At 57.1% G+C, this 115,343-nt stretch carries 102 protein-coding genes and 2 pseudogenes (2 of these 104 cut by a window edge); 58 read left to right on the top strand and 46 right to left on the bottom strand.

Annotated elements, in window-relative coordinates; genetic code table 11:
• A protein-coding gene (locus ACN28Q_RS05005) for a TetR/AcrR family transcriptional regulator (protein ID WP_095845330.1) crosses the window boundary here: on the top strand, positions 1-481 show its 3' portion. The gene continues 173 nt to the left of window position 1, outside the view; 481 of the gene's 654 nt are visible here — the last part of the coding sequence; the start codon falls outside the window, past its left edge; its stop codon occupies positions 479-481.
• Between the two features lie 58 nt (positions 482-539).
• On the opposite strand, the gene ACN28Q_RS05000 is transcribed toward ACN28Q_RS05005, so the two are convergent.
• From ACN28Q_RS05000 to ACN28Q_RS04990, 3 genes are read right to left on the bottom strand one after another with little or no spacing between them, the layout of a single operon-like run.
• Complete coding sequence (locus ACN28Q_RS05000) at positions 540-1,358, bottom strand: MetQ/NlpA family ABC transporter substrate-binding protein (protein WP_095845329.1); 819 nt, start codon at positions 1,356-1,358, stop codon at positions 540-542.
• Between the two features lie 17 nt (positions 1,359-1,375).
• Positions 1,376-2,044, bottom strand: coding sequence for a methionine ABC transporter permease (locus ACN28Q_RS04995; protein WP_095845328.1), 669 nt, complete (start codon positions 2,042-2,044; stop codon positions 1,376-1,378).
• Positions 2,037-3,062: a methionine ABC transporter ATP-binding protein gene (locus ACN28Q_RS04990; protein WP_095845327.1), complete on the bottom strand. Its 1,026-nt coding sequence runs from the start codon at positions 3,060-3,062 to the stop codon at positions 2,037-2,039. Before ACN28Q_RS04990 ends, ACN28Q_RS04995 begins: the two co-directional genes overlap by 8 nt.
• Before the next feature lie 339 nt (positions 3,063-3,401).
• Between ACN28Q_RS04990 and ACN28Q_RS04985 the strand changes: the two genes are divergently transcribed.
• From ACN28Q_RS04985 to urtE, 10 genes are all read left to right on the top strand, one after another.
• Positions 3,402-4,295: an oxygenase MpaB family protein gene (locus ACN28Q_RS04985; protein WP_095845326.1), complete on the top strand. Its 894-nt coding sequence runs from the start codon at positions 3,402-3,404 to the stop codon at positions 4,293-4,295.
• Positions 4,296-4,412: 117 nt separating this feature from the next.
• Complete coding sequence (locus tag ACN28Q_RS04980) at positions 4,413-5,516, top strand: suppressor of fused domain protein (RefSeq protein WP_095845325.1); 1,104 nt, start codon at positions 4,413-4,415, stop codon at positions 5,514-5,516.
• Positions 5,517-5,668: 152 nt separating this feature from the next.
• A complete protein-coding gene (locus tag ACN28Q_RS04975; RefSeq protein WP_095845324.1) occupies positions 5,669-6,136 on the top strand; it encodes a YehS family protein in 468 nt (155 codons plus the stop codon).
• 307 nt (positions 6,137-6,443) lie between these two features.
• The gene (atzF, locus tag ACN28Q_RS04970; RefSeq protein WP_095845323.1) at positions 6,444-8,261 is read left to right on the top strand and encodes an allophanate hydrolase; all 1,818 of its coding nucleotides are present in this window, start codon (positions 6,444-6,446) and stop codon (positions 8,259-8,261) included.
• Between the two features lie 149 nt (positions 8,262-8,410).
• The gene (locus tag ACN28Q_RS04965; protein ID WP_095845322.1) at positions 8,411-9,121 is read left to right on the top strand and encodes a GntR family transcriptional regulator; all 711 of its coding nucleotides are present in this window, start codon (positions 8,411-8,413) and stop codon (positions 9,119-9,121) included.
• A gap of 92 nt (positions 9,122-9,213) precedes the next feature.
• The gene (gene urtA / locus ACN28Q_RS04960; protein WP_095845321.1) at positions 9,214-10,482 is read left to right on the top strand and encodes an urea ABC transporter substrate-binding protein; all 1,269 of its coding nucleotides are present in this window, start codon (positions 9,214-9,216) and stop codon (positions 10,480-10,482) included.
• Positions 10,483-10,612: 130 nt separating this feature from the next.
• Positions 10,613-12,193 (top strand): urea ABC transporter permease subunit UrtB, encoded by a 1,581-nt coding sequence (gene urtB / locus ACN28Q_RS04955; RefSeq protein WP_095845320.1) that lies wholly within the window; start codon positions 10,613-10,615, stop codon positions 12,191-12,193.
• On the top strand, positions 12,193-13,269 hold the full coding sequence (gene urtC / locus ACN28Q_RS04950) for an urea ABC transporter permease subunit UrtC (protein WP_095845319.1): 1,077 nt from the start codon (positions 12,193-12,195) through the stop codon (positions 13,267-13,269). The genes urtB and urtC overlap by 1 nt, the downstream gene beginning before the upstream one ends.
• A gap of 11 nt (positions 13,270-13,280) precedes the next feature.
• On the top strand, positions 13,281-14,072 hold the full coding sequence (urtD, locus tag ACN28Q_RS04945) for an urea ABC transporter ATP-binding protein UrtD (RefSeq protein WP_095848920.1): 792 nt from the start codon (positions 13,281-13,283) through the stop codon (positions 14,070-14,072).
• Positions 14,073-14,579: 507 nt separating this feature from the next.
• Entirely contained in the window at positions 14,580-15,278 is a 699-nt protein-coding gene (gene urtE / locus ACN28Q_RS04940) for an urea ABC transporter ATP-binding subunit UrtE (RefSeq protein WP_095845318.1), read from the top strand.
• A 33-nt stretch (positions 15,279-15,311) separates the two neighbouring features.
• Here urtE and ACN28Q_RS04935 read toward each other — a convergent pair whose 3' ends face one another.
• The 3 genes from ACN28Q_RS04935 to ACN28Q_RS04925 form a co-directional block, all read right to left on the bottom strand.
• Positions 15,312-15,515 carry a hypothetical protein gene (locus ACN28Q_RS04935; protein ID WP_095845317.1) on the bottom strand — a complete coding sequence of 68 codons (204 nt, stop codon included), beginning with the start codon at positions 15,513-15,515 and terminating at the stop codon, positions 15,312-15,314.
• A 33-nt stretch (positions 15,516-15,548) separates the two neighbouring features.
• Positions 15,549-16,775: an FAD-dependent oxidoreductase gene (locus ACN28Q_RS04930; RefSeq protein ID WP_095845316.1), complete on the bottom strand. Its 1,227-nt coding sequence runs from the start codon at positions 16,773-16,775 to the stop codon at positions 15,549-15,551.
• A gap of 61 nt (positions 16,776-16,836) precedes the next feature.
• The gene (locus ACN28Q_RS04925) at positions 16,837-17,412 is read right to left on the bottom strand and encodes a DUF4865 family protein (RefSeq protein WP_095845315.1); all 576 of its coding nucleotides are present in this window, start codon (positions 17,410-17,412) and stop codon (positions 16,837-16,839) included.
• 106 nt (positions 17,413-17,518) lie between these two features.
• Here ACN28Q_RS04925 and ACN28Q_RS04920 point away from each other — a divergent pair, with 106 nt between their 5' ends.
• The gene (locus tag ACN28Q_RS04920) at positions 17,519-18,388 is read left to right on the top strand and encodes a LysR substrate-binding domain-containing protein (protein ID WP_095845314.1); all 870 of its coding nucleotides are present in this window, start codon (positions 17,519-17,521) and stop codon (positions 18,386-18,388) included.
• Here the strand turns inward: ACN28Q_RS04920 and sseA are convergent.
• Complete coding sequence (sseA, locus tag ACN28Q_RS04915) at positions 18,385-19,236, bottom strand: 3-mercaptopyruvate sulfurtransferase (RefSeq protein WP_095845313.1); 852 nt, start codon at positions 19,234-19,236, stop codon at positions 18,385-18,387. The genes ACN28Q_RS04920 and sseA overlap by 4 nt on opposite strands.
• 108 nt (positions 19,237-19,344) lie before the next feature.
• On the opposite strand from sseA, the gene ACN28Q_RS04910 reads away from it, so the two are divergent.
• Complete coding sequence (locus tag ACN28Q_RS04910) at positions 19,345-19,767, top strand: NUDIX hydrolase (RefSeq protein ID WP_095845312.1); 423 nt, start codon at positions 19,345-19,347, stop codon at positions 19,765-19,767.
• 155 nt (positions 19,768-19,922) lie between these two features.
• Here the strand turns inward: ACN28Q_RS04910 and ACN28Q_RS04905 are convergent, their stop codons facing one another.
• Both ACN28Q_RS04905 and ACN28Q_RS04900 read right to left on the bottom strand, forming a co-directional pair.
• The gene (locus tag ACN28Q_RS04905) at positions 19,923-21,392 is read right to left on the bottom strand and encodes an MFS transporter (RefSeq protein WP_095845311.1); all 1,470 of its coding nucleotides are present in this window, start codon (positions 21,390-21,392) and stop codon (positions 19,923-19,925) included.
• A gap of 126 nt (positions 21,393-21,518) precedes the next feature.
• Entirely contained in the window at positions 21,519-22,580 is a 1,062-nt protein-coding gene (locus ACN28Q_RS04900; RefSeq protein ID WP_095845310.1) for an NAD(P)-dependent alcohol dehydrogenase, read from the bottom strand.
• A gap of 243 nt (positions 22,581-22,823) precedes the next feature.
• Here ACN28Q_RS04900 and ACN28Q_RS04895 point away from each other — a divergent pair, with 243 nt between their 5' ends.
• The gene (locus ACN28Q_RS04895; protein WP_095845309.1) at positions 22,824-23,603 is read left to right on the top strand and encodes a phosphate/phosphite/phosphonate ABC transporter substrate-binding protein; all 780 of its coding nucleotides are present in this window, start codon (positions 22,824-22,826) and stop codon (positions 23,601-23,603) included.
• A 12-nt stretch (positions 23,604-23,615) separates the two neighbouring features.
• Here the strand turns inward: ACN28Q_RS04895 and ACN28Q_RS04890 are convergent, their stop codons facing one another.
• From ACN28Q_RS04890 to ACN28Q_RS04880, 3 genes are all read right to left on the bottom strand, one after another.
• On the bottom strand, positions 23,616-23,783 hold the full coding sequence (locus ACN28Q_RS04890; protein ID WP_165907005.1) for a YohO family small membrane protein: 168 nt from the start codon (positions 23,781-23,783) through the stop codon (positions 23,616-23,618).
• 117 nt (positions 23,784-23,900) lie between these two features.
• Complete coding sequence (locus ACN28Q_RS04885) at positions 23,901-24,386, bottom strand: DUF2878 domain-containing protein (protein WP_230469393.1); 486 nt, start codon at positions 24,384-24,386, stop codon at positions 23,901-23,903.
• Between the two features lie 94 nt (positions 24,387-24,480).
• Entirely contained in the window at positions 24,481-25,134 is a 654-nt protein-coding gene (locus ACN28Q_RS04880; protein ID WP_095848919.1) for a helix-turn-helix transcriptional regulator, read from the bottom strand.
• Positions 25,135-25,364: 230 nt separating this feature from the next.
• On the opposite strand from ACN28Q_RS04880, the gene ACN28Q_RS04875 reads away from it, so the two are divergent.
• The 3 genes from ACN28Q_RS04875 (at position 25,365) to ACN28Q_RS04865 (ending at position 27,317) form a co-directional block, all read left to right on the top strand.
• Positions 25,365-26,207, top strand: coding sequence for an AraC family transcriptional regulator (locus ACN28Q_RS04875; RefSeq protein ID WP_095845307.1), 843 nt, complete (start codon positions 25,365-25,367; stop codon positions 26,205-26,207).
• Between the two features lie 73 nt (positions 26,208-26,280).
• Positions 26,281-27,009: an AzlC family ABC transporter permease gene (locus ACN28Q_RS04870; protein WP_272482370.1), complete on the top strand. Its 729-nt coding sequence runs from the start codon at positions 26,281-26,283 to the stop codon at positions 27,007-27,009.
• Positions 27,006-27,317: an AzlD domain-containing protein gene (locus tag ACN28Q_RS04865; RefSeq protein WP_095848917.1), complete on the top strand. Its 312-nt coding sequence runs from the start codon at positions 27,006-27,008 to the stop codon at positions 27,315-27,317. The genes ACN28Q_RS04870 and ACN28Q_RS04865 overlap by 4 nt, the downstream gene beginning before the upstream one ends.
• Before the next feature lie 55 nt (positions 27,318-27,372).
• On the opposite strand, the gene ACN28Q_RS04860 is transcribed toward ACN28Q_RS04865, so the two are convergent.
• The gene (locus ACN28Q_RS04860) at positions 27,373-28,188 is read right to left on the bottom strand and encodes a 5'-nucleotidase, lipoprotein e(P4) family (RefSeq protein ID WP_095845306.1); all 816 of its coding nucleotides are present in this window, start codon (positions 28,186-28,188) and stop codon (positions 27,373-27,375) included.
• Positions 28,189-28,423: 235 nt separating this feature from the next.
• Entirely contained in the window at positions 28,424-29,521 is a 1,098-nt protein-coding gene (ompC, locus tag ACN28Q_RS04855; RefSeq protein WP_095845305.1) for a porin OmpC, read from the bottom strand.
• A gap of 309 nt (positions 29,522-29,830) precedes the next feature.
• Between ompC and ACN28Q_RS04850 the strand changes: the two genes are divergently transcribed.
• The 7 genes and pseudogenes from ACN28Q_RS04850 (at position 29,831) to ACN28Q_RS04820 (ending at position 37,542) form a co-directional block, all read left to right on the top strand.
• Positions 29,831-31,084, top strand: coding sequence for a glycoside hydrolase family 28 protein (locus ACN28Q_RS04850; protein WP_095845304.1), 1,254 nt, complete (start codon positions 29,831-29,833; stop codon positions 31,082-31,084).
• 144 nt (positions 31,085-31,228) lie between these two features.
• Positions 31,229-31,543, top strand: a complete 315-nt coding sequence (locus ACN28Q_RS04845; RefSeq protein ID WP_095845303.1) for a carboxymuconolactone decarboxylase family protein — start codon at positions 31,229-31,231, stop codon at positions 31,541-31,543.
• 3 nt (positions 31,544-31,546) lie between these two features.
• Positions 31,547-31,714: pseudogene (locus tag ACN28Q_RS04840) on the top strand (tautomerase family protein); the annotation flags it as partial.
• Positions 31,715-31,815: 101 nt separating this feature from the next.
• Positions 31,816-32,064 carry a tautomerase family protein gene (locus ACN28Q_RS04835; protein ID WP_095848916.1) on the top strand — a complete coding sequence of 83 codons (249 nt, stop codon included), beginning with the start codon at positions 31,816-31,818 and terminating at the stop codon, positions 32,062-32,064.
• Between the two features lie 66 nt (positions 32,065-32,130).
• Positions 32,131-34,332, top strand: a complete 2,202-nt coding sequence (gene dinG / locus ACN28Q_RS04830; protein ID WP_095845302.1) for an ATP-dependent DNA helicase DinG — start codon at positions 32,131-32,133, stop codon at positions 34,330-34,332.
• A gap of 97 nt (positions 34,333-34,429) precedes the next feature.
• Positions 34,430-35,398, top strand: coding sequence for a DNA-binding protein YbiB (ybiB, locus tag ACN28Q_RS04825; protein ID WP_095845301.1), 969 nt, complete (start codon positions 34,430-34,432; stop codon positions 35,396-35,398).
• Between the two features lie 290 nt (positions 35,399-35,688).
• On the top strand, positions 35,689-37,542 hold the full coding sequence (locus tag ACN28Q_RS04820) for a M3 family metallopeptidase (RefSeq protein ID WP_095845300.1): 1,854 nt from the start codon (positions 35,689-35,691) through the stop codon (positions 37,540-37,542).
• 48 nt (positions 37,543-37,590) lie between these two features.
• On the opposite strand, the gene ACN28Q_RS04815 is transcribed toward ACN28Q_RS04820, so the two are convergent.
• Positions 37,591-38,226, bottom strand: a complete 636-nt coding sequence (locus tag ACN28Q_RS04815; protein ID WP_095845299.1) for a flavin reductase family protein — start codon at positions 38,224-38,226, stop codon at positions 37,591-37,593.
• 122 nt (positions 38,227-38,348) lie between these two features.
• Between ACN28Q_RS04815 and rlmF the strand changes: the two genes are divergently transcribed.
• On the top strand, positions 38,349-39,320 hold the full coding sequence (rlmF, locus tag ACN28Q_RS04810; RefSeq protein WP_183096477.1) for a 23S rRNA (adenine(1618)-N(6))-methyltransferase RlmF: 972 nt from the start codon (positions 38,349-38,351) through the stop codon (positions 39,318-39,320).
• A gap of 68 nt (positions 39,321-39,388) precedes the next feature.
• On the opposite strand, the gene ybiO is transcribed toward rlmF, so the two are convergent.
• The 6 genes from ybiO to dps all read right to left on the bottom strand — a co-directional run bounded on the left by ybiO (position 39,389) and on the right by dps (position 45,422).
• On the bottom strand, positions 39,389-41,602 hold the full coding sequence (gene ybiO, locus ACN28Q_RS04805) for a mechanosensitive channel protein (protein ID WP_095845298.1): 2,214 nt from the start codon (positions 41,600-41,602) through the stop codon (positions 39,389-39,391).
• 126 nt (positions 41,603-41,728) lie between these two features.
• A complete protein-coding gene (glnQ, locus tag ACN28Q_RS04800; RefSeq protein ID WP_095845297.1) occupies positions 41,729-42,451 on the bottom strand; it encodes a glutamine ABC transporter ATP-binding protein GlnQ in 723 nt (240 codons plus the stop codon).
• Positions 42,448-43,107 carry a glutamine ABC transporter permease GlnP gene (gene glnP, locus ACN28Q_RS04795; RefSeq protein ID WP_095845296.1) on the bottom strand — a complete coding sequence of 220 codons (660 nt, stop codon included), beginning with the start codon at positions 43,105-43,107 and terminating at the stop codon, positions 42,448-42,450. Before glnP ends, glnQ begins: the two co-directional genes overlap by 4 nt.
• Before the next feature lie 255 nt (positions 43,108-43,362).
• Positions 43,363-44,106 carry a glutamine ABC transporter substrate-binding protein GlnH gene (gene glnH, locus ACN28Q_RS04790; RefSeq protein ID WP_095845295.1) on the bottom strand — a complete coding sequence of 248 codons (744 nt, stop codon included), beginning with the start codon at positions 44,104-44,106 and terminating at the stop codon, positions 43,363-43,365.
• A 383-nt stretch (positions 44,107-44,489) separates the two neighbouring features.
• Positions 44,490-44,756, bottom strand: a complete 267-nt coding sequence (locus ACN28Q_RS04785) for a DksA/TraR family C4-type zinc finger protein (RefSeq protein WP_095845294.1) — start codon at positions 44,754-44,756, stop codon at positions 44,490-44,492.
• Between the two features lie 162 nt (positions 44,757-44,918).
• Positions 44,919-45,422: a DNA starvation/stationary phase protection protein Dps gene (gene dps, locus ACN28Q_RS04780; RefSeq protein WP_095845293.1), complete on the bottom strand. Its 504-nt coding sequence runs from the start codon at positions 45,420-45,422 to the stop codon at positions 44,919-44,921.
• Between the two features lie 374 nt (positions 45,423-45,796).
• Between dps and ACN28Q_RS04775 the strand changes: the two genes are divergently transcribed.
• Together ACN28Q_RS04775 and ACN28Q_RS04770 are read left to right on the top strand one after the other, a co-directional pair.
• The gene (locus ACN28Q_RS04775) at positions 45,797-46,330 is read left to right on the top strand and encodes a P-loop NTPase family protein (protein WP_095845292.1); all 534 of its coding nucleotides are present in this window, start codon (positions 45,797-45,799) and stop codon (positions 46,328-46,330) included.
• Positions 46,331-46,597: 267 nt separating this feature from the next.
• Complete coding sequence (locus ACN28Q_RS04770; protein ID WP_095845291.1) at positions 46,598-47,803, top strand: aldose 1-epimerase family protein; 1,206 nt, start codon at positions 46,598-46,600, stop codon at positions 47,801-47,803.
• A 60-nt stretch (positions 47,804-47,863) separates the two neighbouring features.
• Here ACN28Q_RS04770 and rhtA read toward each other — a convergent pair whose 3' ends face one another.
• Complete coding sequence (gene rhtA, locus ACN28Q_RS04765; protein ID WP_095845290.1) at positions 47,864-48,784, bottom strand: threonine/homoserine exporter RhtA; 921 nt, start codon at positions 48,782-48,784, stop codon at positions 47,864-47,866.
• 361 nt (positions 48,785-49,145) lie between these two features.
• Between rhtA and ompX the strand changes: the two genes are divergently transcribed.
• Entirely contained in the window at positions 49,146-49,664 is a 519-nt protein-coding gene (gene ompX / locus ACN28Q_RS04760; RefSeq protein ID WP_095845289.1) for an outer membrane protein OmpX, read from the top strand.
• 103 nt (positions 49,665-49,767) lie between these two features.
• On the opposite strand, the gene ACN28Q_RS04755 is transcribed toward ompX, so the two are convergent.
• The 5 genes from ACN28Q_RS04755 to ltnD form a co-directional block, all read right to left on the bottom strand.
• On the bottom strand, positions 49,768-51,138 hold the full coding sequence (locus ACN28Q_RS04755) for a GntP family transporter (protein ID WP_095845288.1): 1,371 nt from the start codon (positions 51,136-51,138) through the stop codon (positions 49,768-49,770).
• A gap of 97 nt (positions 51,139-51,235) precedes the next feature.
• Positions 51,236-52,012 (bottom strand): HPr family phosphocarrier protein, encoded by a 777-nt coding sequence (locus ACN28Q_RS04750; RefSeq protein ID WP_095845287.1) that lies wholly within the window; start codon positions 52,010-52,012, stop codon positions 51,236-51,238.
• A 2-nt stretch (positions 52,013-52,014) separates the two neighbouring features.
• Positions 52,015-52,665 carry a 3-oxo-tetronate 4-phosphate decarboxylase gene (otnC, locus tag ACN28Q_RS04745; protein WP_095845286.1) on the bottom strand — a complete coding sequence of 217 codons (651 nt, stop codon included), beginning with the start codon at positions 52,663-52,665 and terminating at the stop codon, positions 52,015-52,017.
• Complete coding sequence (gene otnK, locus ACN28Q_RS04740) at positions 52,662-53,930, bottom strand: 3-oxo-tetronate kinase (protein WP_095845285.1); 1,269 nt, start codon at positions 53,928-53,930, stop codon at positions 52,662-52,664. Before otnK ends, otnC begins: the two co-directional genes overlap by 4 nt.
• Positions 53,930-54,844 carry an L-threonate dehydrogenase gene (gene ltnD / locus ACN28Q_RS04735; protein WP_095845284.1) on the bottom strand — a complete coding sequence of 305 codons (915 nt, stop codon included), beginning with the start codon at positions 54,842-54,844 and terminating at the stop codon, positions 53,930-53,932. Before ltnD ends, otnK begins: the two co-directional genes overlap by 1 nt.
• Positions 54,845-55,122: 278 nt before the next feature.
• On the opposite strand from ltnD, the gene ygbI reads away from it, so the two are divergent.
• On the top strand, positions 55,123-55,890 hold the full coding sequence (gene ygbI / locus ACN28Q_RS04730; protein WP_095845283.1) for a DNA-binding transcriptional repressor YgbI: 768 nt from the start codon (positions 55,123-55,125) through the stop codon (positions 55,888-55,890).
• Positions 55,891-55,943: 53 nt separating this feature from the next.
• Here the strand turns inward: ygbI and ACN28Q_RS04725 are convergent, their stop codons facing one another.
• The gene (locus ACN28Q_RS04725) at positions 55,944-57,983 is read right to left on the bottom strand and encodes a choline transporter (protein ID WP_095845282.1); all 2,040 of its coding nucleotides are present in this window, start codon (positions 57,981-57,983) and stop codon (positions 55,944-55,946) included.
• 404 nt (positions 57,984-58,387) lie between these two features.
• Between ACN28Q_RS04725 and betI the strand changes: the two genes are divergently transcribed.
• From betI to betA, 3 genes are all read left to right on the top strand, one after another.
• Complete coding sequence (gene betI, locus ACN28Q_RS04720) at positions 58,388-58,984, top strand: transcriptional regulator BetI (RefSeq protein WP_095845281.1); 597 nt, start codon at positions 58,388-58,390, stop codon at positions 58,982-58,984.
• Positions 58,985-59,003: 19 nt separating this feature from the next.
• Positions 59,004-60,476, top strand: coding sequence for a betaine-aldehyde dehydrogenase (gene betB, locus ACN28Q_RS04715; protein WP_095845280.1), 1,473 nt, complete (start codon positions 59,004-59,006; stop codon positions 60,474-60,476).
• A gap of 375 nt (positions 60,477-60,851) precedes the next feature.
• Positions 60,852-62,519 carry a choline dehydrogenase gene (betA, locus tag ACN28Q_RS04710; RefSeq protein ID WP_095845279.1) on the top strand — a complete coding sequence of 556 codons (1,668 nt, stop codon included), beginning with the start codon at positions 60,852-60,854 and terminating at the stop codon, positions 62,517-62,519.
• An 88-nt stretch (positions 62,520-62,607) separates the two neighbouring features.
• On the opposite strand, the gene ACN28Q_RS04705 is transcribed toward betA, so the two are convergent.
• Together ACN28Q_RS04705 and ACN28Q_RS04700 are read right to left on the bottom strand one after the other, a co-directional pair.
• Positions 62,608-63,198: a LuxR family transcriptional regulator gene (locus ACN28Q_RS04705; RefSeq protein WP_095845278.1), complete on the bottom strand. Its 591-nt coding sequence runs from the start codon at positions 63,196-63,198 to the stop codon at positions 62,608-62,610.
• Positions 63,199-63,220: 22 nt separating this feature from the next.
• Entirely contained in the window at positions 63,221-63,937 is a 717-nt protein-coding gene (locus ACN28Q_RS04700; protein WP_095845277.1) for an EAL domain-containing protein, read from the bottom strand.
• Positions 63,938-64,408: 471 nt separating this feature from the next.
• On the opposite strand from ACN28Q_RS04700, the gene ACN28Q_RS04695 reads away from it, so the two are divergent.
• The 4 genes from ACN28Q_RS04695 to ACN28Q_RS04680 all read left to right on the top strand — a co-directional run bounded on the left by ACN28Q_RS04695 (position 64,409) and on the right by ACN28Q_RS04680 (position 69,422).
• Positions 64,409-64,966, top strand: coding sequence for a fimbrial protein (locus tag ACN28Q_RS04695; RefSeq protein WP_095845276.1), 558 nt, complete (start codon positions 64,409-64,411; stop codon positions 64,964-64,966).
• A 64-nt stretch (positions 64,967-65,030) separates the two neighbouring features.
• Positions 65,031-65,762, top strand: a complete 732-nt coding sequence (locus ACN28Q_RS04690) for a fimbrial biogenesis chaperone (protein ID WP_095845275.1) — start codon at positions 65,031-65,033, stop codon at positions 65,760-65,762.
• Positions 65,763-65,838: 76 nt separating this feature from the next.
• Entirely contained in the window at positions 65,839-68,391 is a 2,553-nt protein-coding gene (locus ACN28Q_RS04685) for a fimbria/pilus outer membrane usher protein (protein ID WP_095845274.1), read from the top strand.
• On the top strand, positions 68,388-69,422 hold the full coding sequence (locus ACN28Q_RS04680; protein ID WP_095845273.1) for a fimbrial protein: 1,035 nt from the start codon (positions 68,388-68,390) through the stop codon (positions 69,420-69,422). Before ACN28Q_RS04685 ends, ACN28Q_RS04680 begins: the two co-directional genes overlap by 4 nt.
• 419 nt (positions 69,423-69,841) lie before the next feature.
• Here ACN28Q_RS04680 and ACN28Q_RS04675 read toward each other — a convergent pair whose 3' ends face one another.
• Both ACN28Q_RS04675 and mqo read right to left on the bottom strand, forming a co-directional pair.
• The gene (locus ACN28Q_RS04675) at positions 69,842-70,252 is read right to left on the bottom strand and encodes a helix-turn-helix domain-containing protein (protein WP_230469390.1); all 411 of its coding nucleotides are present in this window, start codon (positions 70,250-70,252) and stop codon (positions 69,842-69,844) included.
• Between the two features lie 190 nt (positions 70,253-70,442).
• Positions 70,443-72,107 (bottom strand): malate dehydrogenase (quinone), encoded by a 1,665-nt coding sequence (gene mqo, locus ACN28Q_RS04670; RefSeq protein WP_095845272.1) that lies wholly within the window; start codon positions 72,105-72,107, stop codon positions 70,443-70,445.
• 534 nt (positions 72,108-72,641) lie between these two features.
• Between mqo and ACN28Q_RS04665 the strand changes: the two genes are divergently transcribed.
• A complete protein-coding gene (locus ACN28Q_RS04665) occupies positions 72,642-74,234 on the top strand; it encodes an ABC-F family ATPase (RefSeq protein ID WP_095845271.1) in 1,593 nt (530 codons plus the stop codon).
• A 343-nt stretch (positions 74,235-74,577) separates the two neighbouring features.
• Here ACN28Q_RS04665 and moeB read toward each other — a convergent pair whose 3' ends face one another.
• Positions 74,578-75,330, bottom strand: a complete 753-nt coding sequence (gene moeB / locus ACN28Q_RS04660; protein WP_095845270.1) for a molybdopterin-synthase adenylyltransferase MoeB — start codon at positions 75,328-75,330, stop codon at positions 74,578-74,580.
• 2 nt (positions 75,331-75,332) lie between these two features.
• Positions 75,333-76,571 (bottom strand): molybdopterin molybdotransferase MoeA, encoded by a 1,239-nt coding sequence (moeA, locus tag ACN28Q_RS04655; RefSeq protein ID WP_095845269.1) that lies wholly within the window; start codon positions 76,569-76,571, stop codon positions 75,333-75,335.
• 543 nt (positions 76,572-77,114) lie between these two features.
• Between moeA and ACN28Q_RS04650 the strand changes: the two genes are divergently transcribed.
• The 6 genes and pseudogenes from ACN28Q_RS04650 to ACN28Q_RS04625 all read left to right on the top strand — a co-directional run.
• Positions 77,115-78,074: an isoaspartyl peptidase/L-asparaginase family protein gene (locus ACN28Q_RS04650; protein WP_095845268.1), complete on the top strand. Its 960-nt coding sequence runs from the start codon at positions 77,115-77,117 to the stop codon at positions 78,072-78,074.
• On the top strand, positions 78,071-79,981 hold the full coding sequence (locus ACN28Q_RS04645; RefSeq protein ID WP_230469389.1) for a dipeptide ABC transporter ATP-binding protein: 1,911 nt from the start codon (positions 78,071-78,073) through the stop codon (positions 79,979-79,981). The genes ACN28Q_RS04650 and ACN28Q_RS04645 overlap by 4 nt, the downstream gene beginning before the upstream one ends.
• Positions 79,978-81,516, top strand: coding sequence for a glutathione ABC transporter substrate-binding protein GsiB (gsiB, locus tag ACN28Q_RS04640; protein WP_095845266.1), 1,539 nt, complete (start codon positions 79,978-79,980; stop codon positions 81,514-81,516). Before ACN28Q_RS04645 ends, gsiB begins: the two co-directional genes overlap by 4 nt.
• A 380-nt stretch (positions 81,517-81,896) precedes the next feature.
• Positions 81,897-82,817 (top strand): glutathione ABC transporter permease GsiC, encoded by a 921-nt coding sequence (gene gsiC, locus ACN28Q_RS04635; protein WP_095845265.1) that lies wholly within the window; start codon positions 81,897-81,899, stop codon positions 82,815-82,817.
• A 9-nt stretch (positions 82,818-82,826) separates the two neighbouring features.
• The gene (gsiD, locus tag ACN28Q_RS04630) at positions 82,827-83,732 is read left to right on the top strand and encodes a glutathione ABC transporter permease GsiD (protein WP_095845264.1); all 906 of its coding nucleotides are present in this window, start codon (positions 82,827-82,829) and stop codon (positions 83,730-83,732) included.
• A gap of 99 nt (positions 83,733-83,831) precedes the next feature.
• Positions 83,832-83,990 (top strand): annotated as a pseudogene (locus ACN28Q_RS04625) (ABC transporter permease subunit); the annotation flags it as partial.
• A gap of 218 nt (positions 83,991-84,208) precedes the next feature.
• Here the strand turns inward: ACN28Q_RS04625 and ACN28Q_RS04620 are convergent.
• The 4 genes from ACN28Q_RS04620 to ptrR all read right to left on the bottom strand — a co-directional run bounded on the left by ACN28Q_RS04620 (position 84,209) and on the right by ptrR (position 88,236).
• Positions 84,209-85,108, bottom strand: a complete 900-nt coding sequence (locus ACN28Q_RS04620) for an SDR family oxidoreductase (RefSeq protein WP_095845263.1) — start codon at positions 85,106-85,108, stop codon at positions 84,209-84,211.
• Between the two features lie 150 nt (positions 85,109-85,258).
• Positions 85,259-86,101, bottom strand: a complete 843-nt coding sequence (fghA, locus tag ACN28Q_RS04615; RefSeq protein WP_095845262.1) for an S-formylglutathione hydrolase — start codon at positions 86,099-86,101, stop codon at positions 85,259-85,261.
• A gap of 15 nt (positions 86,102-86,116) precedes the next feature.
• Positions 86,117-87,241, bottom strand: a complete 1,125-nt coding sequence (locus ACN28Q_RS04610; RefSeq protein ID WP_095845261.1) for an S-(hydroxymethyl)glutathione dehydrogenase/class III alcohol dehydrogenase — start codon at positions 87,239-87,241, stop codon at positions 86,117-86,119.
• Between the two features lie 86 nt (positions 87,242-87,327).
• A complete protein-coding gene (ptrR, locus tag ACN28Q_RS04605; RefSeq protein WP_095845260.1) occupies positions 87,328-88,236 on the bottom strand; it encodes a putrescine utilization regulator PtrR in 909 nt (302 codons plus the stop codon).
• Between the two features lie 109 nt (positions 88,237-88,345).
• Here ptrR and ACN28Q_RS04600 point away from each other — a divergent pair, with 109 nt between their 5' ends.
• From ACN28Q_RS04600 to ACN28Q_RS04570, 7 genes are all read left to right on the top strand, one after another.
• Positions 88,346-89,503, top strand: a complete 1,158-nt coding sequence (locus tag ACN28Q_RS04600; RefSeq protein WP_095848914.1) for a YbfB/YjiJ family MFS transporter — start codon at positions 88,346-88,348, stop codon at positions 89,501-89,503.
• Between the two features lie 334 nt (positions 89,504-89,837).
• Complete coding sequence (gene folE, locus ACN28Q_RS04595) at positions 89,838-90,500, top strand: GTP cyclohydrolase I FolE (protein WP_095845259.1); 663 nt, start codon at positions 89,838-89,840, stop codon at positions 90,498-90,500.
• A gap of 402 nt (positions 90,501-90,902) precedes the next feature.
• Positions 90,903-92,099: a DUF418 domain-containing protein YeiB gene (yeiB, locus tag ACN28Q_RS04590; RefSeq protein WP_095845257.1), complete on the top strand. Its 1,197-nt coding sequence runs from the start codon at positions 90,903-90,905 to the stop codon at positions 92,097-92,099.
• A gap of 214 nt (positions 92,100-92,313) precedes the next feature.
• The gene (locus tag ACN28Q_RS04585; protein ID WP_095845256.1) at positions 92,314-92,718 is read left to right on the top strand and encodes an ExbD/TolR family protein; all 405 of its coding nucleotides are present in this window, start codon (positions 92,314-92,316) and stop codon (positions 92,716-92,718) included.
• Between the two features lie 4 nt (positions 92,719-92,722).
• Positions 92,723-93,451, top strand: coding sequence for an energy transducer TonB (locus ACN28Q_RS04580; protein ID WP_095845255.1), 729 nt, complete (start codon positions 92,723-92,725; stop codon positions 93,449-93,451).
• 97 nt (positions 93,452-93,548) lie between these two features.
• Positions 93,549-94,205 (top strand): MotA/TolQ/ExbB proton channel family protein, encoded by a 657-nt coding sequence (locus ACN28Q_RS04575; RefSeq protein ID WP_095845254.1) that lies wholly within the window; start codon positions 93,549-93,551, stop codon positions 94,203-94,205.
• On the top strand, positions 94,198-95,463 hold the full coding sequence (locus ACN28Q_RS04570; RefSeq protein ID WP_095845253.1) for a phospholipase D-like domain-containing protein: 1,266 nt from the start codon (positions 94,198-94,200) through the stop codon (positions 95,461-95,463). The genes ACN28Q_RS04575 and ACN28Q_RS04570 overlap by 8 nt, the downstream gene beginning before the upstream one ends.
• Positions 95,464-95,897: 434 nt before the next feature.
• Here the strand turns inward: ACN28Q_RS04570 and ACN28Q_RS04565 are convergent, their stop codons facing one another.
• The gene (locus ACN28Q_RS04565; RefSeq protein WP_095845252.1) at positions 95,898-98,138 is read right to left on the bottom strand and encodes a TonB-dependent receptor family protein; all 2,241 of its coding nucleotides are present in this window, start codon (positions 98,136-98,138) and stop codon (positions 95,898-95,900) included.
• Positions 98,139-99,158: 1,020 nt separating this feature from the next.
• On the opposite strand from ACN28Q_RS04565, the gene mglB reads away from it, so the two are divergent.
• The 3 genes from mglB to mglC all read left to right on the top strand — a co-directional run bounded on the left by mglB (position 99,159) and on the right by mglC (position 103,018).
• On the top strand, positions 99,159-100,151 hold the full coding sequence (gene mglB, locus ACN28Q_RS04560; RefSeq protein WP_095845251.1) for a galactose/glucose ABC transporter substrate-binding protein MglB: 993 nt from the start codon (positions 99,159-99,161) through the stop codon (positions 100,149-100,151).
• Between the two features lie 336 nt (positions 100,152-100,487).
• Positions 100,488-101,996: a galactose/methyl galactoside ABC transporter ATP-binding protein MglA gene (gene mglA / locus ACN28Q_RS04555; RefSeq protein WP_095845249.1), complete on the top strand. Its 1,509-nt coding sequence runs from the start codon at positions 100,488-100,490 to the stop codon at positions 101,994-101,996.
• Positions 101,997-102,007: 11 nt separating this feature from the next.
• Positions 102,008-103,018: a galactose/methyl galactoside ABC transporter permease MglC gene (gene mglC, locus ACN28Q_RS04550; RefSeq protein WP_095845248.1), complete on the top strand. Its 1,011-nt coding sequence runs from the start codon at positions 102,008-102,010 to the stop codon at positions 103,016-103,018.
• Positions 103,019-103,198: 180 nt separating this feature from the next.
• On the opposite strand, the gene sanA is transcribed toward mglC, so the two are convergent.
• From sanA to ACN28Q_RS04525, 5 genes are all read right to left on the bottom strand, one after another.
• Complete coding sequence (sanA, locus tag ACN28Q_RS04545; protein WP_095845247.1) at positions 103,199-103,945, bottom strand: outer membrane permeability protein SanA; 747 nt, start codon at positions 103,943-103,945, stop codon at positions 103,199-103,201.
• 159 nt (positions 103,946-104,104) lie between these two features.
• Positions 104,105-105,802 (bottom strand): NAD-dependent malic enzyme, encoded by a 1,698-nt coding sequence (locus ACN28Q_RS04540; RefSeq protein ID WP_095845246.1) that lies wholly within the window; start codon positions 105,800-105,802, stop codon positions 104,105-104,107.
• 245 nt (positions 105,803-106,047) lie between these two features.
• Entirely contained in the window at positions 106,048-106,932 is an 885-nt protein-coding gene (gene cdd / locus ACN28Q_RS04535; RefSeq protein ID WP_095845245.1) for a cytidine deaminase, read from the bottom strand.
• Positions 106,933-107,097: 165 nt separating this feature from the next.
• Entirely contained in the window at positions 107,098-107,793 is a 696-nt protein-coding gene (locus tag ACN28Q_RS04530) for a CidB/LrgB family autolysis modulator (protein ID WP_095845244.1), read from the bottom strand.
• Complete coding sequence (locus ACN28Q_RS04525) at positions 107,790-108,200, bottom strand: CidA/LrgA family protein (protein ID WP_095845243.1); 411 nt, start codon at positions 108,198-108,200, stop codon at positions 107,790-107,792. The genes ACN28Q_RS04530 and ACN28Q_RS04525 overlap by 4 nt, the downstream gene beginning before the upstream one ends.
• A 253-nt stretch (positions 108,201-108,453) precedes the next feature.
• On the opposite strand from ACN28Q_RS04525, the gene ACN28Q_RS04520 reads away from it, so the two are divergent.
• From ACN28Q_RS04520 to ACN28Q_RS04505, 4 genes are all read left to right on the top strand, one after another.
• Positions 108,454-109,632, top strand: a complete 1,179-nt coding sequence (locus ACN28Q_RS04520) for a 5-methyltetrahydropteroyltriglutamate--homocysteine S-methyltransferase (protein ID WP_095845242.1) — start codon at positions 108,454-108,456, stop codon at positions 109,630-109,632.
• A 400-nt stretch (positions 109,633-110,032) separates the two neighbouring features.
• Positions 110,033-111,280: a DUF2075 domain-containing protein gene (locus ACN28Q_RS04515; RefSeq protein ID WP_095848913.1), complete on the top strand. Its 1,248-nt coding sequence runs from the start codon at positions 110,033-110,035 to the stop codon at positions 111,278-111,280.
• Positions 111,267-111,791, top strand: a complete 525-nt coding sequence (def, locus tag ACN28Q_RS04510) for a peptide deformylase (RefSeq protein WP_095845241.1) — start codon at positions 111,267-111,269, stop codon at positions 111,789-111,791. Before ACN28Q_RS04515 ends, def begins: the two co-directional genes overlap by 14 nt.
• Positions 111,792-111,920: 129 nt before the next feature.
• Positions 111,921-112,076 (top strand): putative selenium delivery protein YdfZ, encoded by a 156-nt coding sequence (locus tag ACN28Q_RS04505; RefSeq protein ID WP_230469386.1) that lies wholly within the window; start codon positions 111,921-111,923, stop codon positions 112,074-112,076.
• 141 nt (positions 112,077-112,217) lie between these two features.
• On the opposite strand, the gene ACN28Q_RS04500 is transcribed toward ACN28Q_RS04505, so the two are convergent.
• Positions 112,218-113,288 carry a sugar ABC transporter substrate-binding protein gene (locus tag ACN28Q_RS04500; protein WP_095845239.1) on the bottom strand — a complete coding sequence of 357 codons (1,071 nt, stop codon included), beginning with the start codon at positions 113,286-113,288 and terminating at the stop codon, positions 112,218-112,220.
• Positions 113,289-113,530: 242 nt separating this feature from the next.
• On the opposite strand from ACN28Q_RS04500, the gene ACN28Q_RS04495 reads away from it, so the two are divergent.
• Positions 113,531-113,896: an endonuclease domain-containing protein gene (locus ACN28Q_RS04495; protein WP_095845238.1), complete on the top strand. Its 366-nt coding sequence runs from the start codon at positions 113,531-113,533 to the stop codon at positions 113,894-113,896.
• 377 nt (positions 113,897-114,273) lie between these two features.
• Here ACN28Q_RS04495 and metG read toward each other — a convergent pair whose 3' ends face one another.
• Positions 114,274-115,343 carry the 3' portion of a methionine--tRNA ligase gene (gene metG / locus ACN28Q_RS04490; protein WP_095845237.1) on the bottom strand. 958 nt of this gene lie beyond the right edge of the window, so only the last 1,070 of its 2,028 coding nucleotides appear in the window; its start codon lies beyond the right edge, outside the window; the stop codon is at positions 114,274-114,276.

The following is a 115,343-nucleotide window of genomic DNA, read 5'->3' as shown; positions in this document are numbered from 1 at the left end:
TGCCGAGTTTGGCAACAAAGAGGGGCTGTTCCTTGCGGCCGTAGAGTGCTATCTGGAAAAGTACACCGCCTGTACCAACCGGATACTGGAACGGGATGAGCCGGTTGCCGCCATCATCGAGGCCTACATTCACGCCTACGTGAAGGTATTTACCGATCCTGATACGCCGTCGGGGTGTTTTATGGTGTGTACTTCTTCGGCGTTATCGTCTTCAGCGGGCGCCATTGCGGCGATGTTGCAGAAAAAACACCAGGAGCAAGAGGCCAGCCTGAAAGCGTGTTTTGATCGCAAAGTGCAGCAGGGCGAAGTAGCGCTGCACACCGATACCATGCTGCTGGCGAAGTTCATCATCTGCAACATTGAAGGGATGTCGGTTCAGGCGCGTGAAGGCGCAAACCACGAAGATCTGCTGCAACTGTTGGCGGCGCTGATGGCCGTGTGGCCGCACCTGTGCCAGGCGGAAGCGTTGCGTAAAACATAAAAAACTCCCTCGCCGCTGTGGCGAGGGGGTTTAACGCAATAGGGGGAAACGCGGTGGCTTATTGGTCAACCGGAATAACCGCGCCCTGATATTTTTCGCGGATAAAGTCCTGAATCGGCTTAGAGTGCAGCACTTTCACCAACGCGACGATCTCCGGCTTGTTAACGTCGGCCTTGTGCACGGTAATGATGTTGGCGTAAGGGTTATCTACGCCGCTTTCAACCGCGATAGGGTCTTTGATGGGGTTCAGGCCGGCGTCGATCGCGTAGTTGGCGTTAATCACCACCGCATCGCCTTCATCGTTGTTGTACATCTGCGGCAGCAGCGCACCTTCCACGTTAGCCAGGAACTTCAGATGTTTCGGGTTTTCCACCACGTCGGAAATCCGCGCATCCACCTTGCTCACGCCCGGTTTCAGCTTGATCACCCCTTCACGTTCAAAGATAGACAGAATACGGCCTTCTTCAGCCACCGCATCGCGCATGATGATTTTGCCGTTTTCCGGCAGATCTTTCAGGCTCTTGTACTTTTTCGAGTAGATACCGATAGGTTCGATGTGGATGGCGCCGGCGCTGACGAAGTCATAGCTCTTGTCATCGGCGTGGTCTTTCAGCACCGAGTTCAGGTACGGCACGTGTTGGAAGTAGTTAGCGTCGATATCGTGGCTGGCCAGTGCGGTGTTCGGCAGGATGTAGTCCTGGAAGCGTTTGATTTCCAGATCGATGCCTTCTTTGGCGAGGATCGGTTTTGCCTGTTCAAGGATTTCGGCGTGCGGCACGTTGGAAGCGCCCACCACCAGTTTGGTTTGCGCTGCGGCGGTGAAAGACGCCAGCGCCGTCAGCGAAGCGAAGGCTAACATCATGAGTTGTTTTTTCATCGTCATTATTCCTGTTATTAACGTTTATCGAGCAGTGTGGTTACTGTGTCGCCAATAAACTGGATGACGAACACGATCAACAAAATCATCAGTGTCGCCACCAGCGTTACATCACTATGGTTGCGTTGAAAGCCTTCCAGATACGCCAGGTTGCCCAGCCCGCCCGCGCCGATCACGCCAGCCATTGCGGTGTAGCTCACCAGCGCGATCAGCGTGACGGTGATGCCGGAAACCAACGCCGGCGATGATTCCGGCAACAGCACGCGGAAGATGATGGTACGGGTTTTCGCCCCCATGGAGCGCGCCGCTTCAATCACTCCTTTATCCACTTCACGCAGGCCGATCTCCACCAGGCGTGCGTAGAACGGCGCTGCGCCGACGATCAGCGCCGGCAGTGCGGCGTCTGCGCCCAAAATGGTGCCGATCAAGGTTTTGGTGAAAGGGATCAGCAACACGATCAGGATAATGAACGGGATGGAGCGGAAGATGTTCACTATGGCTGAGATCAGCAGGTAGATCGGGCGGTTTTGCAGCAGTTGGCCCTTAGAGGTTAAAAACAGGATCACGCCAAGCACGATGCCCAGGATCAGGGTGGCCAGGCCGGCGATGCCGGTCATGTACAGCGTTTCCAGCGTGGCGTCTAACAGTTGGTCAATACGCAGGTGAGGGAACAGCGACTCAATCATGTTTAACAACCTCAACGGCGATATCCCGTTCTTGCAATAATTCCCGCATCCCGGCGATTTGCTGTTCGCTGCCCACGGTATGAATATACAGTTCGCCAAATGTGCCGTTCAGCGTGTGGCTGATTTTGCCGTGCAGAATATTGATGCTCAGGCCGTAACGTTGGATAACGTCGGAAATCACCGCCTGATGGGTCTGCATGCCGACAAACGTCAGCTTGAAAATGGTGCCCTGCAGGTGTTCGGTCAACTGCGGGTTAAAGCTCTCCTCTGTCTCCTGATATTGCGAAACCTGCTTCACAAACTGCTGGGTGATCGGCTGCTGTGGCCGGGTGAAGACGTCAATCACCGGCCCTTCTTCCACAATGCGGCCATTTTCCATCACTGCGACGCGGTGGCAGATTTTCCGCACCACGTGCATTTCATGGGTGATCAACACGATGGTCAGGTTCAGCTTGCGGTTGATATCCAGCAGCAAATCGAGGATGGCGTCGGTGGTTTGCGGATCGAGCGCCGAGGTGGCCTCGTCGCACAGTAGCACGTCCGGGTTGTTGGCCAGGGCGCGGGCGATGCCGACGCGCTGTTTCTGGCCGCCGCTCAGTTGCGAAGGGTAGGCGTTTTCGCGCCCTTGCAGGCCGACCAGCGCAATCAATTCCGCCACCCGTTGCTTGATGCGCGCTTTGGCGGCGCCGGCAATCTGTAGGGAAAAGGCGATGTTCTCGCTGACGGTGCGCGACCACAGCAGGTTGAAGTGCTGGAACACCATGCTGATTTTCAGGCGCGCCCGGCGCAATTCATCATGGCTGGCCTTGGCAATATCAAAACCATTGATGCGGATACTGCCGCTGGTGGGGGTTTCCAGGCCGTTGAGTAAGCGGATGAGCGTGCTTTTCCCTGCACCACTGTAGCCAATGATGCCGTAGATTTGCCCGGCCTCAACGTTAAGATTGACGTCGTCCACGGCGATTACACGGCCTTGAGCGCTGTCAAAAGTTTTACAAACGTTCGAAAGAACGATCATTGTGACAATAATCCTTAAATAAAAAGTCTACGTATTCCGGTGGCCGCGCATCATACCGTCAGGGCCGGTTTGATAGGAAGACGTAAAAATCATGCTGCCAGGTAAAAATTGCTACCAATCCTACCGGGGCTTGATACCGGCAGGAAGAATGCAATAAGTATTACTTATGCTTCTTTTTTATAATGAGTTATAAAGTATACTAATGATTGAAATCTAAGCGAAAAGCCCGCGGCGTGATTGAGCGCTTGGCCGGCAGGCGTGCCCGGTGAACGGCGGCGGCAAGGTTAAACGCCGCTGCATTCCCATGATAGACTGGCCGCAACAGCAAAGAGGGCCGGGATGGAAACAGTACGCGCAGCGATCGAAAAACAGGTGCACAGCCTAAGCGGGCTAACGCTGGGCGGGATCGACTTTGAAAACCCACCGGGGGATCCGGGGCTGTTCGGGCCGCAGACCACGATCTGGCAGGTGCACGGCGATTTCACCTCAATGCTGTGCGGCGGCGTCAGCGCACTGCTGTTGCAAATGCTGCACCCGCTGGCGCTGGCCGGGGTATGGGATCACTCCAATTTTCGCAACGATATGCTTGGCCGGCTGCGCCGCACCGGCCAGTTTATTTCCGCCACCACCTTTGCGGCCAGCGCCGACGCGCAGCGGCTGATCGCCCGCGTTAAGGCGATTCATCAGCACGTGAATGGCTACGCCGCCGACGGCACGCCCTATGCCGCCAGCGATCCGCAACTGCTGACCTGGGTGCACGTGGCGGAAAGCCGCAGTTTTCTGGCGGCGCACCTGCGCTACCGCAACCCGGCCTTGCCGCCGGCGCAGCAGGATCGCTACTACCAGGAAGCCGCGCGCGTGGCCGAAGCGTTGGGCGCGCGCGATATCCCGGCCAGTTGCGCGGAGGTGGCCGATTATTTGCAGCAGATGCGCGGGCAATTGGTTTGCGACGCGCGAACGCGTGAAGTGGCGCGAATCCTGCTTGGCGCACCGGCGCCCAGCCTGTTGGCGCGGCCGTTCGGCGCCCTGGTGATGCGGGCCGGTATCGATCTGCTGCCGGGCTGGGCGCAGCAGCAACTGGGGCTTCGCCAAGGGGCGATACAGCGCCGGCTGGTGCGTGCCGGCGTGGCCGGCACGGCGAAAGTGCTGCGCGCATCGGTGCGCAACGGCTCCTATCATCGCGCGCAGCGGCGCATCAATAATGCGGCGGCAGACGGGCAACGGCAGGCGTAAGTCTGGCTTTTTCGGACTTTTACGCGTGATCCCGCCTGGCTTTGCGTTTTACACTGGTGAAAACCCATTTATCTGGCGCGCGGCGGTGATTGCCGCGTGGTGACCTATTGAGGCGATATGAACGAGTCTACTGTACTTGCCGAAGTCAGTAACGAGAACCAAACGCTGGTGGCCGTGGTGCAGCAAGATCATCGCGCCGCCTATTTTTATATTTACCCCACGGAAGCGTACAGTGAACGTTTTCAGGTGCGGGCCTGCTGGCTGCGCAACCTGGCCGCAGCGCCGCAGCAGGAAGACCGCGCCGCGCTGGAGATGGGGCAGCCGCCGATGCTGGCCGCCGAGTTTTGCCGCAATCTGGAAGGCGAGGCCCCGCTCAACCCGGAAGGGCTGTTGGTGGTATGGGCGGAGAGCGACGACGGCGCCGCGCTGTGGTATTACGGCCAACTGCTGGCGGTGATCCCGGGCTGGAGCCTGTATATCGACCATTCGGTGTGCTATTCCGCCAGCTGTATTAAAGAAAGCCCGCTGGCCTATCCGCTGGGCTCTGCCTCCACCAACGTGCAGTACGCACAGGCGGAAAATACGCGCCAGTTCTGGCGCAGTTGGCAGCGTGAGGAAGGTAACCCGTGGCCGACGATCCAGCGCGATTACGGCGCCTGCTACGAGCAGCATTTCGGCCCGTCGGTAAAATATTACGCCATCGACCAGGGCAAATGGCCGCCGATGGCGATCACCCAGCACGAGCGCGACGGCATCTATTACTTCCTCACCATGGGGGTCAGCATCCGGCCGATGCCGTGGGTGGATATCCTGTTCAACGACGATGCCGCCCGCTATCGCCGCATGGAAATGGGGATTGCCATTGATGGGCAGTATATGACCGAGGAGAACGCGGTGCAGATGGCCAGCGCGCTGGCTGGCTTTGCCCATGTGCCCTGGGCGCGGCTCACCTGGCTTGGTGAAGGCCACACGCTGGAATCGGAAGTGGCGCCGCAGGGGTATGAAGGCTATGTGCTTTCTTCCGCCTTTTACCCTTACCAGGAGCACCTGAAGCTGCCGGAGCAGTACGGCGATCCGGTCAATATCTTCTGGGCCAGCCCGGTGTTTGAAAATGAGCGGCTGTTGGCGCACGCCACGCCAAACGGCGGGCTCGATCTGGTTAACCGGCTGCGCGCGCAGGGCGTGGACCACATCTTCCGCCCGCGCCAGCCGCTGGCCTAAGCGGGGCGGGCAGGGAAGGCCTATGGGTAAAAAGCGCCATTGCCTGGCGCCCAACGGTCAAAGCGATTGAGAAACCCTGGCCGTCTGCCTATACTGCCGCACATCTTCCCGGCGTGCGGCCGCCTGTCGTGCCCGTAATAAAAGGCTATACCATGATTAACAATGATGTGCTGCGCAGCGTGCGCTACATGCTAAGTATTAACGATGCAAAAATGGCGGAAATCGTCTCGCTGGACGGTTTTAACGTCGATGCCGCTGCGATGGGCCGTTATGTGATCAAGGAAGGCGAGCCCGGCTTTGAACAATGCCCGGATCAAGTGATGGCGCATTTTCTCAATGGCTTGGTGTTCTTCAAACGCGGTAAAGACGACAAATACCCGGCACCGGCGGTGGAACTGCCGGTCACCAACAATCAGGTGCTAAAAAAGCTGCGTGTCGCGTTTGAGCTGAAAGACACCGATATGCACGCCATTTTCAGCGCCGTTGATTTCCGCATTTCCAAGCCGGAGCTGAATGCGCTGTTTCGGAAAGAGGGCACCAAGAACTACCGGCCATGCGGCGATCAGATGCTGCGTTATTTCCTTAAAGGCCTGGCGCAGCGCGTGCGCGGCGCGGCCTAAGCGGAAACTCTCAGGGGGGGATGTTATGCACCGTTTTTGCTCAGCGCCCGCTCGCCAGTGGTGCGCCGCTGAGTTTAACGCACCCCGTTAAGGCCTTTTCACGGCGAAAATCATAACGATATACACTCTAAATAATTCGAGTTGCAGGAAGGCGGCGACGCAGCGAATCCCCAGGAGCTTACTGGAGTAAGTGACTGGGGTAAGCGAGGAAAGCCAACACACCTGCAACTTGAAGTATGACGAGTATAAAGCTGGCACGCCCCTTGCTCTGATGATTCCATCTTGTGTACTAGTTGGAATTCAACGGATGGCCCAGTCTGTAAAGCAATTCGGTTTTACGCTCACCGAATGGCAACGTTTCTATCAAACCCAGCCGGTTGGCGCACGCATTGATGGCGTGCGCACGGTTATCAATGCTCTGCTTGCCAGCCTTGGCGGCAGCGACAACGCCTGGCTGTATCACGCCACCGCGGCCCAGTGTGAAGCCCAATACCAACAGTTGGCACAGCGCCTGGCGGCGGTTGAGGGCGATCTCAGCCGTTTACCCTTGTTTGGCGTGCCCTTTGCGGTAAAAGACAACATCGACGTCGGCGGTTGGCCGACCACGGCGGCCTGCCCGGCGTTCAGCTATCAGGCCGATGCCGATGGCGCCGTGGTGGCCAAGTTGCGTGCCGCCGGCGCCATTGTGGTGGGCAAAACCAACCTCGATCAGTTTGCCACTGGGTTAGTAGGCACTCGCTCACCGCATGGCGCGGTGGTTAACAGCTTTGACAGCCGTTACGTTAGCGGCGGCTCCAGCTCCGGTTCGGCTTCGGTGGTGGCGCGCGGCCTGGTGCCGTTTTCGTTGGGTACCGATACTGCCGGCTCTGGCCGCGTTCCGGCCGGGTTCAACAATATCGTCGGGCTGAAGCCCACCAAAGGCTGGCTTTCAAGCAGCGGCCTGGTGCCGGCTTGCCGGCTGAACGACACCCTTTCCGTGTTCGCCCTGACGGTCGCGGATGCGGCGCTGGTGGCCGAACTGGCCGGCGGCTTTGACGCCGCCGATGCTTATTCACGCCATAACCCCAACACCGCCCCGGCAGATCTGCCGGCAGCGCCACGCTTTGCCGTTCCGGCCGCGCCGGAGTTCTTTGGCGATCGGCTGGCGGAACAGGCATTTCAACAGGCATTGGCACAGTTGCAGGCCATCGGCGCCCAACTGGAACCCATTGATTTCACGGCGTTCCGCGAACTGGCCGAGCAGCTCTATTACGGCCCCTGGGTGGCGGAACGCACCGTGGCGGTGGAGGAACTGCTGCAAAGCAATCCGCAGGCCATCAACCCGGTGGTGCGCGGCATCGTCAGCAGCGGCCTGCAGTACAGCGCCTGCGATGCCTACAAAGCCGAATACCTGCGGGCCGAACTGGCACGCCGCATTCACCTGCAACTGGCGCAGTTTGATGCGCTGGTGGTTCCCACTTCGCCGACGATCCGCACGCTGGCGGAAATGGCCCAGGAGCCGGTGTTATTCAACTCGCAGTTTGGCATTTACACCAACTTCACCAATCTGGCCGATCTCAGTGCGCTGGCGCTACCGGCGCCAATGCGTGCCGACGGCTTGCCGGCCGGCATCACGCTGATTGCACCGGCCTGGCATGACCGGGCGCTGGCGGCATTTGGCCAGCGCTGGCAGCAGGCCCTGGAATTACCGCTTGGCGCTACCGGGCGCCCCTTACCGCCGCCGCAGCCACTGCCATTTGCTGAGAACTACGCACGTGTGGCAGTAGTGGGCGCTCACCTTTCTGGTATGCCGCTTAATTACCAACTGACCGAACGCCAGGCGGTGCGCGTGGAACAGACCACCACCGCTCCGTGTTACCGGTTATATGCGTTGGCCGACACCCAGCCGCCGAAGCCGGGACTGGTGCGGGAAGACGGCGGCGCGGCGATCAGCGTTGAGCTATGGGATATCCCGTTGGCGCGCTTCGGCGAATTTGTGGCTGAAATCCTCGCGCCGCTCGGCATCGGCACGTTGGTTCTGGCGGATGGCCGCCGGGTAAAAGGGTTTATCTGCGAGCCGTGGGCGCTGCAGGGCGCAGAGGACATCACGGAATTTGGCGGTTGGCGCAATTATATCGCGCGGTGACGGGATCCCCTCTCCCTATGGGAGGGGCGAGGGCATCAGTCCCCGTGGTTGCAAACGATGCCGCAGATCCCCTCTCCCTGTGGGAGAGGGTTAGGGTGAGGGCGTCATCGATCCCCTCTCCCTGTGGGAGAGGGCAAGGGGAAAGCGCTATGCAAATTACCAATAACCGAACCAAAGCGCGGCCGGAGGGGCTGGCAGAGCGCATCTACCTGCAGCTCAAGGATGACATCTTCAATTTTCATTTACTGCCGGGCGATCGCTTTAGTGAAAACGAAATTGCGCAGCGTATGGACGTTAGCCGCACCCCGGTGCGCCAGGCTCTGTTTTGGCTGGAGCGTGAAGGTTATGTCGAAGTGCATTTTCGCAGCGGTTGGCAGGTGCGGCCCTTTGATTTCAATTATTTCGAAGAATTATACGACCTGCGCGTGGTGCTGGAACGTGAATCCGTCAGGCGGCTGTGCGCTCGTCCGCCGGGGAAGGTGCCTGCCACATTGGCGGAGCTGGAAAGTTTCTGGATCGCCGCGCCCAGGCTGGAAGACGGCAAGGCAGTGGCGTTAGAGGACGAGCAGTTCCATATGGCGCTGGTGGCGGCGGCGGGCAACGGCGAAATCGCCCGTATCCACCGCGACGTGACGGAGAAAATCTGCATCATCCGCCGTCTGGATTTCACCAAAACGGCGCGGGTCGATGCCACCTACAACGAACACGCCGCCATTTTGCGGGCGATTTTACAACGTCATAGCGAGGAGGCGCTCACGCTGTTAAGCCAACACATAGCCGTCAGTAAAGCTGAAGTACGAAAAATAACCTTGCATATGCTGCATCAGGCACGGTTGGAACAGGAAGGCCGCGCTGTTTAACGATCCGTTTGCCACCTGCTGCGCGGGGTTTGGGCGCCAGGCGGGTGAATTGTTGAATAAAACAGATTCATACACACATCAGGAGTTTTACTATGCAACGTCGTCACTTTATTAAAGCTTTTGCGTTGTCCGCCACCTTCATCGGGATGGGGTTAGCCTTTAACGCACAGGCGGCCGATACCATCAAAGTGGGTATTTTAAGCTCGCTTTCCGGCACCATGGCCATCTCGGAAACGCCGCTGAAAGACATGGCGTTAATGACCATCGACGAGATTAACGCCAAAGGCGGCGTGCTGGGCAAAAAGCTGGAGCCGGTGGTGGTCGATCCGGCCTCCAACTGGCCGCTGTTCGCCGAGAAGGCCCGCCAGCTGTTGACGCAGGACAAAGTGGCGGTGGTATTCGGCTGCTGGACTTCCGTCTCGCGCAAATCGGTGCTGCCAGTGTTTGAAGAACTCAATGGCCTGCTGTTCTACCCGGTGCAGTACGAAGGGGAAGAGATGTCGCCGAACGTGTTCTACACCGGCGCGGCGCCAAACCAACAGGCGATCCCGGCGGTGGAATACCTGATGAGTGAAGACGGCGGCTCGGCAAAACGCTTCTTCCTGCTCGGTACCGACTACGTCTACCCGCGCACCACCAACAAGATCCTGCGCGCTTTCCTGCATTCCAAAGGTGTACAGGATAAAGACATCGAAGAGGTTTACACTCCGTTCGGCTACAGCGATTACCAAACCATCGTCGCCAACATCAAGAAATTCTCCGCCGGCGGTAAAACGGCGGTGGTCTCCACCATCAACGGCGATTCCAACGTACCGTTCTATAAAGAGCTGGCCAACCAGGGCATCAAAGCGACCGATGTGCCAGTGGTTGCCTTCTCGGTGGGTGAAGAAGAGCTGCGCGGCATTGACACCAAACCGCTGGTGGGCAACCTGGCCGCATGGAACTACTTCCAGTCGGTAGATAACCCAACCAACCAGAAATTCGTTGCCGATTGGAAAGCCTACGCCAAGGCGAAAAATCTGCCGAACAACGCCACTGCGGTCACCAACGATCCGATGGAAGCCACCTATGTCGGCATCAAGATGTGGGCGCAGGCCGTTGAGAAAGCCGGCAGCACCGACGTCGACAAAGTGCGTGAGGCCATGGCCGGCCAGACCTTCGCCGCTCCTTCCGGCTTTACGCTGACCATGGATAAAACCAACCACCACCTGCACAAACCGGTGATGATTGGCGAGATCGAAAGTAACGGCCAGTTCAACGTCGTGTGGCAAACCGAAGAACCTATCCGCGCCCAGCCGTGGAGCCCGTACATCGCGGGCAACGACAAAAAGCCGGACTACCCGGTGAAAGGCGGTAAGTAACGGACAGCAGGGGAATTCCCTCTCTTGGAGAGGGCCAGGGAAGGGGGAGAATGCGTTTTCCCTTCATCCTCTCTACGAAGAAGGGCGGCGATCCCAGTGCGGGCCGCCGCCCATTGCGACGAGACAAACGATGAAATTGTTATCCCTAAGCCATCTTAGGCATCTGTGGTTTCTGCTGTGCTGCCTGCCTATGTTCGCGCAGGCCGCGCCAGCCGACGACTTTGCTGCAGCCAGCCGTACGCAGCAGGCGCAACTATTGCAGGCGTGGTCTACCGCGCCTGACGCTTCACGCCTGCCGTTGCTGCAGGGGCTGAAACAGGAAAACGTGGTGATTGACGGCGCCAAGCGCGCGTTCATCCAGCAGGGCGATAAGTTCCTGCCGTTGTCGGGCGATGCCGCCCCGGTAGGCACACCGAAAAAGGTGTGGCTGAATAACCGGTTGCGCAACCTGATCGCCAACGCCTTATCCGCGCATATGCTGGTGAGTAATGACCCGGCGCAGCGCTTGCAGGCGGCCCTGGCCTTACAGCGCGAAGCGCAAAGCGATCAACTGCCGCTGTTGAGCCAACGCCTGGCGGAAGAGAAAGACGCCCAGGTGCACGACGCGCTTGCCGTTGCGTTGGCCAACCTGCAACTGACCGATACCAACCCGCAGGTGCGCCTCAACGCGGTACGCCTGCTGGGCAACTCCGGCGATCCGGAAACCCAGACACGCCTGCAGGCGCTGACCGATAGCGCCAATGAGCCGGATGCGGCGGTGCGTGCCGAAGCGGAAAAAAGCCTGAACAGCGTCAAACACCGGTTGATGCTCGGGGATATTCTCGGCCAGGCGTTTACCGGCCTATCGCTGGGATCGATCCTGCTGCTGGCGGCGCTGGGGCTGGCGATCACCTACGGCCTGCTGGGGGTGATCAACATGGCGCACGGTGAAATGCTGATGCTGGGCGCCTATTCGGCCTACATGGTGCAGAGCTTGCTCCAACAGCTGGCGCCGCAGTGGCTGGCGATTTATCCGCTGGTGGCCTTGCCGGTGGCGTTTGCCGTTACCGCCTGTATCGGCATGGCGCTGGAGCGGGTGGTGATCCGCCATTTGTATGGCCGCCCGCTGGAAACCCTGTTGGCGACCTGGGGGATTAGCCTGATGCTGATCCAACTGGTGCGGGTGCTGTTCGGCACGCAAAACGTGGAAGTGGCCAACCCGGCGTGGCTGTCGGGGGGCATTCAACTGCTGCCGAATCTGGTGCTGCCGTGGAACCGTATTGCGGTGATTGTGTTTGTTGTACTGGTCCTGGTGCTGACCTGGCTGCTGCTGAATAAAACCCGCCTTGGCCTGAATGTGCGTGCGGTCACGCAAAACCGCGCGATGGCGGACTGCTGCGGGGTGCCGACCGGGCGCGTCGATATGCTGGCGTTCGGCCTGGGCTCCGGGATTGCCGGCCTGGGCGGCGTAGCGCTGTCGCAGTTGGGGAACGTGGGGCCGGAACTGGGGCAGGGTTATATCATCGATTCATTCCTGGTGGTGGTGCTCGGCGGGGTTGGCCAATTGGCTGGCACAGTGGTCGCGGCCATGGGGCTTGGCATCGTAAACAAAATCCTTGAACCGCAGATTGGCGCCGTACTGGGGAAAATCCTGATCCTGGCGCTGATTGTCCTGTTTATTCAGAAGCGTCCGCAGGGGCTGTTCGCCTTTAAGGGCAGGGTGATTGACTGATGAGCCAACCATTAACCATAACCGGCGTGCAGAAAGCTCCCCGCCTGGCGCTGGGCATCGGCGCGGTGCTGTTGCTGGCGCTGCTGATCATGCCGTTTCTTGCACTGCTGCCGGCGGATAACCCGCTGGCGATCTCGACCTACACCTTAACGCTGGTCGGCAAGATCCTGTGTTACGCCATCGTGGCGGTGGCGCTGGATCTGGTCTGGGGCTACGCCGGGCTGCTGTCGCTTGGGCACGGCCTGTTCTTCGCCCTCGGCGGCTACGCCATGGGCATGTACCTGATGCGCCAGGCGGCGGGCGATGGCCTGCCGGCGTTTATGTCGTTCCTGTCATGGAGCGAGCTGCCGTGGTTCTGGAGCGGCACCCAGTACTTTGGCTGGGCGCTGTGCCTGATTATTCTGGTGCCTGGCCTGCTGGCGTTTGTCTTTGGCTACTTTGCGTTTCGCTCGAAAATCAAAGGCGTGTATTTCTCGATCATGACCCAGGCGCTGACCTATGCCGGCATGCTGTTGTTCTTTCGCAATGAAACCGGCTTTGGCGGCAACAACGGCTTTACCGGCTTTACCACCCTGCTTGGGTTCCCGATTACCGCCACCGGCACGCGTGTGGCGCTGTTTCTGGCGACGGTGGTGCTGTTGTTCGCCAGCCTGGCGATGGGCTTTGCGCTGGCGCGCAGCAAGTTCGGCCGGGTGCTGACGGCGGTGCGCGATGCGGAAAACCGCCTGATGTTCTGTGGTTACGATCCGAAGGGTTTCAAGCTGTTCGTCTGGACGCTGTCTGCGGTGCTGTGCGGGCTGGCCGGCGCCCTGTATGTGCCGCAGGTGGGCATTATCAACCCGAGCGAAATGTCGCCGACCAACTCGATCGAAGCCGCGATTTGGGTGGCGCTCGGCGGGCGTGGCACGCTGGTGGGGCCGCTGTTGGGCGCCGGCATCGTCAACGGCGCCAAAAGCTGGTTCACCATGGCGATCCCGGAATATTGGCAGTTCTTCCTCGGCCTGATGTTTATCGTCGTCACGCTGTTCCTGCCAAAAGGGGTTATTGGCCTGCTGCGCAGAGGGAAATCACAATGAGCCAGCCACAGATGAACGAAGCGCTCTATACCCAGCCGTTGCCGGCTGATAAAAACCGCCAACAAACCGATCCGGTGCTGGCGTTGGATCAGATCAACGTCAGCTTTGATGGTTTCCACGCGCTGCGCGATCTGTCGCTGCAGATCGGCGTGGGGGAACTGCGCTGCGTGATCGGCCCCAACGGCGCGGGGAAAACCACGCTGATGGATGTGATCACCGGGAAAACGCGGCCGGACAGCGGCCGTGTGGTTTACGATCAAACGATAGATCTGACGGCAAAGGATCCGATGCAAATCGCCCGCGCCGGCATCGGCCGCAAGTTTCAGAAACCGACGGTGTTTGAGGCGTTGACGGTGTTTGAAAATCTGGAGATTGCGCAAAAAACGCAAAAGTCGGTGTGGGCCTGCCTGCGCGCAAGGATGAACAGCGAGCAGCGCGATCGCATCGACGAAATGCTGAAAACGCTGCGGCTGGGGCATGAACGCCACCGGCCGGCCGGACTGTTATCGCACGGACAGAAGCAGTTTTTGGAAATCGGCATGCTGTTGGTGCAGGAACCGCACCTGCTGCTGCTTGATGAACCGGCTGCCGGCATGACCGACGCGGAAACCGAATACACCGCAGAACTGTTCAAATCGCTGGCCGGCAAGCACTCGCTGATGGTGGTTGAGCACGATATGGGCTTTGTTGAAAGCATCGCCGACCACGTGACGGTTTTGCATCAGGGCCAGGTGTTGGCGGAGGGTTCATTGGCGCAGGTGCAGGCGGATGAGCAGGTGATTGAAGTGTATCTGGGGCGTTGATGCTTCGCCTTCGCCTTCGCCCTCACCCCAACCCTCTCCCGCCGGGAGAGGGGGCATTCCGTGCTCCCATATAGCACCGTCGGTTCCCACTTCCATTGGGAGGGCGGCGGTACGTACATGTGGCACCGTCGGTTCCCTCTCCCGCTGGGAGAGGGCCAGGGTGAGGGAGCCGGTACATGCATGTGGCACTGTCGGTTCCCTCTCCCGCTGGGAGAGAGCCAGGGTGAGGGCGCCGGTACATACATGTGGCACCGTCGGTTCCCTCTCCCGCTGGGAGAGGGCCAGGGTGAGGGAGGCGGTACATGCATGTGGCACCGTCGGTTCCCTCTCCCGTTGGGAGAGGGCCAGGGTGAGGGAGGCGGTACATGCATGTGGCACCGTCGGTGCCCTCTCCCATTGGGAGAGGGCCAGGGTAAGGGAGGCGGTACATGCATGTGGCATCGTTGGTTCCCTCTCCCGTTGGGAGAGGGCCAGGGTGAGGGATAGACCATAAGCTAAGGGTAAAAAATGTTACAAGTCAATGAATTGAACCAATACTACGGTGGTAGCCATATCCTGCGCGGCCTGTCATTCGATGCGCAAATCGGCGAGGTGACCTGCCTGCTGGGGCGTAACGGCGTGGGTAAAACCACATTGCTGAAATGCCTGATGGGCCTGGTCCCGGCCAAAAGCGGCACCATCAACTGGCAGGGAAACACCATAAATAACCGCAAGCCGCATCAACGGGTGCAGGCGGGCATCGCCTATGTGCCGCAGGGGCGGGAAATCTTTCCGCGCCTGACGGTGGAAGAGAACATCCTGCTGGGGCTATCGCGCTTTTCCGGCAGTGAAACGAAAAGCGTGCCGGCGCATATCTATGAGTTGTTCCCGGTGCTGGCAGAGATGAAACATCGGCGCGGCGGCGATCTTTCCGGCGGCCAGCAGCAGCAGTTGGCGATCGGCCGCGCACTGGCCTGCCGACCAAGCCTGTTGATCCTCGACGAACCGACGGAAGGGATCCAACCTTCGGTGATCAAAGAGATCGGCGCGGTGATCAAGCAGCTTGCCGCGCGCGGCGATATGGCAATCCTGCTAGTGGAGCAGTTTTATGACTTCGCCGCCGAGCTGGCGGATCGTTATCTGGTGATGTCGCGCGGCAGCATCATTCAGCGCGGCAGCGGCAGCGAGATGGAGCAAGACGGCGTGCGCGGGTTGGTGGCTATCTGATGGCGCAATGAGCGCGGGGCCGTTAACGCCTCGCTATTGCGGCAGCCGTGATTCACGCGTGCATAGCCAACAGGTGTGTGGGTTTTGCAGCGTATTTTCCAACGCGGGAACGGCAACGTCTTTGGCGATCTCTTCTGGCTGCTGCCAGAGGTGGCTAAAATGCGCCCGATAGGTCGCGATGCCAATTGCGTGTAGGGTAAAAAGATCATCAGGGGTTGCCTGGCGTATCAAGAGCATCTGTAGGCCTTCTGTCAGAAAAAGGTATCGCGATTATACCCGTTCAGCGCCGGCGTGTTTGGGCGTTTCGCGCCGGAAGCCAAGCCCGATGATCCGGCCGAACAGGCGCGGCAGCCAGCGGCTGTTGCCCACCCGCTTCATTAGCCCGCCGTTGCTGCGGCTGGGTTGTTTCCCTGGCCGGCGCTGGCTCATTTTTATTTGCAGAAACTGCGTGGCCTTGGTGGGAAAGTTGCGCCGCCGCTGCACGCGTTGCAGGTGCCTGAGCTGCAGGTTACCTTCCAGCAGCGGGGTAATGATGCTGTTGGCGGTGGCGACGGCGTCCTGAATCGCCAGGTTAACCCCCACGCCGCCAATCGGCGACATGGCGTGCGCCGCATCACCAATGCACAACACCCCCGGTTTCGCCCAATGATCCAGCCGATCGATACGGATGCTTAACAATTTTACCTGATCCCAACTGTGGATCTCTTGCAGACGATCGTCCTGGAATGGGGCTATGCCGGCAATGTGCAGCAGGAATTTCTCCAGCCCGTCGGCTTTGATCGCCTCAAAGCTGCCTTTTTCGATCGAGTAGCCGCACTGCCAGTATTCGCCGCGATCGATCATAATGAAATTTTGCTTCGGCCCGGTATGGCCCATCGACCATTCAGGATCGCCCGGCTGCTTGCTCAGCTTCATCCACAGCACGTCGCGCGGCGAACCGAAGGAACGGCTGCTGAGCGCTGCCTGCGCCCGCACCACCGAATTGCGCCCGTCGGTGCCGATCACCAATGGCGCATTGATCTGGATCGGCCCCTGTGGGGTTTGCGCCAACACCCCGCATACCCGTTCGCCGCTGTACAACAGTTGATCCACCTGCGCAGATTTGATCAGCGTGAACTGCGGGAAGGCCGCCGCCTTGGCCGCCAGAAAATTCAAAAACTCCCACTGCGGCATAAAGGCGATGAATTTGCAGCGCGTCGGCAGGTGGGTAAAGTCGGCCAGCGTGATGTCGCGCCCGGCGATCTCGGCATGCAGCTTTTCCGCCTTTTGGTGCGGCAGGGCCAGCAACTCGTCGAGCAGCCCCAACTGGTGCATGATTTCCAGCGTGGAAGGGTGAATGGTGTCGCCGCGGAAATCACGCAGAAAATCGGCGTGTTTTTCCACCACCGTGACGTTAACCCCGGCGCGCGCCAGCAGATAGCCGAGCATCAGGCCCGCGGGGCCGCCGCCGACAATGCAGCAACGGGTGGTGAAAGGCGTGATGGCTGTGTTAGGCATAGCGGCATATCCTGGCGATGGCATCCGGCACATCATTGTGCCGATTATTTGATAATGATTATCAATACCGCGCAAGGTTGTCAATCGATGGCTGTGATTGGTCGAACGGGGCGCTGATGTGCCCGATGGCGTAACATTGGCTGCCGGGGGCGGCATGAGTCGGCAATTCCCGCCATAGCTGCAGGCGCAGCCATTGCCAACCGGCCGGATCGAATGCGATTACTCCGCCCACGGCCTGGTCATCCAACCGATGTTGCCGGCGCAGCGCGGCCAAATCGCTGTAGGGGGCGATTGGCCGGCATTCCTGAGTGGCAAAGCGCGCTTCGGCCAGCGCTGAGCGATCAACTCGCATCTCCCAGGGCAGCCAGTGGCTAACCTGCGGCCAGCCGAAATCCCGGGTCAACGTTGCGAACCCTGGGCTGGCCAGAAAATCACACATGCCGATGCTGCTGTTCCACAGATAAAACGGCGCATAGCGGTTTTCCGCGCTGTGCGATCCCGCCTCGGCGTACAGATAGGCTTTCACGATCAACTGCGGGTAGTTATCCAGTAAATGACCGAAATTGGCGATGCGCTGACGGACGATCGCCATATCGTAATCGGCGGGCAGGGTGAAGCGGTATTGCATGGCAAGCATGGTGGTTCTCCTCAAAAAACGTTGACCGGAACAGAGTGGCACGCCATCGTAATGAATAAAATCGGTATTATTTTGACGAATAGTTTTGAAAATCAGGATGGTTGGTATGGCCAGAATTACGTTCGATCTTGACGACTTGCGCAGTTACGTTACCGGCATTGAGTTGGGCAGCTTTGCCAAAGCGGCCGACCGTCTGGGGCGTTCTACCTCCGCCGTCAGCGCCCATCTGAAAAAACTCGAGCAGCAGGTTGGAGTGCCGATTCTGCGCAAATCCGGGCGCGGTATGGTGATGACGGAAGCCGGTGAAACCCTGCTGGGCTATGCCCGCCGGCTGCTGGAACTGAATGATGAGGCGATTACCGCCGTGCGCGGGCTGGATTTACAAGGCTCGGTACGCCTGGGGTTACAGGAGGATTTCGGCGAAACCTTTTTGCCGGCGGTGCTGGGCCGGTTCGTGCGCGCTCACCCGCAGGTGCGCATCGAGGCGCGCATCGCCCGCAATGGCGAGCTGCTCGACAGCTTGCTGAAAGGGCAGTTGGATTTGGCGTTGGCCTGGGACGGCGGCCAGGCTTCGCCGTATCAGCATCATTTGGGGCAGCGGGCGCTGCGCTGGATCGCCGGGCAACAGGTGGATATCGCACAGTGGCTGGCCGCCGGGGAGCCGCTGCCGCTGGTGGTGTTTGATGCCCCATGCCTGATGCGCAGCGCGGCGACGGACACGCTGGATCGGGCCGGCATTCCGTGGCGGATCGCCTTTACCAGCCGCAGCCTGAGCGGCGTTTGGGCGGCAGTCAGCGCCGGCCTTGGCATTACGCTGCGCACCGGCGCCGGGGTGCCGGCCAGCCTGGTTTGCCTGCCGCCCGGCGTGTTGCCGCCGCTCGGCGACATCGGCGTGGTGTTGCACCGCGCCGACGAAAAACCGGCGGGCGCCATTTTGCGGCTGGCCGATATTATCGCGGAGCGGCTAAACGGCTAGGCCGGTTGCGGTTCGATCGGCTGGTGGCCGTCGAGCGCGCCCCACTGCGCCCATGAGCCGTCATACAGTTTTACCTGCGTGGCGCCCAACGACAGCAGGCCGAACGCCAACACCGCGGCGGTTACGCCGGAGCCGCAGCTGGTGATGATCGGCCCGTTAAGATCGACCCCTTTATCCGTGAAGGTTTTTTCCAGCGCGGGCAGCGTTTTGAATTGGCCATTTTCCAGCAGTTCGCCGAACGGGATATTGATGCTGCCGGGGATATGCCCACGGTGCAGGCCGGGGCGCGGCTCTGGCGCTTCGGCATTGAAACGCGGCGCGGCGCGCGCGTCGAGTATTTGCGCCTGCCCCTCCAGCGCCAGCTCGACCTGCCGCATACTGGCGACCGCATCGGCATTGAAGCGGGCGGTAAAGGTGGCTGCCGGGCGGCTGGCGTTGCCGGTTTCAAGCGCATGGCCCAACGCCAGCCAGCCGTTCAGGCCTTCGTCCAGTACGTAAACGTTTTTCGCGCCGAAGTTACGGAACGTCCACCAGCCGCGCGGGGCAGAGAACTGGTTGCCCTCGTCATAGACCACAATGGTGTGCTTATCGCTGATGCCCAGCGCACCGGCGGCCTGGCTAAAGGCGTCGGCCGAAGGCAGCATGTGCGGCAGATCCGTATTTTTATCCGCGACGTCGTCAATATCGAAGTACACGGCGCCAGGTAGGTGCCCGTGCTCAAACTCGGCCTGAATGTCTCTTTTGGGCTGCAGGCCGGGTGGGGACATTCTCACATCGACAATGGCCAGATCTTCATCGTTGATGTGCTGGGCCAGCCATTGCGGGGTGACCAGAAAAGGTGATTTCATGGTATTGGTTCGCCTGTAGTGATAGCGGGTTTTTTACTATACACCAGGGGGCCGGCGGATGAGATATGATGGCCGCAGGAATCTGGCGTAACGGGCAGGGGGCATCAGGTGCAGCAAAACTTTGACGGCGCAAAAATCGCGCTGTTGCAGGCCGGGCGGGTGCTGGTTTATCAGCGCGACGATAAACCCGGCATCCCATGGCCTGGCTGTTGGGATCTGCCCGGCGGTGGGCGCGAAGGGCTGGAAACGCCGCTGGCCTGCGTGCAGCGTGAGGTGCAGGAAGAATTTGGGCTGGCGATCAGCGCGGGCCAGGTGCTTTGGCAGCGCTGCTACGCCAACCCGCGCGGCGGCATCCTGCCAACCTGGTTTATGGCCGGCGCGTTAACGCCGGCGCAGATCGCCGCTATCCGTTTTGGTGATGAAGGGCAGCGCTGGCAGATGATGCCGGCGGCGGTGTTTATCCAGCATCCGCAAGGCATTGCCCACCTGCGTCAACGGTTGGCGCACTACCTGCAGCTCGCGGCCATATGAGGTTATCAGCCTGGCAGGCTAGCAAACTATTAGCTTGCTAACATGGCAACTTATTAAGCTAGTATCTTATTGGGTTGTTAAGTGAATGTGGTTATGCGGCAGGGAAGCGCGGCGGTAAACGTGTTCCCCTTGCGGGAAGGGGAACACGGGCGGGGTTATGAACGTTGGAAGTCTTCGGCGTCCACATCGTAGCCCGAAGGCTCCCAGCGGATCGCCAGCAGCGCAACCAGGCCGATCAGCGGCGCGAGAGCGATTACCCAGAACACGTCGGTGGCCAGCGTTGCCGAGAGTACCGGGAACAGGAACAGCGACAGCGTTGAGCTGGATCGCATCAGCGTTTGGTTAAAGCCGACGCCAACGCCACGCAGCGAGGTCGGGTAACTTAGCGAGGCAAACGTCATGCTGTGCGAGCCGGGGCCAAAGCCCTGGCCAAGCAGGAACAGCGCCAGCATGCCGATGGAAAACGCCGCTTCGCCGCCGTTGGCTGGGTGGCCGACCACTGCCAGCCCAATCAGCGCCGCCAATTGGCACATATAGCCCAGCACCGTCAGTTTCCAGGCTCCCACTGCGGGCACCAACCGCACGGCAATCAAGCCGCCGACAAAGGCAAACAGCAGGTTGAGCGCCAGCGAGAACAGAATGGTGCTTAGCATCGACTGCGCCAGGAAACTGGAAAGGATCACCGGCAGGCCAAAGGCGACGGCGTTATAGGCAAAAGAAGAGGCAATGGCGATAACCGTCGCCAGCACCGTGCGCCGCAGGTAAACGCCTTGCAGCAGGGTGCCGTAGTTGCGCCATGAGGCGCGCCGCGCCTGCACCGGCCGGCCCTGTTCAGCGTCAGCAGTAACTTCAGCATTGATATTGTACGAGCGCCGCAGGATCGCGGCCGCGCCCTGCAGATCGCCCTGGTTGGCGGCCCACACCGGCGATTCACTCATATAGCGGCTGCGGATGGCGATAATCAGCAGCGCCGGCACGGCGCCAAAGCCAAGGATCAGCCGCCACAGCCAGTCGGTATGGCTTTCCGGCAGCACGCCATACAGCAACAGCACCAGCAGGTAGGAAATACTGATTGCCGCATACCAGGTGGGGCACCACATGGCGATGCGCGCCGCTTTGTTGCCGCGGCCGGAAAGGCGCGAGAACTCGGCCAAAAACGCCATCGCTACCGGCAGATCGATCCCCACGCCCAGCCCCATCACGAAACGCGCGCCGCCCAGCACCCATTCATTGGGCGCGAAGGCGCAGGCCAACGCAGCGAAGACGAAGAAAAACATATCCGCCATAAACACGCGATAACGGCCGATTTTGTCGGTCAGGTAGCCGCCGATAAATGCACCGATGATGGCGCCGAAGGTAATGGCAGAGGCAACCAGCCCGGTGCCGGTTGGCGAGAGATTGAACTCGCGCGCCACGTCTTTAATACCGAACGCCAGCGCGCCCAGATCGTAAGCGTCCAAAAATACGCCGCCCAGCGCGATGGCGACCACGATACGCGCGTCGTTACGCTTGGCGGCGCCGCCGTTGACCAAATTGGCCACATCGGCGGCGTTGCGGATGGGGACGGCTGCCCCGGTTATCCCTGTAGAAGATGTGACGGTGGGCGCCACAATGGTTGTCGACATAATAATTCTGCTTGTTAGATAAAAAAAGAAGCATAACGGCGGGGAATACGTCATAACCAATTCTTTTTTGTTATAACGATACAACCAAAAGGCGTTGAAAATTAATCTATTGGCCGCTAATCGCGGTTAAGTAAAACGCAGTACGGCTTTTATCGCGTCGCCGGATTTCGCTGCCGCCAGCGCCTGGTTGATGGCGTTGAAAGGGTAATGCGTGATCAAACGATCGAAAGGAAAACAGCCCTTTTGCCATTGGGCGATCAGGTAGGGGATAAAGCGCTGCGGGATGGCATCCCCTTGAATAACGCTGATAATTTTCCGCCCTTCGGAAAGCCGCATTCCGCCGCCGCCAGTCAACCGCACCAGAGTGCCGCCGGGGCACAGCACCTGCTGGCCCAGCTCATCCAGCATACGGCTGCCGGTGGTATCCACCACGTAGTCCCAGGCTACGCCAAGGGCGGTAAGCGCCGCCGGCAGCGCGGGGTCATCGCCGGCCAGCGTGGTGGTGGCGCCCAGTTCTGCCGCCAACTGTAGCCGTTGGGGCAGCAGATCGACGGCGGCGATATTGCCCGCCTGGCGGATAGCCGCCGCCATGATCGCCGCCAGGCCGACCGTACCGGCACCCAGGATCAGTACATTCTCGCCGGCCTGCAGATTCAGCGAATTGATAATGGTGCCCGCCCCGGTCTGCAACCCACAGCCGAGCGGCGCAATCACCTCTAGCGGCAAATCCGGCGCAACCTTCACCAGATTACGCTCGGTGACCAGCGCATGGGTGGCGAAGGCGGATTGCCCGAAAAAGTGGCCGTGCAGCGGCGGGTAATAACCACTGCTGCCGTCCAGGCGCTGAAAATCGAAGTTCAACTGCCAGAAGTTTTCGCAGTGAGCCGGGCGTTGCTGCCGGCAAGCGGGGCACTGGCCGCAGGATTGATAAGACAGCACCACTGCATCGCCAGGCTGCACGCTGCGCACCTGTTTGCCCACCTGCTCAACGATGCCGGCGCCTTCATGGCCGAGTATCGCGCCCGCCATAGCGCCGGCGCAGCAACTGAGATCGGTATGGCAAATGCCGCAGGCTACCAGGCGTACCCGCACTTCATTAACCCGCGGCGGGCGCAGGCGCAAAGGGCGGAAAACTAACGCTTGCCCGTGGGCAGCGGTTACCGCCGCCTGGCGTTGACGCGCATTCATTTTTCAGTCTCTGCCTGATAGATATGGGCTTGTTCTCTTCAGTATAGTTTTGCTCTTCGCTATTGGCGGCGAAAGCTCACGCGGCGGATGCTGATTTCCTGCCGGGTTTGCGACAGTTGGCCGATTGCGTGTGCGTTCTGTTGGCTATGATTATCACTGGGTGGTTGAAACGTCAGGGGCGCTGTCTGGCCGTCGGGCATCAGCCGGCGTGGGCACTACGCATTTCTGCGCTAAGGGGGTCTTATGCAGGTATCTTTGCCGATGTATGGCGTCGGCCGCCAGCAGGTCGCATTGTTCTGGCATGCGCTGCGCGCCAGGCTGTTGGAGCTCGGCTTGCCGGACGCGCCGGCCGCGTTGAGCTGGCCGCAGGATCTCTTGCTGCACTGGCAGCAGCCAGACCTGCTGCTAAGCCAAACCTGTGGTTATACGCTGGTGAAATATTTGCCGCACGTCAAACTGGTCGGCACCTACCATTATCGGGTCGAGGGCTGTAACGGCGCAAACTACAGCAGCTGGTTGGTTGTGCGGGCAGATGCCCCCGGTGAGCGGCTGGCGGATTTCCGCGGCCGGGTGGTGGCCTATAACCACGCCGATTCCCAGTCAGGCTATAACAGTCTGCGGGCGCTGGTGGCGCCGCTGGCGGAGAATGGGCGTTTTTTCAGCCGCGCGGTGGTTACCGGCAGCCATGAAAATTCCGTGCGGGCGATTCAGCTAGGGCTGGCGGATATTGCCGCCGTTGATTGCGTGAGCCTGGAGCTGCTAAAGCGCGCGCAGCCGCAGGCGCTGGCGGGGGTGAAAATCATTGGCCGCACGGCGTCGGTGCCTGGCATGCCGCTGATTACCGCCGCCGCCACGACGGCGGAACAGCTGGCGATTTTGCGGGCGGCGGCCAGCGCGATGGTTAACGATCCGGCCAGTGAGAGCCTGCTGATCGGGGACTTCAGCCTGATACCGCGTTCAGCGTATCAGGCGATCGCCGATCAGGAGCAGCACGCGGCGGCGTTAGGGGTCAGTATGCTTTAACAGCCAAAGAGGTTACTGCTGATCCTGTTGGCTCGGCATAGGCAGCACGGAAGGCGCCTGGCTGTTGGTTTCCTGCGGCGTGGTGGAGCGGGTGTAGATATTCAGCCCGGCCAGGAAGACACCGCCAAGCGAACCGAAGGCGCACAGGGCGATGATGATGATAAACGCTTTTTTCCGCATGGGAGTCGATCGCTGGTTGCTCAGATAAGGGGCCGATTATAGGCTTTTCCCCTGTTGAAACAAACACCATTTTTTGTGGTGGTTTAGTCGCCCGGGCCGCTTTCCCCGGCGCTATCATCAGCGCTTTAACAAGGGATAACTGATTAACGGCAGGTAAACCGCCCAACTGGCGGACAGCACCAATAGCATCAGTTGCGGCGCGATACCGGGGGCGATGGCCTGCAATTGCCAACCGGCCAGGCCGGTGAGAGGGCCGCCGATAGCGCCGGCGACCGCCAGTGCCATCAGGGTGCTTTGCAACTGCGGCAGCAGCCAGTACCACCAGCAACTGAAGGTTAGCCAAAGCGCCCCCGCCCACAGCGGCAGCGCCGGTTGGCTGACGTAGGCCACCACGCCGGCGTAGTGCCAGGCGGCATCCATCGCCATCCCCAATGGCGCAGCCAACAGCAGCCAGCGCCGTTGCCGGCCATAGGGCAGCAGCGGCGCCAGCAGTGCGCCGCCGATCAGTAAAACTTCGGCGCGTTCGCGGCCAAGTACTGCCAGCGCCCAGTAAACGCAGAACCCCAGGGTAACAAGCCAAAAGCCTGCGCGCAGCTTCATCATATCCACCGTGTTTGTGACTGGTATGAGGCAAAACGTGTCGCCTAAACATCCCGCCCGCAGGGGCTGGTTGCCTGGCGTATTGAGCAATGAACCGCTAGCGCCGTGAAATACGATAGGCACAGCGGCGCGCACCGGACAAAATGTGTTCGCTGCGCTCCACATGCGCCTGCAGAACCTCGGCGAAGACGCTCAGCTCCGCACGGCAAAAGCCCTGGCAAACGCTGGCCGCCGCGCAGATCGGACAGTGGTTTTCGATCAGCAAAAACGTGCCGTCTTCCTGTTCATGCCATTCGGCCATGTAACCTTCGCGGCAGCGGATCGCCGCCAGCCGCGCGACGCGCTCCTGCAGCCTGGCAGCCCCGACCATCGCCTGTTTGTAGTTGATGCGGGTATCCTGCTCGCGGGCTTCAATCAACAGTTCAAGCGCCTGTTCGCCGAGCTTATCACGGACGTTTCGCAATAGCTGGACGGTCAATTCCGAATGTGTGTCTGGAAAACGGGCGTTGCCGGCCGGCGTCAAGTGCCAGATCTGCAGCGGCCGGCCCACACCGCGCGTTTGGGCGACGGCTTCGACCAGGCCTTCTTTGGCCAGTTTGACAAACTGCTGGCGTGCCGCCTCGCCGGTCGTTCCCAGCATTTTTCCGGCTTCGGCGGCCTGTTGCGGGCCCTGGGTTTTTAATAATGTCAGTAACCGTTCACTGACGGAATGTGCGGAAGAGTCACCATGTCCTAACGTGTTTTTTGCCATATTTTCCGCAGCACCTTGATTCTTCATGATTAATTCATGATAACGCTAGCGCACTATCAGGGTTAACTCAATGTCATTACTCTGAAACCGCATTGCCCGGCAGCTGCCGCCGGGCAATTTTGTACAAAACGGCGCATACCAGTGAATGATAGGCTGTGTATCATTATCGATCGTGCAGGAAATGCTGCCCCGCACGGCGGCAATCCGTGTTATGCAGTGGAGAGAGGGTTATGCAAAGCAAGCTCCGGCGCGGCCGCCGGGAGCAGACGAATTTTATGCACGTGGACGATCTGGGCGGGTTGGAAGTTTTACAAGCCAGCTACCAGCGCCAGACCTTTGCACGCCATAGCCACGAGGGGTTCTGCGTGGGGGTGATTGATGAAGGCGCCCAGCGCTTCTACCGTACCGGCGGGGAGCACGTCGCCCCGCTGGGCAGCATTATTCTGGTCAATGCCGATGAGATCCATACAGGCAGCGCGGCGACGGAAGGCGGTTGGGCCTATCAGGCGATGTACCCAACGCCGGAGATGCTGGCATTTTTATCGCGCGATCTCAAAACCAGCGCCGGGGCTATCCCTTACTTTCCCAACCCGGTGGTGTATGACGCCGGCCTGGCGGGGCAGTTGCGCCTGGCCTTCACGCTGCTGCACAGCAATGAAAACCGCCTGTTGAAAGAAACCATGGTGTTTTCAGCGCTCACCTGGTTGATGTTGCGCCACGCCAAAAGCCGCGGTGAACCCGCCGCGCAAAGCCGGGCGCAGGCCCAGGTGGCGCGTATCAAGACGTTTTTGGACGACTACCCGGAAGCCGATGTTTCCCTGCTGGAACTGGCGGAGCGCGTGGCGCTCAGCCCCTACTACCTGCTGCGCCAGTTCCAACAGGTGACCGGCCTTCCGCCGCATGCCTACCAGATTCAGGCGCGTCTGCGTAAGGCTCGCGGCATGCTGAAAGCCGGCTATAGCGTGCTTGATAGTGCGCTGGCCTGCGGTTTTCACGATCAAAGCCATTTCCACCGCCATTTTCGTCAATCGATGGGCGTGACCCCCGGTGACTATGTAAAGTCTCTGAAATAATGTGCAATTGGGTGCAAGATCTCCTGCACCTGGCCGCATTACGCTGTTCTCCGAATAATCAAAGGAGAACACCATGCATAAACTTTCCTCTCCCGGCGGCATGTCGGCACGGCTCCCCAGCGCATTACCCCGCTGGCGCCCTGCGTTGCAAGGGACCGTGGCGATGCTGCCGCTGTGCCTGGCGGTTTTGCCCTGGGGCATACTGGCCGGTTCGATGGCGGTGGAAAGCGGCCTGACGGCGGCACAGGGGCTGGGCATGTCGGCGATCGTTTTTGCCGGGGCATCGCAGTTGGTTGCCATGGGCATGATGAAAAGCGGGGCCAGCGTGTTGGCGATCGTCGTCTCCACGTTCTTCGTTACCGCGCAGCATTTTCTGTATGCGCTGCGGCTGCGTGACCGCATTTCCCCCTTGCCGCTGCGCTGGCGCCTGCTGCTGGGTTTTTTGCTTACCGACGAACTGTTTGCGCTGACCGGCGATCGGTACCCCGCGCGTTTCAACCGTTGGTATGCTTTGGGGGCGGGGCTGATGTTTTATCTGTGCTGGTTTTTATCGACCGGGTTAGGCGTATTCGCCGCCGATCGCGTGGGCGATGTGGGCCGCTATGGCCTGGATTTTTCCATTGTCGCCACCTTTATCGCCATTGTGGTGCCGAGGGTATGCAACCTGCCGATATTGGCCTGTGTGCTGACCGCGCTGGGCCTATCCATTGCGCTGCACGCTTATCAGGTACCGGGGGCGTTGGTGCTTGCAACCGTAGCGGCAATGCTGGTTGGGCTGTTATGCAGCAGGGGGCAGGCGTGATTTGGCTGACGATTGCCCTGATGGGGCTGGTGGTGTTTTTTAACCGTTATTGCTTCCTGGCGCCGAACATACCGCTGCGGCTGCCGCCCCGCATCAAGGCGTTGCTGGGATTTTCGGCGCCGGCGGTGCTGACGGCGATATGCGGGCCGATTGTGGCATTCGACGGCGATCAGTGGCGCGCCCTGCCGGACAACCCTTACCTGTGGGGCGCTGTGTTTGCCGTTATCCTGGCGTTTTTCCTGCGCAATATGCTGGCGGCGGTGGCGCTCAGCATGCTGATTTTTATCGCGCTGTGCGGCGTAATGTAATGCCGGTTGAGCGGGGGGCGCTTCCCTCTCCGGCGGGAGAGGGAAAGGCGGCGGTTTATTGCCCGCTCCAGGCGCGGATCGCCTGTTGGCGCACCTGCAGCTTTTGCTCCGGCGTTAGCGTGTTGTATCCCGGGGCCATCCCGCTTTCCCAGTCGCCATACAACGGGTTGGGCAGCACGATGAACTCGGTTCCAAACTTGTCCTGATGGGCGCTGACGAATGCCCGGCGCTGCGCGTTATCTTTGTGGTAGGTGGCGGCGCCAAAGTCGTTCAGGTTATCCCCGGCGTAGACCACGATGTCGTAACCCGCGTTCTTGATGCGATCAAAGCGCGCCTGCTTGTTTGAGCTATCCTGGCTAAGCAATACCGTGTGTTCCGACATACCGGTGAAACCGAGCTTCTGCATATTGGCGACGGTGGCCGCGTATTCCGATTGTTTACGGTTGGACACGTAGAACATGGTGCCGCCATGGCTGTTAACGTAGTTGGCGAACTGCACGGCGCCTGGCACTGCCAGCGCCTGCCCGGTTTGCGACCATGCGGCCCAGCTTGCGGCGGCGAAGGGTTTGCCCTGCTGTGCCTGCCAGCCGGAATAGGCGCTGTTATCCAGCATGGTTTCATCCAGATCGACCACGACCGCTTTTTTCTTGCCGGCCGCCGGTTTGGCCTGATCGAACGCGCGCTGCGCGCTGTTGAAGGCCTGGTGCGCAAGCGCCTGATATTCCCCGGACTGCTGGAACCAGTTCACGGCCAGAACCGATTGATCCGCCAGCCGCTGCTGCGCGGGTTGCTGAGCACAGCCTGCCAGGGTGAGTAAGGCGATACCGGTGGCGGCACCAAGGGCGATCTGCTTGAAACGTATTTTTGCCATATCAAGGATAACTCTTTGTTGGTTGTTATGGTGGCCGGGCAGGGGATGCCGGCGCAGGGCGGTAGTATCATCATGATGAGTGCGGCGCGATGCATAAGCCGGAATTAGCCTATACCCGTTTGTTTTATCAGGCAAGTTTGGCATTTAGCGGGGCGAACAGGGAAAAAATAAAAAAGCCGGGTGCAGCGCCCCGGCGAAATAAAAACGAGTAATAAGATGAAGCAAACGCAGTGGTTTAGAACTGATAGGTCAGCGCGACGGCGACTACGTCGTCGTTTTTCAAGCCAAGTTTGTTATTGTCGTCAAGACGGTTGATTTTATAATCAACATAGGTAGACATGTTTTTGTTGAAATAATAAACGGCGCCGACATCAATATATTTCACCAGATCGGCATCGCCGACGTTTTCGATGTCTTTACCTTTTGATTGAACATACGCCAACGATGGGCGCAGGCCGAAATCAAACTGGTATTGCGCGACCACTTCAAAACCCTGCGCTTTATTGGCGAAGCCGCTAACGCTGGTTGAGGTGTTGTTAATTTGCGCAGTGCCGGAAATTGGCGCCAGGTTATGGCTTTCGGAATATGTCGCTGCCAGGTAAAGGTTGTTGTTGTCATATTTCAGGCCGGTTGCCCAAATATCCGCTTTGTCACCTTTGCCGTAGGTACCGAGTTTTTGCGTGGTGGTGCGGTTGGAGGAGGCGTATGCGGCACCTACGCTAATCCCGTCAACAATTTCGTAGCTGGAAGAAATCCCCCAGCCGTCGCCGTTTGCCTTGCTGGCGGAACGGCCGTCGTTTTCATTTTTGCCTTGGTACTGTACGGCGAATTTCAGGCCGTCAACCAGGCCGAAGAAGTCGTTATTACGGTAAGTGGCCACGCCATTAGTACGGCCAGTCATGAAGTTGTCGGTTTTGATGTAAGCGTCGTCACCGAACTCTGGCAGCATATCGGTCCAGGCGGCAACGTCATAAATAATACCGTAATTACGGCCGTAGTCGAACGAACCAAGATCTTTGTATTTCAAACCGGCGAAGCCAAGACGGGTTTTGGTGTCTGTGGTGCCTTCGGATTCAGTGTGGTTGGCAGCAATCTGATATTCCCACTGGCCGTAGCCGGTCAGTGCATCAGTAATTTGAGTCGCGCCTTTAAAACCGATGCGGACATAGGTTTTATCACCATCATTGCTGGTGTCATCGGAAAAATAATGCAGTGCCTTTGCTCGGCCGTAAAAATCAAGTTTATTGCCATCTTTATTGTAGATTTCTGCTGCCTGGGTCGCTTGCGCAATTAAAAGTGCCGGAATAATAACGGCCAGAAGATTACGTTTCATGGTTTTTCCTGCTTTATACGATTGAAAGACGCTTCTCATCATCAGTTGATGCTGTCGAAATTATCGCAGCGCAGAATTTTTACCAATTTATTGTGATGTATTTATGACAAAAGATTTATTTCTATGTGGATATCTAAATACGGGCTACAAACGGTGTTTTTTTGTACTGCCAATCTGGCAGGTAAGACATTTATTTTTGTGTGGGTAATTACACAACCCACAGGACGTGAATTAGCGGAAACGTTTCAGCAAACTAGGATCGTCGTGCCAGCAGAGGCACTGTTTAACCTGATAAGGAAATTGATAGACATGAAATATTCACACAAAAAAATAGCATTAAGCGCCTTGGCGTTGTGTATCGGCAGCCATTTTCCGGCGGCCTTTGCCGCCGACAGCCGCAGCGTAAAAACCCCGGTGATCCCGGCCAGTTGCAGCGTGCTTAGCGCCACCAACGGCGATGCGACGACGAGTATTCAAAAAGCGCTGAACGCCTGCGCCAAAGGCAAGAGCGTGCGCCTGATCGCCAAAGGCAGCGCGAACAAATTCTATGCCGGCCCCTTGCAACTGCCTTCCGGGGTGGGGCTCTGGGTTGATCAGGGCGTCACGCTGCTGGCCAAGGCTTCTCCAACGGCGTTTGATAACGGCGGTAAGACATGCGGCACGCTGGATAAATCCGGCAAGGGCTGCCAGGCGTTTATCACCGTCAGCGGCGCCACCGGCAGTGGGATTTACGGCAAAGGCACCATCGACGGCCAGGGCGGCGTGGTTATGGAAGGGAAAAATCAAAGCTGGTGGCAGTTGGCGACGGAGGCAAAAACCAAGAAGCTGAGCCAGAATGCGCCGCGCCTGATTCAAATCAACAGTTCCAGGGATATTAAGCTCTACCAGATCACGCTGAAAAACTCGCCTAACTTTCACGTGGTTAGCGATCGGGTGGACGGGTTAACCGCCTGGGGGATCACCATCAATACGCCGGGAACCGCTCGAAATACCGATGGGTTTGATCCGATCTCCTCGCAGAACGTGACGCTCATCAACAGCAGCATCAGCACCGGGGATGACAACGTGGCGATAAAAGCCGGCAATAACGGCCCAACGCGCAATATCTCTATTGTGAACAATAAATTTGGCGTTGGGCACGGCATGTCGATCGGCAGTGAAACCAACGGCAGCGTCAGCGGCGTTGATGTTAACAACCTGACGTTAAACGGCACCACTAGCGGGCTGCGGATCAAAAGCGATCGCACCCGCGGCGGCGTGGTTTCCGGCGTGAAATACAACCAGGTATGCATGCAAAACGTGAAAAACCCGATCGTCATGGATACCCAGTATGAGAACAACACCACGGGCAACCGGGTGCCAACCTTCCGGGATATCACGTTGGCCAATGTGACCAGCGTAACCTCGGGGGCGGTGCTACTGCGCGGCATCAGCAGCGCTAACCCAATTGCGCTGACGCTGCAAGGCGTTTACCTGGCGAAGGGCACAACCTTTAGCCAAAGTAATGCCACGTTAAAAGGCAGTTTTTTGATTACGCCGGCGGGGAAAACCTGCGCTAATTGATAAAGCGGCCGCAGACAGCCGGGGCTGAGCAGGCGGTAGGTTTATAATCCTGTTTTTATAAACCATCAATGCAAAAAATCCCGATATTCACCACTGTACCCGGCGGGTAGGGTAATTGCTATTGCACACAACAGGAGGATTATCATGCATAGCAAACACACCGCCGGGCAACAGGCTTTCGGTGATATCGCCCCGAAGCTGGCCGAGCTGAGCGATCGCGTTTTGTTTGACGATATCTGGCAAAGGCCGGAACTGACCCGCCGCGAACGCAGTTTAATCACCGTTGCCGCACTGGTGGCTCTGAACCGCGTGGAGCAATTGCCTTTCCACCTGCAACTGGCGCAGCGCAATGGCGTGAATATGGCGCAACTGGCGGAAGCGATCACTCACCTGGCGTTTTATGCCGGTTGGCCGGCTGCGGCCTCGGCAATCGCGCGCCTGCGCGATCTGGGGGAGTAAACCATGCCTTTCACCCGTATCGCCCTGCAACGGGGCAAATCGAGCGACTATCTGCATACCCTGTCCGAGACGTTGCACCAGGCGCTAGTAGATGTGTTTGACGTGCCCGCGGCGGATAAATTCCAGGCGATCGATCAGTACTCACCGGGCGAACTGATATACGATCGTGATTAGCTCGGCGGGCCGCGTTCTGCGGATTATACTCGTCATACTTCAAGTTGCAGGTGTGTTAGCTTTCCTCGCTCACCCCAGTCACTTACTTATGTAAGCTCCTGGGGATTCGCTGCGTCGCCGCCTTCCTGCAACTCGAATTATTTAGAGTATATACACTGTATTATATTACCAGCGGCCGCCCGCGCAGCACGGCCACCAAACAGCGTTTTTATCAGTGCCTTACTACGTTGCTGGCGCAGAACCTGCAATTGCGGCCAGAAGATGTGATGGTAATCATTGCCTGCACGGAGGCCGATGCATGGTCCTTTAGCGCGGGGCGCATCGCAATGTTGCCAGGCCAGCCGTAACTCGGGCTGACGCCGCGGGTGGTCTGTGGGACAATAGCGCCATCATTTCGTTTAGATAAGAGTTGAATGGCGCTCACCACCTCAGTAAAAAATCAAATAGGCCAGTGGTACAAAGCCCTGCAGCAGCAAATACCGGATTTTATTTCCCGCGCACCGCAGCGCCAGATGATCGCCGAAGTGGCGAAAACCCTGGCCGGCGACTATCCGCGCCATTTGGCGATCGAAGCGCCAACCGGCGTCGGCAAAACGCTGTCATACCTGATCCCGGGCATCGCCGTCGGGCGTGACGAAGGCAAACCGCTGGTGGTCAGCACCGCCAACGTGGCGCTGCAAGACCAGATCTACAGTAAAGATCTGCCGCTGTTGAAAAAAATCATCCCCGATCTGAAATTCACCGGCGCGTTTGGCCGTGGGCGCTATGTTTGCCCGCGTAACCTGGCGGCGATGAGTACCGACGCGGCGGAGCAGGGCGATCTGATGCTGTACCTGGATGAGGAGGAGCTGGCGCCGTCCAGCGGTGAAGAACAGGCGCAATGCCAAAAGCTGGCCAAGGCCCTCAGCCGCCACGAGTGGGACGGGCTGCGCGATCACTATGCCCAAAGCATTAACGATGCGCTGTGGGGCAAACTGAGCACGGACAGGGCCAACTGCCTGGGGCGCAACTGCCACTATATTCGCGAGTGCCCGTTTTACCTTGCGCGCAAGGAAATTGAGAGCGCTGATGTGGTGGTTGCCAACCATGCGCTGGTGATGGCGGCGCTGGAAAGCGAATCGGTGTTGCCGAACCCGAAAGAACTGCTGCTGGTGCTGGATGAAGGCCACCACCTGCCGGAAGTGGCGCGCGACGCGTTGGAAATCGAAGGTGAAATCACCGCGCTGGCCACCAATTTGCAGCTTGATCTGATCGTGCGCCAGGTGGAGCAATGCATCACGCAGTACCGGCCAAAGAACCCGCCGGGGTTATCCAACCCCGAGCGGTTGAAAAACCATTGCGAAGAGATGCGTGAACTGGTGCAGACCTTTGAGCACCAGGTGAGCGCTTACCTGCCGGGCGACAGCGTTGCCGCCGAGCATCGCTTTGAAATGGGGCAGTTGCCGCCAGAGATGATCGAGATCTGCAACCGTTTATTCAAACTGACCGATGCGCTGCGCGGCCTGGCGGAGTTTATCCTCAACGATCTGACCGAACAAAGCGGCAAGCATGACATCATGCGCCTGCACCGGGCCATTTTGCAGATGAACCGCACCTCTGGCTATCTGGACGCGATGACCAAACTGTGGCGCCTGGCGGCGCTGGAAAAATCCTCCAACGCGCCGATCACCAAGTGGGTAACGCGCGAACAGCGCGATAACGTCACCCACCTGTATCTGCACTGCGTCGGCATCCGCGTGAGCGATCAACTGGAAAAACTGCTGTGGCGCAATGTGCCGCATGTCGTGGTCACGTCGGCCACGCTGCGTTCCCTGAACAGTTTTGCCCGCCTGCAGGAAATGAGCGGGCTGAATGAGAAGGCCGGCGATCGCTTCGAAGTCCTGGCTTCACCGTTCAATCACATTGAGCAGGGGAAAATCGTTATCCCGCAAATGCGTGTTGAACCGGTGTTGGCCCATGAGGCGGAGCATCTGGAAGAGATGGCCCGCTGTTTTCGCGCCGAGGTGGCCGGTGGGCAGCATAAAGGCATGCTGGTGCTGTTTAGCAGCAACCGTGCGATGCACACCTTTCTCAGCTATGTCTCCGATTTGCGCCTGATGCTGTTGGTGCAGGGGGATCAGCCGCGTTACCGGCTGGTGGAAGAGCACTGCAAACGGGTGGCGAACGGCAGCGCCAGCGTGCTGGTTGGCCTGCAGTCTTTTGCCGAAGGGCTAGATTTGAAAGGCGAATTACTGACCCAGGTGCATATTCACAAGATTGCTTTCCCGCCGATCGACAGCCCGGTGATCCTCACCGAAGGGGAGTGGCTGAAATCGCTTAAGCGCTATCCGTTCGAGGTGCAAAGCCTGCCCAGTGCGTCTTTTAATCTGATCCAGCAGGTGGGGCGCCTGATCCGTAGCCTGCAGTGTCGCGGTGAAATCGTGATTTACGATCGCCGCCTGCTGACCAAAAATTACGGCGCCCGCCTGCTGGCCGCATTGCCGGTGTTCCCGATCGAACAGCGCGCGGTGCCGGAGGCCGACAAAGCGCACCTGGCGGCGCTGAAATCCGCCGCGGCGGCGACGAAAAAAGAGAAAAAGCCCGGCAGTCCTTTTGCCCGGCGGCGCCGGCGCTGATGATTGCCATGTACAACTGTGCAGCGGGTAACTCATAATTGTGCGCAAATACGTGAATAAGGCCTGCTTGCAGCAGGCATACCAGGGGAACCCCGCCATGGATTACACCAAAATTATCAAAGAAATCGGCCGTGGCAAGAATCACGCGCGCGATTTGGATCAGGAAACCGCTTTCCAGCTTTATCAAGCGATCCTGGCCGGCGATGTGCCGCCCTTGGAACTGGGCGGCGTGTTGATCGCGCTGCGTATCAAAGGCGAAGCGGAAACCGAGATGCTCGGCTTTTATCACGCCATGCAGCAGCAGGTGATGCAACTTTCTTTGCCGCAGGGCAAACCGATGCCGGTGGTATTGCCGAGCTACAACGGCGCGCGCAGGCAGGCGAACCTTACGCCGCTGCTGGCATTGCTGTTGGCCAAAGTCGGCCTGCCGGTGGTGGTGCACGGGGTGATCGACGATCGCACCCGAGTGACCAGCGCGGAAATTTTCCGGGCGTTGGGCATCCCCTGGTCGGAAGACGCGGCCCATGCCCAGCAGCGGCTGGAAGCGGGCGAACCGGTATTTATCCCGGTGAGCGCACTGTCTGCGCCTTTGGAACGCCAGCTCGGCCTGCGCTGGCGTATGGGGGTGCGCAACAGTGCGCATACGCTGGCCAAACTGGCCACGCCGTTTGGCGCCGCCGATGTGCTGCGCATCGCCAGCGTTTCCCACCCGGAATATGTGGAGCGCGTCGGTTCGTTCTTCCGCCAGATTGGCGGGCGTGGGTTACTGATGCACGGCACGGAAGGCGAAGCCTACGCTAACCCGCAGCGTTGCCCGCAGATCCATTACATCGTTGGCGGTGAGCAGCGGGTGCTGATGGAACGGCCGCCGCAAGATGAAATTGCGCAACTGCCGGCGGAGAAGGATGCGCTAAGCACGGCGCGCTGGACGGAGCGCTGCCTGGCCGGGGACGTGCCCATCCCGCCGGCGATCCAGCGCCAAATCGCCTGTTGCCTGGTCGCGGCCGGCGTGGCGGCGACGCTGGAGGACGGGCTGGCGCGTTTGTGCGACGTCTGCCTGCCATAGCCCTGAATTCGCGATATGTTAATTCATCGTGCAACGCGGAATTTATTGGGTATACCCTTCATACTTCAAGCTGCAGGTGTGTTGGCTTTATTACTCGGCCCATCCCTGGGCCTCGCCCCGATGGGGCCGCTGCCAGCAGCGTTCAAATCTGCTCCCGGCAGATTTGTCGCTCACCCCTTCGGGGCCAGCGCTAGCGCTGTTCAAAAACGCTTTTGCGTTTTTGTCCTGCAACTCGAATTATTTTGGGTATGTATACTGAAAAAACCGGCGTATTTTCTTAGAGGATGGTTATGCAACAGGCTCTCGAGTATTTCAATCAATTGAACCAGGATTACCTCAACGTTCACCGCAACAAAGAAGAATTATTCTGGCAAAACTATATGGGCACCGGCGGTAAGGATGTGTCGGCACGCTTTGCCGCGGCGGAAAGCGCCTATAAACGTTTTATCGCCGAGCCGCGCCGCCTGCCGGAGATTCGCCAAATGCTGGCCGGGCTTGAAGCCCAGCCCAACAGCCCGGAAAAAGAGGCGCTGTTGCACGGCCTGAACGGTTGGCTGCGCTTTTTTGACTGTAACGCGATTGAAGATCCACAGGCGCAGGCGCTGCTGGACCAAATCATCGCCGCTGAAGCCGATCTGTATAACCGCCGTAAAGACTACCCGGTGGAGCACCTGAACGCCAAGGGGGAGCGAGTACCGGCTTCTCTCGGCGAGCTGCTCACCAATCAGGCTACCAACGAAAATGAAGAATATCGGCGCAGTTCGCAAACCGCACTGCGCGATCTGGAGCAATGGCTGCTGCATAACGGCCTGCCGGAACTGATCGGCTTGCGTAACCGCTTTGCCCGCCAACTGGGTTACCGCAACTATTTTGATTACAAGGTGAATAAAACCGAGCGGATGTCGCCGGAGCAACTGTTCGCTATTTTGGATCGCTTCGAACAGCAAACGCGCGCTGCCAATGCGCGCAGCCTGCAGCAACTGGCCGCCAGCAAGGGTGAGCAGGCGCTGGCGCCATGGAACCTGCGCTTTGCCAGCGCCGGCGACGTGACGCGCCAGCTCGATCCCTACTTCCCGTTTGCACAGTCGCTGGCGCGCTGGGTGAACAGCTTCAAGCGGCTGCATATTGGCTTTCGCGGCGCGCAGTTGAACCTCGATCTGTTGGTGCGCAAAGGCAAATATGAAAATGGCTTTATGCACAGCCCGGTGCCGGCGTTTATCCAGCAGGGCAAATGGCAGCCGGCGCAGATCAATTTCACTAGCCTGGCGCAGCCGGGGCAGGTGGGCAGCGGCGCCAATGGCTTGAACACCTTGTTCCATGAGGGCGGGCACGCGGCGCACTTTGCTAACATTTGCCAGAATGCGCCGTGTTTCTCCCAGGAGTTCCCGCCGACCTCTATGGCCTATGCCGAAACCCAGTCGATGTTCTGCGATAGCCTGTTGGATGATGCCGACTGGCTGAAGCGCTATGCGAAAAACGCCGCCGATGAGCCGGTGCCGGATGCACTGATCAAGGCCAGCATTGCCGCCCGCCAACCGATGCGCGCGTTTAACGAACGCCATATTCTGCTGGTGCCGTATTTTGAATGGGCGCTTTACCAGTGGGACGATGAGCAGCGCACGCCGGCGGCGATTAGCCAACTGGCGCGTGATATCGAGCAGAAGATTTTGGGCATCAGCGGCAGCCCGCGCCCGACGCTGGCGATCCCGCACCTGTTGTCGCTGGAATCCGCCTGTTCCTATCAGGGGTATCTGTTGGCGCTGATGGCGGTAGAGCAAACCCGGCAGTTCTTCCTTCAACGTGACGGTTACCTGACCGATAACCCGGCGATTGGCCCCGATCTGGCCCGGCATTACTGGTTACCGGGCAACAGCGTCAGCCATGACGATACGCTGCGCAGCCTGACCGGCGAAGGCTTTAATCCGGATTACCTGGCCGAAGCCTGTAACCAAACGGTAGAGCAGGCCTGGCATGATGCGCAGCAGGCGATTGCCGCCGCGGCGCAGCGGCCGCAACCGCCGGCCGACTTTGATCTGGCGGCGCATATTCGCGTTGTGGATGGTGATGCGGTGTTGGCCGATAACGCTAACGGCGACGAGCAAATGTGCCGTGATTTCGCTGCGGCGATTGAAGCTCGCCTGTAAATACCGGCGGCCGATGGCGGGGCACTGCCTACGCCCCGCCGGGGCGTATTATCCGCGTGCGTCCGGGCGCACCAGATCGAAACGTTGTTGCTCGGAAATGCCATAATAGGCCGTCGGGCCGCCGGCGCGCAGAATCGGCTGCGCCGCCGCCGTCTGGTAAATACCCTGTTCATCCAGCAGGTTGCCGGCGATATGCACGGCAACCACTTCCCCCAACACCAGCCAGGTGTCCACGTTCTCGCCCGCCGCCGTTTGCAACTGAATGCACTGCGTCAGCCGGCATTCGAAGTTGACCGGGCTTTCCGCCACGCGGTCTACCCGCACTTTGCGCCCTGGCAATGGGGTCAGGCCGGCAAAGGCGAACTCGTCGCGATCGCGCGGCAGGCTGGCGGAACTGTTGTTCATCGCTTCGGCCAACGGGCGGGTTGCCAGGTTCCAGATAAACTCGCCGGTTTCATGAATATTGGCCACGCTGTCTTTCCAGCCGCAGCTGGCAAAACCGATGATAGGCGGATGATAGTTGAAACAGTTGAAGAAACTGTAAGGGGCCAGATTGCGCTGGCTGGCGGCGCTGACGGACGATATCCAGCCGATCGGGCGTGGGCCGATGATGGCGTTCAGCGGATCATGCGGCAGGCCGTGGCCCTGCGCGGGTTCATAATAGTAATGGGATTCACTGCTCATAAGCGGCCTGATAACGGGGGAAACCAGGCTATATATTCTGGCTGATGCGCCGCATTGTGCAAGTTGCCGCGTGCTTTATGTTATCTTACGCCGCAGAAATGGTTATCAGAGAGCCCGTCACGGTGCAAAAGAAAAAGACCTTCCCACAACAAAAAAGCGGCCTGCATCCGCGCAACCGCCATCGTTCCCGCTATGATTTTCCCGCCCTGATCGCCAGTTGCCCGGCGTTGGCGCCGTTTGTCGCGCCCAATGCCTGGGGGGATGAATCTGTGGATTTTGCCGATCCGGCGGCGGTGAAAATGCTTAACCGGGCGCTGTTGCAGCACTTTTACGGCATTGCGCATTGGGATATCCCGGCAGGCTACCTGTGCCCGCCGATCCCCGGCCGCGCTGATTATCTGCACCATTTGGCGGATCTGTTGGCAAGCGCTAACGGCGGCGCGATCCCTCGCGGCAAGAACGTGGCGATCCTGGACATTGGCGTGGGGGCCAACTGTATTTACCCGATCATCGGCCAGCACGATTATGGCTGGCGTTTTACCGGCTCGGAGAACGATCCAGTATCATTAAACGCGGCCAAAATGATCGTCACCATGAACCCGACCCTGCGTAACAGCGTGCGCCTGCGCCAACAGAAACAGCCGGCGGCGATCTTCCAGGGCATTATCGGCGTGGCGGAGCGCTTTGATGCCACGCTGTGTAACCCGCCGTTCCATGGCTCGGCGCAGGAGGCCACGGCCAGCACCCGCCGCAAACTGCATAAGTTGGGCAAAGGCGAAGTGGGCGAAACGCCGGTGCAGAATTTCGGCGGCAAAAATAATGAGCTGTGGTGTGAAGGCGGTGAAGCGGCTTTCGTTTGCCAGATGGTGGCGGAAAGCGTTGCCAAAGCGGACAACTGTTTGTGGTTTACTTCGCTGATTTCAAAAAGCACCACGTTGCCGCTGATTTATCAGGCGTTGCAGCAGGCCGGGGCAGTTGAGGTGCGGACCGTTGAAATGGCGCAGGGGCAGAAGATCAGCCGTTTTGTGGCCTGGACCTTCCAGTCGCCTCAGCAGCAGGCCGAGTGGGCCGCTGCGCGTTGGGCGGCGGCATAAGCGCGTTTTAATACGGCGGCGGCAGCGTGAACGGCATGGCGTTAACACCAGCCGCCGGCGCCTACGCCTTATCTCTTGTGTTGCTCTTGCTCATCATCCCCTTCCGGGCGCTCTCCCGCCGCGGCATCCTTCTGCGAAGCGTAGGAAAGCTGCACCGCCTGCTGCGGCATGGCAATGCCGGCTTGTTCAAAATGAATCTTCACCAGCCTGTCCAGCGCATACTGCACCGCCCATTGCTTCAGCGCCTGGGTACGCACGGTGATCCGAATGGTAAATGAACGGTCAGCCAACGCCACCACGCCGCTGAAGGCCGGTTCGCCGATCAGAAAGGCCCGCACGCCGTCATCGTGTTGCAGCGCCGCCACCGCCTGCTGCAGCACTTCGGTAACGTGGTCAATGTCTTCATCGCGGCTCACCGTGTATTCGGCGCGGTAAATGCCGAACTCGCGCGCGTAGTTTGCCAGCGTGGTGATCGAAGAGTAGGGCACGATATGGTACACGCCATAGTCATCACGCAGCCCGATGGAACGGATGGTCATGCGCTCTACCGTGCCGGTGATGCCGCTGACGGTCACGTACTCACCGCTGTTCATGCCGTTCTCAAACTGAATAAACACACCGGTGATCACATCCTTCACCAGCGTCTGCGCGCCGAAGCTGATGGCCAGGCCAAGCGCCCCGGCCCCGGCCAGCAATGGCGCGATGTTGATGCCCACCTGCGACAGCACGATCATGATGGTGATGGTGCTGATTACGATGGCCAGGACGTTGCGAAACAGCGTCAGCAAGGTGCGTTCGCGCGCGCTTGGGTGCACGCTGTTGCTCACCTCCAGCGCCAAGCGGTGCTCGATCACGCTGGCCATCAGGGTCCAACTGACAACGGCGATGGCCACGATCAGTAAGATATGCAGCAGCCCGCTAATTACACGCCCACCGATGTCACTGCCTGCCCACTGGTACAGATTGAGGATATGCCAGGCGTCGAGTAAAAACAGCGTCACTGCAGCCACCACTATTACCCGCAAAATTTTCAGCCCGTTGGGAATATAGGCATTGATGCGCCGTTCCAGCATCGGATAACGGCGGTTAACATCGTCGGGCAGCGTGATGCGGCGGAAAATCCAACGGGTCAGCATACCGGAAAGCAGCGCCCCCGCGCCGATCACCAGCAGGCTTTTCACCGTGGCGGTCATCATAAAGCGCAGGCTGTTGCCAAGATCAAACTGTGACAGCACGAACAGCACCAGGAAATAGGCCATGGCCAGCAAATGCCAGACGTGCCCCAGCCCACGCAGAAACACGCTGAAGAAGGTCATCGAGCGTTCCGCCAGCAGGTTGATTTGGTGCTGAATAGGCTTGCGGTTATGCAGGATCAGGCCAAAAGCATACAGCGTTAGCGTGAGCATGATGGCCAGGTTGGTGAGCGCTGCTGCCGCGTAGCTTATTTGGGTGGCGATAATCGGCACCACCACCATCAGCCCATAGCCGATCAGGCCGCTTAGCCAGGCCAGCCGTGTATTCCAGTAACGGGCTGTCTCATCGCTAAACGGGAACGGGCGCAGGTAGCTGAAGCGTGGGGAAAAAATCAGCCGCAGCACGGCTTTGAAAAACTCAATCACCGCGAAGGCGTTAAGAAACAGCGTTTGTTGGCGGGTGATCACGGCGCTGCCGGCATTCATGTGTTGGGCGAACAGATTGCCTGCGGCCAGCGCCATCAGCAGAATCAGCAGATCAATCACAAACGCGCCGATAATCGCCGCCGGGAGCTTGTACCACGGCCCCTGCTGGCGGTGCTTAACGTGGTGGCCCCAGTCGCCCATCCGCCGGTACAGTGGGCTAACCAGGCGCCGGATCAGATGGAAAAAGGCAAATGTGACCGCCGCCGTGAGCAGGAAATAGCCCAGCGCGCGCAGAAAGTTGTCGCGATGGAACGCGCGCTTCGGGCCGGAATCAATGGTTTTTTGCAGCGTTGCCAGTTTGTGGGTAACGCTATCAAACGCGCTTTGTACCAGATCGCCAAGGCCATCACTCAAGGCCGGCGGCGGGGCGGTTTGTTGTTGCGCGGGCGCTTCACCCGCCGCTTGCTTTAGCTGGGCAATCAGGTTGGCCCGCGCCTGATCGTCTTCCAGCAGGTGGGCTAACGTGGCATAAGACGCTTTCTGTTGGTCTGCCGCAGCGGCGGCGAAGGCAGGAGGGGTGAACCAAAACAACAGCGGCAGTAATAACAGAAAGCGGCATTGGCGCAGACAGGTGGCTAATCGGGCGTATGCGTTAGGCGGCATTGTTCCTCTCTTTGTCGTGCCCAGGAAACGGGGTAAAGCAAAAAACACCCATTATAGTAGGGAATTGACCAGCGGTGCGTGGGAATCAAGATAGCGGGCGCAGTGCGCCCGCCAGAGCAGAAGCGATCAGGAAACGTGCTGCAGGAATTCGCGCAGGCGCGGGCTGGGCGGATTGTTGATCAGGGCATGCGGTTCCCCGTCTTGTGCAATGCGGCCCTTATCAATAAAGATCAGGCGCGAAGCCACCTTTTCGGCAAAGCCGACTTCGTGGGTGACGATCACCATGGTCATGCCTTCTTCCGCCAGATCCTGCATTACCTTCAGCACCTCATGGCGCAGTTCCGGATCGAGGGCGGAGGTGGGCTCATCGAACAGCATCATCTTCGGTTTTACCGCCAGCGCACGGGCGATGGCCACGCGCTGTTGCTGGCCGCCGGAAAGCTCGCCAGGGTAGTGGTGAGCCCGCTCCTCCAGCCCGACTTTTGCCAGCAGCTCGCGCGCCTGCTTCTCCGCTTCGGCCTTTTTGATGCCGCGCACGCGGATAGGGCCAAAGGCGACGTTTTCCAGCGCGGTCAGCTGTGGGAACAGATAAAACTGCTGGAAAACCATGCCGGCTTCCTGGCGGATCAGGCGCTCATCCACTTTCGGATCGTTCACTTTTAGCCCATCGACGATCAGATCGCCGCTGGTGATCTCTTCCAGCTTGTTAATGCAGCGCAGCAGGGTGGATTTCCCCGAACCTGAAGGCCCGATGATGACGACGACTTCGCCCTGGTTAATCTTCAGGTCGATATCATGCAGCACTTTGGTTTGGCCAAAATGTTTAGAGACGTTTTTAAATTCGATCACAGGATTTTCATCCTTCTTTCCAGGCGGCGCAGAATAAAGCTCAGCACCAGGGTAATAATCAGATAGATAACCGCCACGGCGCTCCAGATTTCCAGGGCGCGGAAGTTACCGGCAATAATTTCCTGCCCTTGGCGGGTCAGTTCAGCCACGCCGATCACGATAAACAGTGAGGTGTCTTTAATGCTGATGATCCACTGGTTACCCAGCGGCGGCAGCATGCGGCGCAGCGCCAGCGGCATGATCACGTAGCGGATGGTTTCGCGGCGTGACAGGCCAAGCGCCAGCCCGGCTTCGCGAAAGCCCTTATGGATAGACAGCACGGCGCCGCGGGTGATTTCAGCAATATAGGCGCCGGAGTTGATCATGATGGTGACCACCGCCGCGCTGAAAGGATCGATCCGCAAATCCGTAAACGCCATCGGCAGGGCGAAGTAGATAAACATCACCTGCACCACAATCGGCGTACCGCGGATAACTTCGATAAAGACCAACGCAATATGGTTGCTGATCCAACCGCCGTAGGTGCGTGCAAAGCCGGCGATAAGGCCGATGATAAGGCCGCCAACCAGACCGAGGACAGAAATCCACAGGGTCATTTTGGCGCCTTCTAACAGGATTGGGATGGCGGGCCAAATGGCGCTCCAGTCGAACTGCATGGTGTTTTCTCCCAGTGTTCCCAAGGGGAATCAGGTACGACAAAACGTGTCGTGGTTAAATCAGTTGGCCGCGAACAGGGCTGTACGCGTAACAACAGGCCGTATACGGCACCTTCACGCTGCCGGGCCGGGACGGCCGTGTTTGCCGCCGCGCCCAGCAGATTTGCCACCCGAAGGGGCCCCTGAGGGAACCTGCCGGATGGCGTTGGTGACTGCTTGCAAAATCTACGGATGCACGCTTGTGCGTGTTAGCCGTTATTTCGGCTCAACGCCAAACCATTTTTTGTAGATTTCGTTGTAGGTGCCGTTCTCACGCAGGGTTTTCAGCGCGGTATTCACTTTGTCGCGTAATTCGTTGCTGCCTTTCGGGAAGGCGATACCGTACTGTTGCGCTTCCAGTGATTCGCCAACCGGTTTGAATTTGCCGGCGCCGGCGGTCTTGATGAAATACAGGATGTTCGGCGTATCGTGCAGCACGGCATCCGCACGGCGGGTGCCCAGTTCCATGTAGGCGTTATCGATATTCGGGAACTGGCGCAGGTCTTTGGTCTTGATGTGTTGTTTGGCGTAATCCACGGAGCCGGTGCCGCTCTTCACCGCAACCACTTTGCCGTTCAGATCGTCAATGCTTTTAATGCTGTCGTTGCTGGCGTTCACCATGATCAGCAGACCGCTTTTGTAATAACCATCGGAGAAGTCGATGGCCTTTTTGCGCTCGTCGGTGATGGTGATGCCGGCCAGCGCCAGGTCAACGTTTTTGGTTTGCAGAGCCGGGATGATACCGCTGAAATCCATAGGCTTGAGGGTGTAATCCAGCTTCAGCTCTTTGGCGATAGCGGCCCATAGGTCAATATCAAAGCCGACGTATTTGTCGCCCTGCTTGAATTCAAAGGGAACGAAGGCGGTGTCGGTTGCGACAACCAGTTTTTCTGCTGCGTGGAGGTTTATGGCGAAAGCCAGGGAAAGTGTGGCGAGAGTAACTTTAAAAATTGACTTCATGAGCGGTATTTCCTGTACAGGTTGTGGGTGACCCATTTTTTATATTGCAGCCATTGCCATGAAAGATTCGTGCCATGTTTTAATATTTTATTAAAACAACGGGTTGGAATACGGCATGGTGCAATAACCGTGAATTTCTCCGCAATTGCACCGTTTATGATCACCAAAATGGTGCATCAATCCATGGTGGTGCATGAGAATTATGATTAACTGAATAATGGCGGGAAAACAACCGATAATTAACCATGTTGCCGTAATACAGATAACTAACGCTAACTTTTCTGGCGAAAAAATGTTGCATTTGGTGCAAGTGCAGCCGCATAAGCAGCCAGAAAAAAGAAACGCCAGGCGTTGGCGGTGCCTGGCGAGGAGGGAATGCGGGGTTAGCGCAGTTGGCTGTCTTTGCTGCCGCGGCGGTTGTACAGGCTGGCCGCCGCCTGCTTTTTGTCTTTTTCACTTTGACAGGCCAGGCAAAAGCGCACGCCTTTTAGCGCCTGGCGCCGCGCGAGTGGAATTTCTTCCCCACATTCCTGGCAATAATGCTCGCTTTCACCCTGCCCAAGGGCATGGCGCGCGCGCTCAACCGCATCTTCTACGGTGGAGTCTATTTGATCTTGCACCGCACCGTCAGCTGCCCATCCGCTTGCCATAGTGACCTCTCTTTGTTGCTGTTACACGGATTACTATGGGGTGTTTTTTGTACAATTCAATCGCCATTGACGCAAAAAAACAGGCCGGTTTTACACCCGGCCTGTTTACACACAACATGCTCACTGTTGCCCGTGGGCTGCCTGTTTTAAGGCCGCGCACATTTATTCAATATTGGACTCGATGAACCACAGGAACTTGTCCAGTTCGCGCGAAGCGGCGGTAAACATGTCGGCGGTATCTTCGTCTTCCACTTCGGTAATGGCTTTACGGATGTCGTTGGCCACGGCACCGTAGCGATCGGCCAATGCCTTCAGGTGCTCCTGAACCGTATGGATGTTGGTTGGGTAGCTTTTCAGCGGCGTTTTATCATTAACAACCTGCACGGTACCCAGTGCGACACCACCCAGTTGCACAACGCGTTCTGCGAAGATGTCCTGATGATTGGTAATGGCGGTTCTGAAACCATCCAGCATTTCATGGACACCGATGAAGTTTGCGCCACGCATGTTCCAGTGCGCCTGTTTGGTGATCAACGACAGATCGATGAACTGGATAACCTGTTCATTCAGGGCCTTGATGGTGGCCTGTTTGGTTTTCTCATCCACATCATTGCGCGTGAATAGTAGATCAGAAGATTTCGTTTTCACCAGTTTAGCGGTACTCATATCTGATATCCTCTTGATTAATTGTTGTCATATTTCGCTACGGATTTAAGTATAGCAGCGATATTTTTTTTTGCTGGCGGAGTGTGGCTATTGGATAAATAGGCAGGAACAGGTTGATTATTTTTATTGCCAGGGGTAATTTTTCTCGAAATTGTAAACCCTGCTGATTATTAAAGAGTTATCTATTTGCCTTTTGCGGTTGGTAATTATTCTTAATATCATTTCGGCTAATAATATTCGCCTGAAAATGCCGCCGCGTACAGCCATTTTTATTCATTACATTATTTTCTGGTTTATTCGCAGATAATTCATATTGATAGCGTATCTTTGCCCTTATAAAATGTGCTCCCTCCTGTGAATGGCCTGGCTGAAAAATGAAAATCAACGTCGTCGGAACCAGCGGCAGCGGTAAAAGCACCGTGGCGCGCCAGTTGGCGCAGAAGTTTGCCGTGCCCTATATCGAGATGGATCTGCTGTTTTGGCGCCCGGCATGGCAGGGCACGTCGGACGAGGAATTTCTGCTCAAGGTTGAGCAAACGCTCGCTGCGGCGCCGATGGGCTGGGTGTTGGATGGTAACTACACCCGGACGAAGCCGATCAAATGGCGCGAGGTGCAATGGGTGGTATGGGTGGATTACGGTTTCTGCCGCACCCTCTGGCAGGCGATACGCCGTGCGCTGCAGCGGTCATGGCGCCATACCGAACTGTGGCCGCACACCGGCAACCGGGAAAACTTTCGCCGGTCTTTTTTCAGCCGTGATTCCATCATCCTCTGGACGTTAAAAACCTACCGTAAAAACCGTGCCAAATACCTGGCCGATATGCAGGATGCGCGCTACAGCCACATCCGCTTTATCCATTTGCGTTCCCCGCGCCAGACGGCTGCCTGGCTGCAGACGCTGCCTTAAATATCCGTTACGCAAATATGACGGCATCGTTTTTGCTGAAGCGGCTTCAGCTATTTCAGCAATTCAATTAATGGCGATCGAACGTCTATTTTCATGCTTTCCTCGGCAAATTTGCATCGATAAGTATGATCCGTATCACGTAAATATTTTTCTGTTAATCGATGTAGCAGAAAAGTGACCCGCCTCGCATTTTCATTTAGCGCGAAAACCTACCTTTATCGAGGACAAAGCTAAAACCATTCAGCTAAAACAGATAAGGAATCATCAATGAAAACGTTTCTTGCAGTCTCAATCGCGCTCTCGCTGGTTTCCGGCTATGCCAGTGCTGAAACTATCGTGTTGACAGATAACGAAAATGGCATTGAACAAGGCAATTGGCAGATCGACAGCCAAAAGCTGAACATCCCCGGTGCCCGCTTCAGCATTGAACAGAAGGTGTTGCACGGCGGCAAGCAGGAAGGCTCGAAAGTGATCACACTGACCAGCCCGGGGCTGACCATTGCGCTTAGCCCGACACGCGGTATGGACCTGCTGCACGTTAACGGCTCTGGTGTGCGTCTGGGTTGGGATTCCCCGGTGACGGATGTGGTTAACCCGGCCTATATCAACCTGGAAAGCCGCGGCGGCCTGGGCTGGCTGGATGGTTTCAATGAAATGGTGGTGCGCTGTGGCTATGAATGGACCGGCCACCCCGGCGTAGACAACGGGACGCTGTATACGTTGCACGGCCGGGCCGGCAATACGCCGGCATCGAAGGTGGTGGTGGAAATTTCGGAAAAGGCACCGTATGAAGTCCGTATCCGCGGCTTGCTGAAAGAGAACACCTTCAAGAAAAGCAATCTGGAAACCTGGACTGAACTGCGGTACGTGCCGGGCGCACAGTCATTTACCCTTCACGATCGCCTGACCAACCGCGCTGACTACCCGCGCGATTACCAGATTATCTACCACAGCAACTTTGGTACGCCGATCCTCGGTGAGGGCGCAACCTTCAGCGCGCCTATCAAGCAGATCTCGCCTTTCAACGACTATGCCAAAGCCGGGCTGAAAGGCTGGCATACGTATCAGGGGCCAACCAAAGACTTTGATGAGATGGTGTTCAATATCGTGCCGTTGGCCGATGCACAGGGGAAAACGCTGGCGATGCTGAATAACAAGCAAGGCGATCGCGGCGTGGCGATTGGCTTTGATACCCATCAACTGCCGGTGCTGACGCTGTGGAAAAACACCGATACTGAACGCCAGGGCTACGTCACCGGGATTGAGCCTGGCACCAGCTACGCTTATCCGGTGAAAATCGAGCGTGAGCAGGGGCGTATCAAACAACTGCAGCCGGGGCAAAGCACCGATTTTGAGCTGACCTACACCCTGCTGAAAGATGCTGAACAGGTGAAACAGTATCAGCAAAAAGTAAAAGCGCTGCAGGGCGATCAAGAAGTGAAACTGGTGGAAACGCCGATCGCCGTTGAATAGCCCTTCGCTTCGCCGCGTGATGTGATGGCAATGCCGGCTTTCATGCCGGCATTGCTTTTGCTAGGAAAGCGGCTCAATCCGCGTTTGGGTTTTGAGCGTCAGGGTGGCGCCAATGGAGGCGATGATAATTGCCGCCAGCGCGGCCCATTGCACCGGCGTCAGGTGTTCGTTCAGGAACACCATGCCGGACAACGCCGCCAGCGCCGGTTCCAGGCTCATCAGGGTGCCGAATGTGCGCGCCGGGATTTTGGGCAAGGCGATGATTTCCAATGAATAGGGCAATGCGGTGGACAACACGGCGACCGCAATCGCCAGCGGAAGAATATCCAGGTTCAGCAGCGCGCTGCCGGCATGCCAGGCACCGATGGGGCAAAATACGGCGGCGGCGATCAGCGAGCCAATGGCTGCCGTTCCCGGCCCATGGTTCCCCCCGGCCTTTTGGCCAGAGATAATGTATATCGCCCAACAGGTGCCGGCACCCAGGGCGCAGGCAGCGCCTAATGGATCGATAGCGCCCACGTTATGGCCCAGCGGCAGCAGAAACCCCAACCCGGTAACGGCCAACATCACCCAGATAAAATCGACCGGGCGGCGGGATGAGCACATGGCAAGCGTCAGTGGGCCGGTGAATTCCAGCGCGACGGCGATCCCCAGCGGCACCGTGCGTAATGAAAGGTAAAACAGATAGTTCATCGCCCCCAACGACAGGCCATAAATCAGCAGCGGCAGGCGGTTGCCCACGCTTAGCCGCATGCGCCAGGGGCGGAAGATGATAAACATGATCAGGGTGCCGATACTTAGGCGCAGGGTGGTGATCCCTTCGGCGCCGACTAGCGGGAACAGGCTTTTCGCCAGCGAGGCGCCCACCTGGGTGGATACAATGGCAATCAGCAAGCCGCATATGGGCAACAATGTGGCGGGGGTGTTGGTGCTCACGAGGATGGCATCCCTTTTATCCTTATTAAGCGTCCTTCGTATCATCCCGGCTTCAGGAAAGCAATTCGTAAATAAGTGTATGTCAGTGTAAATGTGCGGGGATATATCGCTGTGAAAAGTTCGTGAAGAAGCAGAACTGACGGGGGTTTCCGCCATTTAGCATAAAAAAAGCACAGCTTATTCGGATTTATCTGGATATTAAAACCGTGATTTTCGTCATGAAAGCTTCTACAATCCGCGTGGAAATCGAGCAAAAATAGAGGGATACACTATTCTTGAAACCTCCTGTTACACGATATTAAGTGTTAGACACTTAATTATTGGCGGAGTTTCGCTCTGTTTTTTGTTATATTTTCAACTGAAGTTACAAGGTTGTATTAAATAAAAAAACGAGTTTGAGGTGGTTATGAAAAAAATTGCATGTCTTTCCGCAGTAGCAGCATGTGTATTAGCAATGAGCGCAGGCAGTGCCTTTGCTGGCGAAAGCACCGTATCTGCCGGTTATGCGCAAGGCGATTTTCAGGGCGTAGCCAATAAAGCTAACGGCTTCAACCTGAAATACCGTTATGAATTCGACAACAGCCCGGTTGGCGTGATTGGTTCCTTCACCCACCTGGAAAAAGACCGTTCCGAATTCGGCCAATACAAAAAATCACAGTATGACTCGATCACTGCCGGCCCGGCTTACCGTTTCAATGACTGGGCGAGCATCTATGGTGTGATCGGTGTTGGTTACGGTAAAAACGTAAACAACGCGCAGGATGGTTCTGACCGTGCTGGCAACAGCGACTATGGCTTCAGCTATGGCGCTGGTATGCAATTCAACCCAATTCAGGACGTGGCGCTGGACGTCGGCTATGAACAAAGCCGTATCCGTAGCGTTGACGTAGGCACCTGGAACGTAGGCGTAGGTTACCGCTTCTAAGTTCCGGTTCCCTGGCGTTGGGCCACGGGTATTCCAGAGAATATTAATGCCAGTCAGCTACGCTGACTGGCATTTTTTCGTTATAACGGCCGGGGGTTCTTTGCTACACCACCAGCCACAGCAACCAGGTAAAGACAAACCCACACAGCCCAAGCACCGTGGTCAGCACCGTCCAGGTCTTCAACCCATCCGCTACCGAAAGCCCCAGATATTTGGTCACAATCCAAAAGCCTGAATCGTTGACGTGTGAAAGCCCCAGCCCGCCAAAACAAATAGACAGCGTAATCAACACCAGCTGAATCGGGTTCAGCCCAATCACGGCTTCAGACAGCAGCCCGCCGGTGGTGAGGATCGCCACCGTGGCCGAGCCTTGCGACGCCCGCAGCGCCAGCGAAATAATAAACGCCGCCGGGATCAACGGCAGGCCGAGCGTGCTCAGCACATCAGCCAGCGCTTTCCCCACCCCGGATTCCACCAGCACCTTGCCGAAAACCCCGCCGGCGCCGGTCACCAGAATCACCACGGCGGCCGCCGGCAGCGCGGCGCCCATCACGTCGCTGGTATGTTGCAGGCTCCAGCCGCGGCGGATTGCCAGGAAGTAAAACGCCAGCGCCAGGGCGATCAGCAGCGCGACGGCAGGGGAGCCGAGCAGGGACAACGTATCACGCAGCGGGGAGCCGGCCGCCAGCAGCGTGGACGACAGGGTGCCCAGCATGATAATGGCGATAGGGATGACGATCAGCGCAGAAACCAGGCCGGCGCCCGGCGGGTTGATGCGATCGCTGATGGGCGGCGCGCCTTGCGGCGTCGGTTCCGGCGCCGCCAACTGCAGCTGTTCCAGCACTTCGACGGATAACGGGTACTGGGTGCGGTTCATGTATTTGGCAACGTAGTAGCCAATCACGCCGACCGGTATACAAACCGCCGTGCCGATGATGGTGAGCCAGCCAACGTCTGCATTCAGGATCCCGGCTGCAGCGACCGGGCCGGGGTGCGGCGGCAGCGCCACGTGCACCGCCAGCATCACACCGGCCATCGGCAGGCCGAATTTTACCGGCGACACTTTCGCGACTTTGGCAAAGCCATAGATGATCGGCGCCAGAATGATAAAGCCGACGTCAAAGAACACTGGGATGCCGAGGATAAACGCAGCGATGGTCAGTGCGGCAACGGTATGTTTCGGCCCCATGATTTGGCTGAAACGCTGCGCCAGTGATTCTGCGCCGCCGGATTGCTCGATCATCCGGCCCAGCATGGCGCCCAGGCCGATGATGATCGTCACGGAGCCGAGCACGCCGCCCATGCCGGCGGTCATGACTTTCATTACCTCGCCGGTGGGGATACCGCTGGCCAACGCCACCAGCAGGCTGACCAACAGCAGCGCGACAAACGGCTGTATTCGGGCTTTGATGACCATCAGCAGTAGCAGTGCTACACCAGCGATGGCGATTAACAGTAGCATTGAGGTAGACATAGCATTGCCTTTAATCGGGTAAGAGTTCGGTACCGCGATCGCCCGTTAAGGGCGATACGGAAAAATGTTTAGTGTCTAATTAGATTATTCGGGGCGGTTACAGATAAGGTTGAACCCAGCCCAGGCCGGCGGTGGTTGCGCCGCGCGGTTTGTACTCACAGCCGATCCACCCTGGGTAGCCGCTGCGATCCAGCAGCTCAAACAACCAGGGATAGTTCAACTCGCCGTCGTCAGGTTCATTGCGCGCCGGTACTGAAGCAATCTGGATGTGGGCATAGCGCCCGGCCAGGGTTTCAATCAGCCCGCTGATGTTGCCGTCCACCAACTGGGCGTGAAAGAAATCGAACTGAATAAACACGTTCGGGCGATCGATGTCTTGCTGCAATTGGGCGGCCTGGTGCTGGCTGCTGAACAGATAGTTGGGTTTTACTTGCGGGCTCAGCGCTTCAATCAGCACCTTGATGCCGTGGCCGGCAAAGCGATCGGCGGCATAGCGGATATTGCTGATAAAACTATCGCGGTAGCGCGCCCACTCTTCACCAGGCGGCACCACACCGGCCATCACGTGCACATTCGGGCATTGCAGGGCGATGGCATATTCCAGCGCTTGATCGATATCGGCTTGCGCATCCCGTTCACGGCCGGGCAGCGCCGCCAGCCCCCATTCGCCTGCGTGGGTATCGCCGGGCGCGGTATTAAACAGCACTTGTTGCAGGCCGTTCTCCTGCAGCTTTTGCGCCAGCAGCGCCGGCGGGTAGTCATAGGGGAACAGGAACTCCACCGCTGTGAAGCCGGCCGCCGCCGCTGCGGCGAAGCGATCCAGAAACGGCAGTTCACTGAACATCATCGATAAGTTGGCAGCAAATTTAGGCATAATCAGCTCCGTAACTCGGCAATTTCATCGTCGGTTAAATAACGGATTGGGCGGTCACCGAGAGTGAAAATCAGTTTTGCCGCGTCTTCCATCTCTTCAGTATTGTCGGCCGCCGCCCGCAGGCTTGATCCGGTGACCACCGGCCCGTGGTTGGCCAACAGAAATGCGCGATACCGGGGCGCCAGTGCGGCCAGATCGCGCGCCAGGCGTTCATCGCCGGGGCGGTAATAAGGCACCAGCGGTATCTCGCCCACCCGCATCACCACGTAGGGGGTAAAAGGCTTGATCACGTTTTGTGGATCTATCCCCTGAAGGCAGGAAAGGGCCGTCAGGTAGGTGCAGTGTAAGTGCACCACGGCTTTGCACTGCGGATTGTTCAGGTACAGCGCCCGGTGGAAGCTGGTCTCTTTCGACGGTTTGTCGCCGGAGATCCACTCGCCGGCCAGGCTGACTTTTGATAAGCGCTCGGCCTGTAATTCCCCCAGGCAGGAGCCGGTTGGCGTCGCCAATAGCGTGCCGTCTGGCAGCAGCAGCGAAAGGTTGCCCGCGGAACCGGTGGCATAGCCGCGTGCAAAGAAAGAAGCGCCAAGGCGCACCATCTCTTCACGCGCCAACTGCTCATCGGATGGCGCGGATTTTTGCGAAAATGTCATACTGGGAACTCCGTTTGCGCCCTGGCGAAAAAGTTTTCATCGCCAAAATTGCCCGATTTCAGGGCCAGTGAGACAGGTTGTTCGATCGCGCGTACCCACGGCACGCCGGGTGAGATGCTCGGGCCGATATGGAAACCGCCGATCCCGAGCGCCTGGGTGACCACGCCGGCGGTTTCGCCCCCGGCGACGATAAAGCGGTTGAAACCGGCCTGCTGCAGCAGTTGCACGGTTTCGGCAAACAGTGCTTCCACGGCGTGGCTGGCGGCATCGGCCCCGTATTGCTGTTGGATCTGGCGCAGCGTTTCCGGTTCGGCGGTGGCGTAGAGCATCGGCGCCAGCGTATCTGCCGCATGCTGTTGCAGCCAATCGCCGAGCTGGCGTGCATAATCATGTCGCTCGGCGGCGTTGATGCAGCGCGCCACGTCGATGGCTTGCGCCGCGGCCTGTTGGCGGTAATGCGCCACCTGTTTGTTGGTCATGGTTGAGCAGGAGCCGGAGAGTACCACGGCCTTTTTCCCTTGTGGCGCGCCGGCGGCCTGCGCCAGGCGTTGATCCTGCCCGGCATCAGCCCATTGCCGCGCCAGGCCGATGGCCAGGCCGGAACCGCCGGTGACCAGCTTCATCCCTTTCAGCGCTTCCCCCTGGGCCAGCAGGTGCTGTTCATTCAGGGTATCCAGCACCGCATAGCGCACCCCTTCGCCTGCTAAAAGCTGCAGCTTTTCCTGCACTGCCGCCGCACCGCGATCCATCACCGCCGCGTTCACCAGCCCGCAGCGGCCGCTGGCTTGCGCTTCCATTAATTGCAGCAGGTTGCTGTTGGTCATCGGCGTTACCGGGTGATGGCGCATGCCGGACTCCGACAGCAACTGTTCCATCACGAACAGATATCCCTGATAAACGGTGCGGCCGTTAACCGGCAGCGCCGGGGATATTACCGTCAGGTTCTCGCCCAATGCCTCGAGCAGCGCATCGGTCACCGGGCCGATATTGCCCTGGGCGGTGCTGTCGAAGGTGGAGCAGTATTTGAAGTAAAACTGGCGGCAACCCTGGCGCTGTAGCCAGGCCAGCGCCTGAAGTGACTGCTCAACGGCCTGCGGCGCCGGGCAGGAGCGGGTTTTCAGGCTGATAACCACCGCCTGGGCGCCGGCCGGCGCGCTGCCTTGCGGCACGCCGTTGAGCTGCACCGTCGGCAGGCCATTGTTCACCAGGAAGCTGGCGATGTCGGTGGCACCGGTAAAATCGTCCGCGATAACGCCAAGCAACATTAGCTATTCTCCTGGTTAGACGGCAGTTCGATGCCGGCGAAAATTTTGATCACTGCGCTGTCATCCTCTTTACCGTAGCCGGCGTTGCTGGCTGCGGTAAACATATTGAACGCCGTGGAAGCCAGCGGCAGCGGGAAGTGCAGCATTTTGGCGGTGTCCGTCACCAGCCCCAGATCCTTAACGAAGATATCGACGGCGGATTTGGGCGTGTAATCGCCTTCCACCACGTGGCGCATGCGGTTTTCGAACATCCAGGAGTTGCCGGCGGCGTTGGTGACGACGTCGTACATTACGTCCAGCGGAATGCCGGCGCGTGCCGCCAGCGCCATCGCTTCCGCCCCGGCGGCGATATGCACCCCGGCCAGCAACTGGTGGATGATTTTCACCGTGGCGCCCAGGCCAATTTCCGCGCCAATGCGGTAAACCTTGCCGGCCACCGCATCCAGCACCGGCTGCAACTGCGCGAAGGTGGCTTCCGCGCCGGCCGCCATCACCGTCATCTGGCCTTCGGCGGCTTTGGCCGCACCGCCCGAAACCGGGGCGTCCAGCATGTTCAGCCCCAGCGCTTGCAGTTGGCGCTCAATATCTTTGGCATCGGCGGCGGAAATGGTGGACGACACCATGACTGCCGTGGCGGGCTTCAGGCGGGGCGCCAGGCCGTTTTCGCCGAACAGGATTTGTTTTACCTGTGCGGCATTCACCACCAATAGCAGCACGGCATCCAGCTCGGCGGCAAACGCGTCGGCGCTGGTGGCGGCCTGTTTAGCCCCGGCTTGTTGCAGTGTCTTCAGCGCCTGCGGGTTAAGATCGACGCCGTAGGTGTTCAGCCCGGCGCGGATGCAAGACTTGGCCGCACCCATGCCCATTGAACCCAAGCCTACGATGGCTACAGAGTAATGCGTTGATGTTGTCATTGTGCACCTTTGTTAATTTTGGTGATATTTTGTTTTGTTGTGTTAAATATAAGCGTGTTTTCGCCGGGAGTTGGTGATCGTTCTCACAAATGTTAACATTGTGTAAGAACGGATAGAGGAAGGTAAAAAGAGTGATTCCTGTATCTATTTGTTTATTAAATTATTTAGGGTGATTCGGGGCGGGTTTCGTTTGGTTTGCCCGGCGATGAATACTGTTTCGGCACATAATTTGACGTAACATCACAATTATTATCACTGCGGTTAACGAGAGAGAAGACGTGATACCTGTAGAACGCCATCAACAAATCCTGGCGCTGGTCGCGGAACGCGGCGTGATCAGCATAGCGGCGCTGACCGAACGGCTTGGCGTATCCCATATGACCATTCGGCGCGATCTGCAAAAGCTGGAAGCTCAGGGCACGGTGGTGACCGTGTCCGGCGGTGTGCAAGCGGCGGAGCGCGTGGCGATCGAGCCTTCGCATCAGGATAAGGAGGGTATGTTCAGCCAACAGAAAGCCGCTATCGGCCAACTGGCCGCGCGCCAGATCCCGCTGAACAGCTGCGTTTATCTGGATGCAGGCACCACCACGCTGGCGCTGGCAAGGCAACTGGGCGATCGCAGCGATTTAACTGTGGTGACCAATGACTTTGTGATTGCCAGCTACCTGATTGAGTTCAGCCGTTGCCAGATTATTCATACCGGCGGCACCGTCTGCCGCGAGAACCGCTCCTGTGTGGGGGCGGCTGCGGCGCAGGCGCTGCGCAACCTGTTTATCGATCTGGCCTTTATTTCGGCTTCTTCATGGGGGCTGCGGGGCCTGTCGACGCCGAGCGAAGACAAAGTGATGGTGAAACAGGCGATCGCCGAGGCCAGCCGCCGCCGTATTTTGCTGAGCGATACCTCGAAATACGGCAAAGTCGCCACCTATCTGGCGCTGCCGCTTTCGGTGTTTGATACGGTGATTACCGACGAGCATTTGCCGGAAGCCGCACGGGAAGCGTTGGGGAAAGCCGGCATTGCGCTGATGAGCGCGAAAAGCGAGTAAATTGCCCCGGAGCGCAGGCCGCAACGCGATGCGTCACGGCCTGGCGGGGGCCATTACATGTCCGGGAAGGTCAGGGTGTTGCCCGGCGCTTCGCGGTGTATGTGCAGGAAGTTCAGGTGTTTTTCGTACTGATCCAGAATGTCGCCAATCACCTGCTCCTTGCTGTAGTCCATCAGATCGTTGCCCTGGGTGCCTTCCATCAGGAAGGTTTCCAGCCGATAGTAGTGTGACTTGCCAGAGCGCGCACGGTAAGTGAAGCCCGGCACCGAGTAACGCTGTGGCCAGATCTGGTAGATAAAGTTCTGTTCTTCGCCCAGATGCACCAGCAGCTCCAGGTGCGGCAAGCGTTCATCCTCGCCGGGCGGCACTTCGGTAAATGCCACCTTGGCGCCGCGCAATTCCAGCTCGCGCGCAACATCCTGCATCGCTGGGCGGCAGACGTTATCCAGCATTTTCTGCGTGTACTGCGTGCCGGGGTAATTCATCACGCGTGACAGGCGCTGCTTCCAGTTCAACACTTCATTGTGCGAAGCCGGCGCCGGTGCGGAGGTGTTCAGCGCACTGGCTTTGCGATAATCCTCGACGCGCAGCGATTTGTACAACCCGGCCATCACGAAGAAGATAACGAAGCTGAACGGCAGGCCCATGATCACCGTGGCGTTTTGCAACGCCGAGACGCCGTTGGTCATCAGCATACCGATGGTCAGCAAGCCAATGGCTACCGACCAGAAGATGCGCAACCAGTTCGGCGCATCGTTGTTGATATCGGCCAGGCGCGAGGTGAAGTTGCCCAGCACCAGCGAGCCGGAATCCGCCGAGGTGACGTAGAACAACAGCCCGGTGATGGTGGCGACCGACGCGCTGAAGGTAAAGCCGGGGTACTGCGCCAGCAGGCTATAGAAGCCGCGCTCCGGGAACTGCATCACTTCCTGCGCAAAATCGGCGTTGCCGTGCAATATCTGGTACAACGCGCTGTTGCCGAAGATTGACAGCCACAGCAGGGTGAACACGAACGGAATGATCAGCGTGCCCACCACAAACTGGCGGATGGTGCGCCCACGTGAAATACGCGCCAGGAACAGGCCAACGAACGGCGACCATGCCACCCACCATGCCCAGAAGAACAGCGTCCAGTTGTTCATCCACTCTACCGGGCGATCGAAAGCAAAGCTGTTGAGCGTCATGCCCATAAAGCGGTTGATGTAATCGCCGACGTTCAGCACCAGTGCATTGAGTAGGAATTCGGTGTCGCCGAAGAACAGCACAAACAGGATCAGCCCCAACGCCAACAGCACGTTAAGTTCCGACAGAAAACGGATGCCTTTATTGACCCCGGAGGTGACGGAAACGGTGGCCATGATCACGGAAAGTAAAATCAGCCCGCCTTGCACCGTCAGGTTTTCCGGCAGATCGAACAGCACTTTCAGGCCGTAGTTGAGCTGCACTACGCCAATCCCCAGGGTGGTGGCAATGCCGAAAATGGTGCCGATCACCGCGGCGATATCCACGCTGTGGCCGATCGGCCCATTGATCCGTTTACCAAAGATCGGGTACAGCGCCGAGCGAATGGTCAGCGGCAGGTTATAGCGGTAGCTGAAATAGCCCAGCGCGATACCCATCAGCGCATACATCGCCCAGCCGGTCAGGCCGTAGTGGAACAGCGTCCATACCATGGCCTGGCGGGCGGCTTCCAGCGTTTGCCCCTGGCCTTCGGGCGGCATCATGTATTGCGTGACCGGTTCCGCCACCGAGAAGAACATCAGATCGATACCGATACCGGCGGCAAACAGCATCGCCGCCCAGCTCATCAGGCTGAATTCAGGCTTTGATTGTTCCGGCCCCAGCTTGATCGAACCAAAGCGCGAACCGGCGATCAGGACGACAAACACGATATACAGCGTGGCGGCCAATAAGTAATACCAGCCGAAGGTGGTGGACACCCAGTTCAGGGTGCGGACCAGCCAGCGGCCGGAAAAATCGGTGAAGAAAATGGTCATCAGCGAGAAGGCCAGGATCAGCCCCGCAGACGTAAAGAAAACCACAGGATTTAAACGGTCCTGCTGCGGTTTTGAGGAGGTATCGCGTGTTGTCATCGTCTTCCTCTGGTGTTGATAACGGATCGTTCGTACCCACACGGCTGCCGGGGCTGCGCCAATCGGGCAACCTGCGGGAACGTGCAGAAAGAAAGCGGGCGGCAAAAAAAAGCGAAACGGCGTGCAAGCGCATGCCGCGAATTCCCACAGCGTAGGAACCGGGTTCGTTATTTTATTGCTGCCAACCGGTTAATACCGCAGAAATCTGCAGCGGGGCGGGAAGCGTTTTTCGGCGCTGATTTTGGTCAGATTCGTTAAATACCTCACAAAAATCAGCTACTCCCATAACCAAAAGGTACATTGTTTTAACCTTGTGGTAATAAAATATATGCAATTTTAATTGAACGTTCAATCAAAAAAAAGTTTAATAGGGAGGTGAAATCGGTTTTGTGAGAGGCGAAGCCATGCCCAAGGTAGGAATGCAGCCGATAAGAAGGCAACAGTTGATTGAAGCCACATTGGCCGCGGTAAACGAAGTGGGAATGCATGACGCCACCATTGCGCAGATTGCGCGGCGGGCGGGCGTTTCCAACGGCATTATTAGCCATTATTTCAAGGATAAGAACGGGTTGCTGGAAGCGACGATGCGCTATTTGATCAGCCATCTCGGCGAAGCGGTCAAACTGCGTTTGCAGGCGCTGGAAGATCACAGCCCTGCGGCGCGGCTGCGGGCGATCGTCGCCGGCAACTTTGACGATACCCAGATCAACAGCGCGGCGATGAAAACCTGGCTGGCCTTTTGGGCCAGCAGCCTGCATCAGCCGCAGCTCAACCGGCTGCAGCAGGTAAACGGCCGGCGGTTGTATTCCAACCTGAGCGCCGAGTTCCAGCACGCCCTGCCAAAAGCGCAGGCGCGGGCGGCGGCCAAAGGGCTGGCGGCGCTGATAGACGGCCTGTGGCTGCGCAGCGCTCTGCGCGGCAGCGCGTTTAACCAGGCGCGGGCGATTGCCATCACGACCGAATACATTGACTTTCAGCTGGGGAAAAGCACCTCAGGCTGAGCCAACCAAAGGAGAACCTATGTCCCGTTTTGGCTTACAGAAGCTCTATATCCATGGTGCCTATGTAGACAGTACCGAGGGGAAAACTTTCAACGCCGTCAACCCGGCCAACGGTGAAGTGATTGCCGAAGTCCAGGCCGCTAGCGCTGAAGATGTCGACCGTGCGGTGGTCAGCGCAGCCAGCGGGCAAAAGGTATGGGCGGCAATGCCGGCGATGGCGCGTTCGCGCATTTTACGCCGCGCGGTGGATATCCTGCGCGAGCGCAATGATGAACTGGCCCAGTTGGAAACCTTCGATACCGGTAAAGCGCTGTCGGAAACGACGGCCGTGGATATCGTTACCGGCGCCGACGTGCTGGAATACTACGCCGGCTTGATCCCGGCGATCGAAGGCCAACAAATCCCGCTGCGCGAATCCGCTTTCGTTTATACCCGCCGTGAACCGCTCGGTGTGGTGGCCGGCATCGGCGCCTGGAACTATCCGATCCAGATCGCGCTGTGGAAATCCGCGCCGGCGCTGGCGGCCGGCAACGCCATGATCTTCAAACCGAGCGAAGTGACTTCGCTGACCGCGCTGAAGCTGGCGGAAATCTACACCGAAGCGGGGCTGCCGGACGGCGTATTCAACGTGGTCACCGGTACCGGCGCCGAGGTGGGGCAGCACCTGACCGATCACCCGGGGATCGCCAAGATCTCCTTCACCGGTGGGGTGAAAACGGGCAAAAAAGTGATGGCTAATGCGTCCGGTTCAACGTTGAAAGAAGTCACCATGGAACTGGGCGGCAAATCACCGCTGATCGTCTGTGATGATGCCGATCTGGATCGCGCCGCAGATATCGCCATGATGGCTAACTTCTACAGTTCCGGGCAGGTATGCACCAATGGTACGCGTGTGTTCGTGCCCGCGGCGCTGTTGGCCGACTTTGAAAACAAAATCCTTGAGCGTGTCCAGCGCATCCGCCTGGGCGATCCTAACGATCCAGCGACCAACTTCGGCCCGCTGGTCAGCTTCGCGCATATGGAATCGGTGCTGCGGTTTATTGAAAGCGGGAAGCACAGCGGCGCGCGCCTGCTGTGCGGCGGTGAGCGGGTGCTGGAAGGCGCGTTCGCCAAGGGCGCTTTTGTGGCGCCGACGGTATTTAGCGACTGCCGCGACGATATGGAAATTGTGCGTGAAGAGATCTTCGGCCCGGTGATGAGCATTCTGAGCTACCAAAGCGAAGAGGAAGTTATCGCCCGCGCCAACGATACCACCTATGGCCTGGCGGCCGGCGTGGTGACGCGCGATCTGGCGCGCGCTCATCGGGTGATCCATCGCTTGGAAGCCGGTATCTGCTGGATAAATACCTGGGGTGAATCGCCGGCGGAAATGCCGGTCGGCGGTTACAAACATTCCGGCGTAGGGCGTGAAAACGGCCTGGCGACGCTGGAACACTATACGCAAATCAAATCGGTACAGGTGGAACTGGGCGAGTTTAGCTCGGTGTTCTGACCCTCACCCCAACCCTCTCCCAACGGGAGAGGGAGCAGATCGTGCCGTGATTTGAAAAATGGCGACTAAAGCTCCTTATTCTCACTTTCAGGGGGAAGAATTTCTCCCAAAGGGAGAGGGAGCAGATCGTGCCGGGATTTGAAATACGGCGACTAAAGCTCCTTATTCTCACCCTCCGGGGGATGGATTTCTCCCAACGGGAGAAGGGGCCGACGGTGCTTTTTTCAGGCAAATAGCGACTTAGGCACCTTATTCTTATCCCCCAGCTAAGAGGGGGAATCAATAAATAAAAGACTCTCCATCCCAGCGAAGATAAATCGATGGCAGGGGCTTTGCCCCCGGCGGGGGAACAATCAAAATTAAAGGAGATAATTGATGGAATTCGATTACATCATTATCGGCGCCGGTTCTGCCGGCAACGTATTGGCTACCCGATTAACTGAAGATGCAGACGTTAGCGTGCTGCTGCTTGAAGCCGGCGGCCCGGATTACCGTCTGGATTTCCGTACCCAAATGCCTGCTGCATTGGCTTATCCGCTGCAGGGGCGCCGTTATAACTGGGCCTACGAAACCGATCCGGAACCGCACATGAATAACCGCCGTATGGAATGCGGCCGCGGCAAGGGGCTGGGCGGCTCCTCTTTGATCAACGGTATGTGCTATATCCGCGGCAACGCGATGGATTTCGATAACTGGGCCAAAGCGCCGGGTTTGGAAGACTGGCGCTATCTGGACTGCCTGCCGTATTTCCGCAAGGCGGAAACCCGCGATATCGGGCCGAACGACTACCACGGCGGCGATGGCCCCGTGAGCGTGACCACGCCAAAAGTGGGCAATAACGAACTGTTCCATGCGATGGTGGAAGCCGGGGTGCAGGCTGGCTACCCGGCAACCACCGATCTGAATGGCTATCAGCAGGAAGGCTTCGGCCCGATGGATCGCACCGTTACGCCGAATGGCCGCCGCGCCAGCACCGCGCGGGGCTACCTGGATCAGGCGCGCGCCCGGCCGAACCTGACCATCATCACTCATGCGCTCACCGATCATATCGATTTCGACGGCAAGCGCGCGGTCGGCGTCAGCTACCTGAAAGGCGACGGCAATACGTTGCATCGCGCCCGTGCCCGCCGTGAAGTCTTGCTGTGCGCCGGCGCTATCGCCTCGCCGCAAATTCTGCAACGCTCCGGTGTTGGCCCGGCAGCATTGTTGAAAAACCTGGATATCAACGTGGTGCACGATCTGCCTGGCGTGGGGGAGAACCTGCAGGATCACCTGGAAATGTACCTGCAGTATGCCTGTACCAAACCCGTTTCGCTCTACCCGGCGTTGCAATGGTTTAACCAGCCGAAAATTGGCGCCGAATGGTTGTTCAAGGGAACCGGGATCGGCGCCAGCAATCAGTTTGAAGCCGGCGGCTTTATCCGCAGCCGGGAAGCGTTCGCCTGGCCGAACATCCAGTATCACTTCCTGCCGGTGGCGATCAACTACAACGGCAGCAATGCGGTGAAAGAACACGGTTTTCAGGCGCACGTCGGCTCCATGCGTTCGCCAAGCCGCGGCCGCGTGCAGGTGAAATCGAAAGACCCGCGCCAGCACCCGAGTATCCTGTTCAACTATATGTCCACCGAGCAGGACTGGCAGGAGTTCCGCGATGCGATCCGTATCACGCGTGAAATCATGGCGCAGCCGGCGCTGGCGCCTTATCGCGGCCGTGAAATCAGCCCGGGTGTGGATGTGCAAAGCGATGAAGAGCTGGATGCGTTTATCCGTGAACATGCGGAAACCGCCTTCCACCCTTCCTGTTCATGCAAAATGGGCGAAGATGAGATGGCGGTCGTTGATGGCCAGGGCCGGGTGCACGGTATGGAAGGGCTACGCGTGGTGGATGCTTCCATCATGCCGCAAATCATCACCGGCAACCTGAACGCCACCACGATTATGATCGCCGAGAAAATTGCCGATCGTATTCGCCAGCGCACACCACTGGCGCGCAGCACGGCGCCATACTATGTGGCAGGCGATGCGCCGGTGCGCAGGAAATAAGCAACACGCCCGCTCGCCGAGGGGGAGGCCCGCTGTAGCAAGCCCTCCTCTCCATTGGCTTTCCTCCAAGGCGAGGGGGCAATCACTGCTATTTTCCGGCGGTAAAGATCGCGTTCATATTTCGCAGGCGCAGTTTCTTCATCGCGCTGTATTTCTGCGAGAAGATCGTTTTGGGATGCGTGCCGCGTTTCTCGGCAATATGCGCCAGGCTATCCCCACGCAGCAGGTTAAAGATAACGTCGCTTTCCGCTGGGCTAAGCTCGCGGGTTTTTTGCACTTTAATGCAGGCGTGATCTTTGCTGTCCAGCAGTTGCTGAATTTTTTCCTGCATCGTGGCCAGTGGCACATGGGCAGGCAGCAACTCGACTGAAATACCCAGGATAGACAGCAGCCGAACTACGCGCTCATCATCATAAAACACCAGAATCCGCGTCTTGCTTCTGTATTGCTGATAGGCGGTGACCAGGCTTTCGATAACGTTGACGCTTTGCTCCAGGTTGCGCGAAGTAAAGATCAGCACGATATCATGCCGGATGATTTTCTCCGCTTTTGCGCCATTGTGCAGAAAGTCGGAGAACAGCCGGAGGTTGTATTGATCCGAATGTCTTTTCAGTAATGACGAAAGACCGGTATAGCTGTACTTGCACTCGCTAATAACAAGAACATTGTTTTTAGACATAATGGAAAACGCCCATAATGAGTTAAAAGTATTCAGCTGTAAGAAACGAGCTTAAATCCTTTATATCGGATTCTTTCCACAGCTTTCCCTGCAGTGCGTGGTAAGGCATCTCGTCCAACCACTTCTTATGTTCGGCCGTTTCAACGCCTTCAATAATCACCCGATGTTGATTCAGTGAGAGATAACGGAGCAAAGAATGCATAAGATCTTTACCCCCCGGTTTTTCCATAAAATCCCATAAAAGAAAACGATCAAGCTTAACGAAATGGAACTGGCTGTTATAAAGCGCAGAGAATCCGGCGTAACCGGAGCCAAAATCATCAAGCCAGAATGAATAACCATTTAATAACGGATTGCCATGCAACCGGTTTTTTATCAACTGGGTGGAATGTTCACTGATCTCAAAATGGATACAGTTAATCTTACTGATTCTTTCCGAAAAACGGTCGTTCGCCAATGAGCACAAAGAATGATCATCAACGTTTAACGTAGCGATTACGCGATTTTCTCTAAACCAACTCTGGTATTTTTCGATCAATGAAACCTGTTCAAGCAAGATCTCAATGCGAGTATCACTGTCCGCCTGTTGGAAGAACTTCTCTGGAGCTAAATGTGCGAAGTCACCGTTTTTATGCAAACGTGACAGGCACTCAACGGCAACCAATCGGCCCGATTTCCCAAACATTGGCTGGAATACAAAATTAATATCGTTGTTCTTTTGATTAAAATAACAACTCATTTACCAGTCCTTTGGGTCTTTTTTAAAGTGATGATTTTCAACAATAAATAAATTTTATTTTGCTTATTCATTGGTAAAAATCCTATTTAAACGGCCATGTTAGGGAAAGATTGCCAATCCTCTGCAAAACGAGCATTTCCTCTGGGATGTCAATGGGGTTCAAAAACAGTGTGCTGAAAATAAGGCATACAAACGCCTAAATATCACGCATTTACGTGATGTAGTGCATTGTTTTTTTTCTCAAACACAGATTATTCTCATTCTGTTGAATCGTCAATATCGATCAATGGTGGTTTGTTGATAGTTTTTTTCTATCATGCGGGGTGGTATGAATGTTTTAAACGATTTAACAGGAATAATACGTCTGGTCTATATTCCGTTCGGCAATGGATTCATCGGGCTTCATTCCTGACAAGGAGTAGCATCGCTGAATGTACCTCATCGTCGTATTAATTCATCGAGAGTCTAAATATGAAAATCTCTAAGCTGTCTGCTGTATTGGCATTGGCGGTAAGTGCCGCTACCGTTTCTTCTTTCTCTGCACAAGCTGCCGACGGTACTATTACTTTTAACGGTAAAGTCACCGATCAAACCTGTACTATCAGCACCCCAGGCGGTAAAGATTTTACCGTAACGCTGCCGACCGTTTCTTCCTCTACTTTGGCATCTCAGAGTGCAACTGCCGGCCGTACGCCATTCTCAATTAACCTGACTCAGTGTTCTAAAGGCCAGGTAGCAACTTATTTTGAACCAGGCGCAACGGTTGATTTTAATACTGGCCGTTTGAATAACCAGGCACAGACTGATGCTGCAACCAACGTGCAAATTCAACTGTTGGGCAGCAACAACCAGTTCCTGCCAATTCTGGCTGCAGGTTCTAATGGCGCACAGGCTAATTCCCAGTGGGTTGCCGTGGCTAACGATGGCGATTCAGCTGACCTGAATTACTATGCTGAATACTATGCAACTGCCGCTGCTGGCGCAGGTGATGTTACTTCCAACGTTCAGTACACCATTATTTACCAGTAAGTAATATTCTTATTCTGGCGGGGAGTTTTCCCCGCCGTTTTTCCCTACAGCAGCGATAAATAGAATGAAAAATTCATTGAAAAAATACAGTGTATTGCTGATGGCTATGTTTTTCAGCAGCAGCGTTTTTTCCAGCGTGATTATCAATGGCACGCGTATTATTTATCCGGGAAAACAACGTGATGTCACCGTTCAATTATCAAACAACGGCGCTTCGCCCGCGTTAATTCAATCCTGGGTGGATGAAGGCGATGCGAAAACCACGCCGGAAAACAGCAAAGCCCCTTTTATTGTCTCACCGCCAATCAGCCGTATTGAGCCCAACAGCGGCCAGGCGTTGAGATTGTCGCTGACGACGACGGCGCTGGCGCAGGATAAAGAATCACTGTTCTGGCTGAATGTTTTGGAGATCCCGCCGGCACCGACTGGCGCGCATAACCAACAGGCGCCGGATAATTTTTTGCAGGTAGCGTTCAGAACCCGCATCAAACTGTTCTATCGCCCGGCAGGCCTGGCGGGCAGCGCCAATGACGCGCCGGAAAAATTGCAATGGCGCTATAGCGCTGCGGGCGTCAGTGTGAAAAACCCAACGCCTTATTATGTTTCCTTTACCGAAATCAACGCGGTGGTCAACCAGCGGAAAATCCCATTAGCGCCGCATGGCGATATGGTGGCGCCGGGGCAGGAAAAAACGCTGGCTTTTTCTGGTGATAGCGCACGCATAGCAGATATCCAGTTCACCACCATCAACGATTACGGCGGCCGGGTGACTCGCAGTAAAAATAACCAGAAATAACCTTTGGAAGAGGCTTCAGGCCCCGGAGAACAGGCTGTCGGCGGGGGGAGCGTAATTTGGTAAAGGATTCATGGATATGAAAGAGTTACCTATCTCAGCCGCGATAAAATCGGCACTTTTTAGCTATAAATCCCTTTTTTGGCTGACGGGCGGCGTGGCTTTCCTGGCGTTGCCGGCGGCTGCGATGGCGGCAACGGAGCCCACGCAGGAAAACGCGCCGATCGAAGCCACTTTCAACAGTAATTTTTTAGTCGGCCAGGCACAGGGGGTCGATCTTTCTCGCTTTCGCGACGGCAACCCGATTTTAGCCGGGAAATATTCGCTGGACGTTTATGTTAATGGCGAATGGAAGGGCAAAAAGAACATTGAGTTTAAAAATATCCCGGGGAAAAGCAGTGCGGATACCTGCTTTACGCTGTTGTCGCTCGATGAGTTTGGCATCGATAGCGCCAAGTTCGGCAGCGATGCCGCAATAACGCCGGAAACCTGTAAACCGCTCGGGCAGTGGGTGCCGGAAGCCAGCTACCGTTTGGACACCAGCACCTTGCGTATGGATGTCAGCGTGCCGCAGGCAGCGCTGCGCCGCAGCGCGCGCGGCTATGTGGATCCGCGCTTTTGGGATCGCGGTATTACCGCCGGTTTTCTGTCATACAATTTCAACGCCTTCAACACCCACAGTTCGAACATGGGCGGCAAGACGGATACCAACAACGCGTATCTGACCATGAACGCCGGCTTTAATCTGGCCGGCTGGCAATTGCGCCATGATTCCAACGCTACCTGGCGCAGCGACGCCAGTTCGCATTTCCAGAACACGGCGACTTATGCCCAACGTGGCATTCCGGCGGTGCAGGGCATGTTGACCCTGGGGGATAGCTATACCAGCGGCGATTTCTTTGATTCGATCGGTTTTCGCGGCGCGCAGTTGGCGACGGACGACCGCATGTTGCCCGATTCGCTTAACGGCTATGCGCCGGTGGTGCGCGGCGTCGCGCAAACCAACGCCCTGGTGGAGATCCGCCAGAATAACCAGCTTATCTACCAAACCACCGTGGCGCCGGGCGAGTTCGTGATTAACGATCTTTACCCCACCGGCTATGGCGGCGATCTTAATGTCACGATCAATGAGGCCGATGGCAGCAAGCGGCAATTCAGCGTGCCTTATGCCTCGGTGGCGCAAATGCTGCGCCCGGGGATTCAACGTTACGCCCTAACGGCGGGTAAGGTGCGCGATGAGAGCCTGAGCAAAGAGCCGGAAATGTTTCAGGCCACCTATCAACGCGGCTTTACCAATATTATCACCGGTTACACCGGTACCAGCTTCAGCGACGGCTATAGTGCGTTTCTGGTCGGTAGCGCGGTAGCTACGCCGGTCGGGGCTTTTGCACTGGATGTGACCCAGGCCAACACCCGCCTGAAACAGGGCAATCAATCCGGCCAAAGCTTTAAGCTCAGCTACAGCAAGCTGATGACGGAAACCAATACCAACTTCACGATTGCGGCCTATCGCTACTCGACGTCCGGCTATCTGTCGCTTCGCGACGCGGTGTTTTCCCGTGATTATGAGCGCAAAGGGTTGAGCATCGATGCCGTGAACCGCCAGCGCAGCGAGTACCAACTGACATTAAACCAAGGCCTGGGTGACGGTCTTGGCTCCCTGTATATCACCGGTTCGGTGCGGGATTACTGGAACCACGGCGGCACCACCAAACAGTATCAGGTGGGTTACAACAACTATTATGGCCGCGTGACCTACGGTTTATCGGCGATGCGTACCACCGACGCCTATAACCGTAACGATACGCGCTATTACCTGACGCTTTCGATTCCGTTTACCGTCGGTTCGCAGTCGTTAAGCATGAATAGTTCGCTGGGCTACAGCGATCGTGGCTATGACAGCAGCCGTGTCGGCATTAACGCCTCCACCGGCGAGGATAACAACATCAGCTACAGCGCGGCGTTGGCCAACGATCGCAACGGCGGCACTAACGGCAGCGTGAGTGGTGAATACCGTAGCCGTTTCTCAACGCTGAACGGCGCCTACAGCTACGGCAAAGATTATCGTCAGGCTTCCCTGGGCGCCTATGGCAGCATCATCGCCCACAGCGGCGGCGTTACCATGACGCCGCAGCGCGGCCAAACCATGGTGCTGATTGAAGCGCCGGATGCCGCCGGCGCGTCGGTGACCAACTCGCCGGGCGTGCGGATCGACGATCGCGGCTATGCGGTGGTGCCTTATGTTTCACCTTACCGGATGACCAACGTCACGCTGGATCCCAACGGCATGTCGCACAGCGTGGAATTGGAAAGCAGCAGCCAGCAGGTAGCGCCTTATGCCGGCGCGATTGCCAAATTGTCGTTCAAAACCACCAAAGGGCAGGCGCTGATCATTCATGCGCAAGGGCCGGATGGTTCGTCGCTGCCGTTTGGCGCCGAAGTGCTGGATACCCGTAATCAGGTGGTGGGTATCGTGGGGCAGGGCAGCCGTATTTACCTGCGGACCGAAGCAAAACAAGGGCTGTTGCAGGTGAAGTGGGGAACGCAGCCGACGCAGCAGTGTTCGGTGAACTATCACGCCACGCTAAACAACGGTACCGATTATGAAATTATTGAAGCGAGCTGCAAATGATGAAATCAATGCGTAACTTTGCGTTGAAAACGCAGAAAGCAAAACGCCTGGCGCTGGTCAGCTTGCTGATGTGCACCGGTCAGTCAGTGTACGCCAGTTGCACGTCGAACCTGACGAATTACCAAACGATTCAAATGAACGTTGGGCGAGTATTGGTCACGCCGGATAGCCAGGTCGGCGATATATTGGCGACGGCCCAATTTACGATTAATGGGGTTGACAGCGCTGGCACCTGCACGAACGGCGGGAGTGCGATTGGTCAAATATTGCAAGGGGCGCAAACCAACTATTCCAATGTCTGGAGCACGAATATTCCTGGCATCGGTATTCGTCTCTACCGTGAAGCAGGTTCGATCAGTACGTATTATCCACATACGTTGACCTTCTCTGGCAGGCGAACGCTAAACCTGGCCGGGGGATATTTTAAGATTGATATTGTGAAAACCGCGGCTGAAACGGGAACCGGGCAATTAACCTCAGGATTGTATACCCGCTACTATTTGAATGGTTCCGGGCCTTCCCGGCCGATACTGATGTCTGTCGTGAATGCCGACAGCTTCACCATTGTAACGTCATCTTGTAGCATCGATGCCGGCTCAAAGAACATCGCGGTCAATCTTGAGCCGGTGACGGCGGCATCATTTGGTGGCGTGGGCTCCACTCAAGGGGAAAAGAACTTCAATATCAATATCAACTGTGTTGGCGGCGTTGGCGAGGAGTTATTACCGGGAAGTACCGGGCAGGGACTAGTGAACGTCCGGTTTGATTATACTCAAGACGATTCGAATGCGCCGGGGGTGATCAAATCAGAAACGGGCAGTGATGCCGCCTCTGGCGTTGCGGTTCAGCTTTTGAATGGGAACACCTCGCAGCCGATTTCAAATGGTGAGGCAGTGAATGCCGGGCATACGATTTCCAATCAAACCAACACACTGACGTTGCCTTTACTCGCCCGTTATTATCGTACCGGCGCTACGATTAAAGGGGGGAATGTGAGATCGACTGCAACCTTCACCCTTGAATACAACTGATATTGCGCACCCAAACGTCGATGAAATGGCCTTCATCGGCGTTTGAAATTTATGCCGCAGAGCCGTCTTTTCGACATCCTTCCGCTCTCTTTTCGGGCGATGGGTATGATGAGGAACGATTCATTCGTATCCCCTTGCTTCATTTTCTTATCGCGACTCGCTCATCACGTTAAGTGCGACTACGCCGATTGAGTTGATGCAATGCCAGTTCAGCGGTTCCGCCTTTTGATGAGTGTTCCACCTCCAGCAGCCGATCGATCTGATAGGGTTTTTGTCCCCATTTACGCGCCAGCCCCGCCTTATGCGTGCCCATCCCTTGGGATCTGTATTAATGTCCGTGCCGTCACCGGCAGACGATGAGTATTAACATAATAAAAGTGCGTGTATTGCCGTATTAATGAAACGATGATGGAGGATGTTCACATGCGGCATGGGGTGGATGGATGGCCGTATCCTTGCCCTTTCTTGCGGGGACAATGCGGTTGGTAGCATTCCTCCGGGCCTTTGGATGCGGTGCGCCGATAGGCCGCCGGGGTTTTGCCAAACTGCTTTTTAAACGCGCGCGAAAACGAAGGCTGGGAGTCAAAATGGAATTGCAGTGCGATATCCAGAATCGGGCGTGGGGTGGAGCACAGCGCCACGGCCGCCCTGGCGAGGCGGCGTTCACGAATATAGCTGCCCAGCGCATGGCCGGTGGTGCTGCGGAACATACGCTGCAAATGCCATTTGGAATAGCCGGATTTTGCCGCTACGTTATCTAATAACAGGGGGTGATCCAGATGATTTTCGATCCATTCCTGCAAGTCATGAATGATGCTGGCGCGATCCATTATGTCGGTTCTCCTGCTGATGCGGCATCCGTTCGCCGCTGCTGAAGCTAATTATCCAAGATTATTCTTTGATAATAGGCGTGCCAATAAGGTTACGCAAGTGTTAACCGAATGGGGTAAATCGTGAAATGTGTGGCCGGCAGCGAAAAAAAGGCCGCATTTAAGCGGCCTTGGTAGCGTGGCGCGGGGCTTAGTGAGCTGCCGTTGCTTCCTGCACCACAGCGGCCTGTTGTGCGGTTGCCGGTTGCGCGACCTCTTGCGCGGCGGTCTGTTGCGGCGCGGCGGCTTCCGGTTTCACTTCAATGTAGTTCAGGCCCAGAACGCTGCTGGTATAGCGGCGGATCTCATTGGTCATTTCCACATCGCCGTCCAGTTTATGGCCGTAGGACGGAATGATCTCTTTCAGCTTGCTCTGCCATTCTGGCGTCGCCACTTTGTCTTTGAACGTTTTTTCCAACAGGTGCAGCATGATCGGCGCCGCGGTTGATGCGCCCGGCGATGCGCCCAGCAGTGCGGCGATGGTACCGTCCTGTGAACTGACCACTTCGGTGCCGAATTGCAGCACGCCGCCCTTGGCATCATCTTTTTTGATAACCTGCACGCGTTGCCCGGCGGTCCACAGGCTCCAGTCTTGCTGCTTGGCGTCTGGGAAGTACTCTTTCAATTCAGCGAAGCGATCGTCATCGTTCATCATCAACTGGCCGACCAGGTATTTCACCAGATCAAAGTTATCGATGCCCACATGGCTGATTGGCAGCAGGTTGGAGGTGTTCATCGAGCTCACCAGATCAAACAGCGAACCGTTTTTCAGGAATTTGCCGGAGAAGGTGGCGAACGGCCCAAACAGCAGCACGCGTTTGCCGTCCAGCATACGGGTGTCCAGGTGCGGCACCGACATCGGCGGGGAGCCGACGCTGGCCAGGCCATACACTTTCGCCAGGTGCTGATTGGCGATTTCCGGCTTGCTGGTGACCAGGAACTGGCCGCCGACCGGGAAGCCGCCGTAGCCGTCGGCTTCCGGGATACCGGATTTTTGCAGCAGCTTGAGTGAAGCGCCGCCGGCGCCGATAAACACGAACTTGGCGTTGACGGTGGTTTCTTTGCCGTCACGTTTCAGATCGGCAACGGTGACCGCCCAGGTGTTGTCCGGGTTGCGTTTGATGTCGCGCACTTCATGGCTGAGATTCAGCGAGAATTTCTTGTCCTGCGTCAGCGAGCTCACCAGTTGGTGAGTGATCACGCCAAAGTTGACATCGGTACCGATAGGCATACGGGTTGCGGCGATTTTCTGTGCCGGATCGCGGCCATTCATCACCAGCGGTGCCCATTGCTTAATTTGTTCTGGATCTTCTGAATATTCCATACCACGGAATAATGTGCTGTGTTGCAATGCGGTATAACGTTTACGCAGATAATTAACGTTGTCTTCGCCCCAAACAAAGCTCATGTGTGGCACGTTGTTAATAAAAGATTTCGGATCCTGCAGAACGTTATTTTTAACCTGATATGACCAGAACTGGCGGGATATTTCGAAAGACTCATTAACCACAACGGCTTTGCTGATATCAATAGAACCGTCCGCTCTTTCCGGCGTATAGTTCATTTCACTGAAAGCAGAATGGCCCGTACCTGCGTTATTCCAGCCGTTAGAGCTTTCTTCCGCCACGCCGTCCAGGCGTTCGTACATGTTGATGGTCCAATCCGGCTCCAGTTCCCGCAGGTAGGTGCCCAACGTTGCGCTCATGATACCGCCGCCGATCAGCACGACATCAACGGTTTTGTTCTCTTCTGCCATGGCGCGCTGGGCCATGCCAAACGGGTTCAGGCAGAAGAACAGGACGAGTAATTTTCTCATTAAGCTAAATCTCTGTTGTGTAAATTCTACTCATATGCAGGTGAAAGAATTTATCAGGATTACCCCGAAAATAAGCAAAACTGCTTGCCCGCTGAGGTTGCCGAAACAGCGTAATAATGCCTTTTGGTTAACAGGGTTTTTAACAAAAAGTGGACGATTACCGGCAATACCAAAGGGTTATTGTGCAGTTCACGTTTACTGGACGGATATTATTGTTTGCAAGAATGTTAAAAACTACTTTTGTAACTAAAAAAACCGATATTGTTATTAGCCTGCACCACGAACATGCAAAATAAGGGAAAAGTGATTTATTACAGCTATAAATTACCGGGATATTAAATGTGCTTGTGGTTATTAATTAACCAGAGTGAGTTTTCATTTCCACTACATTTATTTTGCTGGTCAGGCACCGGGTGGCGGATGGGCTGAAGCTGTTGGGCCGCACAAAAATCCACCAAAACTTCCCACGAAATCCAGGCGGCTTTGTGGCATAATGCGCGCTAAATCACATTTTCCAATAAAAGAGCGAGCGTTGTGCTAAGTACCAACAACATCACTATGCAGTTTGGCAGTAAGCCGCTGTTTGAAAATATCTCCGTTAAGTTTGGCGGCGGTAACCGTTATGGCCTGATCGGCGCCAACGGCTGCGGTAAATCGACCTTTATGAAAATTCTGGGTGGCGATTTGGCGCCGTCTGCCGGCAACGTGTTCCTCGATCCGAACGAACGCCTGGGTAAACTGCGCCAGGACCAGTTCGCGTTTGAACAATACAGCGTGCTCGATACCGTGATCATGGGGCACACCGAACTGTGGGCCGTAAAGGAAGAGCGCGATCGCATTTACAGCCTGGCTGAAATGAGCGAAGAAGACGGCTACAAAGTGGCCGATCTGGAAGTGCAATACGGTGAAATGGACGGTTACAGCGCCGAAGCGCGCGCCGGCGAACTGCTGCTTGGCGTGGGCATTCCGGTGGAACAGCACTATGGCCCAATGAGCGAAATCGCGCCGGGCTGGAAGCTGCGTGTGTTGCTCGCGCAGGCGCTGTTCTCCAATCCTGAAATCCTGCTGCTGGATGAACCGACCAACAACCTGGACATCGACACCATTCGCTGGCTGGAACAGGTGCTGAACGAACGCAACAGCACCATGATCATCATTTCGCACGACCGCCACTTCCTGAATATGGTGTGCACCCACATGGCGGATCTGGACTACGGCGAGCTGCGTATTTATCCGGGCAACTATGATGAATACATGACGGCGGCGACCCAGGCGCGTGAACGCCTGCTGGCGGATAATGCCAAGAAAAAGGCCCAGATTTCCGAACTGCAGTCGTTCGTTAGCCGCTTTAGCGCCAACGCGTCCAAATCCAAGCAGGCGACTTCCCGCGCCCGCCAGATTGACAAGATCCAGTTGGAAGAGGTGAAGGCCTCCAGCCGTCAAAACCCGTTCATTCGTTTCGAACAGGACAAAAAGCTGTTCCGCAACGCGCTGGAAGTGGAAGCGCTGAGCAAGGGCTTTGACAACGGGCCGCTGTTCAGCAAGCTGAACCTGATGGTCGAGGTGGGTGAAAAGGTGGCGGTGCTCGGCACCAACGGTATCGGTAAATCCACCCTGTTGAAAACGCTGGTGGGGGATCTGCAGCCGGACAGCGGAACGGTGAAATGGTCTGAAAATGCCAAGATTGGCTATTACGCGCAGGACCACGAATACGAATTTGATGATGCCCTGACGGTTTTCGACTGGATGAGCCAGTGGAAACAGGAAAAAGACGACGAGCAGGCGGTGCGCAGCGTGCTGGGCCGTTTGTTATTCAGCCAGGATGACATCAAGAAGAAAGTGAAGGTGCTTTCCGGTGGCGAGAAGGGGCGCATGCTGTTTGGTAAGCTGATGATGCAGCGGCCGAACGTGCTGGTGATGGATGAGCCAACCAACCACCTGGATATGGAATCCATTGAGTCGCTGAATATGGCGCTGGAAATGTATGAAGGCACGCTGATCTTCGTTTCGCACGACCGCGAGTTCGTCAGTTCATTGGCAACGCGGATTTGGGAAATGACGCCAGCGAAGGTGATTGATTTTACTGGCAACTACGAAGACTATCTGCGTAGCCAGGGGATTGTGTAAGTTCTCCCTCTTCCCTCACCCCAACCCTCTCCCAAAGGGAGAGGGAGCAGCCCGGCGTTGTTGGTGGGGCGTGTGACTAAACATCGTCTGGCGTGAACGGATGTGTTGGCTGCCCAACTCACTTTTTAAGCAGGTTATGTTTTCTTCCCCACATATTTGACTCGTATCTGGCTGACAACGCAGGGTAGGGTGACTAAACATCGTCTGGCGTGAACGAAGGTGTTGGCTGCCCAACCTACCTGCTGAGCAGGTTATGTTTCCCTCTCCCACAATTTGACTCGTATCTGGCTGACAACGCAGGACGGTCCCCTCTCCCTGTGGGAGAGGGTTAGGGTGAGGGGAATCACCCCCCGCACACCTCGCACTGTGGATTCCTTGGCAACGTGATCTCGCGAAACTGCATGGTCATGGCATCAATCATCAACAGCTTGCCAACCAGCACCTCACCGTAATTCGTCAATAGCTTAATGGCCTCCATGGCCTGCAGCGAGCCGACGGTGCCGACCAACGGCGCCATCACGCCGGCTTCAACGCAGGTGAGGGCATTTTCGCCAAACAGCCGGCTCAGGCAATGATAACAGGGCGTCCCGGGCTGATAGGTAAAGACGCTGAGCTGCCCCTCCATACGGATTGCCGCGCCGGAAACCAACGGCGTGCGCAGCCGGTGGCACAGCCGATTAATCTGCTCGCGCGCGGCGACGTTATCGGTGCAGTCCAGCACCACATGGCAATCATCAATCAGCGCCGCCAGGTCATCATCATCCAAATAGTGGTCGACGGCATTAATGCGAATATGGGGATTGATGGCCGCCAGCTCCAGGCGGGCGGATGTGACTTTCGCCATACCGATGCGCGCATCGCGGTGCAGGATCTGGCGCTGCAGATTGGAGAGCGAGACGGTATCGAAATCAACCAGCGTCAACTGCCCGACGCCCGCGGCAGCCAGATAGGGCGCCGCCGCGCAGCCCAGGCCGCCCAGGCCGATCACCAGCACCTGCGCCACCTTCAGCTTTTCCTGGCCGTCGAAATCAAAGCCGCGCAGCACGATCTGGCGGTTATAGCGCAGCGCTTCTGCATCGGTTAATTCCGGCAACATGGTCAGCTCCTTAGCAGGGCGTTAAATGGCTCGATCTCCACCGTCTCACCCGCCGCCACCGAGCCGCGTTCGCGTTCCAGCACGATAAAACAGTTGGCCAGGCTATAGGAGCTGAACACGTGCGAGCCCTGGTGGCCAGTGGTGCTCACTTCCAGCTCACCCTCGGCATTGGTTTGGTACACGCCGCGTTGGAAATCCAGGCGGCCCGGCGTTTTCTTCAGCGGCGTGATTACCCGGGCGCGCATGCGCGGCGGCAAACGCCATTCGCTATGGCCGGCCAGCGCGGCCAGCAGCGGCTGTACCAGTTGATAAAACGTCAGCACGGCGGAAACCGGGTTGCCCGGCAGGCCGCAGAACCAGGCGTGTTGCAGCTTGCCAAAGGCGAAGGGTTTGCCCGGCTTGATGGCCAGTTTCCAAAACCCCACTTCGCCCAGTTCATCCAACATCTGTTTGGTGTAGTCGGCTTCGCCAACGGAAACGCCGCCGCTGCTGATCACCACATCGGCGTTGCGATCGGCTTCAATAAACGCGCTGCGCAGCGCGGCCTGATCGTCACGGATAATGCCCAGATCCAGCACCTCACAGCCCATTTGCTCCAGCATCAGGCGCACCGCAAAGCGGTTGGTATCGTAGATTTGCCCGGCCTGCAACGGTTGGCCTACCGGCACCAGCTCGTTGCCGGTGGAAAACACGGCCACTTTCAGCTTACATGTCACCGAAACCGCCGCTACCCCCAGCGAAGCCAGCAGCGGCAGATGGGCCACGCCCAGCTTCACCCCGGCGGGCAGCACCTGCGCCCCTTGCTGAATGTCTTCGCCGGCCAGGCGGATATTTTGCCCAGCCTCCGCTTGGCCGATGAACCGCACGCCGGCATCGCTGACTTCCGCCTGCTCTTGCATGATCACCGCTTCGGTGCCCGCAGGGAGCGGCGCGCCGGTCATAATGCGCACGCAACTGTCGGCCGGCCATGGGGCATTAAACGGGGCGCCGGCGAAGGCCTTGCCGGCTACCGACAACGGCGCCTGCGCGTGCAGTTCATGCAAGCGCACGGCGTAACCATCCATCGCCGAGTTGGCGAACGGGGGCACGTTGATGGGCGAGATCACGGGTTGTGCGGTAATGCGGCCCACCGCGGCAGCCAGTGGAAGGGTTTCCGTTTCCTGCAGGGGCGAAATTTGGGAAAGCATGTTCTGCAGCGCCTGCTCAAGGGAAAGCAAGCCGGAAGTAGGGCAGTAATCCATAGGGGGAACTCCGTTATCTGGCCGCTGACACAGTGCGGCAAAGTTGGCGTTATTATGGCAGATAACGCCGGGGGGGAGAATGCCACCAAAAGTATTACTCCCGGGCGCTGGGCGCCGCAGTGCCGTGCAAGCCGATTAAGGCCATTCCCTTAACATGGCGGAGTGTAGGGTATTATTGCGAAGCAGGTATATCGGTGAGATACCGGAGCGGTAATATTTTATCTGCATCTGTTGCCGCCCGGCGTATTATTTACATGCCGGCAAACCATGCAAATTAGCCAAAAAAAACGATAATGCTTCCCCTATGGCAAAGATAATCATAACGATTTGTTTTTATTAGCTTAAGCTATTTGGAGGAACAAATTAATCTAAATGAACCTTAGGGAATAACGGCAAGGGACTTTATGCTTTACATCGTTTGCCATGCTAAATATAGTCAAAAAAGACGAAATAATAATTATCGGCCACGCAGGGGTGGTAACGATAAAACGAGGCGGTGCCTATCCCTTGGCGCACGCAACCTCATTCAGGGTGTGATAAATCATGAGCAAACCGGTGATTGCCATTCATGGCGGCGCGGGCGCAATTACCCGTGCTGTGATGAATGCGGAAAAAGAACAGGTCTATATCCAGGCGTTGTACGATGTTGTCGCCGCCGGGCAGGCGATCCTGGCCGGTAGCGGCAGTGCGTTGGATGCGGTCACGGAAGCGGTCAGGCTGCTGGAAGAGTGCCCGTTGTTCAATGCCGGGGTGGGCTCGGTGTTTACCCATCAGGGCACCCATGAGCTGGATGCCTGCATCATGGATGGGCGCACCTGCGAGGCCGGCGCCGTTGCCGGCGTTAGCCGCATCCGCAATCCGGTGTTGGCGGCGCGCGCGGTGCTGGAAAACAGCCCGCATCTGATGTTCGCCGGCGAAGGGGCCGAGAAGTTTGCCGCCACGCACGGCCTGGAAATGGTCGATGCCGATTTCTTTTTCACCCAGGCGCGTTTTGAACAACTGCACCAGGCCCAGGCTGAACAGGGGCGGGTGTTGCTCGATCACGATAGCGGCACGTTAAACGATGCCCCCCTCGATCCCAACAACAAATTCGGCACCGTGGGCGCCGTGGCGCTGGACGCGCTCGGCAACCTGGCGGCGGCCACCTCCACCGGCGGGATGACCAACAAACAGCCCGGGCGGATTGGCGATACGCCGATCGTGGGCGCCGGCTGCTATGCCAATAACGCCACTGTGGCGGTTTCCTGCACCGGCACCGGCGAAGCCTTCATGCGCGGTGTGGTTGCCCACGATGTTTCCGCGCTGATCGACTATGCTGGGCTAAGCCTGCAACAGGCGACAGAGCGGGTGGTGATGGAAAAACTGCCGGCGCTTGGCGGCATCGGCGGCCTGATTGCTATCGATCGCTTCGGCAATCTGGCGCTGCCGTTCAACAGCGAAGGCATGTATCGCGGCTTTGGCTATGTGGGGGATGCCCCGACGGTGGGTATTTACCGCCTATGATAATGCATACCTCCTCGCCCGCCGCCGCTCGTGAGTGGGCCCTGCCAGGCCAGCGCGTGCTTTCCGTGCGTGATTTGAGCGTGAATTTCGCCAGCGAAGAGGGCAGCGTTGCGGCGGTGCACCGGCTTTCCTTTGACGTTGATCGCGGCGAAACGCTGGCGATCGTCGGGGAGTCCGGTTCGGGGAAATCGGTCACGTCGCTGGCGCTGATGCGCCTGTTGGCGGCAAACGGGCAGATCGCCCCGGGCGGCAGCATGCTGTTCCGCCGCCGTAATGGCGATGTGCTGGATCTGGCGCAGGCCGAACAAGGCACGCTACGCCATATACGCGGCGCCGACATGGCGATGATTTTTCAGGAGCCGATGACGTCGCTTAACCCGGTGTTCCCGGTGGGCGAGCAGATCGCCGAATCCTTGCGGCTGCATCAGGGGATGGACCACGCGCGCGCCCGGCGTGAAGCCCTGCACATGCTGGAACGGGTGCGTATTCCCGAAGCGAAAAACATCCTGAACAGTTACCCGCACCAGCTCTCCGGCGGTATGCGCCAGCGGGTGATGATCGCCATCGCTCTGTCGTGCAAACCAGCGTTGCTGATCGCCGATGAGCCGACCACCGCGCTGGACGTGACCATTCAGGCGCAAATTCTGCAATTGATTGATGAGTTGCAGCAGGAAATGCAAATGGGGGTGATTTTCGTCACCCACGATATGGGGGTTGTGGCGGAAATCGCCGATCGGGTGCTGGTAATGCACCAGGGCGAAAAAGTAGAGGAAGGGCGAGCCGTGCCGCTGTTTTCCGCGCCGCAGCAGCCTTATACGCGCGCGCTGTTGGCGGCGGTCCCCAGGCTTGGCGCCATGGCCGGCAAGGATTTCCCGGCCAAGTTCCCGTTAGCGAACGGTTCGGACTCTGGCCAACCGCAGGATACCGTGCCGCCGGGCAGTGAGCCGGTGCTGCGCGTGCGCGATTTGGTGACGCGTTTTGATGTGCGCAGCGGCATCCTGAACCGCGTTACACGGCGCGTGCACGCGGTGGAAAACGTCAGTTTCGATCTTTATCCGGGCGAAACGCTGGGGCTGGTGGGGGAGTCGGGCTGCGGCAAATCCACCACCGGGCGCTCGCTGCTGAAGCTGGTGGACAGCCAGCACGGCACCATCACCTTCAACGGCCAGACCATCAATCAGCTCAAAGGCGCCGCGTTACAGCATCTGCGGCGTGATATTCAGTTTATTTTTCAGGATCCGTTCGCCGCGCTCGATCCGCGCCTGACCGTGGGGTTTTCGATCATGGAGCCGTTGCTGGTGCACAACGTGGCCCGCGGCGCGGCGGCGGAAAAACGGGTGGCCTGGCTGCTGGAGCGTGTGGGGCTACGGCCGGAGCATGCGCGCCGCTACCCGCATGAGTTTTCCGGCGGCCAGCGCCAGCGTATTTGCATCGCGCGGGCGCTGGCGCTGAACCCGAAAGTGGTGATTGCCGATGAATCGGTCTCGGCGCTGGACGTTTCCATTCAGGCGCAGATCGTCAATCTGCTGTTGGATTTACAGCGGGAGTTCGGCATCGCTTTTCTGTTTATTTCCCATGATATGGCGGTGGTTGAGCGTATTTGTCACCGGGTGGCGGTGATGTACCTGGGCCAGATTGTCGAGATCGGCCCGCGCCGCGCGGTATTTGAAAACCCGCAACACCCCTACACGCGCAAGCTGATGGCGGCGGTACCGATAGCCGATCCGCGGCTGGCTCGCCAGCGGCCGCCGTTGTTGGTCGATGAAATACCCAGCCCAATCCGCGCGCTGGGGGATGAACCCGTAACCGCACCGTTGGTGCAAGTTGGGCCGGGGCACTTTGTGGCCCGCCACCCCATTGCCGGTGCCAGGCAGGCTGTGCCTTTATCAGGAGAGAAAGCAACATGATTCGACACACATTCAAACGTAATGCGTTAGTCGCTGCCGTGCTGTTGGCGGCGGCATCAGGCCCCGCCTGGGCGGCGAAAGACGCCGTGATCGCCGTGGCATCGAACTTCACCACGCTGGATCCTTACAATGCCAACGATACGCTATCCCAGACGGTGGCCAAATCGTTCTATCAGGGGCTGTTCGGCTTTGATAAGGATATGAAGGTGGTGAACGTGCTGGCGGACAGCTATACGGTCAGCGGCGAAGGGTTGACGTATACCGTTAAGCTGCACCCGGGGATCAAGTTCCATGACGGCACCGATTTCAATGCCGCAGCGGTGAAGGTGAACCTGGATCGCGCCAGCAACCCGGATAACCACCTGAAGCGCTACAACCTGTTCAAGATGATCGATAAAACCGAGGTGGTGGATGCGACAACGGTGAATATCGTGCTGAAAGCGCCGTTCTCTGCGTTCATCAACAACTTGGCTCACCCGGCGGCGGCGATTATTTCACCCGCCGCGTTGCAAAAATACGGCAATGACATCGGCTTCCACCCGGTGGGCACCGGGCCTTACCTGTTTGAAAACTGGAATCAGACCGATTTTGTTAAAGTGAAGAAGTTTGATGGCTACTGGAAAGCGGGGCTGCCGAAGCTCGACAGTATCACCTGGCGCCCGGTCGTCGACAACAATACCCGTGCCGCGATGCTGCAGACCGGCGAAGCCACATTCGCTTTCCCTATCCCTTACGAGCAGGCCGGGATCCTGGAGAAAAACAGCAAGCTGAACGTGGTTGCCGCCCCTTCGATTCTGCAACGTTACATCAGCATGAACGTTACCCAGAAGCCTTTCGATAACCTGAAGGTGCGCCAGGCGCTGAACTACGCCATCAATAAAGACGCGCTGATCAAGGTCGCCTTTGCCGGCTATGCTGTGCCGGCGGAAGGCCCTCTGCCACCAGCGATTGACTTCGCCGCCAGCTACAAACCGTGGCCTTACGATCCGGCTAAAGCGCGCGAACTGCTGAAAGAAGCCGGCTATCCGAACGGCTTCACCACCACGCTGTGGTCTTCGCATAACCACAGCACCGCGCAAAAAGTGCTGCAGTTTGCCCAGCAACAGCTGGCGCAGGTTGGGGTGAAAACCACCGTGACCGCCATGGATGCCGGCCAGCGCGCCGCCCAGGTGGAAAGCGTGGGCGTGAAGGACACCGGTGTGCGCATGTTCTATACTGGCTGGTCGGCCTCAACCGGTGAAGCCGATTGGGCGCTCACCCCGCTGTTTGCCACTCAGTCTGCGCCGCCTAAGCAGTTCAACACTGCGTTCTACAGCAACCCGCAGGTGGATAAAGACCTGGCCGCCGCGTTGGCGACCACCGATCGTGCCGAGAAACAGAAGCTCTATAAAGATGCGCAGGATCACATCTGGGCCGATGCGCCGTGGATTTTCTTGGCGACCGAGCGCCTGCTGTCGGCCAATAACAAGCAGTTAAGCGGCTTCTATGTGATGCCGGATACGTCGTTCAACTTTGAAGACGCCGATCTGAAGTAACGCGCGCTCTCCCGCGGGCAAAGATCGGGTGAGGGAATACCACCGTATACGCAAACAATCATCCGTCGCACCCTCTCCCATTGGGAGAGGGATGGGGTGAGGGAATACCACCGTATACGCAAACAATCATCCGTCGCGCCCTCTCCCATTGGGAGAGGGTTGGGGTGAGGGAATACCACCGTATACGCAAACAATCATCCGTCGCACCCTCTCCCATTGGGAGAGGGATGGGGTGAGGGAATACCACCGTATACGCAAACAATCATCCGTCGCGCCCTCTCCCATTGGGAGAGGGTTGGGGTGAGGGAATACCACCGTATACGCAAACAATCATCCGTCGCGCCCTCTCCCATTGGGAGAGGGTTGGGGTGAGGGAGACTATGCTTAATTATTTTCTTAAACGCCTGCTCGGGCTTATCCCAACGTTACTTATCGTGGCGGTGCTGGTGTTTCTGTTTGTCCACCTGCTGCCGGGCGATCCGGCGCGCCTGGCGGCCGGACCAGAGGCCGATGAGGCCGTTATCAACCTGGTGCGCCAGGAGCTGGGGTTGGACAAACCTTTGCCGATGCAATTTATCCACTATTTTGCCAACGTATTGCAGGGCGATTTCGGCACCTCTATTGTTTCCCGGCGCCCGGTGAGTGAAGAGATCGCCACGCGTTTTATGCCCACCCTGTGGCTGACGGTAACCAGCATGGTGTGGGCCGTGATCTTCGGGATGGCGATCGGCATTGCCTCCGCCGTATGGCGCAACCGCTGGCCGGACCGTATCGGCATGACGCTGGCGGTATCCGGCATTTCCTTCCCGGCGTTTGCGCTGGGGATGCTGTTGATGCAGATTTTCTCGGTTAATTTGGGCTGGCTGCCGACGGTGGGGGCAGATACCTGGCAGCACTACATTCTGCCTTCCATTACCCTGGGGGCCGCGGTGGCGGCGGTGATGGCGCGCTTTACCCGCGCTTCGTTCATTGATGTGATGCAGGAAGACTACATGCGCACCGCGCGGGCCAAAGGCGTGCGTGAAACCCGGGTGCTGCTTAAGCATGGGCTGCGCAACGCCATGATCCCGGTAGTGACCATGATGGGGCTGCAGTTCGGTTTCCTGCTGGGCGGCTCGATCGTGGTGGAAAAAGTGTTTAACTGGCCGGGGTTGGGGCGTTTGCTGGTGGATTCGGTGGAAATGCGTGACTACCCGGTGATTCAGGCGGAAGTGCTGTTGTTTTCGCTGGAATTTATTTTGATTAACCTGTTGGTGGATATGCTGTATGCAGCGATTAACCCATCCATTCGCTATAAATAGGGGCGCTGCATGATCAATTGGCGCAGAAACGCCGCACTTAAGGCGATGCCGCAGATCGACCCGAACGCAGTGCGCACGCCGTGGCACGAGTTTTGGCGCCGCTTTCGCCGCCAGCACGTGGCGATGGTCGCCGGCGTCTTTGTCTTGTTGCTGCTGTTGGTGGCGGTGTTTGCTCCGTATCTGGCGCCTTACGACGCGGAAAACTACTTTGATTACGATCGCCTGAATCAGGGGCCCTCGCTGGTGCACTGGCTGGGGGTGGATTCTCTGGGGCGCGATATTTTCAGCCGTATCCTGATGGGCACGCGTATTTCCCTGCTGGCCGGCGTATTTTCCGTACTGGCTGGCGGCGCCATCGGCACCATGCTGGGGCTGCTGGCTGGTTACTATGAAGGCTGGTGGGATCGTATTGTGATGCGGGTTAGCGATGTGCTGTTCGCGTTCCCGGGTATTCTGTTGGCCATCGGCGTGGTGGCGATCATGGGCAGCGGTATGGCCAATGTGGTGGTGGCCGTGGCGATTTTCAGCATCCCGGCGTTTGCGCGCCTGGTGCGCGGCAATACGCTGGTGTTGAAGCATCAAACCTATATTGAATCGGCGCGCAGCATTGGCGCGGCGGATTCGACCATCATCTTGCGGCATATTCTGCCGGGCACCATTTCTTCGGTTGTGGTGTATTTCACCATGCGGATCGGTACTTCGATTATCGCCGCGGCCAGCCTGTCGTTTCTTGGCCTGGGCGCCCAGCCGCCAACGCCGGAATGGGGGGCGATGCTTAACGACGCCCGTGCTGATATGGTGATGGCGCCGCACGTGGCGCTTTTCCCTTGCCTGGCGATATTTTTTACCGTGCTGGCGTTTAATCTGTTGGGCGATGGGCTGCGTGATGCGCTGGATCCGAAGCTGAAGGGGTAGCAGCCCCTCACCCTAGCCCTCTCCCCCAGGGAGAGGGAACCGCCCGCCGTCGATGGCTGGTCGGGGTGTTTTCCTATCAGTTCGATGTGCTCTTTCCCGGCGGATTCGACCATCATCTTGCGGCATATTCTGCCGGGCACCATTTCTTCGGTTGTGGTGTATTTCACCATGCGGAGCGGTACTTCGATTATCGCCGCTGCCAGCCTGTCGTTTCTTGGCCTGGGCGCCCAGCCGCCAACGCCGGAATGGGGGGCGATGGGCTGCGCGATGCGCTGGATCCGAAGCTGAAGGGGTAGCTGCCCCTCACCCTAGCCCTCTCCCACAGGGAGAGGGAACCGCCCGCCGTTGATGGCTGGTCGGGGTGTTTTCCTATGGGTGGCGAATGAGAAATAGCGAGCTTTAGTCGCCATATATCAAATATGGGCACTATCAGCTCCCTCTCCCTGCGGGAGAGGGTTGGGGTGAGGGAGGGGGAATTAAGACAGCGGCTTGCCGCCGGTGACGCCGAACACTTCAGCGCTGATATAGCTTGATTCCTGCGAAGCCAGAAACACATACAGCGGCCCCAGCTCTGCGGGTTGGCCGGCGCGTTTGAGCGGCGTGTCGCTGCCGAAGCCCGGGATATTGTCGGCCAACTGCCCGCCGCAAATCTGCAGCGGCGTCCATACCGGCCCTGGCGCAACCACGTTAACCCGAATGCCTTTTTCCGCCACCTGCTGCGCCAGAGCGCGGCTGTAGGCAATGATCGCGCTTTTGGTGGCGGCGTAATCCAGCAGGAAGCCGCTTGGCTGGTAAGCCTGAATGGATGACGTGGTAATAATGCTGGCGCCGGCCGGCAGATGCGGCAGCGCGAATTTGCTGATCCAAAACAGCGCGAACACATTGGTTTCGAAGGTTTTGCGGAACTGCTCGCTGCTGAGATCGGCGATGTTTTCCACCGCTACCTGCTTGCCGGCCACCAACGCTAGGATATCCAGGCCGCCCAATTGTTGCTGCGCCTGCTCCACCAACCGTTGGCAAAAGTGTTCTTCACTGATGTCACCCGGTAGCTGCACCGCCTTCTGGCCTGCGGCTTCCACCAGTTTCGCTACCTCTTCAGCGTCTTTTTGCTCTGCGGGCAGATAAGACAGCGCCACGTCCGCCCCTTCGCGGGCATAGGCAATCGCCGCCGCCCGGCCGATGCCGGAATCCGCTCCGGTCACCAACGCTTTGCGCCCCTTCAGGCGGCCCGTGCCGCGATAGGTTTGCTCGCCGCAATCCGGCTTTGGCTGCATGTCGGCGGAAATACCGGGGGCGGGCTGGTATTGTTTCGGGTAGGCGTCGTGTTTGTACTGGGTGAGTGGATTCTGAAAGGTGTACTGATCATGATGTGCCATAGCGACCACTCCTTTTTGCTCAATTAATGGCGTTCAAGAGTTAAGGTTAGTTAACCACAGCGAGTTTTCCAGTTTTTAATCTGGTGTTAAACCGTTTCTGTTAGCATTAAAAACTGTGAAAAAGGGCGCCGTCAGCGGCGCCCGGAGGGATTAGCGGAACAGGTGTTCGGCGTGAAAACGCAGGTGATCTTCGATAAAGCTGGCGATAAAAAAGTAGCTGTGATCGTAACCGGGCTGGATACGCAGCGTCAGCGGCCAGTCGTGCTGGCGCGCAATTTCAGCCAGCTTGGCCGGCTGTAGCTGATCGGCCAGGAACTGATCGCTATCGCCCTGATCCACCAGCACCGGCAGCTTTTCCTGGCCGTTAGCCAACAGGTGGCAGCTGTCGTACTGCAGCCACTGGCTTTCGTCATCGCCCAAATAGGCGGCGAAGGCTTTACGCCCCCAGGGCACCTGGCAGGGGTTGACGATAGGGGCAAAGGCGGAAACCGAACGGTAGCGCTGTGGGTTACGCAGCGCCAACATCAGTGCGCCGTGGCCGCCCATCGAATGACCAAAAATCGACTGACGATCGGCGATGCTGAAATGCTGGCCGATCAACGCCGGCAGTTCGCTGCTGAGATAATCATACATGCGATAATGCTGGTTCCACGGCGCCTGGGTGGCGTTCAGGTAAAACCCGGCGCCCTGGCCCAGATCGTAGCCGGCATCGTTGGGAACATCGTCGCCGCGCGGGCTGGTATCGGGCATCACCAGGATGATGCCCAATTCGGCGGCGATGCGCTGGGCGCCCGCTTTCAGCGTAAAGTTCTCATCATTGCAGGTCAGCCCCGACAGCCAGTACAGCACCGGCGGCGGGTTTTCATCGCGCGGCGGTGGCAGATAGATGCTGAAAGTCATGGTGCAATTCAGGCTCTGCGCCGCATGGCGATAGCGTTGTTGCCAGCCGCCGAACATACGGTGCTCTTCGAGAAGCTCAGGTGACGCACTCATCTGTCTGCCCCCTAATCAGTTGCCGAAATGGATGACAGAGCGGATCGATTTGCCTTCATGCATCAAATCGAACGCTTCGTTTATCTGCTCCAGCCCCATGGTGTGGGTAATGAAGTCGTTGAGGGCGAATTCGCCATCCAGATAGCGCTGCACGATGCCCGGCAACTGTGAGCGGCCCTTCACGCCGCCGAAGGCAGAACCGCGCCACACCCGGCCAGTCACCAATTGGAATGGGCGGGTGGCGATCTCTTCCCCGGCGCCGGCGACGCCGATAATCACTGATTCGCCCCAGCCTTTGTGGCAGCATTCCAACGCGGAACGCATCACATTGACGTTGCCGATACACTCAAAAGAGAAATCAACGCCGCCGTCCGTCAGTTCGACAATCACTTCCTGGATCGGTTTGTCGTAGTCTTTCGGATTGATCAGATCGGTGGCGCCTAGTTTGCGCGCCAGATCGAACTTACTGGTATTGATATCAATACCGATAATGCGGCCCGCGCCGGCCATTTGCGCGCCGATAATGGCGGAAAGGCCGATACCGCCCAAACCGAAGATCGCCACGCTATCGCCGGCCTTCACTTTGGCGGTATTCAGCACGGCGCCCATCCCGGTGGTGACGCCGCAGCCCAGCAGGCACACTTCTTCCAGCGGGGCTTCTTTGCTGATTTTCGCCAGCGAGATTTCCGGCACGACGGTGTATTCCGAGAAGGTGGAGGTGCCCATATAGTGGAAAATCGGCTGGCCGTCCTTGAAGAAGCGGGTGGTACCGTCCGGCATCAGGCCTTTGCCCTGGGTTGCGCGGATGGCCTGGCACAGGTTGGTTTTACCGGATTTACAGAATTTACACTCGCCGCATTCTGGGGTGTAGAGCGGGATCACGTGATCGCCGACGGCGACGCTGGTTACCCCTTCACCGATAGCTTCAACGACGCCGCCGCCTTCATGGCCGAGGATCGCCGGGAACACGCCTTCAGGATCTTTGCCGGAAAGGGTGTAGGCATCGGTGTGGCATACGCCGCTGGCGACGATCCGCACCAGCACTTCGCCTTTTTGCGGCGGCATCAGCTCGACTTCTTCGATCTTCAGCGGCTGGTTGGGGCCCCAGGCCACCGCAGCGCGGGTTTTGATCATCTCCATTATACTCTCCTCGTGGGTATAAACGTGGTACTTGCAGGTGAATGGGCTCAGCGTGCTGACGCCCTGCGTATTGCCGGCCTTGTTACTCAGGCCGGTTCGGGTTGTTCAATGTCGTCCGTACCGCCCGGCACGGTTTCGTTCTGTTCGATAATCAGCTGTTTTAATTCGCGCACGCTTGGGCCGAATGCATCGCGGCGCCACAGCAGCCAGGTTGCCGTTTCGGCAATTTCCGCCGGCAGGGTATGTACCAAAACCCGTTCATGGCCGGGCAGCAGGCTGAGCACGGAGTGGGGGATCATCGCCAGCCCGGCGCCGCTGGCAACGCAGGCCAGCATGGCGTGGTAGGACTGGATTTCCATGATCGGCCCCGGCAGCGCGCCATCCTGCCTGAACCAGGATTCCAGCCGCAGCCGGTAGGAACAGCTGGAGCGGAAGGCAAACAGCGTTTCGCCAGTGGCGTCTTGCGCACTGTGGATTGGCGGGTGATCCAAACTGGAGATCACCACTAAATGTTCGCTGAAGGCGACGCAGCCGTTGAGTTCGTCATGTTGGTGAGGGCCGTCGACCAGCGCCGCCGCCAGTGTGCCGGTGCGCACCTGTTCCGTGATTTCGCCGGAGGTGCCGGTGGTGAGCGAAAGCGACACCTGCGGGAAGCGCTGGTGATAGGCCGCCAGCAGGCTGGGCAAGCGCGTGGCGGCGGTACTTTCCATCGAGCCAAGGGCAAAGTTGCCGGCTGGCTCGCCGGAGTGGGCCATATTCATTGCCTCTTCGCTCAGCGCCAGGATGCGCTGGGCGTAGCAGAGAAAGTTATGGCCGGTCGGTGACAGGCGCAGGCGCTGTTTTTCACGGATGAACAGATCGGCCCCCAGCTCTTGCTCAAGCTGGCGCAGGCGGGTGGTCAGGTTTGACGGCACACGGTGCAAAAGCTCAGCGGCGCGGCTGACGGAGCCGGTTTCCGCCACATGGCAGAACATACGCAGTTGGGTAAGATCCATGGCTTTCTCTTTTCGTGATTAACTTTTTAACTATTATTCATTTTTCGTGAGTGTAATGTTGCTGCATGATACTGGCAACTTCTTTTTTTGCGATAACGAGATATTGGCTATGGCGTTAAAAATTGCACTAAGTGGATTTATTGCCTTGGTGGTGGCGATGGGGATCGGCCGTTTTGCCTTCACCCCGCAAGTGCCGTTGATGATTACCGAACACCAGTTCACGTTGACCGGCGCCGGGATCATTGCGGCGCTGAATTACCTGGGTTACCTGTGCGGCGCTTATGATGCGATGCGCGCCAACCGCCGGGTAGAGCTGCGCCTGTGGCTTGGGCTGTGGGGCGCGGTGGCGTTAACGCTGCTTTCTGCTCTGGCGCACGGGGTGTGGTGGCATGCGGCGATACGGCTGGCGGTTGGCTGGGCCAGCGGCTGGGCGATGGTGATGGTGGCCGCCTGGACCAATGAGCGGCTTGCGCACTATGGCCGCCCGGCGCTGAGCGCAGCGGTGTTTGCCGGGCCGGGGGCCGGGATATTTATCAGCGGCATGCTGGCGGTGGGGGTTAACAGCCTGCGGCTGGATGCCGCGCAGGCCTGGCTGTTATACGGCGCGGTGGCGTTGCTGCTGGTCGGCGTTATCAGCCTGTATCTACCGCGCAGCGGGGAGCTGCACCGGGCAAATAGCGTGCAGACGCCGCTGGTTTTGACCCCGGCGCTGAAACGCCTGGTTTGGAGCTACAGCCTGGCGGGGTTCGGCTATATCTTGCCGGCGACGTTTTTATCGCAGATGGCTGCGGTGCGCTTTCCCGACAGCCTGTTTGCGCAGTTTGTCTGGCCGGTGTTCGGTGCGGCTTCGGTGCTGGGCATTGTGATCGGTATTCTGACGCGCCACCGGCTCACCAGCCAAAGCCGGCTGGCGATCACGCTGTGGGTACAGGCGCTCGGCATACTGTGCGCGGAAGTGATACCGGGCGTTGCGGGCCTGGCGTTGGGCGCATTGTTTACCGGCGGGGGTTTTCTTTCCGTGGTGCAACTCGCCTTGCAGCATGGCCGTGAACTGGCGCCGCACCATGCGCGCTATATGGCCGGTTTGCTGACCACCGGTTACGCGGTGGGGCAACTGGTGGGGCCGCTGCTTTCGGCGCTGTCGACCAGCCTGACCCACCGGCTGGAGCCAGCGCTGTACGTGGCGATGCTGGGATTAGTGGCGGCCGGGCTGCTGGTGGTGAATACCCCTGCGCGGGCCTTGGCTGGCAAAATGGAAACGGAATAACTGGGGTTAGCCCTATAAAATAGAGGGAATATCGTGGATTAATATGTAGATATTTCACCTGTGGATGAAACACTATCACTGGCTAAACGCTTCACTCTCATCTACAGTGGAGGCAAAATCTTGACCGGGTTCACGCTATTGGCAATGAAACCCCAGCAAAGATGAAGAATTAAGACCCCGCCAATCCAGCGTGATCGTCGTCGGTGTTTTTACTCTGAACCGCGCAAAATAACCGTGGTATGCCCAGCGGTATATTTGCGTTATCAATGGGTTCAGTGAATAAATACCGGCCTGGCTGCTAGGGTTGCGGGGGCGGCCCGCTGGAGAGATACACATGACTACATTAAGTAACGAAGCTGTCCAGGTTCACGCTGCGTTGGAAGCGCGTGGGCTGGAAACCCCATTACGCGGGGAGATGTTGGATGGTGAAACGCGTAAACGTCGTATTAAAGAGCACATGACGGAAATCATGCAATTGCTTAATCTCGATCTATCTGACGACAGTTTGGCGGAAACCCCACATCGCATTGCCAAAATGTACGTTGATGAGATTTTCTCTGGCCTGGATTATGCCAATTTCCCGAAAATCACGGTGATCGAAAATAAAATGAAAGTGGATGAGATGGTGACGGTGCGTGACATCACGCTGACCAGCACCTGTGAACACCACTTTGTGACCATTGACGGTAAAGCCACCGTGGCTTATATCCCGAAAGATGCGGTTATCGGCCTGTCGAAGATTAACCGTATCGTGCAATTCTTTGCGCAACGCCCACAGGTTCAGGAACGCCTGACCCAACAGATTCTGGTGGCGCTGCAAACGCTGCTTGGCACCAACAATGTGGCGGTATCGATTGATGCCGTGCATTATTGCGTGAAAGCACGCGGCATCCGCGATGCAAACAGCGCGACCACCACTACCTCGTTGGGGGGGCTGTTTAAATCCAGCCAGAATACCCGCCAGGAGTTCCTGCGCGCGGTGCGCCACCATGGTTGATCGCCTGGCCCCTCACCCCGGCCCTCTCCCCAAGGGAGAGGGGGCGCAGGGTTTGGCATCGGATAAAGATTGGCCCGGCCGGTTCCCTCTCCCAAAGGGTGAGGGGAAAGTTCTGGATATTGGCACGGTCGGCTCCCTCTCCCCAAAGGTGAGGGGAAGGTTTTGGATATTGGCACGGCCGGTTCCCTCTCCCCAAGGGTGAGGGGAAAGTTCTGGATATTGGCACGGTCGGCTCCCTCTTCCCAAGGGAGAGGGGAAGGTTTTGGATATTGGCACGGTCGGTTCCCTCTCCCTGTGGGAGAGGGTTAGGGTGAGGGCCAAGGGAGGGCCAAGGGCCAGAACATCAACACCAATAACAGGCGCCTGCGGGCGCCTGTTTGCTAACGGGAAGACAACGGCAATATGACGAGTCACACCACCACGGCGCCGTTGCCGCGTATTGCAACGCTTGACTGTGTGCGCGGCATCGCCATCCTTGGCATTTTGCTGCTGAACATCAGCGCCTTTGGTCTGCCGAAGGCGGCCTATCTCAATCCCGCCTATCTGGGGTTACCTTCGGTGCGTGATACCTGGGTCTGGGCGCTGTTGGACGTGTTTGCCCAGGCTAAATTTCTGGCCATGTTTGCCCTGCTGTTCGGCGCTGGCTTGCAGATGTTGCTGCCGCGCGGCAAGCGCTGGATACGTGCGCGTTTGTCCTGGCTGGTGCTGTTCGGGCTGGGGCACGCGATTTTTCTGTGGGACGGCGATATCCTGCTGGCCTATGGGCTGATTGGCCTGGTGTGCTGGCGGATGATCCGCGAGGCGAAAGATACCTTCACGCTGCTGAAAACCGGGATCGTGCTGTACCTGATCGGCGTGGCGGTATTGCTGCTGCTAGGGCTGATTTCGCAAAGCGGGCCGGGCAACTTCTGGCTACCGGATACCGCCCACCTGCAGTATGAGAAATTCTGGAAACTGCAGGGCGGGATGGAGGCCTGGCGCAATCGGGTGGATTTGCTGTCTTCCAGCCTGTTGGCGATCGGCGCCCAGTACGGCTGGGAACTGGCGGGCCTGATGCTGTTTGGCGCCGGCCTGATGCGCAGCGGCTGGCTGCGGGGCGCCTACTCGCTGGCATATTATCGGCGCCAGGCGGCATGGTTAATACCGCTTTCACTGGTGATTCAGATCCCTGCGGTGGCCCTGCATTGGCACCTGGCATGGGATTACCGCTGGAGCAGCTTCTTGCTGCAGGTGCCGCGTGAGCTGGGCGCGCCGCTGCAGGCGATGGGGTATCTGGCGCTGTGTTACGGGTTCTGGCCATCGTTGGCGCGCCTGCGCATCAGCCGCTGGTTGGCGCAGGTGGGGCGCATGGCGTTGAGTAATTATCTGCTGCAGACGCTTATCTGCACCACGCTGTTCTACCGCTTTGGGCTTTATGACCGTTTTGATCGTCTGCAACTGCTGGCCTTTGTGCCACTGGTGTGGCTGATTAACCTGCTGGTTTCTCACCTTTGGCTGCGCTATTTTCGCCAGGGGCCGATGGAGTGGCTGTGGCGCAAGCTCACGGAAATGGCATCCGGCGAGCCGGGGCAAAGGCCGTCTGATCCTACCCATGGATAGTGGGCAGGTTGCTAAGTGAGTAAACCCTCAATCAGAGGGTGTTTATACTCTTGATGCTTCACCGCACAATTCACACCTCGCTTTTCACGCTACCGCTCTATAGAAATTCTTTCATATAAAAGTCAAAAAAATAAAACAAAGGCTCCTTATATTTATTCTTTTATTGGTTTTTAGCCTGTCATATTTAAAACACCAAGCGTTAAGAGGGAAGTAAATGAGAACCTGGAACGAGCCCAAGAAAAATAAAGCACATATTGAATTAATTCCGATGATCGACGTCATGATGTTTTTACTGGTGTTTTTTGTTTTGATCAGTATGAACGTTATTCCAGCTCACGGCTTGAAAACGCAGTTGCCTGCGGCGAGTAGCGCTCAGGATCTTAAACCGCAGAAGAAAGCCATCGTCACGATCAGTGAACCGGATTTGCTGCAGTTGGACGGTCAATCCGTACAGTTGAGCGAATTGGTCAATGTGCTCAAACAGCAACAGACGGATAACCAGCCCACGACAATCATCGTGAACAGCGATAAAGGTGTCTCAGTTGAACGACTGGTGGCCGTGATGGATAACCTGCGCCAGGGCGGATTTTATTCTGTTTCTATCGCCACCCGGAAATAATGATATGTATTTGCTCTATCGTGTACGCCATATCATTAGCTGGTTACCCTTGCCGGTTATTGTTATCTGCCTGATATTGAACAGCCACCAAACGGCTATCAAAGTCAGCCCCCACTACGATGACACCGTTATGACACTGGCCCTGGCTGAACCAGAGCCTGAACCGCAACCGGAACCGCAGCCAGAACCTGAACCAGAGCCTGAACCGCAGCCAGAACCGGAACCTGTGCCAGTGGTTCCGCAGCCGGTGGCTGAGGTGGCGCCCGCGCCAAAACCACGCCCCAAACCGACGCCAAAGAGCGCGCCAAAACCGCGCCCCAAACCTGCAGTCAGCTCGCCCAAAACCGCACCGGTTAAGGCGCCGCCGGAAACGCTCCGTTCGGAGACCGCCAGAGTACCGGTCCCGGCTGCGCCACGCGTGAACGTGCAGGCGATAGAGAATGGCTATATCCAGGCGCTGCGGGTACAGCTTGATCGATCCAAACGGTATCCGACCGGACGCCAGGTTTCGCTGGAGCGGCCGGAAGGGATCGTGGAGGTCTGGCTAGAGGTCGATCGCTCTGGGCGAGTGGTTAATTCAGGCATAAATACCAGGGCGCGTAGCATGCTGCTTAACCGTGCCGCCGACAGCAGCCTGCAGAGTATTAAACAGGTTAAGCCATTTCCCGCTGATGCATTCGCCGGGCAGAACACCAAGCGGTTTTTAGCCACGTTCAATTATCAGCCACAGTGACCCTCGGTTTCTGCCGGGGCTCAATAAACAATACGTCATAACGACACATTCGACATATTACGCCGTTCCGATAGGACGGAAACGAAAGGGGATTATTATGAATGCCAATTTACTGCACGAAATTATTTTCTATGTCATGTATGCCTCGCTGGTGACGGCACTGGCGATTATTATCGAACGCGGGTTATATTTCGTTTATACGCGCCGTCAGGCTCTGTTGCTGGAGAGCGCTTTGACGGCGGATGTTAAGCGCGTGCTGGATTTGCCCGCCAATCTGAGAAAGCGCAATAGCTTGCCGCTGCAGATTATTGCACCGGTGCTGGAGGTGAATCATCAGACCAGCGATCGTGATGCGATCAACGATCAGATCGATGCGCAGTTCCTGCGCAGCAAACCCCTGCTGGCGCGTGGTTTGTGGCTGCTGGAAACCATTGTCACCGCCGCGCCGCTGTTGGGGCTATTGGGCACCATTATGGGGATTATAGAAACCTTTAAGGCATTGTCCGCTGCCGGCATTTCCGATCCGGCGCAGGTTTCCTCTGGCATGGGTACCGCTCTGTACGCCACCGCATTGGGTATCGCTATCGCTTTGGTGTGCCTGCTGGGCAATAATTTTCTGCAGAACCGCATGGAAAATATTAACGAGATGTTGAAGGTCTTATTGATCCGTGCCGGTATGCCTAACGTTGGTGCGCGTAACTCGTCGGCGCCTTCGGAAGTCGAAGTCAAGGCGGTGGTAACCGACTATGTTTGAGCAACGTAATGGTCGGCCAACAGGGCGCAGGCGTAAGTGGAACACGCTGATTACTGGAGGTTTGCTGATTTTTAGTCACACGGTTTGGGCGGGATTTACTATTCCTGGCTATGAATTGGTTTACACCGCACCGACGGAAACGACGCTTAACGCTGACGATTTGCGTCAGCCGGACGAGGTGTGGAAACAGCTGTTCGACGGAGCACAGCATTCGATCTCGCTGGGCGAGTTTTATGTTGCCGATCGGCCTGGATCGAAACTTGATAGCGTGCTGCAGCACCTGCGCAAGGCTGGCGAGCGAGGGGTTAAAATCCGCTTGTTGCTGGAAGAAAAAGGTGTGCGTATTTCCACGCCGGAAACCCTTGAGCAGTTGAAGATGATTCCCGGTTTTGAGCTGCGCATCATTCCGTACCATAAACTGAGTGGCGGTATTCTGCACGCCAAGTATATTCTGGTCGACGGCAAACAGGCTTATATGGGGAGCCAGAATCTGGACTGGCGTTCGCTGGAGCACATCCATGAAACCGGCCTGCTGATCAGCGATCCGGCCGTTGTCGCACAAATCCAGGCTATTTTTGAACAGGACTGGCAGGCGCAGCAGGCACTGGCACAACAGCAACCTGTTCCGCGGCCGTTGGCTGCTCCCACTGAACCGACGCGTCCCGACAATTATCTGGTTGCCAGCCCTCGGGAGTTTAACCCTGCCGGCATTCTGGATTCGCAGGCCGAATTGCCCCGCCTGTTGGCTGAGGCGAAGCAGCGGGTACGGGTTCAGGTGATGGATTACGTGCCGCTGTCATATGGCGCGGAGCACACACGGCCTTATTACGCAGTGATCGATACCGCACTACGCAGCGCGGCGGCGCGCGGCGTGCAGATTGAACTGATGGTTGCGGACTGGAGCACCAAACAGCCTAACATCAGCTATCTGAAGAGCCTGGCGGTATTGCCTAACGTGCATATCAAAATCGTCACGATCCCGCAGGCCAGTAGTGGATTTATTCCCTTTGCCCGCGTGCTCCATAGTAAGGTCATGACCATTGATAAACAGAAAACGTGGATCGGCACCAGCAACTGGAGCGGTGGCTATTTGGATAACTCGCGCAATATGGAGATGATCCTGAACAATGGCGCTATGACTGCCCGAGTGGATAAACTCTACGAACAATTGTGGAACAGCCCTTATGCGCAGCCGCTGCGTATCGACTATGACTATCCGACGCCCGTGCCGGGAGGCACCAGTGAAGGGCTGAAGTAAACGAATCGTTTTCCTGGTGCCTTCCGCTGCGGTGTTATCCCCGTCGGAAGGTATCTTGGCAGGGCTATCCCGCCGCGTTTAATCCCCTCAATGTGTCCCTCTCGGTTTTATCGCATGCGCCTGTCAATGTGCCGCGTGGCATTGTCAGTTTGTTCCCTCCTTTATTTGCGCCATGGTTAGTTCCCCTGTTGATATCAGAAGATAACACGCGATACCTGTTGCGTTTTCTAGAGGGGCAGCCAGATAGCCGGAAGCGCAGGGCAGAATAAACGATCGCGGCCGACGCATCAGCAGCCTGAAGTCTCACAGAGGATGATTCGCAGCTGTCTTTCCGGGAGTGTAGGCCAGTATGCTGGTTTTGCGGGCTGGTAGCTAAGTGGGCTGAAAGGCTGACCGCCTCAAGCTATGCGGGAGGCGGTCAGAAGGGGGAGATATTAGAACGAGGCTTCCAGCGATACGCTATAGGTCCGTTCTTCGCCTACGTTGTAATAGGCGGTTCCCGCGGAAACGCCGCCGTAGCTTTGCGCGTTAATCGGGATGGTGCGTGCCGAGCTCAGATACTCTTTGTCGAACAGGTTGTTAATGCCAAAGCGTAGCGTTGCGCTCTTGATGATCTTCTTATCTACCGGTAGGTGCACGCCCGCCGCCAGATCGACTACCGTGCGCCCGCTGATCTTCTCGTTGTTGGCCATATCGCCGTAGAAGGAGCTGACGTACTTACTGCTGATGCTGCCGTAGTAGAGGCTATCATCGTAACCCAGGGACAGATTGAGCAGGCTCTTCGGCACGTTGGGCAGTTGCTTGCCGCTGGTCGGCATCGCTACGCCTTTATATTCCACGTCCTGCTTTTGCTCAGAATCGGTATAGGTGTAGGACGTGTAGTAGTTAAAGTTGTGTGGCAGATTGCCGCCCCACTCCAACTGCAGCCCCTTACTTTCCACGTTGCCGGCGTTGATCATCTCGTATGAGCCGTCCGGTAGTGAACTGGAAATCTGGCGATTGCTATAGCGCATATAGAACAGCGAGGCGCTCAGCAGCATGTCTTCATTCTGAAAACGATAGCCCAGCTCGTGGTTCCAGCTCATTTCCGGCGCAAGGCTAATGGAATCGCCTTTATTGTAGAGTACGTAGTTTTGCGGCGTACGCATGTTGCGCGTCAGGTTATAGAACGCCTGATTTTGCTGGTCGATCTTGTAACTTATGCTGAAGTTAGGCAGCCATTCACTGTAGCTGGATTTGCGCTTCTCTGGTGCTTCGGTCAGGCTGCCGTAGTTGGTACCGTCACGCTTCACGTTTTGGTAAGCCAGGCCGCCGACCAGCGTCCAGTCTGGCGAGACAAACCAGGTATCCTGCAGCCACACTTTCTGTGCCGGAGTGATGGTGAAATAGTTGCGCCCTTGTACCGTATTGCCGTTGGCGTCAGTAAACTGATTAGAAGCGCCTGGCTCTGCCCATACGGTGCTCGGGTTGCCGTCCTGCTGGATGGTGGTATACGGCTGGGTCTGGCGTTGACGCGCGCGCTCGTACCAGTAGCCCAGATCCAAACTGTGCTGCTCGTTGATATCCCACTTCAGCTTGCTGGTAATACCTGGGCGCCAGGTCTGGGTCCAGGATGGGCGGTAGAAATAGGTTCTGTCGCTGCTGAGGTTGCTAAGATCGTATTGGTCCGCCGTGCTGCTCGACGAGGTCAGGTACGATGCGGAAGGGCTGGCGCCGCCGCCGTTGCCCCAGTAGTAGTAAGGCTGCAGCGTCAACGCCAGGTTGTCGCGCAACTGCAGCTTCTGGGTAAAGGACAGCGTCAGGTTTTCAAACGGGTTGCGGGCCAGCTTGTAGTAGCTGCTGATCTGTCCGTTGTTGTAGCTCGGGGTGTCGCTTGAGTCGTAACGACGGCCGTGAGTATCGAAATCCTTCTTGCTCATCGTGTAGTAGCTGATGTTGTCCTGGCGGTGGTATTTGACCACCAGGTTGCTGGAGTTGCCGTTATCATCCTCATAGTTCGAATTCAGTTCGAACTTGTCGGCATACTGCCGCCCCTCGCCGCGCCACTTTTTTGCCTCGGTGTGCGAGTAGGAGATCCAGTTGCTGAAGCCGTTATACTCGCCGGTATCCAGCCGCGCGAAGGTTTTGCTCAGGTTGTTGCTGCCTATCGTCTGTTTGAGGAACCCGCCAAATTCTTTCGCCGGCCGGCGTGTCACCAGGCCGATGTTGCCGCCGCTGGAGCCAATGTGCGGGCCGTCCGCCTCAGAAGAACCCTGAGTGACGAAAACTTCTTCGATATTTTCAGGGTCGCCTAGCAGGTTAGGGTAGAGCGCATAGTTGCCTGAGTCGTTCACCGGGATGCCATCCATCGACAGGCCCACCTGATCGGCGCTCATGCCGCGCATGGTGAAGTCCAGACCGCCCAGACCGGTGGAGTCATTGCTGTTGACGTTGATGCCCGGCGTGTACTTGAGTTTATCGACGGCATTGGATGTGCCGGACATTTTCTCCATTGCCTCTTTGGTTACGGTGGAGCGCGCTTTGGCGCTCTCTTCTTGCACCATTTGCCCACCGCCCAGTGACTGCCCTTGGACGTTTATTGTGCCTATGTCGGTGCCGTCCGCTGCTTGCGTCGTGTAGGAAAGCAGCGCGGACATCACCGCAATATATACCCCTGAACGATTGAAATGTTTCATCATTATTTCCCGTATTATCTCGGTGCTTTAACAAACCCGGTAATTGAGCGTAACGGCAACTCGTTTTTATTTTCTCCGGTGAACGCTTAGTCCGGAAAAGGCCGTACCTCGTTGATGCTTTATCTGCTGATGAACGCGCGATGGCGCCATCTGTGCTGGTATCTGGCTACCACGCAGGAAGCCAGTACGCATCCGATGCGATCCGATCCGTTTTTTCTTCGTGTCTCATGTCCGTTACGTCTGTGGTGCTTTATGGAGATAGAAACACCAGAACTATAAAGTGGGTTTATTTACCTTTTCTTACATAAAGGTGACGTTATTTTCACAATTAAATGTCATGAAGAATTTTTTCTTTCGGCTTAGGCGTTAGGGCGCGTAAGGGAGCCGGACGGCGCGGGAAGCCGCCGTTCGCATATCTTCCTCTGCTGACTTTTTTGGGGCGAAGTAATGAAGGTTATTGTTTGGTGCCGGATGGTGAAGCTCATCACCGCAGGAGTGCGTTTTCTCCGACGGCAGGGGAGACAAACCGAGAAAGAATACGTGGGATCACCGCCAAATATACTCTGCTAATCGTATTAGCCTTGCCAACGCGAAAAAGAAAACGCTATCACTTTTTCGCCGTGGTACTGCGCAGTGGTTGTCGTGCTGTTAACAAAAAAATTACATTAATGACTGGCTGCAGGCGGCGGGTTTTTGCTGTGCTTCGTCATTACCAACCTGCCGCTGAAATTCTGCCGGGCTTTGTCCTGCGCCTCTCTGCTTTCTTGACCTGCGCATTTTCTCCGGCGCCAAAAGTTGCATGCCGCAAGAGTGTGGCACCGGTCACTCCCTGAACATTTCGCGTGATGTAACCGTTTCCAATCTGTGAGAAATTTCACAGATCGTCAACATCTTTCAGGCATAACATGCAGCCAGGATAGCGGCACCTTAATTTTCTCTTGCCAGACTCCGCTGGCGCCACGCTGCCGGTGGCAACTGGCCTGATACCGAGCAAGACCCTACACAACCCGGAGACAGAAAATGAATAAAAAGGCGTTTACCCTGGCCGCATTAGCCGCCTGCATGATGTTCGGGGCTGCCGCACATGCCGATACCCGTATTGGCGTGACCATCTATAAATATGACGACAACTTTATGTCCGTGGTGCGTAAGGCGATTGAGCGGGATGCGAAAGCCGCGCCGGACGTGACATTACTGATGAATGATTCGCAAAACGATCAGTCGAAACAAAACGATCAGATCGACGTGCTGATCGCCAAGGGCGTTAAAGCGCTGGCGATCAACCTGGTCGATCCGGCCGCTGCGCCCGTGGTGATCGACAAAGCGCGGGCCAACGATGTACCGATCGTGTTTTACAACAAAGAACCCTCCCGCAAGGCGCTGGACAGCTATGACAAAGCTTATTACGTCGGGACGGATTCCAAAGAATCCGGCGTGATCCAGGGCCAATTGATCGCCAAACACTGGAAAGCCAACCCCGCGTGGGATCTGAACAAAGACGGCCAGATTCAGTTTGTGCTGCTTAAGGGCGAACCGGGCCACCCGGATGCAGAAGCGCGCACCACCTACGTGGTGAAAACCCTCAATGAGCAGGGGTTCAAAACCCAGCAACTGCAGTTGGATACCGCCATGTGGGATACCGCACAGGCGAAAGATAAAATGGACGCCTGGCTGTCTGGCCCGAATGCGAACAAGATCGAGGTGGTGATCGCCAACAACGACGCGATGGCGATGGGGGCGGTTGAAGCGCTGAAGGCACACAATAAGGCCAGCATCCCGGTATTCGGCGTGGATGCGCTGCCGGAGGCGTTGGCCATGGTGAAATCCGGCGCAATGGCCGGCACTGTGCTCAACGATGCAGAGAACCAGGCCCGCGCTACCTTTGAACTGGCGAAGAACCTGGCCGCCGGCAAACCTGCCGCCGAAGGTACCCAATACACCATCGACAATAAAGTGGTGCGTATTCCTTACGTTGGCGTTGATAAAGATAACTTGTCTCAGTTTGTGAAATAAATCGATACCCAAAATAATTCGAGTTGCAGGAAGGCGGCAACGCAGCGAATCCCTAGGAGCTTACTGAAGTAAGTGACTGGGGGGAGCGAGGAAAGCCAACACACCTGCAACTTGAAGTATGAAAGGTATAGAGATATGCGCCTGGCCGGCGGTGGGGCAACCTCCCGTGCGGCCGGGTTCCAGCCCGCAAAATATACTTTAAATCGTTTGAGTTGCAGGCCGTCGGCGGTGCGGCACATCCCAGGCGCCAGACGTTTGGCCGTGGCTGGGGCGGGTAACAGAGCCAACGCCATGCAGCTTGAAGTATGACGAGTATAACAACCGCCAGGTGTAACTATGGCCGATAGCTCACGTGACTTTCTGCTGGAGATGACGGGTATCAATAAGTCATTTCCCGGCGTTAAAGCGTTGGATAATGTTAATTTACGCGTTCGCCCGCACTCTATTCACGCGCTGATGGGGGAAAATGGCGCTGGTAAATCAACCTTATTGAAATGCCTGTTTGGTATTTATAAAAAAGATACGGGCAGCATTATTTTCCAGGGGCAGGAAGTTGATTTTAAAAGTGCCAAAGAAGCGCTGGAGCATGGCGTTTCCATGGTGCATCAGGAGCTGAATCTGGTGTTGCAACGCAGCGTGATGGACAACATGTGGCTGGGGCGTTATCCGGCAAAGGGCATGTTTGTCGATCAGGACAAAATGTATAAAGACACCAAAGAAATCTTCGACGAACTGGATATCGATATTGATCCGCACGCCAGGGTTGGCACGCTGTCGGTTTCGCAAATGCAGATGATCGAAATCGCCAAGGCGTTTTCCTATGATGCAAAAATCGTCATTATGGACGAGCCCACCTCTTCGTTAACCGAAAAAGAGGTGAACCACCTGTTCACCATTATCCGCAAGTTAAAAGCGCGTGGCTGCGGCATTGTTTATATTTCCCACAAGATGGAGGAAATCTTTCAGCTGTGCGATGAGATCACCATTTTACGCGACGGCCAATGGATCACGACCCAGCCGCTGGCGGGGCTGGATATGGACAAGATTATCGCCATGATGGTTGGGCGTTCGCTCAGCCAACGCTTCCCCGATCGCAGTAATACGCCGGGCGAGGTTATTCTGGAAGTGAAAAATCTGACCTCGCTGCGCCAGCCTTCGATCCGCGACGTTTCTTTTGATCTGCACAAAGGGGAGATTTTGGGGATCGCCGGGCTGATGGGGGCGAAGCGCACCGACATTGTGGAAACCCTGTTCGGCATTCGTGAAAAAGTCGCGGGCACCATTAAGCTGCACGGCAAGGCTATTAATAACAACAGTGCAAACGAGGCGATTAACCGCGGCTTTGCTCTGGTGACCGAAGAGCGCCGTTCCACCGGGATCTATGCCTATCTGGATATCGGCTTTAATTCGCTGATATCCAATATTCGTAATTATAAAAATAAAATTGGCCTGTTGGATAACGTGCGCATGAAAAGCGACACCCAATGGGTGATTGACGCCATGCGGGTAAAAACGCCGGGGCACCGGACGACGATGGGGGCACTCTCCGGCGGCAACCAGCAAAAAGTGATCCTTGGGCGCTGGTTATTAACGCAGCCGGAAATCCTGATGCTGGATGAGCCGACGCGCGGGGTTGACGTGGGGGCAAAATTTGAAATTTATCAGCTGATGGCTGATTTGGCGAAAAAGGGCAAGGGGATCATTATTATCTCGTCCGAAATGCCGGAGCTTTTGGGTATTACCGACAGAATACTCGTGATGAGTAACGGCCAGGTTGCGGGCATCGTTAATACCAGACAAACCTCGCAAAATGAAATCTTACGTTTGGCATCCCTGCACCTTTAAGGATTGTAATTATGAATGTGCTAAATAAAAAAACGCTGTTCACCTATTTTAAAGAAGGCGGCATTTATGTGGTATTGCTGGTGCTGCTGGCGATTATTATTATCCAGGACCCAACTTTCTTAAGCTTAATGAACCTAAGCAATATTCTTACGCAGTCTTCGGTGCGTATTATTATCGCGCTGGGGGTGGCAGGGCTTATCGTGACCCAGGGCACGGACCTTTCCGCCGGGCGCCAGGTGGGGCTGGCGGCGGTGGTGGCGGCCACGCTGTTACAGTCGATGGATAACGTCAACAAAGTGTTCCCGCACATGGAAACCTGGTCTATTCCACTGGTGATCCTGCTGGTTTGCGCCATTGGTGCGGTTATCGGCCTGATTAACGGCCTGGTGATTGCCTATCTTAACGTTACGCCGTTTATCACCACGCTGGGCACGATGATTATCGTGTATGGGGTTAACTCGCTGTATTACGATTTTGTCGGCGCTTCGCCGGTGGCGGGCTTTGATCAGAAGTTCTCAACCTTCGCTCAGGGGTTTATTCGCTTTGGCGATTTCAAGCTTTCCTACATTACGTTTTACGCGGTGATTGCGGCTATTTTTGTCTGGGTGCTGTGGAATAAAACGCGCTTCGGCAAAAATATCTTTGCGATTGGCGGTAACCCCGAGGCGGCGAAAGTCTCCGGTGTGAATGTGCCGCTGAATTTGATCATGATTTATGCGCTGTCGGGCGTGTTTTATGCCTTTGGCGGCCTGTTGGAAGCCGGCCGTATCGGCAGCGCCACCAATAACCTGGGCTTTATGTATGAACTGGATGCTATCGCCGCCTGCGTGGTAGGCGGGGTGTCGTTTGCCGGCGGGGTGGGGACCGTGCTGGGGGTGGTGACCGGGGTAATTATTTTTACCGTGATTAACTACGGCCTGACCTACATTGGTATCAATCCGTATTGGCAGTACATCATCAAGGGCAGCATTATCATCTTTGCGGTGGCGTTGGATTCGCTGAAGTACGCCAAGAAGAAATAGTCCCTCACCCTATCCCTCTCCCACAGGGAGAGGGGACCGCCCGAGCATCATGTTAGATATAGCGCGCGGCTGTGGGTCATTGCTCCCTCTCCCCGTGGGAGAGGGCCGGGGTGAGGGCAGAACTGGTGGCACGGTACGCTCCCTCTCCCTATGGGAGAGGGCTGGGGTGAGGGCCCGGTATCAGGATTTCTTCAGCGCCTTTTGCTTTTCCGCAGCGAGTTTATTTCCCTGCTCCACCATCTGCTCCGGCGACACGGCCGGATAGCCCTGGGCGTCTTCCGGCACGTTGTGCATGGAAGATATCGGGATCATCGGGCCGAGGAAACGTGGCTCGCGCTTCAGAATATATAAATCGCTCAATGCGCCAAGGCGGGCGAAAATCTCGCGCACCCGCACCGTCATCATGTCTTTTGGCGAGGGCACCGCATAGCACTGCGCCTGAATGCCCATATGCAACGCAATAAACAGCGCGCGTTCGCAGTGGAAGCGCTGGGTGATGATAATAAAATCGTTGGCATCGAAAACTTTACGGGTGCGCACAATGGAATCGAGCGTGCGAAAACCGGCATAGTCCAGCACGATGTCGCTGGGCGCCACGCCGGCGGCGATCAGATCGCGGCGCATGGTCATCGGTTCGTTATAGCTTGACTGGGCGTTATCGCCGCTCAGCAGCAGGTATTTCACTTTGCCGCTGTTGTAGGCATTGAGCGCGCCCTGAATACGGTAGCGATAATACTGGTTAATCACGCCGGTGCGATAATACTTGGCCGTGCCGAGCACCACGCCAACCTGCCGATGCGGCAACTCTTGCAGTTCGTCGTAAACGTAGGGGGCGGTTTTCCAACTGATCCAGCGATCGAGCGCGATAACAGACAGCACCAACACCGCAATGATGATGAACAGGCTAATTATCAGGCGTTTCCACATTTCCGGGCCTTACGCACATAGATGCTGACAGAATAGAGCAAGGCTACTTTACCTGACTAGCTGGCGCAAGCGATGCACCATAAGGAACGCGTGCGGCGCCACATTTTTCAGCAGGCTATACGCTATTGCCCCCCATGATGGGGGGCAATGGATGCGGGGTTAGAACGACGTGCGTTTGTAGTTGCGGTACTGCGGGCTCCAGAAATTGTGCTCAATCGCTTTTGACAGTGCATCTTCCGATGTCACCACCGCCATGCCTTGCAACTGCGCCGCTTTGCCCACTTCCATGGCGATACATTTCGATACGCCCTGAATGTCGTCAATGTTCGGCAGCAGCGGGCCCTGGCCATCGTTGGCAAGCGGCGAGCATTCGGCCAGCGTGCGGCTGGCGGCCATCAGCATGGCGTCGGTCACGCGGTTGGCGCCGGAAGCCAGCACCCCAAGGCCGATGCCCGGGAAGATATAAGAGTTGTTGCACTGGGCGATCGGGTACTGTTTGCCTTTGTACATCACCGGGGCGAACGGGCTGCCGGTGGCGACCAGCGCCGCGCCGTCCGTCCAGTTGATGATGTCTTCCGGGCGAGCTTCCACGCGTGAAGTCGGGTTGGACAACGGCATGACGATCGGGCGCGGGCAATGTTTATGCATCTCGCGGATGACTTCTTCCGTGAACAAGCCGGGTTGGCCGGAAACGCCGATCAGAATGGTCGGTTTGGCGTTGCGCACCACGTCCAGCAGCGAAATCGCATCGTTTTCCAGCCCCCAGCCTGCCAGAGCCTCGCTTTTTTGCACCAGTTTGCTCTGGAATTCGAGCAGGTTGGGCAGCTTGTCGGTGAGCAGGCCGAAGCGATCCACCATGAATACCCGAGCGCGCGCTTCTTCTTCGCTCAACCCTTCGGATTTCATCTGGGCGACAATCTGTTCGGCAATACCGCAGCCGGCGGAACCGGCGCCGAGGAAGGCCACGGTTTGATCGCGCAGTTTGCTGCCGGCCGCGTGGCTGGCGGCGATCAGGCTGCCGATAGCCACAGAGGCGGTGCCCTGGATGTCATCGTTGAAGCAGCAAATTTCGTCGCGGTAGCGGTTAAGCAGCGGCGTGGCATTCTTCTGGGCAAAGTCTTCGAACTGCAACAGCACGTTCGGCCAGCGGCGTTTTACCGCCTGGATAAATGCTTCGACGAATTCGTAGTATTCGTCGCCGGAGATGCGCGGATGGCGCCAGCCCATGTACAGCGGATCGTTCAGGCGCTGTGGGTTGTTAGTGCCGACGTCCAGCACTACCGGCAAGGTATAGGCCGGGCTGATGCCGCCACAGGCGGTATAGAGCGAAAGTTTACCGATAGGAATGCCCATGCCGCCGATGCCCTGGTCGCCCAGGCCGAGAATGCGCTCGCCGTCGGTGACCACAATCACCTTCACGTTTTGCTTGGTGGCGTTTTGCAGCATGTCGTCGATGCGATCGCGGTTCGGGTAAGAGATGAACAGCCCACGCGCGCGGCGATAAATATCGGAAAAGTGTTCACAGGCTTCGCCAACCGTTGGCGTGTAAATGATCGGCATCATTTCGCTCAGATGGGCGTCCAACAAACGATAGAACAGGGTTTCGTTGGTGTCCTGAATATTGCGTAGATAAATGTGCTTGTCGTTATCGTTTTTGAAGTCCAGATACTGGCGGTAGGCGCGTTCCACCTGTTCTTCAATGGTTTCTACCGCTTCCGGCAGCAGGCCGTGCAGGTTGAAGTTGCTGCGTTCCTCTTCGGTAAAAGCGCTGCCTTTGTTCAACAGTGGAAATTCCAGCAGGATAGGGCCGGCATAGGGGATATAAAGCGGGCGTTTACTTTCGTATTCAAGTTCCATGGATTTCACTCTTTAGCGTAATCAGATAACGTTTATACCCTTTCATCATTTAAGCCGCAGGTGTGCTCGGTGCCGCCACGGGTATATCGTGATAGATCCTAAAAGATAAGGGAAATATGTACAGCAATTGTTATCAGATTATGGGGGAAAAGGGCAGATATTTGCTATTGATAGAAACATTATTTAACGAATACCGGCAGTTAGCGGAAAAATAGGGCGCTGCGGGTGCCTGCAGCGCCGGTAATTCAAAAGGCCACGCGTTGAATATCCAGGCAGCCCAGCGCTTCTAGCGTGGCGCGCGTGGCGGCCCATTGGCTGAACGGCGCGTTCTGCGGTTCGGCCAGCACCGCGCGGCTGATTTGCTGGCAATCGGCACCGGCCATGTTCATCAGAACCAGCGCGGCCTGCAACGGCGGCAGGCTTGGGTTGAAGGCGGCGTTTTCCGCATAGCGGCCGGTGAACACCTGGCCGTCTTGCGCTTCCAGCGCAACGCCGCTGTGGGCGTTGCTGTATGGCGCGTGGCTTTGGTTGGCCGCGGCCAGCGCCGCTTTCGCCAGTTCATCGTCCAGTTGCAGTTGGAAACCGTGGTCAACGCTATCCATTAACAACGAGTCGATCGCCAAGTCCTTCGGCCCGAAGGCATCAGGCAGATAATCCCCCAGCGTGGCCGGCTCGCGGTTCGGGAGATGAATTTCCAGCTCCAGGCCGCTGTTGAGTTCATTCATAAATTGGCGGCAGTGCCCGCAAGGGGTGTAATTAACGGTGATGGCGGCCAGCCCGCTTTCACCGCGCAGCCAGGCATGGGTGACCGCACTTTGTTCGGCGTGCACCGTTTGCTGCAGCGGAGCGCCATTGAACTCCATATTGCTGCCGAAATAGAGATTGCCGCTTGCGCCACGGGCAATGGCGCCCACATGGAAGTTTGAGATGGCCGCCAGCGCGCAGGCGGCGGCCAACGGCAGCAGGGCGAAGGCCAAAGCGTTATCATCCAGCCCGCAATGCTGCTTGATGGCTTCCGCTTGCTTTGCGCTCAGCACGCCCTGGAAGTTTTCAGTATCAAGATAAGGTTGCAGGGCGGCCTGCAGGGTGGCAGGCAAATCGCGGAAAGCAGTATGAAAACGCGTATGCATAGAAACTCTCTCCTCAGAAACGGGATAACATTCTAGGTAACCTTCTCATAATAATGTGTGACATATATCGCTTTATTTATGAAATTAATGTAACGGAAAGGGAGTCTGTGAGATTTAACGCAAATTTTAGCAGGCCGCCAATCCTGGCCGGCGGCCCGCCGACCGTTAGCTGAACAGATGCAACATGATCGGAAACAGGATCGGTGCGGTCAGCGAGGTAATGATGCCGCAAATGACCAGCGCCAGCGAACTGAACGCCCCTTCCTGGAAATCCATTTCCACGCAGCGCGCCGTTCCCAATGCGTGCGAGGCGCTGCCCATCGCCAGGCCGCGGGCGGATTTGGTGTTAATGTGCAGCAGGTTGAGCAACGGGTGGCCGAACACGGCGCCGAGGATACCGACAAAAATCACGCACACCGCGCTGATGGCGGGGATGCCGCCGATAGAGTCCGCCACCGCCATGGCGATAGGCGTGGTGACGGATTTAGGAACGATAGAGGCGGCGATTTCCGGCGTCGCCCCCAGCCACAGCGCGATGACCCCACCGCTGATCATCGCGGCCATGCTGCCGATAAAACAGATGGTGATGATTGATTTCCAGCGGGCGCGGATCTGATGCAGTTGTTCATACAGCGGGAAGGCCAGCGCCACCACGGCCGGCTGCAGCAGATCGTTTAGGATTTTACTGCCCTGAAAATAGCTTTCGTAAGAAATGCCGGTCAGCAGCAGGAACGGAATAATCAACGCCATGGACACCAACAACGGGTTGAGCAACGGCATATGCAGCTTGATCGCCAACTGCCGGGCGGCATAGAACACAATCAGCGTTAATGGCAGCGACCACCAGATATTCTGGATCATTTCTGTTCCCTCGCGCTTTCGACTTTTTTATTGGCGAGCGGGTGCCGGCTGTGCAGGTAGTGTGAACTGTAGCCCACCACCAGCAACACCACCAGGGTACTGACCAGGCAGGAGACCACCAACGGCCCCAGGTGGGCGATAAGCTGATCGTAGTATTTCATTACGCCAACGCCTATCGGCACGAACAGCAGCACCATATAACGAATAAAGAAATGGCAACCCGGTTTGGCCAGGCTTGAACGCACAATCTGTGAAGCGAGCAGGGCAAACAGAATGAGCATGCCGATAATGCTGCCGGGGATGACGATTGGCAATAGCGCTGAAATGGCATTGCCGGCAAATAAACAAAGATAGATCAGGCCGAACGATCGCAGGTATCTCCAGCCTTGTGTATACATGTTGCCCATGACGTTTTCCCCTTTAACTGACGCATTCATCATACAATTAAAGTGTGAGCTGTGCCACAAACGGCCGATGAATTCTGTCTATGGTAACCATTCCACTTTTACTGGTTGGCGTAGTGAATAACGGTAGCCGTTTCTGGCGAAAACGTCGCCAGGAGCGATGAACTTATAGGATTTTTTTTATGCCTTACCGGCTATTTCATGATAGAAATGAACACCTAAATATAAGTAATTAAAATAAGACAGGAAACAACACATGACACAAGCATATACCCATATCCCACCTTTCCGTGCTGATGTGGTCGGCAGCTATTTGCGCCCGCAATACTTACATGACGCGCGAGCGCGCTTTGCCAAAGGGGAAATTTCTGCCGCAGATTTGCAGGCTGTTGAAGACCAGGCGATTACCGAATTGGTGGCTAAACAAAAGGCCGCAGGGCTGCAGGTGATCACCGATGGCGAGTTCCGCCGGAGCTGGTGGCACCTGGACTTTATGTGGGAACTGAACGGGGTTGAAAAGGCATCCATCTCTAAGGGGTATGTGTTCGCCGATAAAGAAACCCGCCCGGAAACCGCGCGCCTGACCGGGAAAATTTCCGGCGAAAACCATTTGTTTATCGAACACTTCAAATTTTTGCTGCAGTTCGCTGAAGCGGGCATTACTCCGCGCCTGACCGTGCCTTCCCCGGCGCAGTTTCTGGCGGAACTGCAGCGCCCGGATAACAAAGCGCTGACGCTTGCCGTCTACCCGACGGAAGACGAACTGGTTGCCGATATCGCCAAGGCCTATCGCACCTTTATTAAAGAGCTGTATGCAGCCGGTTGCCGCAACCTGCAGTTGGATGACTGCACCTGGGGTATGCTGGTGGATCCGAAGTTTGCCGGCGGCGGCGCGGCGGATACGCCAAAATCGACCGAAAGCGGCTGCAGCTGCTGTGGCGGGGAACCTGCCGAGCCAACCAAAGCCCAGGCTTTGGCCGAGCTGTACCTGAAGGTGAATAATGCGGCCATTGAAGGGGCGCCGGCCGATTTGGTGCTGACCACCCACGTTTGCCGCGGCAACTACCACTCTTCCTGGGCTGCCAGCGGCGGCTACCAGCCGGTGGCTGACGTATTGTTCGCCCGTGAGAACGTGGCTGCTTACTACCTGGAATTTGATACTGAACGCGCCGGGGATTTCTCGCCGCTGGCGAAGGTATCACCGAATAAACAAGTGGTGCTGGGGCTGATTTCTTCCAAGCTCGGTGAGCTGGAAGACAAACAGGCGGTTATTGCGCGCATTAAAGAAGCGACGCAGTACGTTCCGCTGGAGCGCCTGTGCCTGAGCACCCAGTGCGGTTTTGCTTCAACGGAAGAGGGCAACGTGCTGACCGAAGAGCAGCAGTGGGCGAAGATTGCCCTGGTGAAAGCCGTTGCTGATGAGGTGTGGGGCTAATTCCTCGCTTTTCCCTCACCCTAACCCTCTCCCAAAGGGAGAGGGGATTGCCCGAGCCCTTGTTCATGCCCCTTCTCCCACTATTGGGCACGAATACGCCCTCTCCCTGTGGGAGAGGGCCGGGGTGAGGGGCGCACTCGCTGCCGCTACTGAGCACGAATACTCCCTCTCCCTGTGGGAGAGGGCCGGGGTGAGGGGGCGCACTCGCTGCCGCTACTGAGCACGAATACTCCCTCTCCCAGTGGGAGAGGGCCGGGGTGAGGGGGCGCACCCGTTGCCGCTACCGGGCACGAATACTCCCTCTCCTTTTGGGAGAGGGCCGGGGTGAGGGCATTAAGTGCGTAACCCGCGTTGCTCAAACGCCCGTATCGCCATCATTTTTACAAAGCGCGTTGCTGAAATGCCAAATACTAATCAAGCTAGCTTCAAACTCTCGCCGGAAAAACCGCTCTCTGCTGAGCAACTGGCGCTGAAACAGCGCGTTGAAGCCTTCCTCATTGATCACCAGAACGACGAGCATGCCCTTTTTGTTATCCATGGCGACGCCGGTACCGGGAAAAGCGTTTTCCTGAACGCATTGTTTGCCGATATCCAGGCGCAAAATCGCCAGCAGCCGGGCAGCCCGTTTGCCGGCCAGGAAAACTACCTGCTGGTCAACCACCCGGAAATGCTCAAGGCCTACAAAAATGCCGCGCAGGGTGTGCCTTATCTGCGGAAAAAAGACTATGAGCGGCCGACAACCTTTATCAACCGCATGGATAAAAGCGGCAGCCAGGCCGACATTGTGCTGGTTGACGAAGCCCACCTGTTGCTGACGCGCAGCGATCGCTACAACCATTTCAACCAAGACAACCACCTGGTTGAAATTGCCCGCCTGGCCCGGCTGATTGTGCTGGTGTTTGATGAAAAGCAGGTGCTGAAATTCAAAAGCCTGTGGCAGGGGGATGATTTGGCGCAGATCGTTGGCCGCTGGCCCCATGAAGCCTACGCCCTGCGGCACCAGTTCAGGATGCAGGCCGGCAGTGCGGTGCAAGCCTGGATCGACCATTTTTGCCAGTGCCGACTGTTGCCGCTGCCCAGCGCCGGGCGTGAGCACCAAGCCTTTGAGATAAAAATCTTTGCCGATGCCCAGGCGATGTATGATGCCATCCGGCAGAAAAACCGCACGGTGGGGCTGTCGCGGATGCTCTCTACCTATGATTACCCTTACCGGCTGGACGGCCAGGACTATTTTATCGAGGAAGGGGCATTCCGGCTGCGCTGGGACCGCTCGAAGCCGAATGAACGCTTGCCCTGGGCGGAGCGGCCAGACACCATTGATGAAGTGGGATCGGTATATACCGTGCAGGGTTTTGATCTTAACTATGTCGGGCTGATCCTCGGGCCTTCCGTATCCTGGGATGATCGCCGGCAGGAAATTGTGCTGGATCCCAGCCGTTATGAAGACAGCGCGGCTTTTCAGGGCAAAGCGAAGGTTGCCGAGGCCGGCAGCGTGCAGCGGCGCATCATGCTTAATGCCATCAACGTGTTGATGACCCGAGCGATCAACGGGCTGTATATCTATGCCCATGATGCAGGGTTACGTAATAAACTGCTGGCTTTGCAAAGTGCGGCAGTGACCAAAGGAGATAACCATGTCTGCAACTGAGGTGCTGTGGATCGACGATAAGCGTATGGCTGGCGTTTCGCGGCCGGTCGAGGCTATCGACGATCGTGTGAAGGCGGTGGTGGACGAGATGTTTGCCGTGATCGACGCCACCAAAGATTCTGGCCTGGCGGCTATCCAACTGGGGATCCCGCTGCGTATTGTGGCGATCGACATCGTGGATGATGCCGGGCAGCGCCAACGGCTGGCGTTAATCAACCCGCAGATCGTCAGCGTTTCAGCGGAGAAAACGGCGCATCTGGAGCTGTGTTCTTCCATTCCCGGCCACCCATTGCCTGCTGAGCGGGCCAGGCAGGTGACGGTGGCATTTACCGATCTGGCCGGTGTGCCGCAGCAGATTGAAGCCAGCGGCGCCTTTGCCGTTTGCCTGCAGCATGAGATCGACCATCTGGATGGGCACCTGCTGGTCGATGGCCTTTCCGAACTGAAGCGCAACCGCATCAAAACGCACCTGGCCAAACTGCGGCGAAAAACTGCCCCACGCACGGTCTAGGTCGCTTGAATCCGGGTTTTTATAGGCATATCATTTATGCGGTTATTGTTGTTGTTGACGAGTAGGAGGTCATAAATGATAACTGTGTATGATAGGTATAGAAACCGGATTGCCCCAGGCTGCAAGGTTATGGACAGCGAAACCGGTAAAATTGGGGTTATCGCTTCAATTCATCAAAACGGAATGGAGCAAGATCAGGCCCGCCGCGCAAATTGCGTTGAACTGAAAGGTATTAACGGGCTCTTCAAGCCTGAAAACCTGATGGGCCTTGGCACTTTGCATTGATGATCCCGCGTAAAGGCCAACCTCCGTGTTGGCCTTAATGTACTTTCCCTACCGTGCTTCCCACTTGCCTTAACCAAGGCGCTTTACGCTAAAAACGTGTTACCGAATGTGGCGCTGCCCCGCACGGCTGCTGGTTGCAACCTAGTGTTTTTGCGCCGCTAACGTGGCGAACCACGGCTGAATGAAATCATCGCTGGCGCCCCAGCCCGGGATAATTTTCGCCAGCCCGGCAACGTTGACCGGCCCCGGCTGGCTCAACAGCAATGCCTGTGGGATGGTGGCTGCTTTAAATTCATAGGTGGCCGGCGTAGGTTCGCCAGCAATCTTGTTCGCCACCAGGCGCAGGTTGATCGCGCCAATCAGTTTGGGATCGACCGCCACGCTGACTTTCCACGGGCTGCCGGATTCGCGCATCAGTTGCAGATCCTGGTTAGAAATATCAATGCTGTAGAGTTTGATTTCCGTACGGCCGTTCTCTTTTAACGCCTTATATGCGCCCTGAGAAAATGCATCCCAAGTGCCCCAAATCGCGTCAATCTTGCCTTTTGGATATTTTGCCAGGATCGCGCCGACCTTGTTGGCGGTATCACCCTGCACGTCGGAAGATACGGCCCCGATAGATTCCAGCTCATGAATGCCCGGGTTTTGTTTCAGCAACTGCTGATAAGCCGCCTGGCGGCGCTCCATCGGCGGGAAGCCGGCTACCCACAGCTTGACGATATTGGCTTTGCCATTGAAATCCTTCACCAACTGGCCGAAGGATTCATTGGTCAGCGATGCATCGTCCTGCTGGGTGACGGTGGCGCCAGGCACGCTGCCGCTGACATCGGTATCAAAGACGGAAACGGCAATGCCGGCGGCGGCAATGCGTTTGACCAGATCGGTGGAATAAGGCGCCCGGCCCTGCGAAAGAATAATACCGTCGTATTTCTGGCTGATGGCCTGGTTGACGAAATCCTGGAAGCGCGCGTCATCGCCATTGCTCAAGAAGGTATCGATCTTAAAACCCAGCTTGCGGCCTTGCTGAATGGCGCCGGCCAGGAACTGGGTAGTGTTGTCATCAGAGCCCAGGTTACGAATGATGGCAACGCGGATTGGCCCCTGGTGGCTGGCGATAGCGGCAGGCACCGGGGCTGGCACGGTTTCCGCCGCCAGCGATGGCAGTGCAATCAGCAGACTGAGCGCCAGCAATGAGGTCTTTATCTTTTTCATTATTGCTCCATAAGCAGGTGGAATTGTGATGGTTAAATATCCGTACGGAAGTCTTTCTGTCTGGACGTCTATTTGTTGTATTTGCAGCATCATAACCAGATAAGTTGCGATAATGAATTATTTTTTTGATGAATTTTTTTCAGGATGTTGCCCGCAAGTTTTTGGCGCGTTACGCAAAGTGGGCAAAAGGCGGGTGCCGGCATATTTTTCGCTGTTTATAGTCGCAGGCAGGGGGCCTTGCGATGGGAAAAAGCATGCTGCAAAACGCCCGGCGGCTACGGGCTATGATGGCGCCGGCGGAAAAAACCGCCTGGCTGGGGCTACGCGATCGGCGTTTGGGCGGTTACAAGTTCCGCCGCCAGTTGCCGATTGGGCCATACATCGTTGATTTTGTTTGCCTGCAAAGAAAGCTGATTGTTGAGCTGGATGGCGGGCAACATATGGAACAGGCTGCTTATGACGCGCGGCGTACGCGTTATCTCGAGCAGCTTGGGTTTAAGGTGCTGCGTTTTTGGAATAATGAGGTGTTTGATAACTGGAGTGGGGTTCAAGCCGTTATTTTGCAGCATTTGTGCGAAGGGCCCCCTCACCCCGGCCCTCTCCCCTAGGGAGAGGGGGCGCCGGGATAGGCATGGGTAGTTGGGAGCCGGTTCAGGAAGGTTGGCACGGATGAACCCTCACCCCGGCTCTTTCTCTAAGGGATAAGCGGCGATGGGATAGGCTTGGGTAGATGGGAACGGTTCAGGAAAGTTGGCACGGACGAACCCTCACCCCGGCCCTCTCCCCAAGGGAGAGGGGGCGCAGAGATAGGCATGGGTAGACGGGGAGCGGTTCAGGAAGGTTGGCATGGACGAGCTTTTACCCCGGCCCTCTCCCAGAGGGCGAGGGGGCGATGGGATAGGCCTGGGTAGTTAGGGAACTGGCTCTGGAAGGTTGGCACGTACGATCCCCTCTCCCGACGGGAGAGGGTTAGGGTGAGGGGGAGTTACTTAACCTGCATCCCAGGTTGCGCGCCGCTGTCTGGGCTCAGCAGGAAGATATCTTTCCCGCCGGGGCCTGCGGCCATCACCATCCCTTCAGATACGCCGAAACGCATTTTGCGCGGCGCCAGGTTAGCGACCATGATCGTCAGGCGGCCTTCGAGCAATTTCGGGTCCGGGTAGGCAGAGCGAATACCAGAGAAAATCTGGCGCGTTTCACCGCCTAAATCCAACTGTAGCTTCAGCAGTTTGCTGGAGCCTTCCACGAAATCGGCGCTTTTGATCAGTGCAATCCGCATATCCACCTTGGCGAAATCGTCAAAGGTAATGGTCTCCTGAATAGGATCATCCGCCAATGGGCCAGTCACCGGCTTGGCGGTGCTCATGTCCTCTTTGGATGCGTTAACCATGTCAGTCACTTTGTCGAGATCGATACGGTTGAACAGCGCCTTAAACGCATTCACCTGGTGGCTCAGCAGTGGCTGCTGGATGCTATCCCAACGCAGTTCGCTGTTCAGGAACGCTTCTGCGCGTTCGGTCAGCGAAGGCAGCACCGGTTTCAGGTAAGCCATCAGAACGCGGAACAGGTTGATCCCCATTGAGCAGATGGCCTGCAGATCGGCATCGCGGCCTTCCTGCTTCGCCACCACCCACGGTGCCTGCTCGTCGACGTAGCGGTTGGCAACGTCAGCCAGCGCCATGATCTCACGGATAGCGCGGCCGGATTCACGGCTGGCATAGGCTTCGGCAATGCTTTCTGCCGCATCGATAAAGGTTTGGTACAGCGCAGGATCGGCCAGTTCATCCGCCAGCTTGCCGCCAAAACGCTTGTTGATAAAGCCGGCGTTGCGGGAAGCCAGGTTAACCACCTTATTCACGATATCGGTGTTTACACGCTGGACGAAATCTTCCAGGTTCAGATCGATATCATCAATGCGTGAAGACAGCTTGGCCGCATAGTAGTAGCGCAGGCAGTCGGCGTCCAGATGCTGCAAATAGGTGCTTGCCTTGATAAAGGTGCCGCGTGATTTCGACATCTTGGCGCCGTTCACGGTCACATAGCCGTGCACAAACA

This window comes from Gibbsiella quercinecans (assembly GCF_002291425.1).
Classification (GTDB): Bacteria; Pseudomonadota; Gammaproteobacteria; order Enterobacterales; family Enterobacteriaceae; genus Gibbsiella; species Gibbsiella quercinecans.
Note: the sequence above shows the minus strand (reverse complement) of the source record. Positions and strands in the feature narration are given on the sequence as shown.

Bases quoted from the DNA above. Each gene is read 5' to 3' on its own strand.
- ACN28Q_RS05000 (WP_095845329.1), bottom strand. From the start codon at position 1,358: ATGAAAAAACAACTCATGATGTTAGCCTTCGCTTCGCTGACGGCGCTG.
- ACN28Q_RS04995 (WP_095845328.1), bottom strand. From the start codon at position 2,044: ATGATTGAGTCGCTGTTCCCTCACCTGCGTATTGACCAACTGTTAGAC.
- ACN28Q_RS04990 (WP_095845327.1), bottom strand. From the start codon at position 3,062: ATGATCGTTCTTTCGAACGTTTGTAAAACTTTTGACAGCGCTCAAGGC.
- ACN28Q_RS04985 (WP_095845326.1), top strand. From the start codon at position 3,402: ATGGAAACAGTACGCGCAGCGATCGAAAAACAGGTGCACAGCCTAAGC.
- ACN28Q_RS04980 (WP_095845325.1), top strand. From the start codon at position 4,413: ATGAACGAGTCTACTGTACTTGCCGAAGTCAGTAACGAGAACCAAACG.
- ACN28Q_RS04975 (WP_095845324.1), top strand. From the start codon at position 5,669: ATGATTAACAATGATGTGCTGCGCAGCGTGCGCTACATGCTAAGTATT.
- atzF (WP_095845323.1), top strand. From the start codon at position 6,444: ATGGCCCAGTCTGTAAAGCAATTCGGTTTTACGCTCACCGAATGGCAA.
- ACN28Q_RS04965 (WP_095845322.1), top strand. From the start codon at position 8,411: ATGCAAATTACCAATAACCGAACCAAAGCGCGGCCGGAGGGGCTGGCA.
- urtA (WP_095845321.1), top strand. From the start codon at position 9,214: ATGCAACGTCGTCACTTTATTAAAGCTTTTGCGTTGTCCGCCACCTTC.
- urtB (WP_095845320.1), top strand. From the start codon at position 10,613: ATGAAATTGTTATCCCTAAGCCATCTTAGGCATCTGTGGTTTCTGCTG.
- urtC (WP_095845319.1), top strand. From the start codon at position 12,193: ATGAGCCAACCATTAACCATAACCGGCGTGCAGAAAGCTCCCCGCCTG.
- urtD (WP_095848920.1), top strand. From the start codon at position 13,281: ATGAACGAAGCGCTCTATACCCAGCCGTTGCCGGCTGATAAAAACCGC.
- urtE (WP_095845318.1), top strand. From the start codon at position 14,580: ATGTTACAAGTCAATGAATTGAACCAATACTACGGTGGTAGCCATATC.
- ACN28Q_RS04935 (WP_095845317.1), bottom strand. From the start codon at position 15,515: ATGCTCTTGATACGCCAGGCAACCCCTGATGATCTTTTTACCCTACAC.
- ACN28Q_RS04930 (WP_095845316.1), bottom strand. From the start codon at position 16,775: ATGCCTAACACAGCCATCACGCCTTTCACCACCCGTTGCTGCATTGTC.
- ACN28Q_RS04925 (WP_095845315.1), bottom strand. From the start codon at position 17,412: ATGCTTGCCATGCAATACCGCTTCACCCTGCCCGCCGATTACGATATG.
- ACN28Q_RS04920 (WP_095845314.1), top strand. From the start codon at position 17,519: ATGGCCAGAATTACGTTCGATCTTGACGACTTGCGCAGTTACGTTACC.
- sseA (WP_095845313.1), bottom strand. From the start codon at position 19,236: ATGAAATCACCTTTTCTGGTCACCCCGCAATGGCTGGCCCAGCACATC.
- ACN28Q_RS04905 (WP_095845311.1), bottom strand. From the start codon at position 21,392: ATGTCGACAACCATTGTGGCGCCCACCGTCACATCTTCTACAGGGATA.
- ACN28Q_RS04900 (WP_095845310.1), bottom strand. From the start codon at position 22,580: ATGAATGCGCGTCAACGCCAGGCGGCGGTAACCGCTGCCCACGGGCAA.
- ACN28Q_RS04895 (WP_095845309.1), top strand. From the start codon at position 22,824: ATGCAGGTATCTTTGCCGATGTATGGCGTCGGCCGCCAGCAGGTCGCA.
- ACN28Q_RS04890 (WP_165907005.1), bottom strand. From the start codon at position 23,783: ATGCGGAAAAAAGCGTTTATCATCATCATCGCCCTGTGCGCCTTCGGT.
- ACN28Q_RS04885 (WP_230469393.1), bottom strand. From the start codon at position 24,386: ATGATGAAGCTGCGCGCAGGCTTTTGGCTTGTTACCCTGGGGTTCTGC.
- ACN28Q_RS04880 (WP_095848919.1), bottom strand. From the start codon at position 25,134: ATGGCAAAAAACACGTTAGGACATGGTGACTCTTCCGCACATTCCGTC.
- ACN28Q_RS04875 (WP_095845307.1), top strand. From the start codon at position 25,365: ATGCAAAGCAAGCTCCGGCGCGGCCGCCGGGAGCAGACGAATTTTATG.
- ACN28Q_RS04870 (WP_272482370.1), top strand. From the start codon at position 26,281: ATGCATAAACTTTCCTCTCCCGGCGGCATGTCGGCACGGCTCCCCAGC.
- ACN28Q_RS04860 (WP_095845306.1), bottom strand. From the start codon at position 28,188: ATGGCAAAAATACGTTTCAAGCAGATCGCCCTTGGTGCCGCCACCGGT.
- ompC (WP_095845305.1), bottom strand. From the start codon at position 29,521: ATGAAACGTAATCTTCTGGCCGTTATTATTCCGGCACTTTTAATTGCG.
- ACN28Q_RS04850 (WP_095845304.1), top strand. From the start codon at position 29,831: ATGAAATATTCACACAAAAAAATAGCATTAAGCGCCTTGGCGTTGTGT.
- ACN28Q_RS04845 (WP_095845303.1), top strand. From the start codon at position 31,229: ATGCATAGCAAACACACCGCCGGGCAACAGGCTTTCGGTGATATCGCC.
- dinG (WP_095845302.1), top strand. From the start codon at position 32,131: ATGGCGCTCACCACCTCAGTAAAAAATCAAATAGGCCAGTGGTACAAA.
- ybiB (WP_095845301.1), top strand. From the start codon at position 34,430: ATGGATTACACCAAAATTATCAAAGAAATCGGCCGTGGCAAGAATCAC.
- ACN28Q_RS04820 (WP_095845300.1), top strand. From the start codon at position 35,689: ATGCAACAGGCTCTCGAGTATTTCAATCAATTGAACCAGGATTACCTC.
- ACN28Q_RS04815 (WP_095845299.1), bottom strand. From the start codon at position 38,226: ATGAGCAGTGAATCCCATTACTATTATGAACCCGCGCAGGGCCACGGC.
- ybiO (WP_095845298.1), bottom strand. From the start codon at position 41,602: ATGCCGCCTAACGCATACGCCCGATTAGCCACCTGTCTGCGCCAATGC.
- glnP (WP_095845296.1), bottom strand. From the start codon at position 43,107: ATGCAGTTCGACTGGAGCGCCATTTGGCCCGCCATCCCAATCCTGTTA.
- glnH (WP_095845295.1), bottom strand. From the start codon at position 44,106: ATGAAGTCAATTTTTAAAGTTACTCTCGCCACACTTTCCCTGGCTTTC.
- ACN28Q_RS04785 (WP_095845294.1), bottom strand. From the start codon at position 44,756: ATGGCAAGCGGATGGGCAGCTGACGGTGCGGTGCAAGATCAAATAGAC.
- dps (WP_095845293.1), bottom strand. From the start codon at position 45,422: ATGAGTACCGCTAAACTGGTGAAAACGAAATCTTCTGATCTACTATTC.
- ACN28Q_RS04775 (WP_095845292.1), top strand. From the start codon at position 45,797: ATGAAAATCAACGTCGTCGGAACCAGCGGCAGCGGTAAAAGCACCGTG.
- ACN28Q_RS04770 (WP_095845291.1), top strand. From the start codon at position 46,598: ATGAAAACGTTTCTTGCAGTCTCAATCGCGCTCTCGCTGGTTTCCGGC.
- rhtA (WP_095845290.1), bottom strand. From the start codon at position 48,784: ATGATACGAAGGACGCTTAATAAGGATAAAAGGGATGCCATCCTCGTG.
- ompX (WP_095845289.1), top strand. From the start codon at position 49,146: ATGAAAAAAATTGCATGTCTTTCCGCAGTAGCAGCATGTGTATTAGCA.
- ACN28Q_RS04755 (WP_095845288.1), bottom strand. From the start codon at position 51,138: ATGTCTACCTCAATGCTACTGTTAATCGCCATCGCTGGTGTAGCACTG.
- ACN28Q_RS04750 (WP_095845287.1), bottom strand. From the start codon at position 52,012: ATGCCTAAATTTGCTGCCAACTTATCGATGATGTTCAGTGAACTGCCG.
- otnC (WP_095845286.1), bottom strand. From the start codon at position 52,665: ATGACATTTTCGCAAAAATCCGCGCCATCCGATGAGCAGTTGGCGCGT.
- otnK (WP_095845285.1), bottom strand. From the start codon at position 53,930: ATGTTGCTTGGCGTTATCGCGGACGATTTTACCGGTGCCACCGACATC.
- ltnD (WP_095845284.1), bottom strand. From the start codon at position 54,844: ATGACAACATCAACGCATTACTCTGTAGCCATCGTAGGCTTGGGTTCA.
- ACN28Q_RS04725 (WP_095845282.1), bottom strand. From the start codon at position 57,983: ATGACAACACGCGATACCTCCTCAAAACCGCAGCAGGACCGTTTAAAT.
- betI (WP_095845281.1), top strand. From the start codon at position 58,388: ATGCCCAAGGTAGGAATGCAGCCGATAAGAAGGCAACAGTTGATTGAA.
- betB (WP_095845280.1), top strand. From the start codon at position 59,004: ATGTCCCGTTTTGGCTTACAGAAGCTCTATATCCATGGTGCCTATGTA.
- betA (WP_095845279.1), top strand. From the start codon at position 60,852: ATGGAATTCGATTACATCATTATCGGCGCCGGTTCTGCCGGCAACGTA.
- ACN28Q_RS04705 (WP_095845278.1), bottom strand. From the start codon at position 63,198: ATGTCTAAAAACAATGTTCTTGTTATTAGCGAGTGCAAGTACAGCTAT.
- ACN28Q_RS04700 (WP_095845277.1), bottom strand. From the start codon at position 63,937: ATGAGTTGTTATTTTAATCAAAAGAACAACGATATTAATTTTGTATTC.
- ACN28Q_RS04695 (WP_095845276.1), top strand. From the start codon at position 64,409: ATGAAAATCTCTAAGCTGTCTGCTGTATTGGCATTGGCGGTAAGTGCC.
- ACN28Q_RS04690 (WP_095845275.1), top strand. From the start codon at position 65,031: ATGAAAAATTCATTGAAAAAATACAGTGTATTGCTGATGGCTATGTTT.
- ACN28Q_RS04685 (WP_095845274.1), top strand. From the start codon at position 65,839: ATGAAAGAGTTACCTATCTCAGCCGCGATAAAATCGGCACTTTTTAGC.
- ACN28Q_RS04680 (WP_095845273.1), top strand. From the start codon at position 68,388: ATGATGAAATCAATGCGTAACTTTGCGTTGAAAACGCAGAAAGCAAAA.
- ACN28Q_RS04675 (WP_230469390.1), bottom strand. From the start codon at position 70,252: ATGGATCGCGCCAGCATCATTCATGACTTGCAGGAATGGATCGAAAAT.
- mqo (WP_095845272.1), bottom strand. From the start codon at position 72,107: ATGAGAAAATTACTCGTCCTGTTCTTCTGCCTGAACCCGTTTGGCATG.
- moeB (WP_095845270.1), bottom strand. From the start codon at position 75,330: ATGTTGCCGGAATTAACCGATGCAGAAGCGCTGCGCTATAACCGCCAG.
- moeA (WP_095845269.1), bottom strand. From the start codon at position 76,571: ATGGATTACTGCCCTACTTCCGGCTTGCTTTCCCTTGAGCAGGCGCTG.
- ACN28Q_RS04650 (WP_095845268.1), top strand. From the start codon at position 77,115: ATGAGCAAACCGGTGATTGCCATTCATGGCGGCGCGGGCGCAATTACC.
- ACN28Q_RS04645 (WP_230469389.1), top strand. From the start codon at position 78,071: ATGATAATGCATACCTCCTCGCCCGCCGCCGCTCGTGAGTGGGCCCTG.
- gsiB (WP_095845266.1), top strand. From the start codon at position 79,978: ATGATTCGACACACATTCAAACGTAATGCGTTAGTCGCTGCCGTGCTG.
- gsiC (WP_095845265.1), top strand. From the start codon at position 81,897: ATGCTTAATTATTTTCTTAAACGCCTGCTCGGGCTTATCCCAACGTTA.
- gsiD (WP_095845264.1), top strand. From the start codon at position 82,827: ATGATCAATTGGCGCAGAAACGCCGCACTTAAGGCGATGCCGCAGATC.
- ACN28Q_RS04620 (WP_095845263.1), bottom strand. From the start codon at position 85,108: ATGGCACATCATGATCAGTACACCTTTCAGAATCCACTCACCCAGTAC.
- fghA (WP_095845262.1), bottom strand. From the start codon at position 86,101: ATGAGTGCGTCACCTGAGCTTCTCGAAGAGCACCGTATGTTCGGCGGC.
- ACN28Q_RS04610 (WP_095845261.1), bottom strand. From the start codon at position 87,241: ATGGAGATGATCAAAACCCGCGCTGCGGTGGCCTGGGGCCCCAACCAG.
- ptrR (WP_095845260.1), bottom strand. From the start codon at position 88,236: ATGGATCTTACCCAACTGCGTATGTTCTGCCATGTGGCGGAAACCGGC.
- ACN28Q_RS04600 (WP_095848914.1), top strand. From the start codon at position 88,346: ATGGCGTTAAAAATTGCACTAAGTGGATTTATTGCCTTGGTGGTGGCG.
- folE (WP_095845259.1), top strand. From the start codon at position 89,838: ATGACTACATTAAGTAACGAAGCTGTCCAGGTTCACGCTGCGTTGGAA.
- yeiB (WP_095845257.1), top strand. From the start codon at position 90,903: ATGACGAGTCACACCACCACGGCGCCGTTGCCGCGTATTGCAACGCTT.
- ACN28Q_RS04585 (WP_095845256.1), top strand. From the start codon at position 92,314: ATGAGAACCTGGAACGAGCCCAAGAAAAATAAAGCACATATTGAATTA.
- ACN28Q_RS04580 (WP_095845255.1), top strand. From the start codon at position 92,723: ATGTATTTGCTCTATCGTGTACGCCATATCATTAGCTGGTTACCCTTG.
- ACN28Q_RS04575 (WP_095845254.1), top strand. From the start codon at position 93,549: ATGAATGCCAATTTACTGCACGAAATTATTTTCTATGTCATGTATGCC.
- ACN28Q_RS04570 (WP_095845253.1), top strand. From the start codon at position 94,198: ATGTTTGAGCAACGTAATGGTCGGCCAACAGGGCGCAGGCGTAAGTGG.
- ACN28Q_RS04565 (WP_095845252.1), bottom strand. From the start codon at position 98,138: ATGAAACATTTCAATCGTTCAGGGGTATATATTGCGGTGATGTCCGCG.
- mglB (WP_095845251.1), top strand. From the start codon at position 99,159: ATGAATAAAAAGGCGTTTACCCTGGCCGCATTAGCCGCCTGCATGATG.
- mglA (WP_095845249.1), top strand. From the start codon at position 100,488: ATGGCCGATAGCTCACGTGACTTTCTGCTGGAGATGACGGGTATCAAT.
- mglC (WP_095845248.1), top strand. From the start codon at position 102,008: ATGAATGTGCTAAATAAAAAAACGCTGTTCACCTATTTTAAAGAAGGC.
- sanA (WP_095845247.1), bottom strand. From the start codon at position 103,945: ATGTGGAAACGCCTGATAATTAGCCTGTTCATCATCATTGCGGTGTTG.
- ACN28Q_RS04540 (WP_095845246.1), bottom strand. From the start codon at position 105,802: ATGGAACTTGAATACGAAAGTAAACGCCCGCTTTATATCCCCTATGCC.
- cdd (WP_095845245.1), bottom strand. From the start codon at position 106,932: ATGCATACGCGTTTTCATACTGCTTTCCGCGATTTGCCTGCCACCCTG.
- ACN28Q_RS04530 (WP_095845244.1), bottom strand. From the start codon at position 107,793: ATGATCCAGAATATCTGGTGGTCGCTGCCATTAACGCTGATTGTGTTC.
- ACN28Q_RS04525 (WP_095845243.1), bottom strand. From the start codon at position 108,200: ATGGGCAACATGTATACACAAGGCTGGAGATACCTGCGATCGTTCGGC.
- ACN28Q_RS04520 (WP_095845242.1), top strand. From the start codon at position 108,454: ATGACACAAGCATATACCCATATCCCACCTTTCCGTGCTGATGTGGTC.
- ACN28Q_RS04515 (WP_095848913.1), top strand. From the start codon at position 110,033: ATGCCAAATACTAATCAAGCTAGCTTCAAACTCTCGCCGGAAAAACCG.
- def (WP_095845241.1), top strand. From the start codon at position 111,267: ATGTCTGCAACTGAGGTGCTGTGGATCGACGATAAGCGTATGGCTGGC.
- ACN28Q_RS04505 (WP_230469386.1), top strand. From the start codon at position 111,921: ATGGACAGCGAAACCGGTAAAATTGGGGTTATCGCTTCAATTCATCAA.
- ACN28Q_RS04500 (WP_095845239.1), bottom strand. From the start codon at position 113,288: ATGAAAAAGATAAAGACCTCATTGCTGGCGCTCAGTCTGCTGATTGCA.
- ACN28Q_RS04495 (WP_095845238.1), top strand. From the start codon at position 113,531: ATGGGAAAAAGCATGCTGCAAAACGCCCGGCGGCTACGGGCTATGATG.